We start from the raw sequence: 84,031 nt of genomic DNA on the forward strand, positions 1-84,031 counted from the left end.
CCCTGAACGGCACCTTCCGCTGCACGCGTGCCGCGCTGCGGCGGATGAAGGCCGCAGGCGACGGCGGAGTGATCGTCAACAACGCCTCCGTGATCGGCTGGCGGGCCCAGGCCGGTCAGGCCCACTACGCCGCCGCCAAGGCCGGCGTCATGGCGCTGACCCGCTGCGCGGCCGTGGAGGCGGCGGGCTACGGGGTGCGCGTCAACGCCGTGTCGCCGAGCCTGGCCATGCACCCGCACCTCGTCAAGGTCACCACCCGGGAACTGCTGGAGGAGCTCACCGCCCGGGAGGCGTTCGGCCGCTACGCCGAGCCCTGGGAGATCGCCAACGTCATCGTCTTCCTGGCCAGCGGCTACTCGTCGTACATGACGGGGGAGACGGTCTCGGTCAGCAGCCAGCATCCGTGAAGGAGCAGGCCGTCCGGCGGCCGGCATTGACGTTCGCTCCCTCGGCTCAGGTTCGGGGCACCGGGAAGAGCATGCAGCTGCTGGTGGCGTGGGCGAGCAGCCGGTCCTCGGAGTCGAGGAGTTCGGCCTGGGCGAGGGCGGTGCGCCGTCCCTGGTTGAGGACGGTGCCGACCGCGCGGATCTTGCCAGTGCCGACGGTGATCGGGCGCAGGAACTTCACGTTCAGGTCGAGCGAGGTGTAGCCCGTGCCGGCCGGGAGCACGGACTGGACCGCGCAGCCGGCGGCCGAGTCCAGCAGCGAGGCGTAGACGCCGCCGTGGACGCTGCCGATGGGGTTGTAGTGCTCCTCGCCCGGCTCCAGGACGAACACCGCGCGGCCGAACTCGACCTGGTCCAGGGTGAATCCCAGGGTCTCGGCGAGCGGAGGCGGCGGCAGCTCGCCGGCGAGGAGCCGCCGCAGGAACTCCAGCCCGCTCCCGTCCCCGACGGCCGACGCGGTGATACCGGGATCCTGCCAGCCATACGTGCGCGACCTGGTCATGTCCTGCCCCTCTTCAGCTGACTTCACTTTTCGAAGCTAGCCATCCGCGCATCTGGATGTCAACCCCGAAGTCAGCCTAGGATGGGTCCATGACGTGGCTGGAGACGAGCACCGAGAACTGCACCGTCCAGCGGGCCGTCGACCTCGTCGGCGAGCGGTGGGCCCTGCTCGTCCTGCGGGACGCGATGAACGGCGTGCGCCGCTTCGACGACTTCCGCCGGCACGTCGGGCTCTCCGAGGCCGTGCTCTCGGACCGGCTGCGCAAGCTCGTCTCCGCCGGCATCCTGACGGCCGTCCCCTATCGCGAGCCCGGCAGCCGCACCCGCCACGAGTACCGACTTACCGAGAAGGGCTGGGACCTGTGGCCGGCGATCATCGCCCTCAAGCAGTGGGGGGACCGCTGGGCCGCGGATCCGGACGGCCCGCCCCTGGAAGTCAGCCACCGTGACTGCGAGGCGCCGCTCGAAGTCGTCGTCCACTGCGCTGACGGGCACGGACCGCTCACCCCGCGCCAAGCGCGCGCGACTTTGACGGCGTCGGCCCGGCCGCTGCCGTGAACTGACATCACGTCAGATGATGCCGCGACCCGTTCATCCGGGTGGGAGCACCTGGCCGTCGGGCCGGCGGACTGGGTTGGACGCTGCGCGGCACGCTGGCAACTGTGGCGGACATGCCAGGGCGGCGACTGTCTCGGCGGCCTGGGTCATGATGCGTTCAACCAGCTCCTTGCAGGACGGAAGATCCTCGATCAGACCCGCCACCTGGCCGGCGGCCATCACCCCGAGGTCGGGACGGCCGTCCACCATGGCGGCCTTGAGCATCATCGGGGTGTTGGCGGCCAGCAGGATCTGACTCCACGTCAGATCCTTTCCGTGCTTCATCGCCAGGCCGTCGCGGACCATGGCCGACCAGCTCATGCCGGAGATCCTGCGGAACGCCGCGGCGTGCCGCACCGCGCGGAGCAGGGCGGTGGTCCGACCGGAGCGCTCCAGGCCGTCGACCAGTTCGGTGCGCAGCATCCGGTGGGGGAGGCCGTCCACCTTGGTGGTGACGGTGACGTCCTGCACGGACGCGGCGAGGTAGCGGGCCTTGACGGCGTCCGGGACGGTGGAGTCCGAGGTGAGCAGGAACCGGGTGCCCATGGCGACCCCGGCGGCGCCGTACGCCAGCGCGGCCACCAGCCCGCGTCCGTCGTGGAAGCCGCCGGCCGCGATCACCGGGATGTCCACCGCGTCGACCACCTGCGGCAGCAGCACGGTGGTGGCGACGGCGCCGGTGTGGCCGCCGCCCTCACCGCCCTGCACCACCACGGCGTCCGCGCCCCAGGCGGCGACCTTCTCGGCGTGCCGCCGGGCGCCGATGGAGGGGATGACGACGACGCCCGCGTCCTTGAGCTCCGCGATCAGCTCGCGGGAGGGGGCCAGCGCGAAGGAGGCGACCCGAACGCCCTCCTCGATGATGATCCGCACGCGGTCCCTGGCGTCGCTCGCGTCCGCGCGCAGGTTGACGCCGAATGGCGCGTCGGTGCGCTCCTTGACCTCGCGCACCGCGGTGCGGAGATGATCGGTCGTCATGGTGGCGGAGGCGAGGATGCCGAGTGCCCCGGCGTTCGCGGTGGCGGATACCAGGCGCGGCCCGGCGACCCAGCCCATGCCGGTCTGCACGAGGGGGTGGCGGACGCCGACGAGCTCGGTCAGCGCGGTCCCGAAGCTCGCGGTGCTGCGTGCGCTGTCGGTGCTCACGACCGGACCTCGCGATCGCGCAGCCGCTTCGGGTCGATCACCTCGCGGATCAGGTGCAGCTCGGCCTCGGTGGGCTCCCGGGTGGCCGGCACCTCGTCCGGCACGACCAGCGGGAAGGCGGTGGCTGCCTGAACCTGCTCGACGCTCACCCCGGGGTGCAGCGAGCGGAGGCGCATGGTGCGGTCCGGGGTCTCGAAGTCGAAGACGCCGAGGTCGCTGACGACCCGTCGGATCTCGTGGAAGCGGCTCGCGGCCGGCCCCGCGGCAGCCGCGCGGTCGTACCCGACGCCGCAGACCATGTCGACCTTGTCCACGAAGACCCGTGGGGAGTGCTTGGGCACCCAGTAACTGGTCGGGTTGTTGACGGTGTTGACCGGAGCCCCCCGCACGCCGAGCAGTTGGCGGTCGGGTCGGGCCCAGTCGCCGATGCAGGAGATGTTCTGGTTGCCGTGCCGGTCGATCTGGCTGGCGCCCATCATCACGTGCCGCCGCCCGCCCGCCACCATGGACAGGTGCAGGCGGTAGGGCAGCCAGCCCTCGACCACCTCGGCCTTGGCGCCGACCGCAGGGGTGTCGCCGATGAACATCGCCTCGCCGTCGGTGAGCAGCAGGTCGGGGGAGAAGGTCAGCCGGGCGAGCCGGGCGCCGACGGCGGGCACGGTGCCCATCGGGGTGGCCAGGATCTCGCCGTCGCCGCGCCAGGCCTCGGCGCAGGCCACCACGCAGTACTCGGCGCGAGTGGTCATCAATTCTGCTCCTCTTGACGGAAAGCACTGACGGCGGCCTGGTAGGCGTCCTCGTCCCCGGACAGGAAGCGTTCGGCGAACGCCGCCCAGGCCTGCGGGTCGGCGGCGGCTGCGGCGTAGGCGCGTTGGAAGGCCTCGTCGCGCTCGTAGTCGGGCAGGCAGGAGGTGAAGTGGGCGCCGTTCGGGGTCTCGACCACGCCGGTGACGTCGGAGCGCTTGATCAGCAGGGTCTGCGGCGCGCCCGACTTCAGCAGGTCGGCGGTGTCGACGATGCGTTCGCAGGACACGTACGCCTCGCGGGCCGCCGCGCAGAACAGGTCGTCGAAGTACGGGTCCGGGCCGAGGTACTGGCCGTTGCCTCGGGCGTCGGCGGCGTTGACGTGGACCAGCGCCGCGTCGAGTTCCAGGGCGGGGACGGCGACCAGCTCCTCGCCGTCCGCGTACGGCGAAGTCACCGTCCGCAGCTGGGGGTTGACCCGCATGACGTCGGAGCCGAGACCCGCCCTGCCGGGCATGAAGGGCAGTCGGTGGGCGGCGGCGGTCAGGCCCCACATGAACATCGACTCGTCCAGCTCGACCAGTTCGAATGCGCCGCGCTCGCGGGCCGCGCGGAAGTGCGGCTCCAGCGGGATCGAGTCCAGGGTGACGAAGGCGGCCACCAGCTCGCGGATCCGGCCCGCCGCGGCGAGCAGCCCGACGTCGGGGCCGCCGTAGGAGACGACGGTGAGGTCGGTGACCTCGGACCGGAGCAGGGCGCGGACCAGGGCCATCGGCTTGCGCCTGGACCCCCAGCCGCCGATGCCGACGGTCATCCCGCTCTCCAGGCGGGCGACCACCTGATCCGGCGTCATGATCTTGTCGCTCAACGTTCCTCCCCCTTGGCCTCGCCGGTCACGAAGGCGTCCCGGTGGCGGTCGGCCACCCCGCTCAGGTTGGCCTCGAAGGTGAACCCCTGCTCGAAGCGGTAGCTCCGGCGGACGTCCACCGGATCGATCCCGTTGATCGCCGCCTTGGCGAGGCGGATCAGGTAGCCGTCCTTGGCGGCGATCTCCCGGGCCAGCTCCAGCGCGGAGGCCGCCAGCTCGTCGCGCGGCACGACCTGCCACACCGAGCCGTGCCGGTGCAGCTCCTCGGCGCTGACGGTGCGTGAGGTGTAGTACAGGGTGCGCATCAGGTGCTGCGGGACCAGCCGGGCGAGGTGGGTGGCCGCGCCGAGCGCGCCGCGGTCCAGCTCCGGCAGGCCGAAGACGGCGTCCTCGCTGGCCACGATCGCGTCCGCGTTGCCCACCAGGCCGATGCCGCCGCCCAGGCAGAAGCCCTGGACGGCGGCGACCACCGGCACCTCGCACTCGTAGACGGCGGCGAACGCCTCGTAGCAGCCGCGGTTGGCACCGATCAGCGCGTCGTGACCGGCGGAGCGCTGCATCTCCTTGATGTCGACGCCCGCGTTGAAGCCGCGCCCGGCGGCGGCCAGGACGACGCAGCGCACCTCCTGGTCCGCGCCCGCGGCCCGCACGGCGGCGGCGAGGTCGTACCAGCCCTGCACCGGAAGGGCGTTGACGGGTGGGAAATCGACCGTGACGACGGCCACGCCCTTGTCGGGCGTCGAGGTGGAGACAGCCATGAGACGACCAGCTACCTTTCAACCAAACATTTGTTAGGTGTGAAGGTACGGGAGCGGACGGCTGCCCGCAACGGATCTGCCCGAACGAGTGATGCCCGTCATCGGCGGGGCCGGAGGAGTGGGCACGGGCATCGCCCCGGGGTCTTCGGCGGAGTGTCGCGCCTGTCGCCATTGCCTTGGCTGGAAGCCTCGGTGTGCGTCGGCGTGCATGTACCTTGACGGGTACGTACCCAAGTGGGTACGTTGGCTGCCATGGACGCTGTGCTGCACGCGCTGTCCGACGAGAGTCGGCGGACGGTACTGGAAGTGTTGCGGGATCACCCGGCCACCGTGAACGAACTGGCCTCCGTGCTGCCGATCGCCCGGCCCGGCGTCTCCCGGCACCTGCGGGTGCTGCGGGAGGCGGGCCTGGTGGAGGTGCGCCAGGAAGCGCAGTGGCGGGTCTACAGCCTGCGCCTGGAGCCGCTGGCCGAGCTCGACGAGTGGCTAGGCCGCTATCGCGCCTTGTGGGAACGGCGCATGGGTGATCTCCACACGGAAATCGCACGTGGAAAACAAGAGCGAAAGGCCAAACAATGACCAGTGCCACCGGGCGCGACCCCCGCATCATCGGCAGCCTGCGGCGTCTCGACGACGGCAGGGGCGCGGTGACGATGGAAGACTTCTACGACACCGACATCGACGACCTGTGGTCGGCGGTGACCGACCCCGACCGACTGGCACGCTGGCTCGCCGTGGTCGACGGGGAGCTGCGCCTCGGTGGTCGTATCCATGCGAAGTTCACCAGCGACAACGAGGGCCCCGGACGCATCGACGTGTGCGACGCCCCCCGGCGCCTGCGGGTTACCTTCGAACCGGGCACGCCCAACGAAACCATCGTGGAAGCGAACCTCACGTCCGTCGGCAGTCGAACCCGACTGATCATCGAGGAACGCGGCCTCCCGCTCGAATACGTCCCCGCCTACGGTGCCGGGTGGCAGACACACGCCGAAGACCTGGCCGCCTACCTGGCCGGACGCGAACGAGGCGAGTGGCTGGAGCGGGTGCTGGAACTCAAGCCCGTCTACCAGGCGATTGCCGAGGACCGGGCGTGAGTGGGTAGCGGCGGGACCGCCGGACTGACCGTCAACCAGGTGCTGGTCAGGGAGGACTGACGAGGAGTCACCGAATGGTCGGGAAGCTCTCGGCGGTCAGCAGGGCGAGGGCGGAGTCGACCAGGTCCGCCACCAGCAGGCTCTGGCTGGGGAGTTTCCTGCGCGTGGTGCCGCTCCTGCCGGCACAGGTGTCGAGGAGTCGCTCGCGCTGGGCCAGGGTGTGCAGCACGAGCCCGACGAAGAACTCCCACCGGTTGGCCCGGACCCGTGGGGAGAGCGAGAGCGCGGACATACCCTGCTCGATGCGTGCCCGGATCAGCGCAATACCGTGCGTCCACTCCTGGGCGGCCAGGTCGTACGGCGCTATCTCCTCCACGTAGAGGGCGTTGACGACGAAGCGCAGGAACCGGCTGGGCCGCTCGGGGCTGTCCAGCCGCTCGGCCATGGAGTGCACGAGCAGTTCGACCAGCGCGCGCAGGTCCTTGCCCCGCCCTTCTGCGTCGAGCTGTTCCAGCTGCCGCAGTTGCCGTTCGCTCGTCGGTGCCATGCGGTGCTGGTAGACGGCCTCGACCAGGGCCTGCTTGGTGCCGAAGTGGTAGGCCACGGCCGAGGTGTTGCGCTGGCCGGCGGCCGACGCGATCTCGCGCAGGGACACGGCATGGATGCCGCGCTCGGCGAAGAGCTGCTCGGCCACCTCGATCAGGCGCACGCGGGTGTCGGATGCGGGAGTCACACGGGCCAGTGTGGAGCATCTTGCACGATTAACGCAGTCGCGTTAGAACTGACGGTGCGTCAACGTTGCTCTCGCGACCGCGTCAGGAGCTCACGCGTGAAGAAGCCCAACATCCTCCTGGTCGTCTCCGACCAGGAGCGGCAACGCGGCTGGATCCCGCCCACGGTGCGGCTGCCCTGGCGCGAGCGACTGCTCGCCGAAGGATTGGAGTTCACCAACTACTGGACCCACTCGTCCCCGTGCTCGCCGTCGCGCGCCACCATGATGACCGGCCAGTACGTCACCCAGCACCAGGTCGCGGAGAACGTGATCCTTCCCTGGCAGCCGCAGCTGGACCCGGGCGTCCCGACCATCGGCAGCGCCCTGCGGAAAGCCGGCTACCGCACCTCCTACCTCGGCAAGTGGCACCTGTCCGCCTCGGCACACCCGAACATGGAGGCCTACGGATACGGCGACTGGGACGGCAACGACCACCACTTCATGGGCATGGCCGGCACCGGCGTGCACTTCGACCCGATCATCGCCCGCAACGCCGCGCACTGGCTGCGACAGAACGCCGACGCGCCGGACCCGTGGTTCCTCACCGTCGCGCTGGTCAACCCGCACGACGTCATGTGGTACCCGATCGACCAGCCGGAGTACCAGCGCGCGAACCCGGCGATGCTGGACTTCGTGCGCCAGTTCCTCGACGGCGGCGACTGGGGCGGGGGACAGGCCGTCCCGCCCTACGAGCAGCCCTACGAGCGGGTGTTCAGCGACCTTCCCGCCAACTTCGAGGACGACCTGCACACCAAGCCCGACACCCAGCGGCAGTGGCGGTACGACCAGCAGCACAGCCTGTGGGGCCGGATCGACCCCGCCGACAAGCGCGCCTGGCTGCGCCAACTCGACTACTACGTCCAACTGCACCGCCTCGCTGACGAGAGCCTCGGCACGGTGCTCGGCGCGCTGGAGGCCTCAGGGGGCTGGGACGACACCGTCGTCGTCTTCACCTCCGACCACGGCGACATGTGCGGCTCGCACGGGCTGCGCTCCAAGGGGCCGTTCGTCTATGACGAGATCATGCGCGTGCCCTGCTACGTGAAGATCCCCGGTGTCACCCGGGCCGGCACCGTGACGAACGCCCTGGCCTCGCACGTCGACCTGGCCACGACGATCTGCTCGCTCGCCGGCGCGCGACCGGAGGCCTCGTTCCGGGGGACCGATCTCTCCCCGCTGTTCCGCGACCCGGCCGCCTCGGTCCGCGACTACGTGCTCTTCGCCCATGACGCCGTGCACACCCGGCAGATCCAGCAGACGCGGTACGCGATCCGCGGCATGTTCGACGGGCGCTACAAGTACGCACGCTACTTCGGCGTGGGCGGAGGCATGCCCGCCGACGGTCCCCAGCAGCTCGTGCCGTCACAGATGCGCTTCGGCCCCGACGCCGACTTCGACGACAACGACCACGAACTCTACGACCTCCAGGAGGACCCCCACGAACTCGTGAACCTCGCCATGGACCGCGGGCGGCGGGCGCAGGTCCGCGAGCACTTCGCGCAGTTGAGAGCACTGGAGCGCACCGACCTCACGCCGCTGGAGTAGCGGAATCCACTCGGGTGGTGCCCGGGCCCCATGCCTCGCACCGGTGCGGTCCGGTGTGGTCCGGACTGCCCGGACCGCACCGGAGGGTTCACTACCGGGACGGGAGGTAGTAGGGGCGGTTGTGGGCCGCGACGGGCGCGGACTGGTACGTCCAGGCGCCGACCGCCGCGGCGTCCCCGAGAAGCAGCTGAAGATCGGCGCCGGCCGGGTGGTCGGGGGCGGTGACGGTCAGTCGGACGCGGTCGGCCGTGGCGGTGTCGAGCGGGTGGTAGCGGTAAGGGTGGTAGACGTTCATCGGTCCGGCGAGCAGGCGCTGTTCGGCGTCGGTGCCGTAGCCGGTGACGGGGGCGCTGTTGACGGGCTCCCCGTCGAGTCCGGCGAGGTCGGCGTCGAGAGTCAGCAGCGGAGCGCCCTCGGGGGTCTTGCAGATGATGGACCACGCGTGGTGGTCGGTCGGGCCGTTGAGGGACGGCATGACGGTCTCGAACGAGCCCGGGTGCTTGGGTTCCGCGTACAACAGGCGTCCCGCGTCGATGGCGAGCGGGTTGTCGCACAGGACGTGGAGCCGGGCGATGCCGAGCAGTTTGGTCTGGTCGATCCCGCGGGCGTAGTCCTGGTAGCCGATCGCGGCGACACGGTGTTCCTCGCCCGCGGGGTGTGCGATCAGGTTGATCTCGATCTCCTGGGTGATGCCCCCGCCGTTGGGATACTGCGCGAAGTAGAGCTGGTAGTTGACCGACACGCAGGCCCGTCCACCGAAGTCGGCCGCGGCCAGGGCCGGGTGTCGCTGGGCGAGGAGTTTGCGGGCCGGCTCGGCGTCGGTCAGGAAGTCGACACCGATGTTGTGCAGCGCGCCGTAGTGGAACGGAAGCTGGAACGGTGCGGCGACGGGCGGCAGCGGCAGCGGGCGGCGGTCGTTCACGACGCGAGGTCTCCTTCGATCGGGTGCGCGCCCGCGGTGACGACGCGGCGGCGTGAGCTCAGGTCCAGGTGGATCCGCTCGGCGCTGCGGAGCGCGAGGGCGGCCATGGTCAGGGAGGGGTTCGAGGTGGCGACGGTCGGCATGGAGCCGCAGCCGACCGCGTAGAGCCCGGGGTGGTCCCAGCACCGTTGCCACTGGTCGACCACGGACGAGGAGGGCGAGTCGCCCATGATGTGGGTGCCCGCGCCGTGGCCTGCGGCGCGGTAGCCGTAGCCGCGGCCCTCGTGTTCGAAGTAGCCGGGCCACGCGGGGCCGGGCTCGAAGCGGGTGTGGTCCTCCGCTCCCAGCAGGGTGAACAGTCGGTCGGAGACGTGCTTCGCGGCGGCGACGCCGCGCCGCACCCACCCGGAGAGATCGTAGTGAATGACCGGTCGGGGGATCCCGAGGCGGTCGCGGTGGCGGGGATCGATAGCGACGCGGTTGGCGGGGTCGGCGTCCTGCTCCATCTCGAACTGGAAGGCGAACTCGCGGCCGACCCGGTCGGCGAGCGCATCACGCAACTCCCTGCCGAGCAGGCCGCGGCGGTGCGGGCCGCCGGAGCGGAGCAGCTCGGCGACCCGGCCCTCGGGCGGGCCGAGGGCCCAGGTCCAGCCCCAGTTCCCGATCTCGACGCGGAACGGCGCCCGGTGCGCGCGAGCCCGGCCGAAGCGGAACCCCTCCAGACCGGAGGTCGATCCCGGTCCTCGGTAGGCGCCGACCTGCTGGGGCATCAATCCCCAGGTCAGCAGGACCGGGTGGTCCATCAGGTTCCGGCCGACCAGTCCGCTGCTGTCGGCGGCCCCGGACAGCAGGAGCACCTTGGCGTTCTCGATGGCGTGTGCGGCCAGGACGACGAGCTCCGCGAGGACGTGGTGCGGCCGGGCGCTCGGGGCGGCGCCTTGGGTTCCGGCGCCTTGGGTTCCGGCGCCTTCGGGTCCGGCGCCGTCATAGGTGAGGTAGTCCACGCCCCGTGCGCGCCCGTCGCTGTCCAGGCGTACCCGGGTGACGACGCTGCGGGTGCGCAGCGTGACGTTGGCCGGCCAGCGGGACTGCGTGCGCAGGGGCGTGTACTTTGCGCCGGACGGGCAGACGGGCACGCAACTGGCGTGCCCGGAGCACGGCGCGCCGTATCCGGGGTCGGGCTCGTCCGGGTGGGGCAGGCCGTTGCGGGCGTGCGGCGTGGTGGTCACGCGCAGCGCCACGGGTCGGCCGGTGCCGGGGTCGCGAACGTGGTGGCCGTCGAGGGCAGCAGCCATGACCTGGTCGAGGTGGCTGCGCGGGATCGCCCGCATCGGGTACCGGTAGCCGTCCGGGAACGGCAGCCCGACGGCGGCGCGCTGTTCGTCGGCGTCTCCGGAGATGCCCAGCTCGCGTTCGGCCGCCCGATAGTACGGTTCCAGGTCGCCGTAGCCGATCGGCCAGTTGCGGCCGTGGCCGAAGTCGCCGGAGCGGAAGTCCTCCGGGTGCATGCGCGGGGTCAGCCCGGTCCAGGCCAGCCCGGTGCCGCCGTTGGCGCGCAGGTAGCCGCTGGCGTAGGGGAGCGGGCCGCGCTGCTCGAGGTAGCCGTGTGCGCGGAACCCGCCACCGGTCAGTCCCTCCAACTCCGTCACGTCCGGTGACGGTGCGAACCGACTTGTCTCATAGGGGGAGTTGGGTGTTTTCCACAGCGCCGCCCCGAAGCGCTCGACGGCCGCCGACCGGACCTCCGCCTCCGCACCGGCCGGGCCTCCAGGACCGGCCTCCAGGACCAGCACCCGCCAGCCCTGTTCGCCGAGCCGCTTCGCCACCAGGCTTCCGGCGAAGCCCGCGCCGACGACGACCACGTCCCACCGCTGCGCATCCAGGTCGCTCACCGGGACCCCGCAGGAATGCCCCGGCCGACGGGACGCGGGGGAGACGACCAGCTCCCGTGCCCCGGTCCGGCCGTCCCGGGAGGCACCGCGCCGAAACTGCGCCAGACCAGGCCCTGCGAGTAGCCCTGCGGCGAGGCCAGGGACGGCTGGCCGAGGCCGGACGGTGGGGACCAGACACCCGTGAACCAGAGGTGCGCCACGGCGCGGGCCAGCACCGCGAGTTCCGGGTCACGCTCCGCGGCGGCCAGGAGCAGGGAGAGGTCCGGCGCGGCGGCGACGGTCTCGACCAGACCCTGTAACGGCTGGTCGCCGACGCTTCCGGCGATCAGCAGGAGATACGACCCGACCAGTCCGGTCTTCTGTAACTCCTCCTCGCGGAAGCCCGTCAGCGTCGCGGACGCTGCAAGGAACGCGTCTACGGTCGTCATTCCATCCCCCGTTGTTTTCATGCTCATGACGACTACTTTGCCAGGAGCCTTCCTCATCCGGGTCTTGTTCATGCGCATGCGCACGACGTCTCTCACGGCGGCTCCCACGACGCAGGCCGGTCGGGGAGGCGCCCCCCTCCAACTGCGGGTAGGTGTCCTGCGGCTGGACGCCGTACATCGACATCTCCTGCCGCGTCGCGCCCCGGCCCGCCCCGAGGTCGACCCGCCCTACGGACCGTCAGGGCTGCCCTGAGAAATGATCTTGCGGACCTTCGGGAAGCGGCGGCGCGCCGGTAAGGATGGGGCGCTGGTCGTACGCGGGTTCGAAGGGAACGTCATGCACGCGCGGGGAAAGCCGAACCGGTCATCGAACGAGCGGGACGCCGGTCACAGAGCGACCCGGACCGGTGCGGGTGCCGGTGCCGGCGCGCCGGCACCGGTCCAACGGATGCTGGACCTTCAGCAAGCGGCGGGGAACGACGCGGTGGCCCGCGTGGTCGAGCAGGAACGGCACCAGCACGGGCCGGGATGCGAGCACGCGGACCCAGCCGTTCAGCGTGCGGAGGCTGCAGAGCGCGGCCACGCGCACGGGGGCGCCGAGGACACCGAACCGACCAGCCGTCGCAGCCTCATCGACGCCGCGATGGCGACGCCGAGCAGCCCGCTCCCCGGACCCTTCCTCTCCAAGGCGAAGGCGTTCTACCGCAACGACGGCCTCTCCGCGGGCCGCGTGCACGACAACGCGACCGCCCAACGCGCCACCGCGGCGCTCGGCGCGCACGCCATGACGATCGGCAGCCACATCTTCCTCGGCCCGTCGGCCGCCGGGAACACCGAGATCCTGGCCCACGAGGCCAGCCACCTCGACAAGAACCTCCGGGGGATCCGCGAGACGGGCAACGACAGCGGCGCCGGTGTCACGGTGACCGACCCGGGGCAGGGCTCGGAGCGCGCGGCTGCCGCCGACGGCGCCGCGTTCGCGTCGGGAGCGGCCACCGCGCCGTCCGTCGTCGCGCAGCGCACGGCCGGCGTTCGCGCCGACGCGACCCACGGGGGTCCGGCGGTCCAGCGCACGGTCTGGGAGTTCAGTCAGGGCGCCAACTTCAGCGACCCCCGCTCGGGCCGGGAGACCCGCTGGGTCAACAGGGACGACCGGGCTGAGGTCCGCACCTCCACTCAGCTGGGCATCGACGGCCATGGCGCACCACGGCACGGGGACGTCTACGACGACGCGACCGGGCAGGTGCACAGCAGCGGGAACGCGAAGTTCGGCAAGAGCGGCGTCATTCCCGAGCGCGAGTACCCGCAGCGCGAGTCGCAGACCCGAGGGGCCCTGGTCGAGGCCAAGCAGGCCATCGCGACGGCCCTGACGCTGCTGGCGGCGGCGGGGAACGACCCGGGCGGCCAGCTGCTGACGGGGCTTCAGTCGGGCTTCCCGGTGTTCCGGTCCGCGACGCCCGAGCAGATCGCCACCTTCCTGCCGCGCATCACCGAGGTCGTACGGCGTATCCAGACCGGGCTCAACGCCCACGGGGCGGAGTTCACCCTGGTCGGCAACGGGAAGGTGCCGCGCGGAGTCGCGGGCTGGGTCGGTTCCAGCTGGCAGGACCTGTACACCCGGGCGACCAACCCGAACCAGCAGAAGAGCGAGGACCTGCCGCCCCTGGACACGGGCCGCAGCGGCCCGATCAACCTCACGGAGGAGGGCCAGGTCGCCTGGTACGTCATCCATGAGGCGACGCACCGGTTCGCGGGCACGCTGGACTACCAGTACAGCGCCCACGACTCGGAGTTGCAGGAGGAGGAGTACCTCGCCGGCCTGGCCGCCACCATGCCCGAGGCGGCGGCGGAGACCGAGCGGAACATGATCGGCAAGCGCGCCCTGCGGGACCCCTCCAAGTACAGCGGTGAGAACAAGGAGTCCGGTCGGCAGGCGAACTGGTACGCCATGGGTCAGCGGGCACTGATGAACGCCGACTCGTACGCCCAGTTCATCCTGATCGCGGCGGGGGCTCGGGCTCCTCGGTTCTGATCCGCCGGACAGGCGTACGGGAATCCCCTCCCCATGGGGCACCTCCTCCATGCCGGTGCGCCTGTCACCTGAGCGGCCCCCTCGCGCTGCCCACTGAGCGCTGTGCCCCGAGCCTGGGGAGGGACACGGCACACGGGAGGCTCGGATGGCGGCGGGGCGCACGACAGCGGGGCGCACGACAAGTGATCGCATGGACGCGCTGGTGATCTTCGGTGCGACCGGGGACCTGGCCAAGCTGGAGACCTTCCCGGCGCTGGTCGGGCTGGTGGAACGCGGTGTGCTGGACGTCCCCGTGGTCGGGGTGGCCAAGAGCGGCTGGGGGCTGGACCAGTTCCGGGACTACGCTGCGGCCTCGCTCCGGCTCAACGGCCTGGATCCCGACTCCGATGCGGCCCGCACGATGCTCGGCCTGCTGCGCTACGTGGACGGGGACCTGGGCGACGACGCGACCTACCACGCGATGTCCGAGGCCATGGGCCCGGCATCCGGAGGTGCGCTGTTCTACCTGGAGGTGCCGCCGCCGCTGTTCGCCCGGATCGCGCAGGGCATCGCCACCGCCGGGCGGGCCGAGGGTGCCCGGGTGATGGTCGAGAAGCCGTTCGGGACCGACCTGGACAGCGCCCGCGCCCTCGACACGACGCTGCACCGCTTCTTCCCCGAGGACGCGATCTACCGCGTGGACCACTGGCTGGGCCTGGACCCGGTGGAGAACATCCTCTTCGCGCGGTTCGCCAACGCGGTCTTCGAGCCGCTGCTCAACCGCACCTATGTCGAGAGCGTCCAGATCACCATGGCCGAGGCCTTCGACGTCGCCGACCGCGGCGCCTTCTACGACCGCACCGGCGCGATCCGTGACGTGGTGCAGAACCACCTGCTCCAGGTCCTCGCCACCGCGCTGGCTGACCCGCCGTCCGGCACCGGCCTGGACTCGTGGCGGGACGCGAAGGCCGCGGTCGTCAACTCGATCCGTCCGCTGACGCCCGACCATGTGGTGCGCGGTCAGTACGCCGGCTACCGGGACGTCGCCGGGGTGGCCCCGCAGTCGACGACGGAGACGTACGCCGCTGTCCGGCTGGCCGCGGAGTCGTGGCGCTGGGCGGGCGTGCCGATCGTGATCCGCGCGGGCAAGTGCCTGCCGGTGACCGCGACGGAGGTCAGCTTCGTCTTCCGGGCCGCGCCCCACGACCTCTTCGGGATCCGGCCCGGACCCGTCAGCAACCGGCTGCGGTTCCGCGTCTGGCCGGAGACGCAGGTCGGGCTGGCGTTGGCGGGCAAGCAGCCGGGCGGCGGGTGGCACGCCAAGCACGAGGAGCTGATCTTCGCCGAGCAGCCCGGCTCGGACATGCGCCCCTACGACCGGCTCATCGGCGCGGCCCTGGACGGGGACCGCTGGCTCTTCGCCCGGCAGGACACGGTCGAGTCCGCCTGGCAGATCGTCGACCCCGTCCTCGGCGACGCGGTGCCGGTCCACCCCTACGAACGTGGCAGCTGGGGCCCGAAGGAGGCCGACGCACTCCTGCCCCGCGGCGACCTCTGGCACGACCCGGTCGCCTGAGCCGCAGTTGCGAGGGTGCCGGCGGCTACGCGTAGCGTTCGAGGAGGGCTTGCAGGTACTGCTCGAGCCTGCTCGTCAGCAGGGCGGCAGTGAGGTCGTGGCGGCCGAGTGCCCGCCAGGGGACGGCGACCTTCTCGGCGTCGGGGGCGAAGGCGAGGGCGTCGAGCAGGCGCCAGTACAGGTGCGCCGCGTTGTCGTCGGTGAGCTCTCCTCCTGCGGCGAGGTACCGGTCGGCGAAGCTCATTCCCGTGGGAACGCCGTGGAGCAGGGCGAGCGCGGTCGAGCAGTGCGCGACGTCCAGGTCGGCCGGGCCCCATGAGGTCTCCACCCAGTCGACGACGCCGCTGATGCGGACGTCATCGCTGCTGCCGTCGAACAGGACGTTGCCGGGGTGGTAGTCGCGGTGCAGGAAGCAGGACCGGTGGGCGGGAGGCTCCTGCCGGATCACGTCGACGGCCTGTCGCCACAGGTCCGGACGCGTGGTCTGCTCGGGCAGCCGCACCCGCTCCGGGGAGGTCCAAGGCTGCCAGGTCCGCGGCCTCGTCCGCGAAGTGACGCCGACTCGGTGGATGCGCACCAGCTGGGCGGCCAGGAGGTCGGCGCGGTGCCGGGCGCCGTGGTCGTCCAGGCGGACGGTGCCGGGCAGCAGGGACATCAGCAGGGACGGGTGGTCGCAGGCGGTCGCTGTCGGGTCGGCGTCGACGAGGGTGGCGGCGGGGATGTCCGTGTCGGCGAGCAGGCGCAGGATCGCGGCCTCGCGGGTCAGCAGGCCGTCGGCGTGGCGGCGGTAGAAGGGTGTGACGAACGAACGCAGCACCAGCGCGCGCCCACCCCCGTCCGCTCCGACGATGTCCAGTCGTCGCATCTCGGACGTCCAGCCGCCGCGCAGGCGCGTGACGTCGGCTATCCGCTCCCCGGCGGCGAACCGCCGCTCCACCCACGCGCGGGTGGCGGCCCAGCCCTGGTCCTCACTGGTGATCACGAGGGGAGAGTATCGGGTCTACTTCGCCTCAACGGGTGCGGGGCAGGGCTGGGCGGCGCAGGGCAGGTCCTGGCTTTCTCGGCGCGCTACACCGGCAGGCTCAGTGCCTTCGACATGGCCTCCGCAAGTGCGGGATTGCGGTGGACGTCCTCGTCGCGCCGGAGCGCGTTGACGACGTTCTGGGCTGTTTCGTGCGGCTTGTCCTGGCTGAGCTTGGCCTTGGCCACCACGCGGCTCGGGGTGAGCCGGAACCCCGTGGTCCCGGGGGCGATGCGCCGTGCGTACTCCTCGACCTCGGGCAGGCGCCAGGGAGTTGGCCGCGCGGCCTCGAAGTGGTCGACCGTCCTGTCCAGCACCTCGTAGGTCTCGTCGGGGCTGAGGATTTCGGGGGTGCCGTGCAGGTGCGCGACGACGAAGTTCCAGGTGGGCACGTAGGGGCCGCTCTCGTAGAAGCTCGGCGAGATGTACCCGTTGGGGCCTTCGAAGACCAGGACCGTGCGGTGTCGGCCCAGCTCGTGCAGTTCCGCGTCTTCACGGGCGAGGTGGCCGAGCACGGTGGCGTCGTCCCGATCGGGGTCGAGGATGACGGGCACGTGCGACACCACCGGGGCGCCGTCGGGAACGGCGCTGACCAGCGTGGCCCATCCCCGGCCGGCGATGAGCGAGCGGAGCTCGTCGGGATCGGTGAGTGCGTAGAGGGGCTGTTCGAGCACTGGACGTCCTCACAGGAGAAGCAGAATTTCCCAACCGTGCTAGAACACTTCTTCAAGTGTCATGGAACACTAATCCGGGTCTGGGGATGACCGCAAGCGGTCAGGGCCGGGATCTCGGTGTCCGCTCCCGCCTATCGGTGCACGGGCGGTGTACTAGTACACTTGCGGCCGTGGATCTTGTACGTATCGAAGGCCGGACCTCACGCGAGGTGGTCGACAGCGTGGAACGCGCCGTCCGCGACGGGCAGGCGGCGCCCGGCGACGTGCTGCCCTCCGTGCGGGCGCTCGCTGCCCACCTGCAGATCAGCCCCGCCACCGTGGCCGCCGCCTATCGGGATCTGCGCATCCGCGGCGTGCTGACCAGCGAGGTCGGCCGGAACACCCGGATCAGCGCCCGACCACCGTTGATCAGCCGCGTGCCGGGAGCGGTCCCCGCCGGGGCCAGGGACCTGAGCGACGGCAATCCCGATCCCGAGCTGATGCCGTCGGTAACCCGCGCCGCCCACGTCGTGAACTTCGGCCACGACGGCTACAGCTCGCCCACGATGCTGCCCGCGCTGGCCGGGCGGGCATCCCTCCAGTTCGCCGAACTCGGCATCGGCGAGGAGCAGTTGTGCCTGGCAAGCGGGGCAATGGACGGGGTCGAGCGGGTGCTGTCCGCGTGGCTGCGCCCCGCCGACCAGGTCCTGGTCGAGGACCCCTGCTACACGGGCGTGCTGGACCTGGTGCGGGCGTGCGGCCTGACCGCGGTGCCGGTCGCGGTCGACGAGCGCGGCCTCGTGCCCGACGCCCTGAAGGCGGCCCTGACGGGGAAGACTGCGGCGCTGGTCCTCACCCCCCGGGCCCAGAACCCGACCGGAGCCGCCCTCGACGCTGTCCGCGCGGCCGAACTGTGCGCGGTGCTGGAGCGCCACCAGGAGGTCCTGGTCGTGGAGAACGACCACATGGGCCCGACGGCCGGGACTGACTTCTTCACACTCACGACCGGACGCCGACGCTGGGCGGTGATCCGCTCGGTCAGCAAGTCCCTGGGGCCGGACCTGCGTCTGGCGTACGTCGCCGGCGACCCGATGACGGTCAGTCGGGTCGAGGGCCGCCAACGGCTCGGCAGCGGCTGGGTCAGCCACATCCTGCAGCAGATCGTCCTGGAACTCTCCACCGACCCTGCCGTGCAGGACATGATCCGGCTGGCCGAGCGGACCTACCGGACGCGCCGCGAGGCGCTGCTCGGCGAGCTGGCGGCACGCGGGGTGGCCGCGTCGGGGCGCTCGGGGCTGAACGTGATGATCCCCGTGCTGGAGGAGGCGACGACGCTCCGGTCGCTGCAGGAGCGCGGCTGGCTGCTGCGTGCCGGTGAGCCGCACCGCCTCGCCAGTCCGCCGTTCGTCCGGGCCACCACGGCGACCCTCGCACCGGAGGAGGCCGCCGAACTCGCCGACGCCGTCGCGGAGTCCGTCCAGCCCCAGCGCCGCACGCGCTCGGTCTGACATGCGTGGGTGGCGGCGTCCAACTGCGGGGTTCCCCGGACAGATTCCACCTGACTTCCAAGAGGGGGACGGTATGTGACTTGATGTCGTATCTGTCGTTATTGGTGCGTCGCCCGTGCCGTGAGGTGGACCGGGCAGACACCCACCGACAGCGACAGAGAGAACGGCAACGTGACGCAGGTGAGGGAGCTCTACCTGAGTGTGGCGGACACAGCGGCGAACCTGTTGGCCGCACCGGAAGTGGCAGAGGCTTGGCTCCAGCCCTCCGCGCTGGCGAAGCTCAGCGTCCAGGGGCTGGCGGGTCACCTGGCCGGGCAGGTCTTCCTGATCCCCACCGTGCTCGCAGAGCCAGTACCTACCGAGCCCGTCATCTCGATCCACGAGTACTACGCGCGAGTCAGCTGGATCGGCTCAGACCTCGACACGCCGTTCAACCAGGCCATCCGATCCGGCGGTGAGGAAGACGCAGCCGAGGGTCCGGCCGCCCTGGCCACGCGAGTCGCCGCGTGCGTCGAGGAACTGCGCGGCAGCCTGCCCGCCAGACTGAATCGCCGGGTTCGACGCCCCACCTGGGGGCCGTGGTCGATCGGTCTCGACGACTTCATCACCAGCCGGCTCCTGGAACTCGTCGTCCACTCCGACGACCTTGCGTACAGCGTCGGGTTGCCGACGCCGGAGTTCCCGGTCCCTGCCGTCGAAACCGTCGTGGACCTGCTCACCCGGATCGCCCTGCGGCGGCACGGCGCGACCAATGTCCTGCGTGCACTGAGCCGCAGCGAACGCGCACCTGTTTCCATCTCGGCGCTCTAGCGCAAGCGCCACCCGAGCGGCGAGGGTTGGGGATGGTCGAGTGCTCGGCCGAGGTCGGGGAAAATGCCGTGCAGGTGACTTGGCGAGGTTTCAGACTGCGGGCATGAATGAAGATGCCTTCCCCTCCGGTGCTCCGAGGCCGTCCGTTCAGTCCACCGAGGAACTCGGATTTCCTCCGGATTCCCGACTGTTGATCGTCAACTGCGATGACTTCGGGATGTATCCGGCGATCAACGCCGCGGTGGTTGAGTCGATCGAGCAGGGGATCGCCAGTTCTTGCAGCGTGATGCCCTCGTGTCCGGCGGCGTCGGATGCCATGCAGCGTCTGCGCCGGCGACCGGGGATCGGGTTCGGGATCCATCTCACGCTGGTGTGCGAGATGCCTCGGCTGCGATGGGGCCCGCTCGCCGGCGAGGAGAAAGTGCCGTCACTGCTGGACGACAAGGGTCAGCTGTTCGCGCCAACATCGGCTGGACGGGCGGCTCTGCTGGGTCAGGCGCGACTCGACGAGGTCGAGCTGGAGTTCCGCGCGCAGATCGACGCCGTCGCCGATGTGGGGCTCACTCCGACCCATCTGGACTTCCACTGCCTGGCCGACGGAGGACGCGACGACATCTTCGACCTGACGTTGGCGCTGGCCGGCGAGTATGGCCTCGCGGTCCGGACCTGGCTGAAGCTGGGGCGAGACGTGGTCCGGCGACGAGGACTGGTGGCCGTCGACAACGACTTCCTGGACAGCTTCTCCCTGGACAGCGCGGGGAAAGCGGCCCAGTATGCTCGGCTGCTACGTGATCTTCCCAGTGGTCTGAACGAGTGGGCTGTCCATCCCAGCCTGGCCGATGAGGTCTCGCGGGCCGTTGACGACGGCTGGCTCGTCCGACGCACTGACTACGAGTTCCTGACATCACCTCAAGCCCGGGAAGTCCTGCGCCAGGAGGGCATCGTGGTGATCGACTACAAACTGATCCAGCGAGTCTGGACAGAGAAGTTCAGTTCGCGTTGAAGCCGGCGAAGCGCTCGGCGTTCGTTCAGTGTTCGTCGAGTACGGCGAGCGTGAGTTGACCAAGGTGTGCGGGGTCGGCGATGACGTTGTAGGCGGCGATCCGGTCACCCACGATGGTGAACCTGATGACCATGGCCAGGCGGCCGTGCGGGGCCACGACCGCGCCGACGGTGCCGTCGACCATTGCGGGGGCGGCGTGGCGGGCGCGGCGGCCGAAGGCCAGGATCCCGTCCGCGACGTCGCGGACGCCGCGGGCCTCGGTGGCCGCGCCGGGTGGGAGGGCGATCGGGTCGGTGTGACGGACCACGTCGGTGGTGAGCAGGTGCAGCAGGGCGGCGAGGTCGCCGGTGCGTGAGGCGGTGAGGAACGCCTCGACCACGCGGCGCTGCCGGGCCACCTGCGTTGGGGGCGCTGCCGGGGCCGCGTGCACGCGGCGGCGGGCGCGGCTGGCGAGCTTCTTGGTGGTAGCGGGGGAGCGGTCGACGATGGGCGCGATCTCGTCGAAGGGGACGGCGAACAGGTCGTGCAGCACGAACGCGACCCGCTCGGCCGGTGCGAGGGCGTCGAGGACGACCAGCATGGCCCGGCCGACGCTGTCGATGAGCACGGCTTCCTGCTCCGGGTCCGCTCCGTCACCGACCGCCTGAGGTTCCTCGCCGCCGAGTTGGGGCGCGCCGAGTTGATGCGCGCCTGGCTGCTCGGGGCGGGCGGCACGGGCGCGGAGCATGTCGAGGCAGACCCGGGAGGCGGCGGTGCGCAGCCAGGCGTCGAGGTTGCGGATCTCGTCGGCACCGGTGCGGTGGAGCTTGAGCCAGGTCTCCTGGACCGCGTCGTCCGCCTCGTTGACGGAGCCGAGCATGCGGAAGGCGAGTGCGCGCAGCGGCCGGCGCAGTGTCTCGAACCGCTCGGCCAGTTCGGCCGTCGCGGTCTGTGCGTCCTCACCCATGGGTCTCCGGTCTCCCCGTTCTCCGGTCACCTTTGCCGCGTGACTCGCGTCGATCGTATGAGACCCGCGAGAAACGCGGATGATCGGAAGGATCCCGGTGATGAGTACGACGACCATGACCACTGCCCTGACCCAACCGCTGTTGCGGCCGTTCGACCTGGGCGTCCTGCGCCTGCCCACCCGCGTGGTGGTGGCGCCGACAACGCGGGCACGCGCGGAGAACCCGGGGTTGGTGCCGACTGAACTGCACGTCGCCCACTACGCGCAGCGCGCGACGGCGGGCCTGGTCATCTGCGAGAGCTTGTTCGTGAGCGAGCGGGGGATCGGGCAGGTGAACGTCCCCGGGATCTACAGCCCGGAGCAGGTGGCGGGCTGGCGGCGGGTCACCGACGTCGTGCACGCGCTCGGTGGCCGAATCGTGGCCCAGCTGTGGCACGCGGGCGCGGTCTCCCACCCGGACCACCACGGCGGACGACTGCCCGCCGGCCCGTCGGCGGTGAACCCGGGTCAGACGGTGTTCACGCCGACGGGGCCCAAGCCGACCCGCACTCCGCGCGAGATGACCGTGGCCGAGATCGAACAGGCGGTGGCGGACTACGCGGCCGCGGCGGTGAACGCGCGGCGGGCCGGGTTCGACGGCGTGGAACTGCCCGCCCAGGGCGTGTATGTGATTCCTCAGTTCCTGAGTCCGAGGTTGAACCGGCGTACGGACGCCTACGGCGGGGACCGGGCGCGTCGGCGGCGCCTGCTGTTCGAGATCATCGACGCGGTGGCCGCGGCCTGGGGCGGTGAGCCGCGGGTCGGGGTGCGGTTGGGGCCGTACTGGAACACGGGCGGACAGTTCGCCTTCGACCCGGATCGGCTCACCGAGTACGACGAGTTGACGGCGGCTCTCAACGACCGTCCGGCCGTCGCCTACCTGCACCTCCTCGGTGCAGACCCGACCGGACCGGATGGCCCGGACCTCAGCCTGTTCGCCCGCTACCGTCGGCTGTTCGCCGGGCCGCTGATCGCGAACAACGGCTTCGACCGGGAGTCGGGGAACGCCGCGATCGAGGCCGGTGTCGCCGACGCGGTCTCCTTCGCCCGGCACTTCGTCGCCAACCCGGATCTCGTCACCCGCTTCGCGCTCGGCTGCAGGCTGGCTCAGGGGGATCCGAGTACCTACTACACCGGGGGAGTCCGCGGGTATCTCGACCACCCGGCCTGTGATTGCGGCGTGTGAACGGGCCCGGCGTGCGGCGCGCGCCGACAGCCCACTCCCCTCCGTCGAGAGGGCCGACGAGCGGGCCGACGGGCAGTCAGCCCGCTGCGACCCCACGGGGCATGCGCGCACGGACCGCGAAGGTCGCCAACCAGTGCGCGGTGGTGAAGTCGGTCGAAGCCAGGAACTCCTCCGCCACCACGAGATGTGCCTGAGCCGCCTCGCCGGCCCCGGCCATGAACGGTGCCAGGCCGCGCAGCGCCGCCGCCCGGGAGAAGCACAGCCCGATGAGATGGCCGATCTGCGGATCCGCCCGATCGGAGATCCGGGGCGGCGTCAGCAAGGGCCCGGCCTCCGGGAGGAAGCGCGCGAGCCACTCCGTGAACCGGTCCTGGGGGAGCACCCGCCGCATCGCCTCTGCCTCGCACAGCGTGGGTGAGAGGAAGTCCTGCCCGGACGGCTCCCAGTGCACCGGGGCGGCGCGGTCCTGCTCGAACCACCGCAGCAGCGTCGCCCGCACCGGGCGCTCCAGTTCCGGATGGCCGGCCGGGGCCGCAGCGTCCAGCACCAGCCCCAGCGCGAACGCACTGTTGCTGTGCACGCCGTGCCGCACCGGATAGGTGGCCTTCTCCAGCCAGGCCGGCAACAGCGCCGCGACCGCTTCCGCCGCGGGCGCCAGTGCCTGGGCCCAGCGGGTGTCCGCGCACTCCGCGGCGAGCGTGAGCAGCCAGGCCCAGCCGTAGGGGCGTTCGAAGCCGGGATGGTCGAGCAGGTAGCGGGCCTCCTGCCGGACGGCCGGCAGCGTCAACTGCGTGTCCAGCAGCGCCTCGACCGCCTCAGCGCCGAGCTCCGCGCCGAGCTCCGCGTCGAGCTGTGCACGGGTGGTGCGCAGCAGGTGGACCAGCAGCCAGTGCATGTGCACCGAGGAGTGCCAGTCGTAGGAGCCGAAGAAGACCGGGTGCCGCTCCCGCGGTGGGACGAGGTCCTCCGGGCCGCGCAGCAGCTGCGCGGGGGCGTACGGATAGGCGCGGGTGATGTTCTCCATCGCGAGGCGGGCGAATCCGGCGTTCGACGCGGAGGCGTCCCACGAGGAGCGGTTCGACGCGGCGGCGTCCCGCGCAAGGGCGTTCAATGCAGTGCACCTCCCACCTCGGTGATCTCCTGGCCGTTCAACGCGGTGGAGACGATCGCGCGCAGTCCCTCGGCCACCGCCGGGATCGCAAGCGAGGGGCGTTGCCCGTCCAGGACCTGTTCCGGAGCGAACGGAATGTGCACGAAGCCGCCGCGCAGCCCTGGCCGCTCGGTGGCGATCAGGTGCGCCAGCCCGTAGGCGACGTGGTTGCAGACGAAGGTGCCGGCGCTGTGCGAGACCGAAGCGGGCAGCCCGGTCCCGCGGGCCGCCGCGACGCAGGCCTTGACCGGGAGGGAGGAGAAGTACGCGGCAGGGCCGTCCGGCACGATCGGCCGGTCGATCGGCTGCTGACCGGCGTTGTCCGGGATGCGCGCGTCGTCCAGGTTGATCGCGACGCGCTCGACGGTGAGGTCCGTGCGCCCGCCGGCTTGCCCGACGCAGACCACCAGCGTCGGATCGGTGCGCTCGACCGCCGCGCGCAGCTCGTCCAGGGCGGTGCCGAAGACGCAACTGAGCCGGACGGTCGAGACGTCGGGCTCGGAGGCGAGCAGCCGGACCGCCTCCCAGGAGGGGTTGACCGATTCGCCTCCGAAGGGTTCGAAGCCGGTGAGCAGCACGCGAGGCATGGAGACCTTTCCGAACTCAGAACGCGCAGAGCGACATGATGGCGACGCAGCAGACGAAGAGGCCGCCGGCGGTGGGCAGTTGGGCCTTGATCGGGCCGTACTGGTCCTTGAGCTCCAGCAGCGCGGCCGGGACCAGGTTGAAATTGGCCGCCATAGGGGTGCACAGGGTTCCGCAGAACCCGGCGAGCATGCCGACGGCCAGTACGCAGGGCGCGTTGCCGTGCATCTGCTGGATCAGGATCGGCCAGCCCACGGCGGCTGTCATCACCGGGAAGGCGGCGAAGGCGTTGCCCATCACCGCGGTGAACAGGGCCATCCCCAGGCAGTAGACCAGCACGGCGAGGAAGGTCTGCCGGTGCGGCAGCACGTAGTTGACGATCGTGCCCACCTGGGTGCCGACGCCGGCGGCCTGGAAGATCGCGCCCAGGATGGCGAGCAACTGGGGCAGCAGCAGCGCCCAGCCCATGGACTCCAGCATGCCGCGCCCGGCGTGCAGTGGGACGGCCGGGTTGCGCTCGCGCACGATCACCATCGCCACCAGCAGCGCCACGATCGCGCCGATCCCCAGGCCCAGGACGGTCTCCGCACCGCTCTCCAGAACAGGCTTGCCGTCGATGCGCCAGGCCTTGACCAGGGTGGAGCAGATCACCGCGACCACCGGGATGACCAGGGCGGGGATGAAGATCTTGTTGCCCAGCCGGGCGGCGCGCTGCTCGCGCTCGGCGGGGGAGGTGGTGCGCGGGTTGCCGCGGCCGGTGAGGTTGAAGCCGCCCAGGCAGATCGTCACCAGCACGGCCAGGCCCAGCGGTTGGGTCGGGGCCTGGTGGTTCAGCACCCAGGTGCTGTAGATGAAGCCCGTGCCCAGCAGGCCCCAGAAGGCCGAGGTGCCGAAGCGCTTCGGGTTGCTGCGGTCGAAGAGCATCTGCCCGGCCATGGCCAGGAAGATCGCTCCGATCAGCCAGTAGAACCACTCGGACTTGATCATTCGGCTGCCTCACGGACCTTCTCGGCGGTCGGCGCCAGGGTGCTGAGACTGCGGTCCAGGCGCAGCATCCGGAAGCCGTGGATGACGAAGGCGCAGGCCGCGACCGGGATCGCCCACGCCGCGAGCTGCACCGGTTGCAGGCTGACGTGGTAGGCGGCGTTCACGGTGCTGGTGATCAGGAGGATGGAGCCGACCGCAAGGAAGCAGTCCTCGCCGAAGAACAAGCCCACGGTGTCGGCGCTGGCGGCGTAGGAGCGGACCTTCTCCCGGACCGCCTCCGGCAGGGGCCCGCCGATCCGGCGCTCGACCGCTCCCTCGGCCATCGGCGCGACCATCGGCCGTACGGTCTGCGCCGGGCCGCCGATGCTGGACAGGCCGACGGCCGCGGTGAGTTGGCGGAGGAGCAGGTACAGAACGAGGAAGCGTCCGGCGGTCAGCTTCCCGAGCCTGCCGATCAGATTGCGGGCCTGGGCCTGAAGTCCGTTGCGCTCGAGCAGGCCGATCACCGGCAGCGTGATGGCGAAGACGGTCACTGCGCGGCTGGAGGCGAAGCCCTGCCCGAAGGCGGCGAGGATGCCGGAGAGGGAGAGCTTTCCCAGCAGCCCGGTGACGATCCCCGCCACGCCGACGACCAGGAGCGGATTGCGTTTGGTCGCGAACCCGAGGACCACCACGAGCACGCCAAGCAGAACGATCATGAGGCGTCCTTCCGTGTTCCGTGCTTCTGTTGCGGAGGACGCTATGGATTGTTCAACAATCAGGCAAGGGGTGCTGCGGGAGAAATTTTCCGGGACGGACAGGGCCTAAGGCAGTCGGGAGTACGCCTCGACCAACTGGCGTCGGGAGTCCTCCAGGTAGAAGGCCAGGTCCTGGGCCGCCTGCTCCGCCTCGCCGGCCTCCAGGGTGGTCAGGAGCTGCCGGTTGCGGCCCAGATAGGGCTCGTGGAACCGGCGGGGATCCCCCATCGCGTGGAAGGCCAGCCGCAGTTCGGCCAGCACGCGGACCATCAGCCGGTCGACGTGCGGGCTCTCCGCCAGCCCGGCCAGGGCCTGGTGGAAGCGGATGTCCGCAGTGCCGCAGTCGTTCCAGCGGCCCTCCAGAGCGGCCTGCTCCCCGGCCCGCACAGCCTCCCGCACCGCGGCCAGCGGGTAGTCGCCGCCGCGCAGTTCGCGCAGCGCCCCGCACTCGATCAGCCGCCGGACCTGGTAGAGGTCGGCCAGGTCCGCGCTGGTCAGGCGGCGTACCCGGACCCCCTTGTTGGGCTCGTGGGTGAGCAGGCCCTCCTGGGTGAGCAGCCGGAACGCCTCCCGCAGGGTGTTGCGTGAGACCCCGAGCCCGGCCGCGAGCTCAGCCTCCACCAGTCGGGACCCGGGCACCAGGACACCCTCGGTGATCCGCTCCCGCAAGCTCTCCGCCGCTCGCTGCGCGGTGCCTGTTCCCATCGGTGCTCCTCCCTGCCCGCGTGCCGTGATCAGTCAATCCCAGCGGCCGGTTTTGTTCAACGTTTCTGCTGGATTGTTGAACAATATCGAGATGGTGGGCGACCCGGCGACCCGGCGACCCGGCGACCCGGCGTCGCTGGAGGCGGCGGCACGGGCCGCACCGGGTGCACTCGTGCGCTTCCGGCCGGCGCGGTGCCACTGACACGCCGCACGGCGGACGGTCGGGCGGCCTCGGCTCCGCAGCCTCGTACGCTGGTCGGCAAGGGAGGTCGTGATGGCACATCAGAACACGTCGAGTGCTGACCTGCTGGTCGAGCTGTGGCACTCCTGGGCGGAGCGCGGGGCTGCGCTGGCGCCGACCGAATGGACTCGGCCGACAAGACTGCCCGGATGGTCGGTGCGGGCGTTGTATGCCCATGTGGCGCTGGACCCGACGATGCTCGCCGGGCTGCGCGAAGCGGTGCTGGAGGAGCCGCCGAAGGTCACCAGCGGGGCCGAGATCCTCCGGATCTTCAACCGGCCCGGCGGTGTGGCGCACAGCGCGGCGGACCTGGTCGCCGCGCAGGCCCGGGAGACGGCCGACAGCATGACGCCGGAGGAACTGATCAGGCGCTTCGCGGAGTTGGGCCCCGCGGCTGTCGCGGAGCTCGCCGCCCTCCCGCCCGACACACCCGTCGCGCATCGGGCGGGCACGGTCACACTGGGGGCGCTGCGCGAGATCGCGGTGACGGAGGCGACCGTCCACCTGCTGGACCTGATCGACGCCGTCGGCGGCCCTCCACCGCCTGCCGCAGCAGTGCGGGCCACCCGGGACCTGCTGGTGGACGTGGTCGATCCGACGGTCTTCATCGAGGCGGCGGCCGGCCGGACCACGGATGCCGTGCTCCTGGTGATGAGGTAGGAACCGGACTGACCGGTCCTGTCGCCCTGTCAGAACTAGAGTGACCTCATGGAATATCGATCGCTGGGCAACAGTGGGCTCCTCGTCTCGGTGGTCGGACTGGGTTGCAACAACTTCGGCGTACGCCTCGACGCAGCGCAGACGCGCGAGGTGGTCGACGCGGCACTGGATGCCGGGGTGACCCTCTTCGACACCGCCGACATCTACGGTGGTGGAGGCGGCTCCGAGACGCTGCTCGGTCGGGCGTTGAAGGGGCGGCGTGACGAGGTCGTGCTGGCCACGAAGTTCGGCCATCGGAGCGGCGATCTTGGGTACGGGCCCGCCGCGGGGGCGAAGGGCGGCCGGGCCTACATCCGGCGCGCGGTCGAGGAGTCGCTGAGGCGCCTGCAGACGGACCACATCGACCTCTACCAACTGCACACGCCCGACCCGTCCACGCCGATCGCCGAGACGCTCGCCGCGCTCAGCGAGCTGGTACGCGAGGGCAAGGTCCGCTACATCGGGCACTCCAACTTCGCCGGTTGGCAGATCGCCGAGGCCGCGCACGTGGCTCGGGAGACCGGGGCAGTCCCGTTCGTCTCGGCCCAGAACGAGTGGTCGCTGCTCGCACGCGGCGCGGAGCGGGAGGTGGTACCGGCGGCGTTGCACTACGGCCTGGGTGTGCTGCCGTATTTCCCGCTCGCCAACGGCCTGCTGACCGGCAAGGTGCGCCGCGCGACGGGTGTGCCCGCAGGCTCACGCCTGGCGTCGCGGCCCGAGCGGGTGACCGAGGCCGGTCTCGACGCGGTCGAACGCCTCGCGGCCTGGGGCGAGGCCCACGGACGGAGCATCCTGGAGATCGGCGTGGGCGCGCTCGCCGCGCGGCCCGGCTGCGGCTCGGTCATCGCCGGGGCGACCAGCGCCGAGCAGGTGCGCGCCAATGCCGCTGCGGGGCAGTGGGCGCCGACGCCCGAGGAACTGGCGGAGATCGACGCGGCCCTCGATGCGGAGTCCGGCACTGCCTGAGAGCTCGGCGGGCGAGGGGTGGCGGCATCGTGGCCACGGCCGTTCGTCTCACCCAGCCCGCCGTGATCAGTTGAGGCAGACAAGTCCCAGCAGGCAGATGGTGGGCGGATTCGTGGAGCTGGTGGCGGGCGAGGATGCGCTGGAGCTCGGCGGCGTGGCGCCGGTCGTGGGCGCCGAGGTCGGCGTGGCCCCGGTGGTGGGAGTGGCCGCCGTTGTGGGCGCGGCGGCGGGGGTGGTGCGCGGAGCGGCGGAGTGGCCCGAGGCCTGCCGAGTGCTGGCTTGAGTGCGCGCCGGGGTGACGACCTGCGTCATCGGGGCCGCGGTGGGCTGCACCGGCACCGCTGAGTGGGTGTTCGAGACAGCCTGCGTGGAGGCAGGCGCCGACGGCTGCGGCGTCGTGGTGGCGACCGGCTGCGCCGGCGGGGTACTGGCGACCGCTGTAGGAGTGTTGACCTGAATTCCTGCCTGGGGCGCCATGGCCGCGTTCGCATCCGCTGGCTTGGCGGACGCACCGTCAGGCAGCGCCGCGAGCGACAGACCTCCACCGAAGACAGCGAAGACCGCCGCGGTGGCGGCCCTGCGCTTGTGCTTCTTCAACCGCGCCAGCTGCCGTCGCCGCGCTGCGCGCCCGCCCGCGGCCACCGCGACCAGCGCCGACTCATCGGGTATCGCGGTCGTGGGTTCGGCGTTCTCGACGGACGGGGAGTCGGTCAGAAAGTAGGTGCCGCAACCAGGACACGACAGGGCCCCGTTGACGTGCCGACGGCACGAGGCGCAGTAATCCACGAGCGGCATCCAGGGGTCTCGAACGGAATCTTGTACTGGCTCACGGTATGCGCTTCCGAAGAGGACAATGTGGGGGCCTGGTGAGGCTCTTGGAGAGATTGGTTTGCTGAGGCGACGCCATAGCGCCACGCCGGCTCGGGCAACGTGTCCTGTGAGTGCGCGCGCGGCCGGTCTTGCGGTGAGCACCGGCCCGGACCAAAGCGGTGCGGTGATCCGTGGAGTGCGCTCGAATATGAGCTGATCAGGCTCCAGCCCCTGGCGGACCGGGCAGACGAACGTGAACGAGACCTGGCCGCGGCCCGCACCAGTCTGCGACAGATGATTCGAGGCTGGGGACGGCGACACCAGGGTGAGTACACCCTGGTTGGCTGCGCGGACACCGGCGATCGTGGAGATCACGACGGGGTGCCAGAGACCCGGCCGCGACGGCAGTGAAGTCGTCTGCGCGGTCGCCGACCGGGTCCGCGCAGAATGCTTCCGCTGCATCCGGCTGGAGGAACTGCTCACCACAGGCGGCTCCCTGCAACACCCCGCACTACACCGACATTACGTCACGAGAGGAACGCACCATGCCGTTCGCCAACTTCAAGGTCCCGGAGAAGACCCTCGACGAGAAGCAGAAGGAGCAGATCGTCACCGAGACCACCGAGCTGTACGTCCGGATCTTCGGAGAGCGCGCCCGTGCCAGCACAATGGTCCTGGTCGAGGAGGTCGCCGTCGGGGGCTGGGGCATCGGCGGCGATGTCCTGACCCTGGCCAAGCTGGCCGCCGGACCGCAGACCTGACCCGCTTCGCACCCGGCACGCAGCCAGGGGACGCCATCCCCTGGCTGCACCCCTGCAACTGGAAGAGACTCGAAGACATGGATCTGTCGGAACTCGGGACCTTCCTGAAGTCGCGGCGGGACCGGATCACCCCGGCCGAGGCCGGGCTGCCGGCCGGCACCCGCCGCCGCGTACCGGGCCTGCGCCGCGACGAGGTCGCCCAACTGGCCAGCGCCTCGGTGGAGTACTACACCGAACTGGAGCAGGGGCGCGGCTCCCAACCCACCGTCCAGATGCTCACCGGCCTGGCCCGGGCGCTGCGCCTGGACACTGACGAACGCGACCACTTGTTCTTGCTGGCCGGGCGCCCGGTCACTGCTGCCGCACACGGCACTGCGGCGTACGTGCAGCCGGCGATGCTGACCCTGCTGGACCGGCTGGACACCACGCCGGCTCTCATCATTACCGACCTGCATGAGACGCTGGCCCAGAACCGACTGGCCACCGCACTGCTGGGCCCGCCGGTAACCGGTGCCGGCCCGCAGGCCAGCTTCGTCCACCGCTGGTTCACCGACCCCGGCTCGCGCGGTGTCTACCCGGTCGAGGACCACCCGCACCACTCGCGCGTCCTGGTGTCCGACCTGCGCGCCGGCGTGGCCCGCCGGGACCATGACCCCGTGACACGGCAGCTGGTCGGCCGACTGCGACGGTCGAGCGCCGAATTCGCGCAGCTCTGGGCCACCGGCGACGTCGCCGTCCGACGCGGCGAGCGCAAGCGAATCATCCACCCGACGCTCGGCGTCGTGGAGATCAACTGCCAGAACCTGTTCAGCGAGGACGGCCGGCAGCGGCTCCAGTTCTACACCGCCCCGCCCGGCGGCCCGGCGGTCGAGCAACTGCGGCTGCTCGGCGTCATAGGAACCCAAGACCTCACTGGCGGGCCGGACATCACCGTGCCGCAAGTCCGTTCAGCCGGTTAGCCCCAATCCCGCGTCACCAATCCCGACGACTTCTGGACGGAAGGCACCGTGGAGTCCGGACAGCGGGTGTTCATGCACTGGCGCGAGGAGCAACGGCTGCGGGACGCGGGCGAAGATCCGTGGTCCCAGCTCATCTGAAGAACGATGCCGACCAAGCAGCCGAGTAGCAAAGCCCGTTGCGTTAACGATCTGCGGTGCCAGGATTGGGCGTGTGGCCAGCGAAGAGGAATGGATCCAGACCCGTGCAGGGCTGCGGCTCGGGCAGCGGTTCCGGGGGCGCGTGACCGCGGTCCCGAACCCGGGTGCGACCGGAGTCTTCGTCGATATCGGTCTGCCGGTTGGCGGTTTCGTCGACGTGTTGTTGTTGCCGACCTTCGCTGAGCTCTGGCCGAGCGTGGGGACCGAGGCCGACTTCGAGGTCTGGTGGGCCGATCAGCGACACCAGGTGCGCCTCAAGCCAGTGGATCGCCGCTTCTTGCGGGACGACTTTGACGTCTGGCGGGCGAATTGGCGGCCCGGCTGGCCGGAGGACGTGCCGGTGGACCAGGCCTGGGTCGCCGCGACCGCGACCGCGAAGCGGGACACCGGCGTGGTCGAGCAGACCATGCGGGAGGCCGGATGGCACCCGGGACGGTCAGTCCCCGTCAAGGGTTGGCGCGAGACGCTGGAGAGAAGCGGCCTGGTCCGCATGCATGACGCGGCCGAACGGTTCTTGACCGAGTTCGGCGGCCTGGAGGTGCAGATCAGCGGGCCGGGCATCACCTGCGCGAAGACGCCGTTCCACTTCAAACCGGACTGCTGCATGGGCGAGGAGGACCGCTTCGCTGACTGGGGCGAAACGCTGGGCCGGGACCTCTTTCCGATCGGCGAGCTCGACGAGGGGAGGTTCTTCCTCGGCATCGACGAGACCAGCGAGGTCTACCTCATCGAGACTTGGGCCGCGACGTTCGGAACTGCCCAGGAGGCGTTGGAGAAGCTCGTCTTGGGTATCGCTCCGACCAGGGTTGCGAGCGCTGTCTGAGCAGGGTCGCAGTCTCCGTCAGCACCTTGAGTTCAGCGAGCGTGTCAGTTCCCGGTTGGCGGCGCGAGCCGCTTCAAGCTCGGAGGTGCGCGCTCACCCGCGGTCGACCGGTCGACCGGTCGGCATCGGCCGCTCCGGCCCCTCCCGGGCCAACTCCAGCTTCTCAGACAGCTCGGCGACCTCGGCTTCCAGTTCCTCCACCCGAAGCCGGACGGCTGCCTCGCGCACTTCCAAACCCAATGTAGTTCTCGGCCTCGAGTCGGCCGCTGCAGGCCAGTAGGGCGTCGGCGACCCAGGCGTCTGGCCCGTCAGCGATGCGGGAGACCGCAGAGGGTTGTCACGGGCAGCTGGGGGAGTGGCACCATGAGCTGGTGCTCACGGTGGGGATCGACTTGTCAGCGGACCGTTCCAAGACGGCGGTGGCGGTGGTGGATTGGCGCCACGGGGCAGCCTTCGTCGAAACCCCAAGGCTGCGGTGCACCGATGAGGAACTGGTCGACCTGATCGCGGACCTGAGCTCCGACGACCGAGTCGGGATCGACACGCCGTTCGGATGGCCCGCCGAGTTCGTACGCGCGGTGAGCGCGCATCTGGCAGGCAGTCAATGGCCGGGCCGTGGCCAGGACAGCGAGCGCTACCGCAAGGATCACCTGCGGTACCGGCTTACCGACCAGCTCACCTGGGAGCGGCTGCGCCCGCTGAGCCCGCCGCTGCCCGCGCCGTTCGACCGGATTGGTGCGATGGTCGCTCGCTGGGCTCACCTGGAGGACGCCCTGCGTGCGCGGGGCTGCCGGATCGACCGGGCTGGAACAGGGCGCGTCTGCGAGGTCTACCCGAAGGCCTCACGTCACCAGTGGCAGCTCTCCAAAGAACGCAGCATGGGCGATCTCGTGGCCGCGGCACCGTGGGTGCGGTGCGATTCGGCGGCACGAGCGGCCTACGACGCGAGTGAGCACGCCTTCGACGCTCTGGTGTGCGCCTTGACCGCCCGCGCCGTTGCTCTCAAGCTGACACTCGCTCCCACCGGCACACAGCTAGAGGCGGCACGGGCGGAAGGCTGGATCCACATGCCGAACCCGGGATCGTTTCCCCAACTCCCCGAATAGATGCGGCTCGCGCCCAGCAGGTCGATGAGGGCCCGAAGGGCACGCAGGCCGCGAACGTCGTCCCCGACTGACCCGAGTAACGCAGATGGCCCCGGCCACCCGTCAGGGTGCCCAGGGCCATCCGCATACTCCCGTCCCTCACCTCAGATGAAGTGCAGCTCGACCTCACGGACTGCGCAGAAGCGCAGGACGATGGCCAGTCGGCGGGCGTCCTCGACGTGCTGGTTGGCAAGCGCGTCTTGGCCCTCCTCCTGCCATTGGTCGGTGATCGCTTCGAGGCAGGGCGTCATCGCAGCGCATTGGGTGGGTGTGAGGTCTGAGCCGCCGTCATCCGGGTGATCGAGAAGCGGGGCGAGGGGGGTGGAGACGCTGGTCCAGGGCCGATCCCCGCCGTGGCCGTGCAGGTCCGAGAGAACGAAGCCCTCTGCCTGTGCCAGACGTTCCCGGAAGGCGGGATCACTGCGGGAGACGTGGTCGTGATGGTCGTCGCGGGCTTGGTCGCTCGTGAACTGCTACGAGCCATAGGGGCCCTGACCGCGGGCCTGTCCCGGTAGCGGTTGCTGCGCGCGACGACGACTGTGGTTGCTGGAGGCACGGTTCGTCAAGGGGCTCCGGGGTCAGCGGGCAAACCCGCGTTCGATACGGGCGAGGACGGCGGAGGGGCCGTCCTCTGCTGCGATTCGGTGGGCGATGTCGGCCGCACGGCGGCGGACGGGCTCGGTCCTGGCGGCTGTGATCGCGGCTGCGAGGTTCCCGGCGGTGAGATCCTGGAACGGCAGCGGCGCAGGGGCGACCGCGAGCCGGTGCAGGCGTTCCGCCCAGAACGGCTGGTCGGCCATGACGGGGACGGGCACCGTGGGGACTCCGGCCCGCAGTCCGACTCCGGTGGTTCCCGCTCCGGCGTGGTGGACAACGACCTCCGTGCGGGGGAACAGCCAGTCATGGGGCAGGTCGCCGACGGCCATGATGTCGTCTCCCGCTGCGCTCATCCCGGCCCATCCCGTCTGCACAACCGCGCGCACACCCGCGCGCCGCACCGCCGCAGCCACCAGTTCGCTGAGGCGCTGGCCCTGCCCAGGGGCCATGCTGCCGAATCCGATGAAGACCGGGGGCGGCCCGGCCTGGAGGAAGTCGACGAGTTCGGCAGGAGGCTGCCAGCCCTGCGGTCGGGCAGGCCACCAGTAGGCCGCCACGTCGACCCCGGACGGCCAGTCCTCCGGGCGCGGCACCACCAGCGGGCTGAAGCCGTGGAGGACCGGCCCGCCGTGTCCGACCGGCACCCTGCGCGTTGCGTCGGGCAGAGCGAGGCGAGCGCGCATCCGCTCTGCCGCGCCCGCGAAGACCTTGTCCGCGCGGCGGAGCACCGCTTGTCCGGCGGCGAGGTTCCCATCCGGTCCGAGGTCGTCGTGTGCCGGGGAGCCGGGCAGCGGGAAGAGCCGGGTGGCGAAGGCGGGTGCGAGGTAGGTCCCGAGGACGGGAAGGTCGAACGCTTCCCCTGCCGCTCGGCTGAGTGCCGAAGGGCCGAAGGCGGTGAGCAGCAGGTCAGCCCCGGCGGCCACGGCTTGCACCACTCCGTCAGCGAGCCCGTCCAGAAACGTCGTCATCACCGTCCGGGCTTCCTCGGGTGTGGCCGCCCGGCCCCTGGAGCGGTTGAGTTCCTGCGGGTCTCCCGGGAGCGGGCTGCACTGGAGGCCGCACGCCTCGACGAGGGGTGCGAACGGAGGATGGGCAGCGACGGTGACCTGGTGTCCGGCATCGAGCAGGTGCCGACCCAGACCCGTGAACGGCGCGACGTCGCCTCGTGATCCGGCGGTGATGATCAGAATCCGCAAACAGCGATTCTCCCCAGAAGGCGCCCCCTCCTCCGGGTCGCTCTGCTGCCGTGCGCGCGGTGCAGAACGGGACGCGCTTCGGGCGGATGTAGTAGTGGGTCGCCACCCACCAGGCGATCAGTGTCGCGTTCTGCGCCCGGGCACGCTGGACTTCGTCGGCGCTGGGAGTCCACCGCTGTCGGGAGCGAAGGGTCCGAACGTCTGTGATCCGTTTCGGGTTGAACGGGTCCCGGATGTCCCGGACGCCCGGTATCTGCCAGTCGACACCCTCCAGCACGTCCACTCGGCCGGTGTGCAGGCTCAGCGATCCCTCGTGGAAGCCCGCCGGATCCGCCATCGCCGACTCCATGAGGGACAGTTGCGCGCCTTCGGAGATGCTCAGCTCCCGAGCGGTTCCGAGGCGGATCTTGTCCTTGAGGTCACCGATCCCGACCCGGTCAATGATCGCGGGCACCAGCTCGTCGTACGGCACAGGACTCGAGAAGAAGCCTGTGACCAGGAGCCGGCACACCAGCGCCTCCTGGTGGTAGTCGGGCTGGAGGGTGAGCCGAGACGGTCGCCAGGCGGAGTCGATCTCCTGCAGTCCGAGCTGCTCCAGCGAGAACATCGAGGCCACTTCGTCCAGGCGTCCAAGGAGCCGCTGCCTGGCACGGGACCGCCGCTGCCGCACACCCGGCAAGGCCATGACCAGGCGCAGGCGCGGGTTCGACGGGATGCCCGACCACAGGGCGGCCCTCAAGGGAACGCTCGCCATGACCAGGCCGAAGCCGAGGAACCGCGCCATGTTCCTGCCAACCGACACAGGACCCCCGATCGCCATGAGCAAAGCACCGCTTGGCCGCAGCGTAACCGGTCGTGCCGTTGTGCAGGCGCGGAACAGGCCTCCCGCGGGTGACCGGATCGGGGCGGACCAAGCCCGGGCGGTACTGCTGACTGCACCCCTGTCCACTGGATGGAATTGCGCCCGCCGCGGACGGTGCGCGCGGCACCGTGGTCGGCATGAACGTGAAACCGGAGACAGACGACCTCGCCGCCTACCTCGCGGCGGACGAGGTGATCGACCATCAGCACCGGGAGCTGCGGCGGCTGGCCGCCGAGCTGGCCACCCCGGAGGCGGCGTTCCACCACGTCCGGGACCAGGTGGCGCACTCCGCTGACGCGGGCGCGTACAGCGGGGCGTTCCGCGCGTCCGAGGTGCTGGCCGCGCGCAACGCGATCTGCCACGGCAAGTCCCACCTGCTGGCCGCGCTGCTGCGGGCGCAGGGCGTGCCGACCGGGCTGTGTTACCAGCGGCTGGAGGACGGCGAGGGCGGCTTCGCGCTGCACGCTCTCAACGCCGTGTACCTGGACGGCCGCTGGTCCCGTCTGGACGCCCGGGGCAACCGGGAGGGCGTGGGCACGCAGTACGACCTGCAACGGGAGCGGCTGGCCTGGCCGGTCCGGCCGGAGCTGGGCGAGTGCGACTACCCCGTGGTCTTCGCCGCGCCGCCGGATCTGCTGGTCCGGGCGCTCGCCCAGGCGGTGCCGGGCCGATCCGGCTACGGCTACCTGCCGGGTGAGCTTCCTGATGAGGAGCTGATCATCGGATCCTAGAGCCGGTGCCCCGCACCGCGGTCGGATTCAGCCGTAGAACACGGCCGTCTGCGTCGGCCCGAGGGCGTCGGACGCCGGGGCCGGGGGCTGGTGACGGAGGTCCCGGCCGAGGTCGAAGAGGGTGACGTCGTGGTGGGTCAGGTCGTAGCCGTGCAGGTGGCGGCCGTGGATCCGGGGGTCGGTGAGCGGCAGTGTGGTGTGGGCCAGGCCGAGCGGGCGCAGGATCCGGTCGGTGATCTCCTGGCCCGCGCTGCACCTGGTGACCCCCTCGATCACGAGTTTCGCCTACTTCACCGCCTCGCCATCAAGCGGCGCGGACCTCGCCCCTGGCCTCGCGACCCGTCGGTCTCAAGCTCACGGCCACAAGGGCCAGACCAGCAGCAGGTAGCCGCCGAACAGGGCGGACATCACGGTCCCGGATGCCAGTACCGCGCCGGCAACCCTGCGACGCGCCCGCGCCAGGGCGCTCGCCGCAGGGAAGAGCAGCGGGAAAGCGGGGAGGAGGAACCGCCCCATGCACATGAAGTAGCCGTGATCGCCGAGCGCGATCGCCATCAACCCCGCGCTGTAGACGGCAAGCAGGACGTGTTGGCGTCCGCTGACGGCGACGACGAGGAGCAGGAGCGCGGCAAGGACGACGCCGGCGACCACTACCGTTTCGAGAGGCAGGGCGCGGGCCGACCCGAAAATCGTCTGGAACTCGCGGAAAGTGCCATCTCCCCCGTCCCACACTGAGCCCCAGTGTTCTTGGACGGTGAGGTAGCCCCCGGTGAGGTCGTGCACGCGGAGGCCGACCCAGGCCACGTACCCGGACCAGCCTGCGGAGGCGATTCCCGCTCCCGCCAACGGGCGCCACCAGCGCACCGTCGGCGCAGGACGCACGCAACGGCGTGCCCGGACCACACGCGCCGACTCCACGAGCGCGGCTGCTCCGAGCGCCGCCACCACGGCCACGCCGCTGGGACGGGTCAGCCCGGCAAGGCAGCCCAGCAGCCCGGCCCGAATCCAATGATCGGCAAGAGCGCAGTACAGGGCCCATGCGCACAAGGCGGTGAACTCGGACTCCGAGTAGGCCATGTTCTCCACAACAGCTATGGGCAGCATCCCCCAGAGCATCGCGGCGATCACGCCGGCCCGATGCCCGTGGCACACGAGCGCGGTGCGGTAGACGCCCCACGCCGCAGCGAACGCCGCAACGCAGCTCAGCGAGAGTCCGGCCTCGCGAAGGGAGAGCGGCGAACTCAGGTGAACAAACCTCATCATGTACGGAAAGGCGGGAAAGAACGCCAGGTCACTGTGCATGGTGTGCAACGGACTCGTGGCCAAGCCGCCCTGGTCGTAACCGCGCTCGGCGATGAAGAGGTACCAGCCGGAGTCCCAGTTGAAGAGGCGACCGGCCAGCGTAAGTCCGCGGCGGTGCGCCTCCAGCGCCAGCACGACCAGTCCCACTGTCCGCACCCCGGCGTAGCCCAGCAAGGCCTGACCGGCACCGCGCAGGACCGGCCTCTTCGGATCCCAGGACTCCGTCTCCGCTGACGTCTGTTCGTCACCATGCCCGGCACGTGGTCCCACAAGCGGTACTGCGGACACGGAGCGCATCCTCGACCTCTTCCTACGAAACCCCGCAAGGCCATGATGAGCAAGCACCGGCCGCAGACCACGACACCGAGCCGCATGAGTAGCTCGAATGAACCACGACCGCACCCTCTGAAAAGCCTCAGGGTCTTGCGGTTCGCGATATTGGTCGGTGGAGGTGTCCAGCGTGCGCGTCGGCACGGGACATGTCGGTCGACACCGCTTGGCGGCCTGGCTAGGGTCGCAGGCGTGACGATCATGTTGAACGATGCCGCCCGCAGGCTTCTTGACGATGTGAATCCCGCGGTGCTGGCCACCGTGAACCCCGACGGCAGCCCGCAGACCTCGGTGGTCTGGGTCGCCCGGGACGGCGACGAGTTGCTGCTCTCTTCGGCAGCCGGCCGCCGCAAGGTCACCAACGTGGAGCGCGACGCGCGGGTCAGCCTGACCGTTTACGACCGGGCCGACCCGCTGCGATACCTGGAGGTACGCGGTACCGCGACGGTCGCCGAGGACCTGGGCCGGAAGCTGGCCGTCGCACTGGCCGAGCAGTACGAGGGGCCCGGCGCGGGCGAGGAGTACCTGGAACTGCCGCCGGAGGTGGTGCGGGTGGTCGTCAGGATCACCCCGCAGCGGCTGGTCGGCACCTTCGCCGACTGAATGCTCGTTTCAAGGCGGGTTGAGCCCCCGATATCGCAACTCCTGCTCGTCGGGGTCGGATTCCGCTTGTCCACAGAGCCTCCTGAGGCCCCCTGCACGGGGATTGAGTACGGGGGGCGTGCCGGTCGTCCCGGTCGTGCCGGGGGAGCGATGCTCATGGTGCCGGTGTCAGCTCCGGCGTGAAGACGCGGTCGATGTGGTGACTCAGGACCCCCCAGGCGGCGTCCACGCTGCGCTGTCCGACGAGGACGCTGGTCCCGAGCCCCGCGGACATCGCGAGCAGGCCGACCACCTCGGCGCGCAGGTCGATGTCCCGTGGCGTCTGCCCGGCCTCCCGTGCGGCAGCCAGCTGCGCGAGCAGCAGGTCCTCCATGGCGTCGGGGTCGCGCAGAAGCGGCTGGGTGGCGAGAGCCGGATCGGTCAGCGCAAGGGTGGCGTACGAGGTGTAGACGAGGTGGAAGGTGCGGCTCTCGTCGTCCGTGGGCAGGGCCTCGGCCAGGATGGCTTCGATGACGGTGCGTGGGGTCGGTGACGTGCCGTCGGCCCGAACGCGCTTGCGCACCCGCTCGCCCATCCGTTGGGCGAGGTAGCCCAGCGCGAAATGGAGCAACTGCTCCTTGGTCTTGAAGTAGTACTGGATCAAGGGGACTGAGATCCCCGCCTCATCCGCGACGTCGCGCATGGCGACCGCATGCAGGCCCCTGGTGCCGGCGCGCCGCAGGAGGGCTTCGGCGATCTGGTGGCGTCGTTCCTCGTGGTCGACCCGCTTCGGCATGATTTTACTATACGCTCATATGGTGAAAGCTGGTCGGCTCATCGCTGAACCGAACCGAACCGACGAAGGGGGAGCCGGTCATGGCCAAGAACAAGGCCGTCAAAGGGGTCAAAGGGGTAGGGCGGTTCACCAGCGAGCGGGCCAGGGAAACGTTCCTGGCCGCGTACGACGACGCCATGGGGCTGTGGCCCTGCCCCAGGCAGGAACTGCGCGTCGAGACGACCCACGCGACCACCCACGTCCACCGCTGCGGCCCGGACGACGGCGAGCCGATCGTGCTGCTGCACGGTGCCGGCGGCAGTTCGACGATGTGGTTCCCCAATGTCGCCGCCCTCAGCGCGGACCACCCCGTCTATGCGATCGACACCCCCGGTGACCCGGGACGCAGCGTCCAGCGCGGTCCCATTTTCGAACCGGAAGCAAGCGCCCTGTGGCTGGACGAAGTCCTCGACGGACTCGGGCTCGCCAAGGTCCATCTGGTCGGATCCTCTTACGGCGGCTGGCTCGCGCTGAACCAGACGCTCCGTTCGCCCAGCCGGATCGCCACCTCGACGCTGCTCGACCCGGGCGGCCTGGAGAAGGTCGGTGCCCGCTTCTACACCTGGATGGTGGTCAACCTCCTGGCGGGGCTCCTCCCGCGCCGCCTGTTCCCGCACCTGTCCACCAAGCTCTCCAATCCCGTTCTCGACCACCCCGAACTGAAGCGCTCCCTCATCCTCGGCGCCCGCACCTACCGGGCGGGCCGACCTGCCCCACTTCCCTTGACCGACGACGAACTCGGTGCGATCCGCACTCCCACGCTCCTCCTGATCGGCGACCGCAGCCCGCTGATCCATGCCGTGCCGACGCGCGACCGCGTCCGACGCCTGATGCCGAACACGGAAGTCGAACTCGTCACCGACACCCGACACGGCCCGTCGATCGAACGCCCCGAGTACGTCAACGAACGCATCCTGGGTTTCCTGAGGACAGCCCAGCGGGCCTGATCGATGCGGCTGAGCTGCCTCGCTGGCTCTGACCGAACACCCGCAGTCTGCCCGCCCCGCCCCGCCGTGCGTCGCCCGGCCGTGCGTCGCCCCACCCTGCGTCGCCCCGCCCCGCCTCGCGTCGCGCGGTCCGGCTGGACGGATCGCGTGGCACGCTGGGCTCATGTGCGGTCGTTACGCGTCGTCCCGTAAGCCCGAGGACCTGGTGGAGCTGTTCCAGGTCGACCGATGGAGTCCGACCGAGGCGCTCGCACCGTCGTGGAACGTGGCTCCTACCGACGACGTCTGGGCGGTGCTGGACCGGGCCGACCGGGAGACCGGCGAGCTGGGGCGGGAGCTGCGGCCGCTGCGGTGGGGGTTGGTGCCGTCGTGGGCCAAGGATCCCTCGGTCGGTGCGAGGATGATCAACGCCCGGGTGGAGACCGTCCACGAGAAGCCCGCCTTCCGCAAGGCGTTCGCGAAGCGCCGGTGCCTGCTGCCCGCCGACGGCTTCTACGAGTGGACCGCCGTACCGGCGAGTGAGGGTCGGAAGGCGTACAAGCAGCCGTGGTTCATCGCCCCGGAGGACGGGGCGCCGATGGCGATGGCGGGCCTGTACGAGTGGTGGCGCGACAAGACCCGGGACGAGGACGACCCGCTCGCGTGGTGGGCCACCTGCACGATCATCACGACCGATGCCACCGACGCCGCCGGTCGGGTCCACCCCCGCATGCCCCTGGCCGTCGCGCCTGCCAGCTTCGAGGCCTGGCTCGACCCCGCCCACCAGGACCCCGACGAGCTCCGCGCCCTGCTGACCGAACCCGCCGCCGGACACCTCGGCGCCCGCGAGGTCTCACTGGCCGTGAACAACGTCCGCAACGACGGACCCCACCTGCTCGACCCGCCCGATCAGTCGGCGCGCGGCGAGGAGTCGACAAGTCCGTCGACTTAGAAGCGAGGCGGGTTGCGACGGTGGTGGCTCACCCGGCCGTGATCGGGCCGAGGTAGGTGCCGCCGGAGGCGTCGATGATCTGGCCGGTGACCCAGCGGCCCTGAGGACCCGCCAGGAAGCCCACCACATCTGCGATGTCCTCCGGCTCGCCGATCCGTCCCAGCGCCGTGATCGACTCAAGTCCGGCCATCGCCTCGGGGACACCGGTCCACCCGGCGGTCATGTCGGTCGACACCACCCCGGGTTCGACGGTGTTCACGGTGATCCCGCGCCCACCCAGCTCGTTGGCGAGCGACGGGCTGAGAGCAGCCAGCGCCGCTTTCGTGACGGTGTAGCCGATCTGGAGGGGATTCGCGATCCGGGTCGCCGCCGAGCCCACGTTGATGATCCGTCCGCCATCCCGCAGCGTCGGCAGCGCCCGCTGAACCACGAAGATCGGTGTGCTCAGGTTGACCGCCAGCAGCCGCTCGAACTCGATCTCCGTGAGCTGCCCGATCGTACTGACCGAGTGGATGCCCGCATTGTTGACAAGGATGTCCAGGCCGTCCGCGTCATGGTCCGCCAGCCCAGCAGCCAGCCCCTCGAACACCCGGTCCACCGCACCGCTCTCGCCGAACCGGGCCTGCACCGCGAACGCCCGCCCGCCGGCCTTGCCGATCAGCGCTACGGTCTCTGCGGCAGCCGCGTCGTTGCTGCCGTAGTGGACCGCGACCAGAGCCCCCTGGGCGGCGAGCCGCAAGGCGACCGCGCGTCCGATCCCGCGCGATCCACCCGTTACCAGTGCCGTCTTGCCGTCCAGTTCCCCCACGAGCGACTCTCCCCTCCGTGGCGCCCTGGTCGAAGCCAGGACCGATCCCGAGTGAATCCGAAGTTCCGCGCCGCCGAAGCGACGAAGGTGTTCCGGATCAGTGTGTGACGACCGATCAGAACACCCTTTTGCTGCACTGTACGTGAAGATCGAGCACCAGATCGGGCGAACGCGTCGGCTTGGTCGGCCCTCTCTGCTCAGTGACCGCGCGGCCCGTGCCGGGGCGTTGGGGATGACGGTCCGTGGCCCGCCTGCCGAACCTTCGGTGGGTCGCGTCAGCCCAGTGCGCGGTCGAGGTTGAAGGCGGCGCTGATCAGCGAGAGATGCGTGAACGCCTGGGGGAAGTTGCCGAGTTGCTCGCCGGTCGGGCCGATCTCCTCGGCGTACAGGCCGAGGTGGTTGGCGTAGGTGAGCATCTTCTCGAAGGCGAGCCGGGCCTCCTCCAGTCGGCCTGCGCGGGTCAGCGCCTCCACGTACCAGAACGAGCAGATCGAGAAGGTGCCCTCCGGGCCGTGCAGACCGTCCGGGGTGCTGGTCGGGTCGTAGCGGTAGACCAGCGAGTCGGAGACCAGGTCCGTGCTCAGGGCGTCCAGCGTGGAGAGCCACTTGGGGTCGGTGGGCGAGACGAACTTGGCCATCGGCATCATCAGCAACGAGGCGTCCAGCTCACTGCCGTCCAGCGACTGGACGAACGCCCTGCGCCCGGTCGACCAGCCGCGCTGCATGATCTGCCGGTAGATCGCGTCGCGCGACTGCCGCCAGCGGGGCAGGTCCGCCGGCAGACCGCGGCGGTTCGCCATCCGGATCGCCCGCTCCAGCGCCACCCAGCACATCAGCCGCGAGTACACGAAGTTCCTGCGGCCCGCACGGGTCTCCCAGATTCCCTCGTCGGGCTGGTCCCAGTGGTCGCAGAGCCAGTCCGCGACCGCGCCGACCTTCTCCCAGCCGTCGCTGCTGATCGGCTGCCCCCACTTGTCGTACAGGTAGATGGAGTCGATCATGGCTCCGTAGATGTCCAGCTGGAGCTGGCCGGTGGCGGCGTTTCCGACCCGGACCGGTCCGGAGCCGAGATAGCCCTCCAGGTGCGGCAGCTCGTACTCCGGCAGCTCGCTGCGTCCGTCTATCCCGTACATGATCTGCAACGGGCCGGCCGCGGAACCAACCCTCATGCGGTCGCAGAGAAATCCGATGAACGCCTCGGCCTCCGAGCTGAACCCGAGGCGCTGCAGCGCGTAGACGCAGAAGGCGGCGTCGCGGACCCACACGTACCGGTAGTCCCAGTTGCGTTCCCCGCCGAGCTGTTCGGGCAGGCTGGTGGTCGGTGCGGCGACGATTGCTCCGGTCGGCGCGTAGGTGAGGAGCTTGAGGACCAGCGCCGAGCGGTGCACCATCTCGCGCCACCGTCCCTGGTACCGCGACCGGGCCAGCCAATGGCGCCAGAACCGGACGGTCACCTCGGCCTGCTCCTGCGCCTCGGCGCGCGGACAGGACCGGGTCGGGACGTCGTCGCCGATCTGGTCGAGCGCGAACACGTGGGACTCGCCCTCGAGAAGCTTGAACCGCGACCACACGTCCACCCCGTCGCCCTCCAGGGGTGTGGTGGCGGTGAGCGCCAGCGTCAGCGACGGGGAGCGGAACACCGCGACGTGGCCGTCGAGGTGCAGGGTGTGCTTCTCGGCGCCGTAGCCGAAGCGCGGAGCGATCCGCGCCCGGAACGGAAGGGTTCCCCGGACGCAGACCACCCGCCGGATCAGGCGGTGCCGGGCCGCCTCGACCGCTCCGGCCGACTCGTCGGTCACCGGCATGAAGTCCTGGATCTCCGCCACGCCGTCGGCGGCGAAGAACCGCGTGATCAGCACGTTCGTGTCCGGGAAGTAGAACTGCCGGGTGCGCGTCGGGACGTCTGCGGCCAGCTGGAACGACCCGCCGCGCTCGGCGTCGAGGATGGAGCCGAAGACGCTGGGTGCGTCGAAGCGCGGGGAGCAGTACCAGTCGATGGTGCCGTCCGTACCCACCAGCGCGGCCGTACGGAGATCGCCGATCAGGCCGTGCTCGGCGATCGGCGTGTAGCGGCCGTCGTCCGCCTGTGCGAAACCACTCGTGTCGAACGCCATGCCGACCTCCCAGCCACGGTGGCGTGGGCCCGGAGACGAAGCCTCAGCCTTCATGGTAGGTCGCCACCCGAGGCTGTGGCCCGGCGGAGCCGTACGGACCGGACTCGGCCGGGCCACAGCCTCGTCTCCCCGGGGTCACCGGGTGAGGTGTGCGTGGTCGATGACGTCGTCGATCAGTACCACGTCGCGCCCTGCGGCGGCGAGCAGTGAGGCGCCGATGGCGGCGCGGAATCCGCTGCGGCAGTGGATCCAGTACTCCGCCTCCGGGAGGTCGGCGATCGCGTCGGGCAGCTCGGGAAGGTGCACATGGCGGGCGTCCGGGAGATGGCCCGAGTGCCACTCCCGGTCGCCGCGCACGTCCAGGACTTGGACCGGCCGGTCGGCACGCGCTGCGGCCAGCGCCGTGAAGTCGACGCGAGGGTAGAACGTCAGCCGGCGCGGGCCCGCCCAGGTGGCGGGGGAGCCGACCGCGACGGCGGCCGGGCGGTCGATCCCGATCCGTAGCAACTCCCGCCGTGCAGCGGCGAGTTGCTCCTCGTCCTCGGCCAGCAGCACCAGCGCGGTGTCGGCCGGGAGTAGCCAGCCGAGGTAGGTGGCCAGAGCGCCGCGCACGTCGAAGTTGAGCGTGCCGCGCAGATGGGTGTGGGCGAAGTCGGCGCGGGGCCGCACGTCCACCACCCACGCTCCCGACGCGATCCACTCGGCCAGCTCCGGCAGCCCGGCGCTCGGCGGCAGCGGCAGACCCGCGGTCGGCGCCGGACCGGCGGCGTTGGTCGGAGCCATGCGCGGGTAGTACGCGGGAGGGGGCTCGAGGCCGGCCAAGGCCTGGGTCACGAACTCCGGCTCCGGTTGCCGGAAGACGGCGTTGGCCGAGCGCTCCCGGCCGATGGTCGACCGGTCGACGGCGCTGGCGGGCGACGCGGCGCAGAAGCTGCCGAAGCCGTGCGTGGGCAGCACCTCGGTGTCGTCCGGGAGCATCTCGGCCAGCCGGAGCACGGACCGGTACTGGCGGTGGGCCAGCGGCTCGGCCAGCTCCGCGCCCATCAGGTCGGTGCGGCCCGTGGTCCCGTAGAGCAGCGAACCGCCCGTGCAGACCACCCGCGGCGCGCCGCCCCGAGGCGCGAAGGCGTAGGCGACATGGTGGTCGGTGTGGCCGGGTGTCGCGATCACGCGGATGTCCAGCTCGCCGAAGGCGCAGTCCTCGCCGTCGGCGACCCGGACCGCGTCGAAGCCCAGCCGTGGGCCCGCAGGCACGAGGTAGTCCGCCTCGCACTCACGGGCGAGTTCCAGGCCGCCGGTGACGTAGTCGTTGTGCAGGTGCGTCTCCAGGACCGCGCCCAGTCGCAGGCCGCGCCCGTCCAGCACGGTGGTGATGCGTTCGAGATCCCGCTCCGGGTCGACCGCCACGGCGGTGCTGCCGTCGGAGATCAGATAGCTGCGGTTGCCGAGGCTGAGCGTGGCGATCTGGACGACCTCCAACTGACCGGGCCACTGGGCGGAGAGCGGGATGTGCACCTGCTCGACCCGGCCGGGCTGCACCTCGACGGGCAGTTCCGCGCTGCCGCGCGGCGACAGCACCCGCAGCACCCACGGTCCCGGGGTGAGATGGAAGCGGAAGGCGCCGGCGGAGGAGGTGACCACCTCCCCGACGAACTCGCCGGCCGGGTCCAGCAGCCGCACCCAGGCGCCCTCCACCGGGCGGCCGTCGCTCTCCACGGTCCCGGCGATCTCGGTACCCGCGGTCGCCGCAGGCACCGCGGCTGCCTGCCGACGGCGTCCGGGGGCGACCGGCCCAGTCATCTCCAGCCCTCGTTTCCGGGCCCGTGTCCCTGGGCCCGCGCCGTTGAGCCCGCTACTTCTCGATCGGGACGCCGACCATCGAGCCCCACTCGGTCCACGAGCCGTCGTAGTTCTTGACGTCCGGGTGGTCGAGCAGTTCGTGGAAGACGAACCAGGTGTGCGCGCTGCGTTCGCCGATCCGGCAGTAGGCGATCGTCTCGCGGTCGAAGTCCACCCCGGCCTTCTGGTACAGCGCCCGCAGATCCTCGTCCGACCGGAAGGTGCCGTCGTCGTTGGCCGCCCTTGACCAAGGGACGTTGCGGGCGGTGGGGATGTGCCCGCCGCGCTGGGCCTGCTCCTGCGGCAGGTGGGCCGGGGCGAGCAGCTCGCCGGAGAACTCCTGCGGCGACCGGACGTCGATCAGGTTCTTGCGGCCGATCGCACCCTGCACCTCCTGCCGCAAGGCCCGGATGGAGCTGTCCGCCTCGCTCGCGGCGTAACCGGTCCGCGGCCGGTTCGGCACCTCGTCGCTCAGGGGGCGCGACTGGAGTTCCCAGAGCTTGCGACCGCCGTCGAGCAGGCGGACCTGCTCGTGGCCGTAGACCTTGAAGTACCAGTAGGCGTAGGCGGCGAACCAGTTGTTGTTGCCCCCGTAGAGCACCACGGTGTGCTCGGGGGTGATGCCGCGGTCCGCCAGCAGTTGCTCGAAGTGCTCGCGGTCGACGAAGTCACGTCGCACGGGATCCTGGAGGTCGCCCTTCCAGTCGAGCTTCACCGCGCCGGGGATGTGGCCTTTGTCGTACGCGGTGACGTCCTCGTCCACCTCCGCGACCACGACCTGCGGATCGTCCAGGTGTCGCAGCACCCACTCGACGTCCACCAGAGACTGCGTCCTGCTCACCGTCGGCTCCCTTCCGCCGACCGGACAGCTCCGTTGGGCCTGACCAGGCCTGCGGCGCCCGCGCTGTCCTGCGGACGGTGGCCCTTCCAGCAGACCCCCGTCAACCGCTCGCGTCAAACGCCGACATCCTGATGCTGCATCGTCAGCGGGTGAACGTTCCCAGGCCGGTGGTGTCGAGGTTCTCGACGGTGACGGAGTCGACGGCGCCGTTGGCGCCGGTGTGGAAGGTGACGCCGGACAGGCCGACGGCGTTCTCGCCGCGGGTGCGGTAGCTGAACGTGTCTCCGGTGTGGTGCGTCAGTGGGAAGGTCTCCTTGTTCGGACCGAGCACCAGGTCCAGCTGCCCGTTTCCGGCGACGGTGAAGGTGGCGGCCCCGTAGTAGTCGTTCTTGTAACTACCGGTGTAGGCGCTGCTCGCCTTGGGGGGCTGGGGGGACGCGGGTGGCTTGGCGTAGTCGGTCGGGGAGTGGCCCTCGTTGTTCAGTGCCTGGAAGAGCCCGAGGTAGAAGCTGAGCCAGTCGACGGTCTGACCGCCGTTCTGGGCGATGTCGAAGAAGGCGGCGGCGATCGCCTCGGGAACTCCGATCGGCTGTCCGTTGGTGAGCACGACGATGCCCAGTTGCTCGGTGGGCAGCAGGGTGACGGTGGTGGCCGCGCCCAGATCGAAGGCCCCGGAGTGGTTGAGCCGGAGCCGGCCGAGCTGGTCGTAGTTGACGTTCCAGCCCAGACCGTAGAAGCCGGGTTCACCGCCGGGGGCCCGCGGCTGACTGGCGATGTTGTGGGGGATCCGGGTCTGGTCCAGGGCGGCGGGGTCGACGATCTGCTTGCCGTTGTAGGAGCCGTTGTCCAGCTGCAGGCGCATCCATGTGTCCAGGTCGTCGACGGTCGAGCTGGCCCCGCCGGCCGGGGCCTGGGAGTCGGCGTTCTCGGTGGTGGACGGCTGCCAGTGCCCGTCGACCTGGACATGGGCGGCCGCCTTGTCGGCGGCCTGGTCGTAGTCCGAGCGCCGGTAGCTGGTGTGGTTCATGCCGAGGGGCTGGAACAGGTTGGTGGCGGCCAGGTCGGGCCAGGTGGTCTTCGCCGCGTCCGCGACGGCATTGCCCGCCTCGGTCAGGCCGTAGTTGGTGTAGGCGTAACTGGCGCGGAACGGGGACAGCGGCTCCATGCGCAGGTGCGAGATGATGTAGTCCCCGTTGTACCCCAGGTCCTCGAGGAGATCGCCCGGGTGGTCGGGCAGTCCGCTGCGGTGCGAGAACAGATCGGCGATCGTCACATGGGCGGTCACATAGGGATCCTTGAGCACGAAGCCGGGATCGTGGGCCACTACGGGGTCGTCCCAGCCGACGACCTTCCGCCCGACCGCCTGCGCCACCACGGTGGACGCCAGTGGTTTGGACATCGAGGCCAGTTGGAACACCGTGCCCGGATCGACCCGGTCAGTCTTGCCCACCTCGCGGACGCCGAAGCCCTTCGCGTACACGGTCTTGTCCTGGTAGACGACTCCGACGGCGACACCCGGCACTCCGGTGTGCTGCATCGCGTCCTGGACCACACCGTCCAGTTGCCCCAGCGCACCGGAGACCTGAGCCTGCGACAGCTGCGGCGGCTGTTGGGAGGGCGGCGCGGGGGCGGGGGAGGTCGTGCCCTGCTGAGGTGCCGCGACGTCGCGCGATCCGTAGAGAACGCCGGGGACGGCCAGTGCCGTGACGGCGCCGGCGGAGACAAGAAGTCGTGAGAGTCGCATCCCCGAGCTCCGGATCAGGGGCGCGTACCGTCGGCCCGCATGGATCGACGGTGCATTCCCTCGTCGTCCGCCGCCACCGCAGCCGAGCAGGCCATCACGCCATGTGATCGATGGGCGACGGGCGATGGCGCGCGCCGGGCCGTCGACCCGGTGGTGTTGCGGGCGGCGGGCGCATGCCCCCATATGGGTGGTGGGCTCGGGGCGGCGTCAGGGGCCGCCGTCAGCGTGTCCGCCGACCAGGACCACGGGAGGTGCGGATGTCCCGGCGCGTGCCGCAGCAGCAGCCGGGGTCGCGGCTGACGGGATGGTTGCGCGCGCACGACCCTGGGCTCGTGGCGACCCGGCGGGCCGGGCGGACCGCGGTCGTGATGCCGGGGCTGTTCGCGCTCTGTACCCAGGTGCTGCACTCGCCGACGATGGCGAGCTTCGCCGCCTTCGGGTCCTTCTCGATGCTGCTGCTGGTCGACTTCTCCGGCCCGATGGTGGAGCGGCTGCGCGCGCAGGCGGGACTGGCCGTGGCCTGGGTGGTCCTCATCTGCCTCGGCACGCTGGTCGCGCACCGGATCTGGCTCGCCGTCCTCACCACCGTCGTGGTCGCCTTCGCGGTGCTCTTCTCCGGTGTGGTCAGCTCGGTGCTGGCCGGGAGCGCGACGGCCCTGCTGCTGGGGTTCGTGCTGCCGGTGGCGACACCCGTACCGCTGTCCCAACTGCCGGACCGGCTCGCGGGCGCGGGGCTGGCGGCAGCGGCGGCGCTGCCGGCGGTCGCCCTGCTGTGGCCGCGTCCCGTGGTCGATCCGCTCAGCGGGCCCGCCGCCCGCGTCTGCCGGGCCGCTGCCGAACGGCTGCGCACCGACGCCGCCCGCCTGGGCACGCCCGCGTCCCGGCCGGGCGCCGACCGGTGCCACGCCGTGGCCGACCGCGCCGCCCGGGCCAGCGCCGACCTGCGCAGGGCCTTCGACGCGACCCCCTACCGACCCACCGGACTGTCCACCAGCTCGCGCACACTGGTCCGCCTGGTCGACGAGCTCACCTGGCTCAGCACGGTCCTCGCGGACCGCCCCGCCTACACCGACGAGTCCCCGGCCTGTGATCCGGCCGCGCTGAGCGTGCGCCTGGCCGCCGCCGAGGTCCTCGACAGTGCCGCCGACCTGCTCACCGACCCACGTGGCGACGTCGGCCGGCTCCGCGACGGGATGAAGGAGCTGCGGGTCGTCATGGGTGCGATGGAGGACAGCTCCACGGTCCGGCTGCCCGTCGAGCGCCCGGTCGGCGAGGGCGCCGCGGAGGTCTACCGATTCATCGCCACGCTCGACTTCTCCTTCCGCGCCCACGAGCTCGGTTATGCCGTGCTGCAGATCGCGGGCAACGTCGACCTGGCCGCCACCGCCTGGCAGCGCGGCTGGCCCGACCGGCTGCTGGGCCGCGAGCCGCACGCGCTGACCGCTCCGCTGGCCGCGGCCCGCGAGCGGGCGTCCGCACATCTCGGGTGGGGCTCGGTCTGGCTGCACAACAGCATGCGCGGCGCGGCGGGGCTCGGCATCGCGGTCCTGCTGGCCGACCTGACCAGCGTTCAGCACTCGTTCTGGGTGCTGCTCGGCACCCTGTCCGTGCTGCGCTCCAACGCTCTGAACACCGGCCAGAACGCGATGCGCGCGGTACTCGGCACGGTGATCGGCTCGATCGTCGGCGCGGGGCTGCTGCAGCTGATCGGGCATCACGGCACGGTGCTGTGGTTCCTGTTGCCGGTGGCCATCCTGGTCGCGGGCATCGCGCCCGCCGCGATCTCGTTCGTCGCCGGGCAGGCGGCGTTCACCGTCACCCTGGTGATCCTGTTCAACATCGGCCAGAACCCCGACTGGCACATCGTCCTGCTCCGCGTCCAGGACATCGCCCTGGGCTGCGCGGTCAGCATCGTCGTCGCCCTGTTCTTCTGGCCGCGCGGCGCCGCGGCCGCCGTGGACCGGGCGCTCGCGCAGGCCTACCGCGACAGCGCCCGCTACCTCTCCGGAGCCGTCGCCTACGCGCTGGGCCACTACGAGACCTCACCCGCCACGCCCGCACCCGGAGAGCCGACGCAGCAGAGCCGTGACGCGGCGGCCTCCGCGCGACGTCTGGACGACGCCTTCCGCAGCTACCTGGCCGAGCGAGGAGCCAAGCCGCTGTCGCTGGCCGACATGACCACCCTCGTCACCGGCGTCGTCGGGCTACGGCTGGCCGCGGACGCGGTCGTCTCGCTCTGGCGGGACTGCCGTCGGGTCCGCACCAAGGCCCATCAGACCGGGGCCGACCAGACCGAGGCCCACCGGGCGATCCTCGGCACGGCCACCCGCGTCACCGGCTGGTACGACGGTCTCGCGGCCAGCCTGGACGGGTTCACACCGGTGCCTGCTGCGGTCCCGCTGGGTCCCGAGTCCGCCGCCCGGCTCGTCGAGTCCGTCCGCACCGACCTGGTCGACCGTGAGGGCCAGGCCACCGCGACCGCCGTCCGGGTCATCTGGACCGGCGACCACGTCGACGTCGCCCGCCGCCTCCAGCCCGGCCTCGCCGCCGCGGCGCAGCAGAGACCGCCCGCGTGACCCGGACCGGTCCGGTCCGTGGCCGGTGCGCCGTGTGCTATCCGTCGAGGTGGTCCCGTACCACCCGCTCGGCAGCCTCGTCCTCCGCCGCCACCGGGGACACCTCGTCGAGCGTGTCCAGATCGGTGTCCTCGACCAGTTCCCGTTCCCAGGCCTCGGCCAGTTCACGCTGTCGCGCGCTGGGCTGCGTACGGACCTTCGCGCGGCTGGCCGGGCTGAGAGCGGCGAGGAAGCGGGTGAGTTCGTCGTCGGGCATCGGGATCCTTCCGGGAGCGTGGCAGGGGTCCACCGACAGGTGTTCCAGGCCGAGGGACGCGGCATCCCGGATGGCGCGGGGGTCACCCGAACAGCTCTCGGCAGGCCCCGCTCCGGGGGGACCGGGCCGCGGAGCCGATCGGACCGGTCGGCTCCGCCACAGGGCGCAGGAACATGGCGTGCCACCGCGGGAGGCTGGAGGCTCCCGCGGTGGCACCCGTCCTACTGGCCTCTCTCGTTGTCCTCAGGTCAGTTGTTGAAGATCTGGAACTCGGAGAGCTGACCGGCGGACCAGCCGGTGTTGGCGGTGATGTCGACCCGCCAGTACCGCTCGGTGGTCGCCGGGAAGGTGATGGTCACCGTGTTGCTGTTGACGTTCGGGTCGAAGGTGTAGGTGGCCGAGGCGACGACGGTGGTGAAGTTGGTGCCGTCGCTGCTGCCCAGCAGCGACAGCGTCTGGTTGCGCGCGGCCCACGCCGTGCTGTTCGGCAGCTCCAGGACGACGCGGCTGACGCTCTGCGCCGAGCCGAGGTCGGCCTGTACCCACTGCGGGAAGCTGCCGTTGGCGCTTTCCCAGTAGGTGGCCTGGTTGCCGTCGGTGACGTTGGACGAGACGTAGTTCTGCGTGTTGCTCGACTCGCTCGTCGCCGTGTTGAGCGCGAGGTTGGTCGGGGCGGTGCTGGTGCCCGTCCCGGTCAGGGCGATCGTCAGCGGGCTGTCGGACGCGTTGCCGGTAACGCCGACGCTGCCGGTACGGGTGCCCGCCGCGGTCGGGGTGAAGGTGACGCTGACGGTGCAGGAGGCGTTCGCGGCGAGGGAACTGCCGCAGGTGTTCTTCTGCGCGAAGTCCCCGCTGGTGGTGACCGAGGAGATCGACGCGGCGGCCGAACCGGTGTTGGTGACGGTGACCGACTGCGCCGCGCTGGTCGAGTTGACGGCCTGTCCGGCGAAGCTCAGCGAGGTCGGGGCCGCCGAGAGCGTTGCGGTCGAGGAGCCGCCGCCCGCGCTCGGGTAGACCGCGAAGTCGGAGAGCTGTCCCGCCGCCCAGCCGGTGTTCGCGGTGATGTCGACCCGCACGTACCGGGCGGTGGTCGCCGAGAACGGGATGGTGACGGTGTTGTTGTCGGCGTTCGGGTCGAAGTTGTAGCCCGCCGAGCCGACGATGGTGGAGAAGTTGGTGCCGTCGGTCGAGCCGAGCACGGAAAGCGTCTCGGTGCGCGCGCCCCAGGCCGTGGAGGGCGGCAGCCGCAGCACGATCTTGCCGACGCTCCAGTTCTGGCCGAGGTCGACCTGCGCCCACTGCGGGAAGGAGCCGTTGGCGCTCTCCCAGTAGGTGTTCGGGTCGGCGTCGGTCAGGTTGGCCGGGACGTAGGAGCCGTTGCTGGAGCTGGCCGACGCCGGCTGCCCGGCGGCGATGTCGGTGGTGCTGTCGGCGGCCGTCCCACTGAGGGCCACGGTCGTGGGGGAGTTGTTGGCGTTGCTCGTCACGGTCAAGGTGCCGGTGCGGGTGCCCGCCGCGGTCGGCGCGAAGCCGACGTTCACCGTGCAGGAGGCGCCGACGGCGATGGTGCCGCAGTTGTTTGTCTGCGTGAAGTCACCGCTGACCGACACCCCGGACACCGAGGCCGAGGTCGTCCCGGAGTTGGTGATCGTCACCGCCTTCGCCGAGGCGGTGGCGCCGACGGCGGTATCGCCGAAGGTCAGTCCGGCCGGGCTCGCCCCGAGCACCGGCCCGGGGGCGGTTCCGGTACCGGACAGCGCGACCGTGTTGGTGACCCCTCCCGCGTCGACGGTGAGACTGCCGGTGCGGCTTCCGGTCGCCGTCGGCGAGAAGGTGACGCTGACGGTGCAGGAGCCGTCCGCCGCGATGGAGCCGCCGCAGGTGTTGGTCTGGGCGAAGTCGCCCGTGGCCGCGATCGACGACACCGACGCGGCGCCGGAGGTCGGGTTGGTCACCGTCACCGTCTGCGCGGTGCTGGTGCTCCCGGTCGCCTGGGAGCCGAAGCCGAGCGCGCTTGGGGAGGCGGTGACGCCGGTCGGGGGATAGGGCGGGTAGACCGGGGTCGGCCAGCCGTTGCACTGGGTCGGGCTGATCCCGGAGCTGCCGCCGTTGTCGGTGATCGCGAAGGCCGTGCCCTCGCAGTTGTAGCTCGGCGCGTTGCCCGCGTTGGTCTGCGCGACCCCGGTGGCGGTGACGTTCTGGAAGGTGGCCGCGCCGCCGGTCTGCTCCTGCAGCGCGAAGGTGCCGGTCCCGTTGATGGTCACGGTGTTGAGGTTGACGCCGCTGATCGTGCCCTCGACCCACTGCACGGCCTCGAACGGGCTCTGCTCGATCAGGTCGTTGGTCACGTTGACCGGGCCGGTGATAGCGCCCTGGCTGCCGTCGAACCAGAGCGCGCCGACGCCGAACTGCCAGTTCGGGTCGAGGTCGCCGTCACGGATCAGCGTGTTGTTCGAAATGGTCGTGGTGCCGACCGGGGTGGAGGTGAACCGCTGGCCGACCTGGATGCCGCCGCCCTGGGTGACCCCGGTGTCCTCGACCAGGTTGCCGGTGACGGTGTTGTCGTGGCCGCCGTAGATGGCGATGCCGTTGGCCAGCATCTGCAGCTGGACCGTGTTGTTCGAGATGGTGTCGTTGGCGTCCGCGCCGATGCCGGAGTCGGCCCAGGTGGCGATGCCGTCGTCACCGGTGTTGCGGATGTCGCTGTTGGTCACCTTGGAGTTGGTGACCCCGCCGTGGAAGTTGATGCCGTCGGCGGTGGTGTCGCGAATCCGCATGCCACTGAAGGTCAGCGAGTCCATCGGGCCGTCCATCCAGGCGCCGACCTTCATGTGCTCGATCCACAGGTTTGACACCGTCGAGTTCGACATCGCGCCGCCGATGCCGTTGACCTGGCAACTGTCGCAGCGTTCCTGGACGTTGCCGAGGATGGCGAAGTTCTGCAGGTGCACGCCGGTGCTCGGGTTCGGCGCCGAGTTGCCGTAGAAGCCGGGCGCCGTGCCGGTGACCGTCGAGTACCACATGCCGGCGCCCGCGACGGTGACGTTGTTGACGCTGATGTGGCCCGGGATGTCGTAGGTCCCCGGCGGGATCCACACCGCGCCGCCGGCTCCGGCCGCGGTGATGGCGGCGTTGAAGGCGCTTGTGGAGTCGGTCGCGCCGGTCGGGTCAGCGCCCTCGCTGGTGACCGAGACCGAGCCCGCGGGCTGGGTCAGGGCCGGGCCGACGTTCTCGAAGTCGGCGAAGTCGAGGCTGTAGGAGGAGGCCGTGTCCTCGGAGTCCACCTGGAGCGTGAAGGTGGTGCCCTGCGGATAGGTGGTGTTGAAGAGCCGGTGCACCTCGTCGAAGAAGTGGTGCGGGTTCCCGCTGCTCGGCGTGTTGGTGAACGGGTAGCTGCCGTAGTACCAGCTGTAGGCGTTCGTGAGCGTGAAGTCGCTCTGCTTGACGCCGTTGACGTAGAGCGAGAGCGGCGCGGTGTAGACCGAGCCGTCCGAGCTGTCCGGGATCGAGTAGCGGAAGTCGATCGAGTTGGTGGCCACCGGCGTGGTGAAACTGACGTACTGTCCGCTGCCGTTGCCGGCCAGCGTCACCGCCTTGCGGCCCGAGGCCTCGTCGGCGAGCTGCCCCTGGGTGTAGCTGGGGCCGATGACCGTGCCGTTGGTGGGCGAGCTCTCCGCCTGCACCTCCGCGTAGGGCAGACTCGCGCCGCTCCCGCCGGTCGCGACCGGCGTGGCGGCGAACGCGTGCGGCGTTGTCATCGGCGCAAGAGCGAAGGCGCCCGTCAGGAGCGCCGTACTGGCGACCCCTGCCGCAGCGCGTCTCAGCGTGCGTATCAGCTTGGACAAAAGGTGCTCCTTGGAACCGGAAGGGGTGGTCGTCCGGCACGTCCTGGGTGGGAACGTGCCAGGCGCGGAGCGGCCGGAGCGATGCCGTGCAACGGACACCAGGCAGTACGGGCATGACGCAGAAACGGGCATGACGCCGTACGGGGTGATGCGGAAACGGGCATGACAAGGTCCGGCAGGGGGAGCAGGTGGGACGGTTGCGCGGCTGGAACCGTAATCCCCACGACACCTCTGCGCAATATCTCTCGCTGTAATTGCCAGTTTTTTGCGGCGATATGAAAAGCCATGAGGTAGGCGGTGGGGCCGGAACCACTGCGGCGCTCGCGACGTGTTCCCTGGTCGAGCCCTGTGGCTGGGGTCCCGTGCGCCACGCTTGAGCCGGTGTCGGGCATGAATTGACGGCCGCATCGTTTGCTGCAAGCAGTGCCGGAATCTTGCTCTATCCGCGCAAGCCGTTTACGTGGGCACGTGAGTGGCATCCGGGCCCGGTCGAGTGCAAGGGCCGCCCGCCCGGGAGGCTCGGACCGCGCGCGGACTGTGCGCGGACTGTGTGGGTATGCCTGGGCCGAGAGAAGTGAGGTGGCCGCGTGGTCGGGTGGATTGTGCTGGGGCTGGTGCTGGCGCCGGTTGTGCTGTTCTTCGCGCTGATGATCGCCCTGGCGCTCCGCCGCCCGGAACCGCGCCCGGCGCCCCCGCCGACGTACCGTCCGACCGCATCGGCCGCTCCGCCGGCACCGGCACCTACGCCCACGGGCACGGGCACGCCGGATTCGTCCCCCGAGTTCACCGCCTGGCTCGCGGCGTACCGACGCGCGCACCCCAACTCCACCCATGCGATGGAGATTGCCGCCGTGCGCGAGTGGCGCGAGGACAGGACGACGTACCGCGGCATGTCGCCGGGAATGGCGGCCGCGCGCAAGGCGGCGAAGGAGCAGCGCCGCGGGACCGGCTGGGACGGCGACTGGGCCCGGTGAGGGTGCCCGGCCCGTGCGGTCGGAGCCGTCACTTACGCGTGCGGTGTGAGCTCGGACATCTGGAACCTCCACTGGTTGGGTCTCACACCGTTCCTCTTCAGTGTGCAGGAGTGGGTCTTGGACCCATTGCTGTTCACTGCGCGCGTCCCGAACGGTTTTGGGTGCGCTGGTCGCCCGCGCTCGCAACCCCCGGGGCTGGCGCAGGTGTGGCGGCTACAACGGGGTGGAGGCCAGGATGTCGATGCGGTCGATGTGCGGCGGGGTGGCGAGCAGGGAGGGCGCGGCGTCGCCCAAGGCTGCGGCGATGGGGCCGCTCAGGTGGTCGTCGCGGCCCTGCTCGTCGGCGAAGGTGTCGAAGATGCCGAAGGCCGCGGGTCCGAGTCTGAAGGCGAACCAGGTCACGGTGCCGCTCTCCTGGCGTGCCAGGTCCACGGCGTCGGTGAGCAACTGCTCGACTTTGTCGGCGTGTTCGGGGCGTGCGTCGATGCGGGCCAGCAGGCCCAGCCGTGAGGTCATACATGCGCTCCATCGGCGTCGGCAGCTGCCCGGCGGTATCGGGCCCGGGCTGCTTGCCGACGGTACGCCGCGCGGCAGGCTTGGACGGTGCGCCGCGCTCTGCGGCGGGGCTGGTCCGCCGGATCGGACCAACAGCGGCCCGCCAACGAGGTCGGAACGGCACCGGTGGGACTCCGGTCCCTGCCCGCGGTACCCGTTCGGGTGACTTCCGGGCCGCTCGATCCGCGCCGGATCGAGCTGGACATACGCTGGCGCGACCGGCCTGGGGGTGTGCTCAGCGAATACCGCAAGGCCGCCTGAACTGCACGGTCGGCCTGCGGACGCCCACGAGACGCGCAAGGGCACCGCTTCGTGACAGGAGCTTCAACTAGCTTGCGGCACAGTCCAGTTTGGCATCCTATTGGAAGTGACGCCGCGTCACACCCCGTATGGCCCAAGCATATGGATCTGGCACTTGCCTCCCGATTCGCCACTATGCTGCTGGGCGGCCCGAGATGGTGTCAGCGCTCTCGGTGGCCCACTGGGACGTACGCCCAGTGCGTACGGGGGATCCGCTGACTCATGCCCCGATGCCTGTGTGCCGTCTGCGGATCGCAGTGACGGGTGCATGACCATGCCGTTCCTCGATTCCCAAGGACCCCCATGGTTCGTGCTGGTTCCTCGCCCGGCGATGGACACTCCCTGACCGCCCCCTCCCCAAACCCCTGGTTCCTGTCCGCCGTTGCGGTCGCACTCGCTTCGTTGGGCTCGTCGGCCTTCGTGCCGGGAGACGGGAGGTGGGTGGTCCTCGGCTGCGGGCTCTTCTCGACCCTGGTGGTCGCGGCCCTGTCGGCCGAGGTCGCCCGGCGTCGGCGGGACCTGGCCGAACTCGGCAGAAGGCAGCTGGCGGGGGAGGAACTGTCACGCCGCCGACTGGAAGCGCAGGAGGCTCAACTCCTCTATCTGGCGGAAGGACTGCTCCCCAGGGCCGTCGAACGCATCCAGCGTGGCGACTTCATCGACGACATCCTGAAGGACTCCGCCGCTCCCGAAGGTACGGTCACCCCGGAGTTCCAGGCTGCCGCGCAGGTCGCGCTGCGGACGGTGCTGGAGGCCGTCGACGCCGAGGAGGCGCTGCGCGAGTCCGCGCAGCGAGCCTTCGTCAACATCGCCCGGCGCGTCCAGGCCGTCGTGCACAGGCAGGCCCAGGACCTGCGGGCCATGGAGGACCGGCACGGCGAGGACCCCGCCGTCTTCGACGACCTGCTGCGGCTCGACCACGGCAACGCGCTGGTCGGGCGGCTCGCCGACTCCATCGCCGTCCTTGGCGGCGCGCGGCCGGGACGGCAGTGGGGCAGGGCGGTGCCGCTCTACAGCGTTCTGCGTGGCGCGATGTCGCGGATCCTGGACTACCAACGGGTCGAGTTGCACCCCGTCTCCGAGGTGGCCGTCATCGGCCCCGCCGTCGAGCCGCTGATCCACGCGCTGGCGGAGCTGCTCGACAATGCGACCCGGTACTCGCCGCCCCACACCCGCGTCCATCTGACGGCGGCGGAGGTGCAGAGCGGCATCGCCGTGGAGATCGAGGACGGGGGGCTCAGCCTCAGCGAGGAAGGGCGCGCCCGGGCCGAGCGGATGCTGCGGGAGGCGCAGGCCGGCATCGACCTCAACGACCTCGGAGAGACGCCGCGGCTGGGGCTGGCCGTGGTCGGCCGGCTCGCGCAGGCCAACGGGTTCCAGGTGTCACTGCGCCCCTCCGCCTACGGCGGCGTGCGGGCGGTGCTGATCGTTCCCGAGGGTCAGATCACCAGCGCGCCGGGCACCGGCGTGGCGCACGGCATCGGTGCGGCCTCCGGCTCGCGCCCCGGCTGGGACGGGCCGTCGCTGCCTGAGCGCGAACGTTCTGTCGCGCCGTCACTCCGGTCCGCCGGGGCTCCGCGGCCCGAACCCGCGCCACTCGGCTCGGTGCGTACCGACGGTGTGCCCGCCCAGGCGCGGATCGCCGGTGCGGAGGCCCTCGGCCTCGGAGCCCCCGCTCCCGACTCCCTGTCGGCCCAGGCGCTACCCGCCGGGGAGTCTTCGCCGGTGCCTGCGACCGGCCTGCCACAGCGGCGGCGCCGCGCGCTCCGTGCCGACCTGACCGGCAGCCCCGCCCCGGTGACCGGTGCGGCGGGCCGAGCCCGACACGCGGCTGCGCCGGAGCAGTCGGAACAGCGGGAACAGCCGGAACAGCGGGAACAGCCGGAACAGCGGGAAGGCGTCCAGCCGGGACTGTGGCTGTCCGCCTTCCAAGGCGGCGTCAGCGATCAACCGGGGCACAGCCCGGGCGCCGGAGCCGGGCCGCGACCCGGCGCCAGCGGAGGTGACAGCGAGGACAACACAGGTGCGCGCGAACGGGGTGACCTCGGATGATTTCTCAGCGATCGAACATGGACTGGTTGCTCCGCGACCTCGCTGAGAGCGTCCCGCAGACCCGGCACGTGGTGGTGCTCTCCGCCGACGGACTGCGGATGGCCCAGTACGGCACCGACGACGACACCGCCGACCGCCTCGCGGCCGCGTGCGCCGGACTGCAGAGCCTCGCCCGGGCCGTCGCTGACGAACTCCCGCAGGGCGACGGCAGGATGCGCATGGTGGTCATCGAGATGACCGGCGGCTTCTTCTACCTGATGGCGGCCGGAGAACGGGCCTACCTCGCGGTGCTCGCGGAGGAGGGCGTCGACGCCGGCCTGATGGGTCAGCGGATGCGCGACCTGGTCGCCCGCATCGGCGAGCACCTCACGACACCGCCGCGCGTCGACGGGTCGGCTGGATGACCGACCAGCACCACGGCGGGCCGCCCGGCCCCGACCTGTGGGACGAGGAGACCCCGGAGCGGCTCTACGTGATCACCGGGGGCCGGTCGGCGTCGACGGGCCACAGGTCGATCGAACTGGTCTCACTCGTCGTCACCCAGGCCGGGCCGGACCCGATGACCCCGCCGGAGCAGGCGGCGATTCTGCGCCTGTGCACCACCCCCCTGTCCGTCGCGGAGATCTCCGCCTACCTGCACCTTCCGGTGAGCGTCATCACTGTGCTGCTGGCGGAGCTGCAGGGCCGCGGCGGCGTCCAGGTGCGTGGGCCGGTTCCGATTGCCGTCCTACCCGACCGCGAATTGCTCGAGGCAGTGATCAATGGACTACAGAGGCTCTGAGCCCGAGGGCTTCGGGCACGAGAGTGCTCAGGAAACCGGTGGGCCCCGCCGTGAGGACCTGCTGCCGCACACGGCCGCCGCCGCCGTGAAGGTCGTCGTCGTCGGCGGCTTCGGCGTCGGCAAGACCACGTTCGTCGGAGCGGTCAGCGAGATCCGGCCGTTGACCACCGAGGAGACGATGACCCAGGCCGGTGCCGGGGTCGACGACCCCAGCGGGGTGCGCACCAAGACCCGGACCACCGTGGCCATGGACTTCGGCCGCATCAGCATCGACGAACGGCTGGTGCTCTACCTGTTCGGCACGCCCGGCCAGGAGCGGTTCTGGTTCCTGTGGGGCGGCCTGTTCGAGGGGGCGTTGGGCGCGGTGGTCCTGGTCGACACCCGGCGGCTCGAAGTCAGCTTCGACGTGCTGGGGCGCCTGGAGGAACGCGGCGTGCCGTTCGTCGTCGCCGTCAACGCCTTCCCGGAGTCCCCCCGCTACGACGTCGAGGACCTGCGCGCCGCACTGGACCTGCCTCCGGCCGTCCCGATCGTCACCTGCGACGCGCGCGCCCAGGACTCCGGGCGCGACGTACTGCTCGCACTCATGCACTACCTCCACTCGCTCACGACCGCTCTGGAGCTCACGTGACTCTCTCCGCTGCCGACGGGGCCGTCCCCGACGCCCACCCGAGCGGCCCGGCGCCGACCGCGCCGCCCTCCGGGGCAGCATCCGGTGGCTGCCCGGTCGCCGGGCTGACGCCGGACGCGCTGCGCCTACTGTTCGGGCCCGAGGCCGAGACCGACCCGATGGGTCTGTACGAGAAGCTGCGCGCCGAGCACGGCCCGGTCGCGCCCGTCCTGGTCGCGGACGGGCTGCCTGCCTGGCTCGTGCTGGGGCACCGGGAGAACCTGGACGTGGCCCGTACTCCGTCCCGCTTCTCCCGCGACTCCCGTCGCTGGCACGCCTTCCAGGAGGGGCTGTTGGGCCCCGAGCACCCGCTCACCCCGATCGCGGCCTGGCAGCCCCTGTGCAACTTCGCCGACGGCGCCGAGCACAAGCGGCTGCGGTCCGCGGTCACCGACAGCCTGGCCCGGTTCGACCGGCGCGGTGTCCGGCGGCACGTCACCCGGTTCGCCGACCAGCTCATCGACGCCTTCGGCGACGGCGGCACGGCGGAGCTGGTGGGCCAGTTCGCCGAGCCGCTGCCGATGCTGGTGCTGACCCAGTTGCTGGGGATGCCCGACGAGTTCGGCCCGCGCATCGTCACCGCCGCCCGGGACATGATCCAGGGCACCGAGACGGCCGTGGCCAGCTACCAGTACGTCGCAGCCGCGCTGGAGCAGCTCGTGGACCGGAAGCGGCAGACCCCGGGCCCCGACTTCGCCTCCTGGCTGATCGCTCACCCCGCCGGGCTCGACACCGACGAACTCGTGCAGCACCTGCGGCTGGTTCTGATCGCGGCGTTCGAGACCACCGCCAACCTCATTACCAACACCCTGCGGCTGACCCTGACCGACCAGCGTTTCCGTGCCAGCCTGACCGGCGGCCAGATGACCCTGCCGGACGCGTTGGAGCAGGTGCTGTGGGACGAGCCGCCGTTCACCACCATCCTGGGCCGGTGGGCGACAGGCCCGACGGAGCTGGGCGGCCAGCAGATCGCCCAGGGCGACATGCTGCTGCTCGGCCTGGCCGCCGGGAACATGGATCCGGCGGTGCGACCCGACCCCACCACACCGGTCCACGGCAACCGCTCCCACCTGGCGTTCGGTGGCGGCCCGCACGAGTGTCCAGGTCAGGACATGGCGCGAGCCATCGCGGACACCGGCATCGACACGCTGATGTCCAGGCTGCCCGACCTTCAGCTCGCGGTCCCGGAGGCGGAGCTGCGCTGGCGTTCGTCCCTGATGTCACGTCATCTCACGGCGCTTCCGGTGGAGTTCTCCCTCCCGTCGATGGTGCGCTCGACTCGGACTCCCGAACCCGCGCCGGCCTGGGGGGTCGGCCAGGGAGACGCCGCGCCCACGGTCACGCCCGACCTGGGCGGCGGCGCCGGGCAGGTGCATCAGGCATCCGCACCGAGGCCGGGCGTGGACGCCGCGCCGACCGGGGAGAATCCGGCACGCCGGCCGGGACGGCTCCGCGCGCTGTTGATCCGGCTGCTCAGTCGATGATCACCCATGCGATCACGCATGTGATCACGCATCCGATCACGCAGCGCTGACCCAGGTCACCTGAGGTCTGCCGCCGACATCCCGTCCCCGTTCGAACCCCCGGTCCGTCGCTCAGCTCGCGCCGTCGCCCACCACCAGGCCATCGCGCGCAGCGGCGGCGGCTCGGGGGAGGGGTCGCTGGGCCCGCTGCTCCAGCGGATGCCCCAGGTCACCCCCGCGACGGGGACAGGGTTGCGGTTGCGCGGACTGGCGTACCTCGGGGCCTCGTTCATCCAGCCGATGCTGCCGACGACGTAGTGGCCGAGTGCGTCGAGATACCGCCCGAGTGCCGGGCTCGCGTCCGCGGCCACGTGCGCGCGCAGCCGCAGGAACAGGCCCATCACCCGGTCCCGGAGCGCCCGGGCGTCGGCCACCGCGAGCCGCGGGGGACACCCGCGTGCGTGCGCCAGGACGTTCACCAGGTTCTGCTCGGGCCGGTCCTGGCCGTCGTCCTTGGCGTAGGAGAACATGTCGTTGTCGCAGCTGACCACGAATCCCGCGACGTCCGTCAGCGTCTGCACCCGGTCGTCGTACAGCTCGAGCGGCCCCACGGGAATCCGCTGGGCCAGGACGCTCCACGCCAGCGAGAACCGCGTCCCGTTGACCGACGGACGCATCGCGACGTAGTCCTCCAGATCCGGCATGACGGCCCGCTCGGTGTTGCCGGCCTGCCAGGCCGCGCCGAAGAGCCAGTCCCGCAGCCCCTCGCGCACCAGCTGGAACTCCCAGGGGTCGAGGGCCGCGCGGGTGCGCCGCACCAGGTCCTCGAACGCCTCGGACAGCGGCCCCGGGGAGACCCCACCCGCGCCGGGCGTCTCCAGCCCGCGCGCGACACGGGAGTTGAACGCTGTGACGGCGGCTGCCCGGGTGGTGGCCTCCCCGGTGTCGTGCACGAGGTCGTCCAGGGCGAACGCCCAGTGGTTCCAGAGGATGAACAGCAGCAGCCGCTCCTCGTCCGCGTAGGGGATGATCCGGCAGCTGAAGTCGGTGCTGTGGGTGGCCTGTCCCCAAGCCCGCTCGACCTGGTCCGGGTACAGGCCGTGCGCGTCCGCCCAGGCCATCGCCCGCGCTTCGAGACCGGTCGTGTCGCGGAACCTGGCAGGCGTGAGGGGACACCAGAACGGCGGCAGCTCCCACCCGATCGCAGGGACCCGGCCGCCGCGTCCCGGACGCTCCACGGCGGGCCGCGCCTCCTGCCTCGCTTCCTGCCCCAGGAGTCGACGCCACGCCACGTCAGGCCGCCCGGAGGCGGAACTGAAGAATGCGGGTCTCGATGCCCCGGTCCCGCCACAGCCGGTAGAACGTGCCGTGGGTGAGCGCGGACTCGGTCAGTCGCTCCTCGGCCACGGGGCCGCCCGAGCTCCCGCGCACACGATCCAGCTCGAGCGTCGACCAGGCCATGCTCTGCAGCCAGAACTCCGCGACCCGATCCGTGACTTCCTCGTCCTGCTCGAGTTCGAAGCCCGCCTCGCGGGCGGCGGTGATGTACTCGGTGAGCGTGCCGAGCCGGGTGTGGTAGTAGCCGTCGATGAAGCCGGTCCACTCCGGTCGCCGGACGAAGTGCTCCTGCACGCCGAACCAGCCGCCGGGGCGCAGGGCCTGTGCCATCACCCGGAACAGGCGTGCGCGGTCCATGTAGCCGGAGCTCTCGAAGGCGACGGCGGCGTCGTAGCACCGCACGTCGCGCAGTTCGTGAACGTCCGCGAGCCGGGGCTGCACCAGGTGGCCCACTTGTGCGGCGTCAGCGAACCGGTGGATGAGAGGTACGTGCTCACCGGCCACCGTCAGCGCGGTCACGGTGGCCCCGTAGCGCTGCGCCCACAGGATCGCCCCGCCGCCAAGTCCGCAGCCGACGTCCAGGATCGTCTCGGGGGTTCGGTCCGCCACGTCCCACAGCCAGGCCGCCCGCTCGACCATGGCCTCCTGTGATCGCACCAGGCGTCTTCGGATCACATCCTGCGCCACGGAGGTGTTCGGTGTCTCGCCTCTCTCGAAGAGGCCCACGTGGAAGTGGATCCGTGGACCCGGACCGTACTTGTGGATGATGGCCTGCGTCTTGGACGCGTAGTAGAGGGGCACCTGCGCGGCGTCGAACTCGAGGGTCGCACCGCCGAAGTCCTCCAGAGTCTCCAAGGCACCAGAACCACGAGTGAACCCGTTGTCCACGAAAACCACCCCTGAACTGAGCCATGCGGAACGAGTTGTTGCACAAACCTGCACCAGGGCTGTGCTGCCCCGGTCATATTCGGACAGCACTTGGCCGTTAACCGACCGGATTTGGCGCAAAGGCCCCCGCGCGAAACCGGGAGTCGCGCCTTCACCCCCTCCGGTGGGAGCCGCCACCCAGATGCTGAGCTGCCGCGACTGCGGGCGAGTGCTGAGAAAGCTGGGACTCTCATGCGCGCGTCACGATTTGGCCGATTTGGCGATCGTCGGACGGACCGCAGTGCGGGCCAGCTAGCGTGCGAAGCGTGAAGACCTACCGCCCCTTGGCCGCCTGCCTGTTGCTCGCCGCGCTGAGCGGTTGCTCGCTGCTCTCGTCGACGTCCACGTCCACGCCGGCCGACGACCCGCACACCGTGGCGGTCTTCGCGCCACAGGAGCCGCTGAGCCCCACGCAGGAGCAGCAGTTGGCGCAGATGCTGCAGAAGCGGGCGGTCGCGCTCGGCATGGCCGAGGTGCACGCGCAGGTGGTGGCGGACGGCGTGTCCGTAACGATGCGCGGCGACCAGCGCGGGCGCCTCGCTGCGCTGGGGCGGAGCGGGACGCTCTACCTGAGGCCGGTCCTGGCAGTCCGCACGGTCGGGGCCGGCCAGGCGGCGCAGCAGGGCGCGGCGCCCGCCGACATCGCGTCCGCCTACGCCGCACTGTCCTGCCCGGCGGCTTCGCCCACCTCCGCGAGCCACATGGAGGCCGGCCCGGCGGCCGACGCCGCCGTCTGCGGCACCGGGGGTTCTGGCGGTACTGCCGGCACCGGCGGCACCGGCGGCACCGGCGGTACCCTCGCGTCCTCGGCCTTCGCGCTGGGCCCGGCGGCAGTGACCGGGGCCTTGATCAGCCGAGCGAGCGCCGCCTCCTCGCCCCAGACGGGCGGCTGGATGGTGAACCTCAGCATGGACAGCCAGGGCGCCACGGCCTTCACCCAGGTGACCAGTGAGTTGGCCACCAAGACCACCCCACAGAACGAGCTCGCCGTCGAACTGGACGGCGCCGTCGTCTCGGCGCCGTCCATCTCCGTGGCGATCACCGGCGGCCAGGCGCAGATCTCCGGCTCGTTCACCCGGCAGGACGCCCAGGATCTCGCGGCGGCGCTGAACTCCGGCAGCATCCCGGCCGTCACGCTGAAGCAGAGCAGCTACACGCCTTGACTTCCAGCTCCCTGCCCTAACGGGGCGGGGATTCCTGCCACGGTCGTCCGACGGACTCAGCGGCTTCCCGCTTCACGTCGCTGCGCCGGTACAGGTACGGGTACCGGCTGTCTGTAACGACCGCCGGCGGCCCCACGCGGCTCTGGTACAGCGGCCTGGGCCTGTTCGCGTGGGAATGCGCCCCTCCGCCGACGGCTTGGACTGGACCACCACCGCTGTCCCGACTCGTCGCGGAGATCGCTCAACTCTGCGAGGCCCGGCCGCAACAGTGGGACTGCCGGCGGCAGACCCGGTCGGCCGTCAGGACTCGTATCCCTCCACCTCGGCGGCCGGGCGAACCCGTGCGTCGCCCGGGTCCTCGCCGAACTCCACCCGGGCCCGGCGCTGGCGCAGCAGGTCCCAGCACTGGTCCAGCTGCACCTCCAGCGCAGCCAACTCCTTTCGGGCGGCGTCGCTGTCCGCGCTGCCGTCGGCAATCCGGGCGCGGAGCTGCTTCTCGGTGTCGATCAGTCGGTCGATCGAGCCGAGGATGTCAGTGTTCTGCTCGCCAGCCATCGGGCCTCCCTGGTGCGCTGCGGTGGACACCACTCATCCTCGGCCCGCACCGGTCCCGGCGCATGCCGGAAACACCCGGTGGGCCGAGCAGCTGCGCGACCGTTCTGGACCCCCGGGTTTGTGCCGAGTCCCGGCCGCCGACGCCAACGACCCGGCCGAGTAGGCGATTCCGCTCGTTGATGGCCGCGCTACCGGCCGTCCGGACGACAGCCCAGTCCTCCCGAAGCTGCCCGTGTCCGCCATGGCCGGGCGCTCGTTGACCCGGCGGAGCCCACCCTCCCCTGGGCGACTCCCCGGGGCGGCGCACCGAAGGTGTCGCGCGCCGCCCCGGCCCCTTGGTAGCGCTGGTCACGAGCGGCAGCGACCATTGATCCCGGGAGACGGCGGGGCCGTGTCGGGTCTGCCGTGACCCGGTGCTGTCAGATGGTTCCGCGGAGCTTGGCCAGTGCCTCGTTGAGGAGGATCTCGCCTTCCTCCTGGCTACGGCGCTGGCGGACGTAGCCCATGTGCGTCATGTACGGGGCGTTGCTCTCCGCGGTGGGGGTGTTGTCGGGGTCCTGGCCGGCGGGCAGACCGCACTTGGGGCAGTCCCAGACATCCGGGACCACTGCCTCGATCGCGAAGCTGGGCCTGCTGTGGTGGCCGTTGCTGCACCAGAACGACGCCGTCGTGCGGGGGGCGAGGTCTCCGCGCTCCGGCTCCCCGAGCGGCCCCGACCCGATGCGCGCGCCCCTGATGCCTGTCCGTCCCTGTGCCACGCTCTACTCTCCTCGGCCTCGATGTCCACGCCACGGATGAGCATGGAAAGGGTCAGCGTACGGCCATCCGCCGTCGACCTGGTCCACGGGCCCCGGACCGAACAGTGAACCGGGCCCCCGCCGGATACGCGGCGAGGGCGGGACCGACGCCCGAGGACGCCCGCGTGACGCTGCTGCCCCCGGACGCCCGAACTCCGCGGATGCCCGGCCCCGGCCGCGAGCGTAAGCCCTTCCGGCTGACGTCGGGGCCGGTCCGAAATCTCTTGGACGGCGCGGGGGCCGGCTTGCTGAAATGGGAGACGGCCGCTGTCGGAGTCGAAGGGATGCGGCGATGACCGAGATCAGGCTGCACCTGTCGGTGCGCGGCCTCGCCGACGCGGACCTGCCGTCCTGCGGCTGGGCCGGTTCCTCCAAGCACGTGCGCGAGCTCGTCCACCAGATCCGCCGCGCCGAGGCGGGCGAGATCGACTACCTGGCGGTGTGCACGCCGGTCGGGCTCCCTGTGGCGGTCGGCGGCATCGACTACACGGTCAAGCCCGGCGCCGGCACGCTCTGGCAACTCGGCGTCCACCCGGCCCTCCAGTCCTGCGGGATCGGCACGCTGCTGATCCGTTCCGCCGAGCAGCGGATCGGCGCCCGGGGCCTGACCCGCGCCGAACTCGGAGTCGAGGAGAGCAACCCGCGCGCCCGCGCCCTCTACGAACGCCTGGGCTACCGGGCCTTCGGTCGCGAGCTCGATTCCTGGGACGTGGAGGCCGAGGACGGCTCACTCCAGCGGTACGAGACGATGTGCACGCTGATGCGCAAGAACCTGGCGTGACGCTGGATTTCGCGGCGTTCGCCGCCGAGGCGACGGCCGACCCGGCCGCCGTCGGGCTCGTCCTCCAGGGCTCCACGGGCCGGGCCCACGAGGGCATGGCCACCCGTCACTCCGACCACGACGTCTACGTCATCCTCGAGGACGTGCTCCTCGGCAAGGTACTCGTCCACGGCGCTCCTCAGGTTCGGCCGACGGCGAGAACGGTCCGCTGTCCGCCGTCGGCCGGCGGAGGGAGGACCTCGACGTGGACGTTGTGGAGACCGTGGCTGCGAAGCGTGAACTCCCAGGTCGCTCGGGTGAAGTCGAACCGCGTGACCGCCGCCTTGGGCCCGAGCGGAGGCACGTCCTCGGCTGCGGTGTTCGAGAACGCGTACACACCACCTGCGCTGAGGCGCTTTCGGACGAGCGGGAGGAGCATGTCGGGGTTGGTGAACCAGTGCGCGCCGAACACCGAGTACACGACGTCGAAGGTCTCGTCGGTGGCGGTGAGGAACTCCAGGGCCTCGCCGGTGATGAACGCGAGGCCGGGCATGTGGCCCCAGCGTTCGCGGGCCTTGGCGTTCTGGGTGGGGGAGACGTCCATGCCGGTGCAGTGGGCGCCTCGGGTCGTGAGGTGGGCGAGGTTGCAGCCGGTCCCAGAGCCGAGCTCAAGCACGCTGCGATCCGTGAGCGGGCCGAGGATCGTCTCGTCGGGGCCGTAGTCCTGGTGGGAGGTCCAGTTGAACCAGGTGGCCTGTCCGGCGGCGTTCACGTCGCGGCGTGGGGTGCGCCCGCTGGTGGCGTAGCGCTCCCAGGCTTGCTCGATCGTGGCCGACTCCATCGTGGCTCCTTCCCGACGGGCTGCGCCCGATCCCTTCAACGGTAGGGACCGGGCGCAGGTTGCGGGGCGGTGTTGGTCAGTGGGAGGGGCTGTCGGAGCACCCGGCGTGGCACTGATGGCAGCGGGAGTCACAGTCGGCGTTCATGGTCAGGTCGTCACCGAGCGGGCCCCAGAGCTCGCTGTCGATGGTGAAGCCGTTGGCGCGCAGGGCGTTGATCGCGGCTGAGAGCGGGACGCCGGGGCCGTCACCAGTGTCGGGCTCGTGGTGGATGAACCGGCCCGCGACGCGGTCGCAGAACGCGGTGTAGTCGCGGGTGTGGAGCAGGAACGTGTGCCAGCCAATGTCGACCAGGGCGCTGGGGCCGATCGGCTGGGTGGCGACCGCAGCGGTCGCGAGGAACGCGATCGCCTGATCGAGGATCCGCTCGGCCGTCGCCTGGTCGAGCTCGGGTGGTCCTTGGTGATGCGCTGGGTGAGCTTGTCGAAGAGGGGCGCGTCGATCAGGGCGCGGCCGGTGAGCGGTGCCAGGGCGGTCGTCACTGGTTGCCTCCAAGAGGTTTCCGGGTGCACCTGATAGTGCATATTCCCTGCTCGCCCGCACTGGCCCAGCGGCTCCGTCCGGGGCCTGCGCGCGCGAGGGGGCGTCACCGTCGACCTCCACTGGGAGCGCGGCGCCCTGACCGAAGCCAGGATCACGACATCCCAGCCCGACACCGTGGTCGCAGTCGTGTGCCCGAGCACGGCAGGGCCCCTGTGGTTCGACCGTGAAGACGGATCGGCGATCACGCCGGATACGGGCTGCGCCGTGGAGAGCGGCGGTGAGCCCATCCGGGTCTGCATGCCCACACCGGGGAACTACCGCCTTGGCCCAGGGTCTGACGCACAGTCAGGTGCCACGACCACAGCGTTCGACGTCGCCGTGCACACCCATTGACGGCGTGCAGACAGTGCCCTTATGTTCAGAACTGATTGATTCTGCGTAGTTGAGCCGTGGAGTCGATCAATTCTCAACAGGGCTGGCGAGGGTTGTCCGACGCGCCGGACCCTGTTCCTCATCTCTCACCGTCCCCTGGGAGTCCTTGTGAGCGTCTTGAGATCACCGCGTCGACGATCAGGTCGGCGCGCATCCTTACTGGGCCTGCTCGTTCTGCTCCTCGCGATGACGCCCGCGTCCGCTGTGTCCGCTGTGTCCGCGGCGACCGCCGGGTCCGCGGCGTCCGCCGTATCTGCGGCGACCAACCTGTCCGCGGCGACCGCCGCGATTGCGACCAGCATCACGATCAACGGCGCCGACAGCGGCCGTAGCTTCGACGGCGTCGGCGCGATCAGCGGCGGCGGAGGCAACTCCCGGCTGCTGATCGACTATCCCGAACCCCAGCGCAGCCAACTGCTCGACTACCTGTTCAAGCCCGGCTACGGTGCCTCCCTGCAGATCCTCAAGACGGAGATCGGAGGGGACACCAACTCCACCGACGGAGCCGAACCCAGCATCGAGCACACCAAGGGCACGGTCGACTGCAACCAGGGCTACGAGTGGTGGCTCATGGAGCAGGCCAAGCAGCGCAACCCCGCCATCAAGCTCTACGGACTCGCCTGGGGTGCACCGGGCTGGATCGACGGCGGCTCGGGCAACTTCTGGTCCAGCGACACCATCAACTACCTGCTGTCATGGCTCGGTTGCGCCAAATCCCACGGACTGACCATGGACTACCTGGGCGGCTGGAACGAGCGTGGCTACAACGCCACCTGGTACGAGAACCTCAAGACCGCCCTGGTCACTGCCGGTTACGGGTCCGTCAAGGTCGTGGCCGCCGACTCGGACTGGTCCGTGGCCGACAGCATGACCACCGACTCCGCCTTCAGGAGCGCCGTGGACATCGTCGGCGTCCACTACCCCTGCGGCTACTTGGGCAGCTACACCTCCTGCCCGAGCACCGCCAACGCCCAGGCACTCGGCCAGCCGCTGTGGGCGAGCGAGAACGGCTCCGAGGACGCCGACTCCGGAGCAGGGGCCGTGGCCCGCGCCATCAACCGCGACTACATCGACGGGAAGATGACCGCCTACATCAACTGGCCGGTCATCGCCGCGCTCTATCCCAACCTGTACTTCTCCACCGACGGCATGGACATCGCGAACCAGCCCTGGAGCGGCAACTACACGATCGGCGAGACCACCTGGGTGACCGCGCACACCACGCAGTTCGCCCGGCCCGGCTGGCAGTACCTCGACTCCGCCAGCGGCTACCTCGGCGGCAACCGCAACAACGGCAGCTACGTCACGCTCAAGTCGCCGAACAACTCCGACTACAGCACCGTCGTGGAAACCATGGACGCCACCTCCGCCCAGACCGCGGACTTCACCGTGAGCGGATCCTTGTCCACCGGCCAGGTCCACGTCTGGGCGACCGACGTCAACTCCACCGACCCGTCCACCTGGTTCGTCCACCAGCAGGACATCACCCCGGTCTCAGGCAAGTACTCGCTCACGCTGCAGCCCGGCTACGTCTACACCGTGACCACGACCACCGGCCAGGGCAAGGGCGCCGCCACCCCGCCGGCCGCGGCCCCGCTGGCACTTCCCTACGCGGACGACTTCGAGACTCCCGCAGCCAGCACCTCCCCGAAGTACTTCACCGACATGAACGGCGCGTTCGCGACCGTGCCCTGCGGCGGCGGCCGCAGCGGTACCTGCCTGCGCCAGATGGCAGCGACTACCCCGATCCGGTGGACCAACGAACCCTACGACGCTCCCTACACGTTCATGGGGGACGGAAGCTGGAGCAACTACACCGTCACCAGCGACGTGATGTTCGAACAGTCCAGCAGCATCGAACTGCTCGGCCGCATCAACCAGCAGGGCCGCAACAACAACGGCCTGAACGCCTACCACCTGCGCGTCAGTGACACCGGCGCCTGGTCCATCGACAAGAGCGACACCAGCTGGAACTTCACCACCCTCGCCGCCGGCACCACCACCGCGCTGGGCACGGACCGATGGCACACCGTCGCCCTGACCCTGCAGGGTTCGACTCTCACCGCCAGCGTCGACGGCACGACCCTGGGCAGCGCCACCGACAGCAGCTACGCCTACGGCCGGGCCGGTCTCGGCGTCACCGGCTACCAGACCGACCAGTTCGACAACTTCCGGCTGAGCCCGGGCACGCCCACCACCCACACCGGACCGGTCACCTCGGGCATCACCGGCAAGTGCCTCGACGACAACCAGGCCTCCACGGCCGACGGCACCCAGGTGGTGCTCTGGGATTGCAACGGCACCGCGGCACAGCAGTGGACCTGGACCGGCAACACCCTCACCTTCGGCGGCAAATGCCTTGACGCAACCGGGCAGGGAACTGCCAACGGAACCCTCGTCGAACTGTGGACCTGCAACGGCGGCTCCAACCAGCAATGGACGTCACAGGGCAACGGCAGCCTGATCGGCACCCAGTCCGGCCGCTGCCTGGACGACCCCGGCTTCACCACCACCAACGGCACCCAACTGGATATCTGGGACTGCAACGGCGGCACCAACCAGAACTGGACCCTGCCCTGACGATCACACCCCGGGCCCGGCGACACTTCGCCGCCGGGCCCGGCCACCCACTCCTTCGGCCCTCATGACCCTGGGGCCCCACCGGACTTGATCCACGATCGTCCGTAGGGCGGATTCGGGGAGGTGCGCCGAGGCTTCTGGCAGGCCCCGCCAGGGTCCGGCAGGTCGGAGTGGGCCTCTGAGGCCGCTCTTGGCGGCCACTCCTGCAACGCTTTGTGGCAAGCACTCCGGCGTGTGTCACGAGGCGCCGCTATCGTTCGGCGGTGACAGGTTCCGTGGAACGCCCGCTGCTCTTCCTTGACGTTGATGGACCGCTCATCCCGTTTGGGGCAGTCGGACATCCGACTTACCCAACCAACAATGAGCCTTCGGGCAGCGCCTCGAACCCGCTTCTGGCAAGGATCAACCCCGGGCTCGGTCCCAGGTTGTCGGCGCTTCCGTGCGAGCTGGTCTGGGCAACGACCTGGATGTCCGATGTGAACGAGTGCATCGCGCCGCGCCTCGGGCTGCCGGAACTGCCCGTGGTGATCTGGCCGGAGCCGTCCGAGAACGATCAACGAGATGAGCGGGCCGGACTGCACTGGAAGACCCGCGCACTCGTCGATTGGGCCGCCGGGAGGGCATTCGCCTGGGCCGACGATGAGATCACCGCGAGGGATCGGGCCTGGGTGTCCGCCCACCACGGTGAACGAGCGCTGCTCCACCGCGTCGACCCCCGCCGCGGCCTGGCCGACACGGACTTCGTTCTCCTCAGCGACTGGTTTGACCGGCTGTGAGTCGTTCCTGACCGCAGGTTCGTGGTGGCGTGGATGATGACGCAGTGACGGACATCAGCGCGGACCGTGTGAAGGTCCACTTCCGGATGGACGTGGACGAGGACGGCTGCCCGCCGGTGAGCGTCGAGAGCCTGTGGGCGGTTGACCTCGGCGACGGGACGATGCGGCTCGACAACACCCCGCTCGGTCCGAACGCGGCCCTTTGGTTTGTCTGCGGCTGCGCCCTGCTCTCTGCGGCGACGCTGCGCCTGGGGCTCGGCAACCGTCCGCCCCGGCAGGCCGACGGCACCTCGGCCGGCGCCCCGCTGGGAGGCGCCTGGTGGGGCTCACGGCGCAGGCACTGCAGCCGTCAGCGGCGATAGCCCTCGCGGCCGCGGCCTCGCTGAGCCGCGACCACTGCCCCTGCCTGGCCTCCACCGCCCTGCTCGACACCCGGCTGCTGGCCAAGCCGTGCACCCGGAGCTGCCGTTCAGGACTGCCTGTGGGCGGCCTGCTCCGCCCCGGCCCGGAACGCGGACGAACGCCTGCGGGCCTGGGCCGCACCTCTGAACACTTCCCCAAGGCCCGGCAGTCCAGGGAAGCAGGATGCTCGTCCGGTCCGGCGCACACGGCAATTGGTCTGTACCAGTCTGTGCGAATGGTCTTGACCAATAAGTTCCCCGCACGTAGAAAGTGGTCACCTTGCCGGTCCACCGGCTGAGCGAGGTGCGCAATCGCCACAGCGTCTCTCCCCTTTGGAGGGTTCATGCGGGTCGGAAGACGGATTCTTCGCACAGCACTCACAGTCGGCTCGGCGTTCGGGCTGGCAGTCGGCGGGTCGGTCCTCGCGGTGGCCTCGGCGCCCGCCGCACAGGCGGCCACCACGTGCGCCACGGCGTGGAGTTCGGCCACCGTCTACACCGCCGGACAGCAGGCCAGCGAGAACGGGATCAACTACACCGCCAACTACTGGACCCAGGGCAACGACCCGGCGACCAGCAACGGCGGAAGCGGATCCGGACAACCGTGGACGTCCAACGGTGCGTGTACCGGCGGATCGTCAGGGGGAGGGGGAGGCGGAGGAGGGACCGGATCCGGAACGGGTTCGGTGAACGGCCTGCTCTTCAGCCCGTACAAAGACGTCACCATCAACATGAACTGGAACACCTACCAGATGCAGTCGGCCGTGACCGGGTCCGCCCTGCCGGTGGTGGGTTCCGGGAGCCTGGTGTCGCAGTACATCCCGAAGCTGCCCGCGCTCACGCTCGCGTTCGCCACCGGCTCCTGCGGCAGCGAGACCTGGGGAGGTGTCTCCGGTGCCAACTGGGCAGCCGAGAACGTGCCCCAACTCCAGGCCGCCAACCTGAATTACGTCGTGTCGACCGGCGGTGCGGCTGGAACCTTCACCTGCGACTCGACGGCCGGCATGGAGTCCTTCATCGCCCGCTACGCCAGCCCGAATCTGGTCGGCATCGACTTCGACATCGAAGGCGGCCAGAGCCAGTCGGACATTCAGAACCTGGTCGCCGCAGCGGCGGGAGCACAGGCGCAGTACCCGAACCTGCAGTTCTCGTTCACGCTCGCCACGCTGGGCGCGTCCGACGGCAGCTACGGCGGAGTGAACTCCCTCGGCAACGAGGTCGTCCAGGCGGTGCTCGGCTCCAGCCTGAACAAGTACGTCATCAACCTGATGACCATGGACTACGGCAACGCGTCCAGCAGCGTGTGCGTCGTTTCCTCCGGCAGTTGCGAGATGGCGCAGTCGGCGATCCAGGCGGTGCAGAACCTCGAGCACACCTATGGAATCCCGGCGAGCAAGATCGCCGTCACGCCGATGATCGGCATGAACGACGCCACCAGTGAGAACTTCACCACCGCGGACGTGGGCACGCTGACGTCGTACGCGGTCAGCAACGGCCTGGCCGGGCTGCACTACTGGTCGCTGGACCGGGACACGCCCTGCTCCGACACGTACGCGTCTCCCACCTGCAACTCTGTATCCAGCACGACACCGCTGGAATACACCGACCAGTTCTTGAGCGACCTCGGGGACTGACGAAGAACCCAGAGCGGGCCGCGCACCGAACTACCGGGCGCGGCCCGCCTGTTCAACGGGGGACGTGCTCGGCCCCAGCCGGTAAAGGTCTCTTCGCCGAGCGGGTGGCGAATGCCGGCAGTGTGGCCGGCGCCGCCGGCGGTACGGAGCGGGGGGCCGACGCACGACCCGTTCGGTGACGGCGAGTTTCTCCAGCTCGTCGCGCACCTGTTCAAGCTGCTGGCCCAACTCAGCGCCGTGGGCGCGCGCTGGACTGCCCGATCTCTGACGCTCAGACATCGCCGTCCCCGCACAGGCGGGGCGGCGACCGCCGGAATGACCTTGAAGCCGCCTTCCAGAGGCCTCATCTCCCGAATCGATGACCAGATCGAGCGCAGCCTGCCGTGGACGACGTTCTCGGCGTGCGGGCCCTGTGGGGCCGCGGAACGGCCGGGCCGTCCGGGTGGTGTGCGGGACGCGGACGCACGCCTCGGGTACGTGTGCGAGCGGCACCCCGCGTCGACGGGGGCAAGAGACCGGCAAGAGACCCATCGCACCCTGGAGAGCCTGTGCCCACTGCCCGTACCAGCATCGGCGCCACCGCCCTGACGCTCACCCTCGCCTGCGGCACCCTTGCCGTGCCGGCCACAGCCGCCACCCCCACCGCCCAGACCACGGCGACTTGCCCCATTGGGGCGAACGACATCTACGGCGCCCTGCTCGCCCAGGCCAGAGCCCGCGCCCACAGCGCCGCCGCACGCGCGGCGGCCGTCCCAAGAAGCCGCACCACGCACAGGGTCAACGCCTACGTCAAAGACGCAGCATTCCAGGCCGCACGCGCCGATGGGACCATCAGTGTGCAGGTTGCTGACGACGCGGCTTTCCTTGCCGCCCACGCCGCTTTCATGGCGGTGCTCTTCGGATTTGACAGCATTTTCGCCAACCCCGTGTACCCCACAGCGTTCAAAGCCGAGCTTTCGGCCCGACGGGCCAACGAAAAGCCTGACGACGTGGTGTTGGCCAACGCGGCTGCAAGCGCCGAGAACGAGGCGGTCGTGGTCAGCAACAGAGCCCTCGGCGCCCCGCCCGTCACCGTCATCCCTCCGGTCGTGCCGTAGCGGCCGGGCACGGGTCAGCAAGATCCGACGCGGGTTCCCTTGGGCTCCGGGCAGGAGGCGCGCTTCCTGGAACGCCGACACCAGCGGCGTCTACATCCACTACTCCGACCCCGACGCGTGGCGCGGTCGGGCTGGCGGTCACCCGCCATCGTGAGGGTCGGAGAGGTGCAGCGACTCGGGGAAGGAGTGCTCGACCAGGCGTTGCAGCAGCGTGTGCACGGTGACCTGTTCCTCGGCCGAGAGGACCGCGAACATCTCCCGCTGGACGTCGTCGACCACCTGCTGGGCGCGGGCGGCGAGCGTGCGGCCGGTGTCGGTGATCCGGAGTTCGAGGACGCGGCGGTTGGTCGGATGCGGGCCGCGTTCGATCAGTCCACGGGAGATGAGGGCGTTCACCGCCGCGCCCATGGACTGGGCGGTGAGCCCGGACCGGCGGGCGATCTCGGCGCTGGAGATGCCAGGGGTCAGGGCCACCTGTACCAGGGACCGCAGCTGGGCCAGATTGAGGTCGAGCGGTCGCAGCGCGCGTTCCAGCCGCTGGGCAGTGGCCTGACCGAACTGCCAGGCCAGGTACCCGGTGCGGGTGGACGGGTCGTAGATCACCGGCGAGACTCCACTCTCGGGAATGTAAGGCACCTGATAATATGTTTGCTACATTATCAGGAACCTTACATTATCTGGAGAGGGCTGCCTGCCGTGTCCCCTGTCTCGCCCGCCGAGTCGGCCCTGCGTTCCGAGCACGCGCAGTACCCCGCGTACGCCGAGTACCCCGAGTACGCCGGGCAACCGGAGCACGCCGAGGGCGCACCGCGCCGGCACCGCGCCCACGCCATCGATGCCGCCCCGCGGGAACCCCGCGCCACCGGCGCGAAAGGGGTCCTGCTTCCGGCGCTGATCGTGCTGGTCATCGGCTCGATCTTCGTCGGCGTCTACCTCGCCGCCTTCCACGCACCCCAGCCGCACCGCTTGCCGGTGGCCGTCGTCGGCTCCTCCCAGACTCAAGGCCAAGTCGAGTCCGCACTGGACGCGGCGCAACCCGGTGGCTTCGACGTCCAGGGCTATCCGGACCCGGCGGACGCCCGCGCCGCGCTCGCCCACCGCGCCGTGTACGCCGCCTACATAACCACCGGCGCCACCCCGGAGCTGCTGTACGCGGGCGCCAACGGCACGGGCGTGACCGCCACAGTGACCGGCGCCTTCGGGGCGGTGGCCAAGGCGGGCGGGCAGCAGCTGACCGCCCGGGACGTCCTGTCCTCCTCCTCCGGCGACACCCGCGGCCTGTCCGTGTTCTACGCGGCCTTCGGCGTGATCCTGGCCGGCTTCATGTTCGGCACGACGACGTATCAGCTGGCGCCGCGCCTGGAGTACCGCTGGCGGATGCTCAGTCTGCTGATCTTCGGGGCTCTCGGCGGAGTGATGGTCGCCCTGGTCGCGGGGCGTGCCTTCCACGCGCTGCCCGGTCCGTTCGCCGGTATCGCCGGCGTGGTCGCGCTGATGGCGATTGCCGCAGGCGGCGCCACCATGGCGCTGATCCGCCTGCTCGGCCCGGCCGGAGTGAGTCTGAGCTCCGTCGTGCTGCTGATCCTCGGCAACGCCAGCAGCGGCGGCATCCTGCCGGCCGACTACCTGCCGGGCTGGCTGTACCCGTTGCACGCGATCCTGCCGGTCGGTGTCGGAGTCCGGACCATCCAGGGGCTCGCGTACTTCGGTCACGACGGGCTCGCACTCGGCATCACCGTCCTGAGCGTCTGGATCGTCGTCTGCGCGGTGGTGCTCTACCTGCGCGACGTGTGGTCGGTACAGGCCCGCAGGTCCTGAGCTCCTTTTGACGACGCCTCATGCCGAGAACGACGGATGAGGCGCGGGGGGCCGGACCGCAGCCGACCTCCGCTTCCGCGCGATCCCGTCCCCTCGCACCCGGGGCGGCATTCCGGGGAGATGATGCAACGTCAAGTCCTTTCCGGATGCGCTACAGAGGCCGCGTTGCACCTCTCACCTGGGCGAAACCTGCTCTGTTCAGGGGCATCAGGGGCGCGCGGCAGGTTCCACCGGTCAATGGATCTGGCGCGCTTCATCGCACTGCGTCCGTCTGGTGGCCGGCCGGGGGCTCGAACGGGTGGTGATGTGGGGGGCGGGCGGCGGGTGTCCCCTTTCATCCGCTACGGATTCCTACGCTGCTCTCTGGGCCGGTTTGGTGCTGTCGGGTTTCGCCGGGCTGGGCCGGCGCCGGGCCGGGGCGCGGCGCGACCTCGTGGTTCGTTTTTCATCCGCTTTTGGAGGTTGTGGTGCTCAGACATCGCCGGCGGGCAGGGGCGCCGACTCTGAAGGAGCTTGTTCCGGTGCGGGGGCAGGGTGGGTCGGTGGCGCGGGCCGTCCAGTGCGTGGTCCTGGCAGCGGCGGGGACGCTCGGCCTTTCGTCGACCGGTCAGGCGGCCGCTGCGGGTCATTCCCGCGCGGCCCAGGACAGCGCAGCCGCGATGGTCTGGAACCAGGGTGTGCACGCGCGGGCGACGAATCCCTCTGGCCAGTTCGCCTACGTCACCAACAGTGACTCGAACTCGGTGTCGGTGATCGATACCCGCACGAACACGGTCACCGCCACCATCGGCGTCGGCCGCACCCCGGTGGGGGTGGCGGTGGCGCCTGACGGTGCCCACGCCTACGTCGTCGACCAGGGCTCGCGCGAGGTGTCGGTGATCGACACCCGCACGAACTCGGTCACCGCCGCCATCGGCGTCCGCAGCGCCCCGGGCTGGGTGGCCTTTGCTCCGGACGGTGCCCACGCCTACGTCACCAATCAGCTCTCGACCTCGGTGTCGGTGATCGATACCCGCACCAACACGGTCACCGCCAACATCGACGTCCCCGACGGGCCCTCGGCCGGGGTGGCCGTGGCGCCGGACGGCGCCCACGTGTACGTCACCAATTTCACGGGCCGGCAGGGCTCGGTGTCGGTGATCGACACCCGTACCAACACGGTCACCGCCACCATCGGCGTCGGAGACCGCCCGATCGCGGTGGCCGTGGCGCCGGACGATGCCCACCTCTACGTCACCAACGAGTTCTCGAACTCGGTTTCGGTGATCGACACCCGCACGAACACGGTCACCGCCACCGTCGGCGTCGGCCTCAGCCCCGTCGGGGTGGCGGTGGCGCCGGACGGCCTGCATGCCTACGTCACCAGTCCCGCGCGTGCAGGCTTGGTGTACGTGATCGACACCCGTACCAACACGGTCACCGCCACCATTGACGTGGGCTACCGGCCGTACGGAATCGCGGTAGCGCCGGACGGCACCCACGCCTACGTCACCAGCCGCAGCATGGACTCGGTGTCCGTGATCGACACCCGCACCAACACGGTCACCGCCACCACCAGCGTCGGCCGCAGCCCGTACGGGGTGGCCGTAACACCGAACCCACCCTCAACAACCTGCCCACCGGCCTGACCGACAACGACAACCCCGTCCCCGCACAGATCATCACCCTCACCGACGGGGCCAGGCCCCCTGGCCCCGTGCACTTCCCCCACGTTGCAGCACCCGCAGACCCGGGCTCACGGGGTGCGCAGTGGGGCCGTGAGCACTCATCTGCGGACTGGCGCTCCAGGCAACGCTGGAGCTGACCCGCCGCGTTCGTGATCCGCTCGTGTTCGGCGATGAACTCCTTGGTGAGCGGGAGTTCGCGGCACCCGCAGTAGTGACACACCTGTCGTCTCCGGCTTCTCGGCGCCTTTCAGCGGGTCTCTGCGGTGGCGGGTGGTGGGGTGTCTGCCGCGGCGGGGGTCGGGGTGTCGGCGGGGCGGATGTTCCGCATCCGGCCGATGGCGTAGACGGCTCCGGCCAGGGCCAGGTCGGACAGGAGCATGAAGCCGATCGAGTAGGAGCCCTTGGCGCTGTAGATGGACCCCATGACCAGCGGCGGGACGAAGCCGCCGAGACCTCCGACGGCGCCGACGATGCCGGTGACGCTGCCTCCTGGTCGCCTTGGGCACCTGGCGGATCGGAACCCGTGACCACTGACCCCGCCACCGCCCGGCCACCCGCAACACACCCCGGAACGGGACGCAGAGCACGGGCACGGGCCCCGCAGCAGCGGGAAGCGGTCTGTTACCGGCGGCCCGCCAGGTAGTCCTTGGCCGCCTGCGGGGCCTTGGCCCACGAACCGGAGTCGAAGGGCGGCTGCGGGTCGTACTCGATGGCCAGTTGGAAGGCCTCGGCGGCGATGCGTCCGGCGATCAGCTCGGTCAGCGTGAGTGCCATGTCGATGCCGGAGGAGACTCCGGCTGCGGTGACCGTCGTGCCCTGCACCACGACGCGCTCGGGGGTGTAGGAGGCGCCGTAGGACTCCAGTAGTTCGACGGCACTCCAGTGGGTGGTGGCCGCCAGACCCTTGAGCAGGCCGGCAGCGCCGAGCAGCAGCGAGCCGGTGCACACCGAGGTAGTCCAGCCGGTGGTCGCGTCGATGCGGCGGATCCAGGCGAGCAGGGCTTCGTCGGTGACGCTGCGTCGCGCCCCGGGGCCGCCTGGCGCGAGCAGGATGTCGGCGGAGTCGACATCGTCGAAGGAGGCGCCCGCAGTGAGAGTGAGCAGCCCGGCACCGTCCACGACCGGTCCGGCCGCGGATGCCGCGAACACCACCTCGGCCTGCGGCAGCATGCGCAGGACTTCATAGGGACCGATGGCGTCCAGGGCAGTGAAGCCGTCGAACAGCGGGATGACGATGCGCACGATGTGTCCTTCTGGTCAGTTGGTGCCGGTGGAGTGGGAGGATGAGAATCGCTGCCGGTATTCGGCCGGGGTGGACCGGATGGCTCGTTTGAAGCTGCGGTGCAGGGTCTCGACGGTGCCGAAGCCGCAGGTGCGGGCGATGGCCTCGACGGTGGCGCCGGTGGTCTCCAGGAGCCGGCGGGACGCTTCGATGCGCGCGCTCTCCACGTAGGCGGCCGGGGTCCTGCCGGTCTGGGCCTGGAAGAGCCGAGCGAAGTTGCGCTCGCTCATCGCGGCACGCGCGGCCAGGGCCGACACGGTCAGGTCGGCGTCCAGGTGATCCCCGATCCAGTCCTGGAGGTCGCGCAGCGTTGCCCGGGAGGGACGCTGCGCGGCGAGCTGCGTACTGAACTGGCGCTGTCCACCGGGGCGTTGGACGTACATGACGAGTCGGCGGGCGATGCTGCGGGAGAGCTCCGACCCGTGGTCGGCCTCGGCCATGGCGAGGGCCAGGTCCAGGCCGGCGGTGACGCCGGCCGAGGTCCAGACGTCGCCGTCGCGGATGAAGATCGGATCCGGGTCGACCGTGACCTGCGGGTACCGCTGCGCGAGACTCTCGCAGCGGCCCCAGTGGGTGACCGCACGGCGACCGTCCAGCAGGCCGGCCTCGGCGAGCAGGAACGCTCCGCTGCAGACCGACGCCGTACGCCGGGCCCGTTGGGCGGCCTGCCCGAACCAGGCGACCAGGCGGGCGTCCTCGCAGGCCCGGAGGACCCCCGGACCGCCCACGGCGACGAGGGTGTCGATCGGCCCGGTGGCCTGCTCGATCGTCGTCGTCGGGGTGACCGTGATCCCGCCGCTGGAGGCGACGGGCCCGGGGTCGGCGGCGACGATCTCCAGTGCCATGCCCTCGATGTGCCGCCCGACCTGGGTGAACACCTCGTGCGGGCCGGTGAGGTCGAGGATCTGGAAGTCCGGGAAGACAGCGAAGACGATGCGCCGACTGGTCATGACTCCATCGTCGTCGCCCGGATTGATGGCGGCAATGACACGGGTATGACGATTTCTGCCAGTCCGGCGGTAACTCAGCAACGACTTCGCTGCCGACGCAGTCCTCGTCTCCAAGCACCCTGACGGTCAGCAGGCCATCGATCCGCAGGAGGCCACGTCCGCTGCCTAACGCCTGTTCAACTCGGCCACCCGGGCAGCGAGCGAGGCGTGCTCCTGCTCGGCTTCCCGACGCAGGCCCGGGAGCTTGTCACGCTCGGCGATGAAGGCCGCGATCGCCTGCTGTGCCCTCTCGTGGTTGGCCGACTTGCGCCCGTCGGCTGCCTCCACCGCCTCGGCGGCAAGCTTGCGGGCGGTGAGCCAGTTGCCCTGCTCGGGCTGGTGGCGCTGGTCCACCAGGGCGTCCAGCTGGGAGAGTTGGGGGGCGAGCGGCTGATCGACGAGCAGGGTGAGCGGCTGTCCGTCGATCTTCGCCTCGACCCGGTCCGGGGGCGCGGGGCGGGCCTCGGCGAGCAGCCGGTCGGCGAGTGGGCCGACGCCGCCGGACAGCGCGTGCTGGGCGATGGTACGCAGCGGCGAGCTGCCCCGGAGGTCCGCCAGCAGCAGGGTCAGCACGTCGTCGGCCGGGTCGTCCCAGTGCGGTTCCGGCTCGGTCTGCTCGCCGGAGCGCAAGCGGCGCACCTCGGCGGTAAGTTGCCTGGCGCGCAGCAGCAAGGCCTCCTCCTCGGGGGCGCCTTCGCCGATCAGGGAGTCCAGCAGGGCTGCCGAGGGCACGGGGCGGGACTGGTCGGTGGGTGCGGCGGCTTGGAAGAGTCGGCCGAGCTCAGCGAGCTCCCGCACGGCTGCCTTGGCCTGGAAGGTGCGCGCCGGGTCGTACTCGGCCTCCGAGCCGCGCGGACGTGGGCGCAGCGTGGTGTGCAGTCGCTCCACGGCCTCCGCGTCCTGCGTAGGGGCGAGCCAACGCACCACGACATCCCAGCCCGTGTCTCCGTACACGCCGGCCCCGGCCAGCATCCACACCTCCCGTACCGCGACAGTCAGTTGGCCGCCGTCCTGGCCCGCCGGGCCGAGCGCCCGCGCCAACCACGGCACCGCGAGCCCGGGCACCCCGGCGAGCGGCAGGGCCAGCGCCAGGAACAGTCCGGTGCGCTGGGGGTCCGCCCCGGCTGCCTCCTCCAGCGCGGGTCGGGCCGCCTCTCCCTCGCCACGCACCAGAGCGGCGAGCCCGTTCACCGCCTGGGGCAGCCAGTACCCCTGGACCGTCTCGGCCCGCGCCGCGGCGCGCTGCCCCTGCACAAGAGCGCCCAGCAGCGCCCGCGCCCGCTCGCGCGCGGCCGCCGCGGGCGCGTACCCGGCGAGCGCACCCCGCACCTCGGTCAGCTCGACAAAGGTATCGAAGGCCGCGCCCAGCCTGGCCACCTGCCGCTCCAGCGCCTCCTTCTGCGCGGTGACCCGGTGCAACTGGTCCTGCACCCGCGCATCAGCGTCGGCGGCCCGCCCCTCCGCGACCCGCCGCTGCCGGCGGACGTACATGTCCTCGTCCTCGTACCACTTGCGCCTGTTGACCCACCCGTCGGTGTACCAGTCCACGGTCGCCCCGCCCCGCCGCTCGATGTTCGAATCAGGAGCCCGACGCTACCGAACTTGATTGTGCGACGGCGGTGCCGTTGGCGAGTCAGCTGGATCCTTCGACCGTATGAGGCCAGCTCGATCGACTCGGTGTTGATCTGCGGCAGTTGCGGGGTCGGGACGGCGTCTCTCTCCTGTAAGGCGGTGGCCAGAGACGGGGGAGTCCCATCTCCGGCCACCGTTCGCGTCTGCGGTTGCGAACGCAGCGGAGCGGAACCTCTCAAGAGGCTGCTACAGATAGGCCTGGGCCGGCTCCTTCTCAGCAGCGGCTGCGCCGTCGGTGGGAGCGCTGTTCGAGGCGGCCAGGTAGAACACGCTGTTTCCCTGGCGCTGCCTCTCCGCGGTTCCGCGCTGCACCAGTGCTTCGGCTGCGGCCCGTACCTGGTTCATGTGGGACGGTGTGGCTTCCGTCCCGAACAGGGCGTGCGCGATCTCGTTGGTCTTCTGCGGGGCGGTGTTCGCCGTCAGGAACCCGATGACGCG

Annotated in this window: 80 protein-coding genes and 2 pseudogenes (1 of these 82 only partly in view); 38 read left to right on the forward strand and 44 right to left on the reverse strand. The window is 70.7% G+C overall.

Going from position 1 to position 84,031, the window contains the following annotated elements:
* A protein-coding gene (locus ABH928_RS06040; protein WP_370062796.1) for an SDR family oxidoreductase crosses the window boundary here: on the forward strand, positions 1-407 show its 3' portion. It extends 382 nt beyond the left edge of the window; the window shows 407 of its 789 coding nt (coding positions 383-789); its start codon lies off the left edge, out of view; its stop codon occupies positions 405-407.
* Between the two features lie 46 nt (positions 408-453).
* Here the strand turns inward: ABH928_RS06040 and ABH928_RS06045 are convergent, their stop codons facing one another.
* On the reverse strand, positions 454-948 hold the full coding sequence (locus ABH928_RS06045) for a PaaI family thioesterase (protein ID WP_370062798.1): 495 nt from the start codon (positions 946-948) through the stop codon (positions 454-456).
* An 89-nt stretch (positions 949-1,037) separates the two neighbouring features.
* Here ABH928_RS06045 and ABH928_RS06050 point away from each other — a divergent pair, with 89 nt between their 5' ends.
* A complete protein-coding gene (locus ABH928_RS06050) occupies positions 1,038-1,505 on the forward strand; it encodes a winged helix-turn-helix transcriptional regulator (protein WP_370062800.1) in 468 nt (155 codons plus the stop codon).
* A 33-nt stretch (positions 1,506-1,538) separates the two neighbouring features.
* Here the strand turns inward: ABH928_RS06050 and ABH928_RS06055 are convergent, their stop codons facing one another.
* Genes ABH928_RS06055 through ABH928_RS06070 form a run of 4 tightly spaced genes read right to left on the reverse strand, consistent with a single transcriptional unit; the run spans position 1,539 to position 5,060 of the window.
* Positions 1,539-2,690, reverse strand: coding sequence for an NAD(P)H-dependent flavin oxidoreductase (locus ABH928_RS06055; RefSeq protein WP_370062802.1), 1,152 nt, complete (start codon positions 2,688-2,690; stop codon positions 1,539-1,541).
* Positions 2,687-3,436, reverse strand: coding sequence for a CoA-transferase subunit beta (locus ABH928_RS06060; RefSeq protein WP_370062804.1), 750 nt, complete (start codon positions 3,434-3,436; stop codon positions 2,687-2,689). The genes ABH928_RS06055 and ABH928_RS06060 overlap by 4 nt, the downstream gene beginning before the upstream one ends.
* Positions 3,436-4,302, reverse strand: a complete 867-nt coding sequence (locus ABH928_RS06065) for a CoA transferase subunit A (protein ID WP_370062806.1) — start codon at positions 4,300-4,302, stop codon at positions 3,436-3,438. The genes ABH928_RS06060 and ABH928_RS06065 overlap by 1 nt, the downstream gene beginning before the upstream one ends.
* The gene (locus ABH928_RS06070) at positions 4,299-5,060 is read right to left on the reverse strand and encodes an enoyl-CoA hydratase family protein (protein WP_370062808.1); all 762 of its coding nucleotides are present in this window, start codon (positions 5,058-5,060) and stop codon (positions 4,299-4,301) included. The genes ABH928_RS06065 and ABH928_RS06070 overlap by 4 nt, the downstream gene beginning before the upstream one ends.
* Before the next feature lie 252 nt (positions 5,061-5,312).
* On the opposite strand from ABH928_RS06070, the gene ABH928_RS06075 reads away from it, so the two are divergent.
* Together ABH928_RS06075 and ABH928_RS06080 are read left to right on the forward strand one after the other, a co-directional pair.
* A complete protein-coding gene (locus ABH928_RS06075) occupies positions 5,313-5,639 on the forward strand; it encodes an ArsR/SmtB family transcription factor (protein WP_370062810.1) in 327 nt (108 codons plus the stop codon).
* Complete coding sequence (locus ABH928_RS06080; RefSeq protein ID WP_370062812.1) at positions 5,636-6,154, forward strand: SRPBCC family protein; 519 nt, start codon at positions 5,636-5,638, stop codon at positions 6,152-6,154. Before ABH928_RS06075 ends, ABH928_RS06080 begins: the two co-directional genes overlap by 4 nt.
* A 67-nt stretch (positions 6,155-6,221) precedes the next feature.
* Here the strand turns inward: ABH928_RS06080 and ABH928_RS06085 are convergent, their stop codons facing one another.
* Positions 6,222-6,887 carry a TetR/AcrR family transcriptional regulator gene (locus ABH928_RS06085; protein WP_370062814.1) on the reverse strand — a complete coding sequence of 222 codons (666 nt, stop codon included), beginning with the start codon at positions 6,885-6,887 and terminating at the stop codon, positions 6,222-6,224.
* A gap of 96 nt (positions 6,888-6,983) precedes the next feature.
* Between ABH928_RS06085 and ABH928_RS06090 the strand changes: the two genes are divergently transcribed.
* Positions 6,984-8,471, forward strand: coding sequence for a sulfatase-like hydrolase/transferase (locus tag ABH928_RS06090; protein ID WP_370062816.1), 1,488 nt, complete (start codon positions 6,984-6,986; stop codon positions 8,469-8,471).
* Positions 8,472-8,562: 91 nt separating this feature from the next.
* Here ABH928_RS06090 and ABH928_RS06095 read toward each other — a convergent pair whose 3' ends face one another.
* The 3 genes from ABH928_RS06095 to ABH928_RS06105 are packed head-to-tail and all read right to left on the reverse strand — an operon-like array spanning position 8,563 to position 11,713.
* Entirely contained in the window at positions 8,563-9,393 is an 831-nt protein-coding gene (locus ABH928_RS06095) for a hypothetical protein (protein ID WP_370062818.1), read from the reverse strand.
* Positions 9,390-11,285, reverse strand: a complete 1,896-nt coding sequence (locus ABH928_RS06100; protein ID WP_370062820.1) for a GMC family oxidoreductase — start codon at positions 11,283-11,285, stop codon at positions 9,390-9,392. Before ABH928_RS06100 ends, ABH928_RS06095 begins: the two co-directional genes overlap by 4 nt.
* Complete coding sequence (locus tag ABH928_RS06105) at positions 11,282-11,713, reverse strand: hypothetical protein (RefSeq protein WP_370062822.1); 432 nt, start codon at positions 11,711-11,713, stop codon at positions 11,282-11,284. The genes ABH928_RS06100 and ABH928_RS06105 overlap by 4 nt, the downstream gene beginning before the upstream one ends.
* A gap of 448 nt (positions 11,714-12,161) precedes the next feature.
* Between ABH928_RS06105 and ABH928_RS06110 the strand changes: the two genes are divergently transcribed.
* Together ABH928_RS06110 and zwf are read left to right on the forward strand one after the other, a co-directional pair.
* Positions 12,162-13,745, forward strand: a complete 1,584-nt coding sequence (locus ABH928_RS06110) for a DUF4157 domain-containing protein (RefSeq protein ID WP_370062824.1) — start codon at positions 12,162-12,164, stop codon at positions 13,743-13,745.
* Positions 13,746-13,935: 190 nt separating this feature from the next.
* Positions 13,936-15,300, forward strand: a complete 1,365-nt coding sequence (gene zwf / locus ABH928_RS06115) for a glucose-6-phosphate dehydrogenase (RefSeq protein WP_370062826.1) — start codon at positions 13,936-13,938, stop codon at positions 15,298-15,300.
* 25 nt (positions 15,301-15,325) lie between these two features.
* On the opposite strand, the gene ABH928_RS06120 is transcribed toward zwf, so the two are convergent.
* Positions 15,326-16,282 carry a phosphotransferase family protein gene (locus ABH928_RS06120; RefSeq protein WP_370062828.1) on the reverse strand — a complete coding sequence of 319 codons (957 nt, stop codon included), beginning with the start codon at positions 16,280-16,282 and terminating at the stop codon, positions 15,326-15,328.
* Positions 16,283-16,368: 86 nt separating this feature from the next.
* Positions 16,369-16,995, reverse strand: a complete 627-nt coding sequence (locus tag ABH928_RS06125) for an FMN-binding negative transcriptional regulator (RefSeq protein ID WP_370062830.1) — start codon at positions 16,993-16,995, stop codon at positions 16,369-16,371.
* 170 nt (positions 16,996-17,165) lie between these two features.
* Here ABH928_RS06125 and ABH928_RS06130 point away from each other — a divergent pair, with 170 nt between their 5' ends.
* The 3 genes from ABH928_RS06130 to ABH928_RS06140 all read left to right on the forward strand — a co-directional run bounded on the left by ABH928_RS06130 (position 17,166) and on the right by ABH928_RS06140 (position 20,295).
* Positions 17,166-18,482 (forward strand): aminotransferase class I/II-fold pyridoxal phosphate-dependent enzyme, encoded by a 1,317-nt coding sequence (locus ABH928_RS06130; RefSeq protein ID WP_370062832.1) that lies wholly within the window; start codon positions 17,166-17,168, stop codon positions 18,480-18,482.
* Between the two features lie 171 nt (positions 18,483-18,653).
* Positions 18,654-19,292 (forward strand): maleylpyruvate isomerase N-terminal domain-containing protein, encoded by a 639-nt coding sequence (locus ABH928_RS06135; protein WP_370062834.1) that lies wholly within the window; start codon positions 18,654-18,656, stop codon positions 19,290-19,292.
* A gap of 103 nt (positions 19,293-19,395) precedes the next feature.
* Positions 19,396-20,295 carry a polysaccharide deacetylase family protein gene (locus ABH928_RS06140; RefSeq protein ID WP_370062836.1) on the forward strand — a complete coding sequence of 300 codons (900 nt, stop codon included), beginning with the start codon at positions 19,396-19,398 and terminating at the stop codon, positions 20,293-20,295.
* Between the two features lie 25 nt (positions 20,296-20,320).
* On the opposite strand, the gene ABH928_RS06145 is transcribed toward ABH928_RS06140, so the two are convergent.
* Positions 20,321-21,241: a sigma-70 family RNA polymerase sigma factor gene (locus ABH928_RS06145; RefSeq protein ID WP_370062838.1), complete on the reverse strand. Its 921-nt coding sequence runs from the start codon at positions 21,239-21,241 to the stop codon at positions 20,321-20,323.
* 100 nt (positions 21,242-21,341) lie between these two features.
* Between ABH928_RS06145 and ABH928_RS06150 the strand changes: the two genes are divergently transcribed.
* On the forward strand, positions 21,342-22,466 hold the full coding sequence (locus ABH928_RS06150; RefSeq protein ID WP_370062840.1) for an alkene reductase: 1,125 nt from the start codon (positions 21,342-21,344) through the stop codon (positions 22,464-22,466).
* A 76-nt stretch (positions 22,467-22,542) separates the two neighbouring features.
* On the opposite strand, the gene ABH928_RS06155 is transcribed toward ABH928_RS06150, so the two are convergent.
* From ABH928_RS06155 to ABH928_RS06175, 5 genes are all read right to left on the reverse strand, one after another.
* A complete protein-coding gene (locus tag ABH928_RS06155) occupies positions 22,543-23,577 on the reverse strand; it encodes a DUF2891 domain-containing protein (protein WP_370062842.1) in 1,035 nt (344 codons plus the stop codon).
* The gene (gene pcp / locus ABH928_RS06160; RefSeq protein ID WP_370062844.1) at positions 23,574-24,203 is read right to left on the reverse strand and encodes a pyroglutamyl-peptidase I; all 630 of its coding nucleotides are present in this window, start codon (positions 24,201-24,203) and stop codon (positions 23,574-23,576) included. The genes ABH928_RS06155 and pcp overlap by 4 nt, the downstream gene beginning before the upstream one ends.
* A 16-nt stretch (positions 24,204-24,219) precedes the next feature.
* Positions 24,220-25,188, reverse strand: a complete 969-nt coding sequence (locus ABH928_RS06165) for a DUF979 domain-containing protein (RefSeq protein ID WP_370062846.1) — start codon at positions 25,186-25,188, stop codon at positions 24,220-24,222.
* The gene (locus ABH928_RS06170) at positions 25,185-25,886 is read right to left on the reverse strand and encodes a DUF969 domain-containing protein (RefSeq protein ID WP_370062848.1); all 702 of its coding nucleotides are present in this window, start codon (positions 25,884-25,886) and stop codon (positions 25,185-25,187) included. Before ABH928_RS06170 ends, ABH928_RS06165 begins: the two co-directional genes overlap by 4 nt.
* Positions 25,887-25,991: 105 nt before the next feature.
* Entirely contained in the window at positions 25,992-26,630 is a 639-nt protein-coding gene (locus ABH928_RS06175; protein ID WP_370062850.1) for a GntR family transcriptional regulator, read from the reverse strand.
* A gap of 274 nt (positions 26,631-26,904) precedes the next feature.
* Between ABH928_RS06175 and ABH928_RS06180 the strand changes: the two genes are divergently transcribed.
* Together ABH928_RS06180 and ABH928_RS06185 are read left to right on the forward strand one after the other, a co-directional pair.
* Positions 26,905-27,531, forward strand: a complete 627-nt coding sequence (locus ABH928_RS06180; protein WP_370062852.1) for a maleylpyruvate isomerase N-terminal domain-containing protein — start codon at positions 26,905-26,907, stop codon at positions 27,529-27,531.
* A 48-nt stretch (positions 27,532-27,579) separates the two neighbouring features.
* Complete coding sequence (locus ABH928_RS06185) at positions 27,580-28,536, forward strand: aldo/keto reductase (protein ID WP_370062854.1); 957 nt, start codon at positions 27,580-27,582, stop codon at positions 28,534-28,536.
* A 66-nt stretch (positions 28,537-28,602) separates the two neighbouring features.
* Here ABH928_RS06185 and ABH928_RS06190 read toward each other — a convergent pair whose 3' ends face one another.
* Positions 28,603-29,331 (reverse strand): hypothetical protein, encoded by a 729-nt coding sequence (locus tag ABH928_RS06190; protein WP_370062856.1) that lies wholly within the window; start codon positions 29,329-29,331, stop codon positions 28,603-28,605.
* A gap of 560 nt (positions 29,332-29,891) precedes the next feature.
* Between ABH928_RS06190 and ABH928_RS06195 the strand changes: the two genes are divergently transcribed.
* From ABH928_RS06195 to ABH928_RS06205, 3 genes are all read left to right on the forward strand, one after another.
* Complete coding sequence (locus tag ABH928_RS06195; protein WP_370062858.1) at positions 29,892-30,107, forward strand: tautomerase family protein; 216 nt, start codon at positions 29,892-29,894, stop codon at positions 30,105-30,107.
* A gap of 77 nt (positions 30,108-30,184) precedes the next feature.
* On the forward strand, positions 30,185-31,066 hold the full coding sequence (locus tag ABH928_RS06200; protein ID WP_370062860.1) for a helix-turn-helix transcriptional regulator: 882 nt from the start codon (positions 30,185-30,187) through the stop codon (positions 31,064-31,066).
* A 211-nt stretch (positions 31,067-31,277) separates the two neighbouring features.
* The gene (locus ABH928_RS06205) at positions 31,278-32,087 is read left to right on the forward strand and encodes an SUKH-3 domain-containing protein (RefSeq protein WP_370062862.1); all 810 of its coding nucleotides are present in this window, start codon (positions 31,278-31,280) and stop codon (positions 32,085-32,087) included.
* Between the two features lie 93 nt (positions 32,088-32,180).
* Here the strand turns inward: ABH928_RS06205 and ABH928_RS06210 are convergent, their stop codons facing one another.
* Positions 32,181-32,315, reverse strand: a complete 135-nt coding sequence (locus ABH928_RS06210) for a hypothetical protein (RefSeq protein ID WP_370062864.1) — start codon at positions 32,313-32,315, stop codon at positions 32,181-32,183.
* A 143-nt stretch (positions 32,316-32,458) separates the two neighbouring features.
* On the opposite strand from ABH928_RS06210, the gene ABH928_RS06215 reads away from it, so the two are divergent.
* Positions 32,459-33,193: a DUF429 domain-containing protein gene (locus ABH928_RS06215; protein WP_370062866.1), complete on the forward strand. Its 735-nt coding sequence runs from the start codon at positions 32,459-32,461 to the stop codon at positions 33,191-33,193.
* A 143-nt stretch (positions 33,194-33,336) separates the two neighbouring features.
* Here the strand turns inward: ABH928_RS06215 and ABH928_RS06220 are convergent, their stop codons facing one another.
* Positions 33,337-33,483 carry a hypothetical protein gene (locus ABH928_RS06220; protein ID WP_370062868.1) on the reverse strand — a complete coding sequence of 49 codons (147 nt, stop codon included), beginning with the start codon at positions 33,481-33,483 and terminating at the stop codon, positions 33,337-33,339.
* Positions 33,484-33,810: 327 nt separating this feature from the next.
* Positions 33,811-35,025 carry a glycosyltransferase gene (locus tag ABH928_RS06225; protein ID WP_370062870.1) on the reverse strand — a complete coding sequence of 405 codons (1,215 nt, stop codon included), beginning with the start codon at positions 35,023-35,025 and terminating at the stop codon, positions 33,811-33,813.
* 999 nt (positions 35,026-36,024) lie between these two features.
* On the opposite strand from ABH928_RS06225, the gene ABH928_RS06230 reads away from it, so the two are divergent.
* Positions 36,025-36,618 (forward strand): transglutaminase family protein, encoded by a 594-nt coding sequence (locus tag ABH928_RS06230; protein ID WP_370062872.1) that lies wholly within the window; start codon positions 36,025-36,027, stop codon positions 36,616-36,618.
* A gap of 27 nt (positions 36,619-36,645) precedes the next feature.
* On the opposite strand, the gene ABH928_RS06235 is transcribed toward ABH928_RS06230, so the two are convergent.
* Entirely contained in the window at positions 36,646-36,894 is a 249-nt protein-coding gene (locus ABH928_RS06235) for a hypothetical protein (protein WP_370062874.1), read from the reverse strand.
* 78 nt (positions 36,895-36,972) lie between these two features.
* A complete protein-coding gene (locus ABH928_RS06240; protein WP_370062876.1) occupies positions 36,973-38,208 on the reverse strand; it encodes a mannosyltransferase family protein in 1,236 nt (411 codons plus the stop codon).
* 243 nt (positions 38,209-38,451) lie between these two features.
* On the opposite strand from ABH928_RS06240, the gene ABH928_RS06245 reads away from it, so the two are divergent.
* Positions 38,452-38,853, forward strand: coding sequence for a PPOX class F420-dependent oxidoreductase (locus ABH928_RS06245; RefSeq protein ID WP_370062997.1), 402 nt, complete (start codon positions 38,452-38,454; stop codon positions 38,851-38,853).
* 154 nt (positions 38,854-39,007) lie between these two features.
* On the opposite strand, the gene ABH928_RS06250 is transcribed toward ABH928_RS06245, so the two are convergent.
* Positions 39,008-39,628, reverse strand: coding sequence for a TetR/AcrR family transcriptional regulator (locus tag ABH928_RS06250; RefSeq protein ID WP_370062878.1), 621 nt, complete (start codon positions 39,626-39,628; stop codon positions 39,008-39,010).
* 80 nt (positions 39,629-39,708) lie between these two features.
* Between ABH928_RS06250 and ABH928_RS06255 the strand changes: the two genes are divergently transcribed.
* Both ABH928_RS06255 and ABH928_RS06260 read left to right on the forward strand, forming a co-directional pair.
* A complete protein-coding gene (locus ABH928_RS06255; protein WP_370062880.1) occupies positions 39,709-40,614 on the forward strand; it encodes an alpha/beta fold hydrolase in 906 nt (301 codons plus the stop codon).
* Positions 40,615-40,777: 163 nt separating this feature from the next.
* Entirely contained in the window at positions 40,778-41,545 is a 768-nt protein-coding gene (locus ABH928_RS06260) for an SOS response-associated peptidase (protein WP_370062882.1), read from the forward strand.
* Between the two features lie 28 nt (positions 41,546-41,573).
* On the opposite strand, the gene ABH928_RS06265 is transcribed toward ABH928_RS06260, so the two are convergent.
* The 5 genes from ABH928_RS06265 to ABH928_RS06285 all read right to left on the reverse strand — a co-directional run bounded on the left by ABH928_RS06265 (position 41,574) and on the right by ABH928_RS06285 (position 48,891).
* On the reverse strand, positions 41,574-42,353 hold the full coding sequence (locus tag ABH928_RS06265; RefSeq protein ID WP_370062884.1) for an SDR family oxidoreductase: 780 nt from the start codon (positions 42,351-42,353) through the stop codon (positions 41,574-41,576).
* Between the two features lie 275 nt (positions 42,354-42,628).
* Positions 42,629-44,467 (reverse strand): glycoside hydrolase family 15 protein, encoded by a 1,839-nt coding sequence (locus ABH928_RS06270; protein ID WP_370062886.1) that lies wholly within the window; start codon positions 44,465-44,467, stop codon positions 42,629-42,631.
* A 135-nt stretch (positions 44,468-44,602) separates the two neighbouring features.
* On the reverse strand, positions 44,603-46,267 hold the full coding sequence (locus ABH928_RS06275; protein WP_370062888.1) for a DUF1416 domain-containing protein: 1,665 nt from the start codon (positions 46,265-46,267) through the stop codon (positions 44,603-44,605).
* A gap of 52 nt (positions 46,268-46,319) precedes the next feature.
* Positions 46,320-47,147 carry a sulfurtransferase gene (locus ABH928_RS06280; protein ID WP_370062890.1) on the reverse strand — a complete coding sequence of 276 codons (828 nt, stop codon included), beginning with the start codon at positions 47,145-47,147 and terminating at the stop codon, positions 46,320-46,322.
* A 142-nt stretch (positions 47,148-47,289) separates the two neighbouring features.
* A complete protein-coding gene (locus ABH928_RS06285) occupies positions 47,290-48,891 on the reverse strand; it encodes a serine hydrolase (protein WP_370062892.1) in 1,602 nt (533 codons plus the stop codon).
* Between the two features lie 332 nt (positions 48,892-49,223).
* Between ABH928_RS06285 and ABH928_RS06290 the strand changes: the two genes are divergently transcribed.
* A complete protein-coding gene (locus tag ABH928_RS06290; RefSeq protein ID WP_370062894.1) occupies positions 49,224-51,467 on the forward strand; it encodes an FUSC family protein in 2,244 nt (747 codons plus the stop codon).
* A gap of 37 nt (positions 51,468-51,504) precedes the next feature.
* Here the strand turns inward: ABH928_RS06290 and ABH928_RS06295 are convergent, their stop codons facing one another.
* Together ABH928_RS06295 and ABH928_RS06300 are read right to left on the reverse strand one after the other, a co-directional pair.
* A complete protein-coding gene (locus tag ABH928_RS06295) occupies positions 51,505-51,723 on the reverse strand; it encodes a hypothetical protein (protein ID WP_370062896.1) in 219 nt (72 codons plus the stop codon).
* Positions 51,724-51,971: 248 nt separating this feature from the next.
* A complete protein-coding gene (locus ABH928_RS06300) occupies positions 51,972-55,481 on the reverse strand; it encodes a choice-of-anchor D domain-containing protein (protein ID WP_370062898.1) in 3,510 nt (1,169 codons plus the stop codon).
* Between the two features lie 674 nt (positions 55,482-56,155).
* Between ABH928_RS06300 and ABH928_RS06305 the strand changes: the two genes are divergently transcribed.
* Positions 56,156-56,542, forward strand: coding sequence for a hypothetical protein (locus ABH928_RS06305; RefSeq protein WP_370062900.1), 387 nt, complete (start codon positions 56,156-56,158; stop codon positions 56,540-56,542).
* A gap of 213 nt (positions 56,543-56,755) precedes the next feature.
* Here ABH928_RS06305 and ABH928_RS06310 read toward each other — a convergent pair whose 3' ends face one another.
* The gene (locus ABH928_RS06310; RefSeq protein ID WP_370062902.1) at positions 56,756-57,058 is read right to left on the reverse strand and encodes a putative quinol monooxygenase; all 303 of its coding nucleotides are present in this window, start codon (positions 57,056-57,058) and stop codon (positions 56,756-56,758) included.
* Positions 57,059-57,700: 642 nt separating this feature from the next.
* Here ABH928_RS06310 and ABH928_RS06315 point away from each other — a divergent pair.
* The 5 genes from ABH928_RS06315 to ABH928_RS06335 are packed head-to-tail and all read left to right on the forward strand — an operon-like array spanning position 57,701 to position 62,384.
* The gene (locus ABH928_RS06315) at positions 57,701-59,449 is read left to right on the forward strand and encodes an ATP-binding protein (RefSeq protein WP_370062904.1); all 1,749 of its coding nucleotides are present in this window, start codon (positions 57,701-57,703) and stop codon (positions 59,447-59,449) included.
* Entirely contained in the window at positions 59,446-59,853 is a 408-nt protein-coding gene (locus ABH928_RS06320; RefSeq protein ID WP_370062906.1) for a roadblock/LC7 domain-containing protein, read from the forward strand. The genes ABH928_RS06315 and ABH928_RS06320 overlap by 4 nt, the downstream gene beginning before the upstream one ends.
* The gene (locus tag ABH928_RS06325; protein ID WP_370062908.1) at positions 59,850-60,230 is read left to right on the forward strand and encodes a DUF742 domain-containing protein; all 381 of its coding nucleotides are present in this window, start codon (positions 59,850-59,852) and stop codon (positions 60,228-60,230) included. The genes ABH928_RS06320 and ABH928_RS06325 overlap by 4 nt, the downstream gene beginning before the upstream one ends.
* The gene (locus tag ABH928_RS06330; RefSeq protein WP_370062910.1) at positions 60,211-60,861 is read left to right on the forward strand and encodes an ATP/GTP-binding protein; all 651 of its coding nucleotides are present in this window, start codon (positions 60,211-60,213) and stop codon (positions 60,859-60,861) included. Before ABH928_RS06325 ends, ABH928_RS06330 begins: the two co-directional genes overlap by 20 nt.
* Positions 60,858-62,384, forward strand: coding sequence for a cytochrome P450 (locus ABH928_RS06335; protein ID WP_370062912.1), 1,527 nt, complete (start codon positions 60,858-60,860; stop codon positions 62,382-62,384). The genes ABH928_RS06330 and ABH928_RS06335 overlap by 4 nt, the downstream gene beginning before the upstream one ends.
* 56 nt (positions 62,385-62,440) lie before the next feature.
* Here the strand turns inward: ABH928_RS06335 and ABH928_RS06340 are convergent, their stop codons facing one another.
* Together ABH928_RS06340 and ABH928_RS06345 are read right to left on the reverse strand one after the other, a co-directional pair.
* Complete coding sequence (locus ABH928_RS06340) at positions 62,441-63,601, reverse strand: hypothetical protein (protein WP_370062914.1); 1,161 nt, start codon at positions 63,599-63,601, stop codon at positions 62,441-62,443.
* A gap of 55 nt (positions 63,602-63,656) precedes the next feature.
* Positions 63,657-64,556, reverse strand: a complete 900-nt coding sequence (locus ABH928_RS06345; RefSeq protein ID WP_370062916.1) for a cyclopropane-fatty-acyl-phospholipid synthase family protein — start codon at positions 64,554-64,556, stop codon at positions 63,657-63,659.
* 338 nt (positions 64,557-64,894) lie between these two features.
* On the opposite strand from ABH928_RS06345, the gene ABH928_RS06350 reads away from it, so the two are divergent.
* A complete protein-coding gene (locus tag ABH928_RS06350) occupies positions 64,895-65,791 on the forward strand; it encodes a hypothetical protein (RefSeq protein ID WP_370062918.1) in 897 nt (298 codons plus the stop codon).
* Between the two features lie 300 nt (positions 65,792-66,091).
* On the opposite strand, the gene ABH928_RS06355 is transcribed toward ABH928_RS06350, so the two are convergent.
* Together ABH928_RS06355 and ABH928_RS06360 are read right to left on the reverse strand one after the other, a co-directional pair.
* A complete protein-coding gene (locus tag ABH928_RS06355) occupies positions 66,092-66,346 on the reverse strand; it encodes a DUF2630 family protein (protein ID WP_370062920.1) in 255 nt (84 codons plus the stop codon).
* A 419-nt stretch (positions 66,347-66,765) separates the two neighbouring features.
* Complete coding sequence (locus tag ABH928_RS06360; RefSeq protein ID WP_370062922.1) at positions 66,766-67,104, reverse strand: RNA polymerase-binding protein RbpA; 339 nt, start codon at positions 67,102-67,104, stop codon at positions 66,766-66,768.
* 331 nt (positions 67,105-67,435) lie between these two features.
* Here ABH928_RS06360 and ABH928_RS06365 point away from each other — a divergent pair, with 331 nt between their 5' ends.
* Positions 67,436-67,924, forward strand: a complete 489-nt coding sequence (locus ABH928_RS06365) for a GNAT family N-acetyltransferase (RefSeq protein ID WP_370062924.1) — start codon at positions 67,436-67,438, stop codon at positions 67,922-67,924.
* Positions 67,925-68,102: 178 nt separating this feature from the next.
* Here ABH928_RS06365 and ABH928_RS06370 read toward each other — a convergent pair whose 3' ends face one another.
* Together ABH928_RS06370 and ABH928_RS06375 are read right to left on the reverse strand one after the other, a co-directional pair.
* Complete coding sequence (locus ABH928_RS06370; protein ID WP_370062926.1) at positions 68,103-68,744, reverse strand: class I SAM-dependent methyltransferase; 642 nt, start codon at positions 68,742-68,744, stop codon at positions 68,103-68,105.
* Between the two features lie 76 nt (positions 68,745-68,820).
* Positions 68,821-69,297: a hypothetical protein gene (locus ABH928_RS06375; RefSeq protein ID WP_370062928.1), complete on the reverse strand. Its 477-nt coding sequence runs from the start codon at positions 69,295-69,297 to the stop codon at positions 68,821-68,823.
* 27 nt (positions 69,298-69,324) lie between these two features.
* Between ABH928_RS06375 and ABH928_RS06380 the strand changes: the two genes are divergently transcribed.
* The 6 genes from ABH928_RS06380 (at position 69,325) to ABH928_RS06405 (ending at position 76,205) form a co-directional block, all read left to right on the forward strand.
* Entirely contained in the window at positions 69,325-69,678 is a 354-nt protein-coding gene (locus ABH928_RS06380) for a glycoside hydrolase family 95-like protein (RefSeq protein ID WP_370063000.1), read from the forward strand.
* Between the two features lie 225 nt (positions 69,679-69,903).
* Positions 69,904-72,297, forward strand: a complete 2,394-nt coding sequence (locus tag ABH928_RS06385) for a ricin-type beta-trefoil lectin domain protein (RefSeq protein ID WP_370062930.1) — start codon at positions 69,904-69,906, stop codon at positions 72,295-72,297.
* A 263-nt stretch (positions 72,298-72,560) separates the two neighbouring features.
* On the forward strand, positions 72,561-73,073 hold the full coding sequence (locus tag ABH928_RS06390; protein WP_370062933.1) for an HAD domain-containing protein: 513 nt from the start codon (positions 72,561-72,563) through the stop codon (positions 73,071-73,073).
* 44 nt (positions 73,074-73,117) lie between these two features.
* A complete protein-coding gene (locus ABH928_RS06395; RefSeq protein WP_370062935.1) occupies positions 73,118-73,435 on the forward strand; it encodes a hypothetical protein in 318 nt (105 codons plus the stop codon).
* A gap of 383 nt (positions 73,436-73,818) precedes the next feature.
* Positions 73,819-75,108: a carbohydrate-binding protein gene (locus tag ABH928_RS06400; protein WP_370062937.1), complete on the forward strand. Its 1,290-nt coding sequence runs from the start codon at positions 73,819-73,821 to the stop codon at positions 75,106-75,108.
* A gap of 548 nt (positions 75,109-75,656) precedes the next feature.
* A complete protein-coding gene (locus ABH928_RS06405) occupies positions 75,657-76,205 on the forward strand; it encodes a hypothetical protein (protein WP_370062940.1) in 549 nt (182 codons plus the stop codon).
* Positions 76,206-76,343: 138 nt separating this feature from the next.
* On the opposite strand, the gene ABH928_RS06410 is transcribed toward ABH928_RS06405, so the two are convergent.
* On the reverse strand, positions 76,344-76,841 hold the full coding sequence (locus tag ABH928_RS06410) for a MarR family winged helix-turn-helix transcriptional regulator (protein WP_370062942.1): 498 nt from the start codon (positions 76,839-76,841) through the stop codon (positions 76,344-76,346).
* Between the two features lie 60 nt (positions 76,842-76,901).
* Here ABH928_RS06410 and ABH928_RS06415 point away from each other — a divergent pair, with 60 nt between their 5' ends.
* Positions 76,902-78,023 (forward strand): ABC transporter permease, encoded by a 1,122-nt coding sequence (locus tag ABH928_RS06415; protein ID WP_370062944.1) that lies wholly within the window; start codon positions 76,902-76,904, stop codon positions 78,021-78,023.
* A gap of 521 nt (positions 78,024-78,544) precedes the next feature.
* A complete protein-coding gene (locus tag ABH928_RS06420) occupies positions 78,545-79,651 on the forward strand; it encodes a beta-propeller fold lactonase family protein (RefSeq protein WP_370062946.1) in 1,107 nt (368 codons plus the stop codon).
* Positions 79,652-79,937: 286 nt separating this feature from the next.
* Here the strand turns inward: ABH928_RS06420 and ABH928_RS06425 are convergent.
* From ABH928_RS06425 to ABH928_RS06445, 5 genes and pseudogenes are all read right to left on the reverse strand, one after another.
* A pseudogene (locus ABH928_RS06425) lies at positions 79,938-80,237 on the reverse strand (MFS transporter); the annotation flags it as partial.
* Between the two features lie 74 nt (positions 80,238-80,311).
* Positions 80,312-80,932, reverse strand: a complete 621-nt coding sequence (locus ABH928_RS06430) for a DJ-1/PfpI family protein (protein WP_370062948.1) — start codon at positions 80,930-80,932, stop codon at positions 80,312-80,314.
* A gap of 15 nt (positions 80,933-80,947) precedes the next feature.
* Complete coding sequence (locus ABH928_RS06435) at positions 80,948-81,922, reverse strand: GlxA family transcriptional regulator (protein WP_370062950.1); 975 nt, start codon at positions 81,920-81,922, stop codon at positions 80,948-80,950.
* Between the two features lie 165 nt (positions 81,923-82,087).
* On the reverse strand, positions 82,088-83,509 hold the full coding sequence (locus tag ABH928_RS06440) for a hypothetical protein (protein ID WP_370062952.1): 1,422 nt from the start codon (positions 83,507-83,509) through the stop codon (positions 82,088-82,090).
* A 270-nt stretch (positions 83,510-83,779) separates the two neighbouring features.
* Positions 83,780-84,031 (reverse strand): annotated as a pseudogene (locus ABH928_RS06445) (hypothetical protein); the annotation flags it as partial.

Origin of the sequence: Streptacidiphilus sp. MAP5-3, from assembly GCF_041262505.1 — a bacterium.
Classification (GTDB): Bacteria; Actinomycetota; Actinomycetes; order Streptomycetales; family Streptomycetaceae; genus Streptacidiphilus.

What these genes read in the sequence shown, in the direction of transcription:
- ABH928_RS06045 (WP_370062798.1), bottom strand. Translation starts at nt 948, where the DNA reads ATGACCAGGTCGCGCACGTATGGCTGGCAGGATCCCGGTATCACCGCG.
- ABH928_RS06050 (WP_370062800.1), top strand. Translation starts at nt 1,038, where the DNA reads ATGACGTGGCTGGAGACGAGCACCGAGAACTGCACCGTCCAGCGGGCC.
- ABH928_RS06060 (WP_370062804.1), bottom strand. Translation starts at nt 3,436, where the DNA reads ATGACCACTCGCGCCGAGTACTGCGTGGTGGCCTGCGCCGAGGCCTGG.
- ABH928_RS06070 (WP_370062808.1), bottom strand. Translation starts at nt 5,060, where the DNA reads ATGGCTGTCTCCACCTCGACGCCCGACAAGGGCGTGGCCGTCGTCACG.
- ABH928_RS06075 (WP_370062810.1), top strand. Translation starts at nt 5,313, where the DNA reads ATGGACGCTGTGCTGCACGCGCTGTCCGACGAGAGTCGGCGGACGGTA.
- ABH928_RS06080 (WP_370062812.1), top strand. Translation starts at nt 5,636, where the DNA reads ATGACCAGTGCCACCGGGCGCGACCCCCGCATCATCGGCAGCCTGCGG.
- ABH928_RS06105 (WP_370062822.1), bottom strand. Translation starts at nt 11,713, where the DNA reads ATGACGACCGTAGACGCGTTCCTTGCAGCGTCCGCGACGCTGACGGGC.
- ABH928_RS06110 (WP_370062824.1), top strand. Translation starts at nt 12,162, where the DNA reads ATGCTGGACCTTCAGCAAGCGGCGGGGAACGACGCGGTGGCCCGCGTG.
- zwf (WP_370062826.1), top strand. Translation starts at nt 13,936, where the DNA reads ATGGACGCGCTGGTGATCTTCGGTGCGACCGGGGACCTGGCCAAGCTG.
- ABH928_RS06140 (WP_370062836.1), top strand. Translation starts at nt 19,396, where the DNA reads ATGAATGAAGATGCCTTCCCCTCCGGTGCTCCGAGGCCGTCCGTTCAG.
- ABH928_RS06145 (WP_370062838.1), bottom strand. Translation starts at nt 21,241, where the DNA reads ATGGGTGAGGACGCACAGACCGCGACGGCCGAACTGGCCGAGCGGTTC.
- ABH928_RS06150 (WP_370062840.1), top strand. Translation starts at nt 21,342, where the DNA reads ATGAGTACGACGACCATGACCACTGCCCTGACCCAACCGCTGTTGCGG.
- pcp (WP_370062844.1), bottom strand. Translation starts at nt 24,203, where the DNA reads ATGCCTCGCGTGCTGCTCACCGGCTTCGAACCCTTCGGAGGCGAATCG.
- ABH928_RS06165 (WP_370062846.1), bottom strand. Translation starts at nt 25,188, where the DNA reads ATGATCAAGTCCGAGTGGTTCTACTGGCTGATCGGAGCGATCTTCCTG.
- ABH928_RS06170 (WP_370062848.1), bottom strand. Translation starts at nt 25,886, where the DNA reads ATGATCGTTCTGCTTGGCGTGCTCGTGGTGGTCCTCGGGTTCGCGACC.
- ABH928_RS06175 (WP_370062850.1), bottom strand. Translation starts at nt 26,630, where the DNA reads ATGGGAACAGGCACCGCGCAGCGAGCGGCGGAGAGCTTGCGGGAGCGG.
- ABH928_RS06180 (WP_370062852.1), top strand. Translation starts at nt 26,905, where the DNA reads ATGGCACATCAGAACACGTCGAGTGCTGACCTGCTGGTCGAGCTGTGG.
- ABH928_RS06185 (WP_370062854.1), top strand. Translation starts at nt 27,580, where the DNA reads ATGGAATATCGATCGCTGGGCAACAGTGGGCTCCTCGTCTCGGTGGTC.
- ABH928_RS06190 (WP_370062856.1), bottom strand. Translation starts at nt 29,331, where the DNA reads ATGCCGCTCGTGGATTACTGCGCCTCGTGCCGTCGGCACGTCAACGGG.
- ABH928_RS06195 (WP_370062858.1), top strand. Translation starts at nt 29,892, where the DNA reads ATGCCGTTCGCCAACTTCAAGGTCCCGGAGAAGACCCTCGACGAGAAG.
- ABH928_RS06200 (WP_370062860.1), top strand. Translation starts at nt 30,185, where the DNA reads ATGGATCTGTCGGAACTCGGGACCTTCCTGAAGTCGCGGCGGGACCGG.
- ABH928_RS06220 (WP_370062868.1), bottom strand. Translation starts at nt 33,483, where the DNA reads ATGACGCCCTGCCTCGAAGCGATCACCGACCAATGGCAGGAGGAGGGC.
- ABH928_RS06230 (WP_370062872.1), top strand. Translation starts at nt 36,025, where the DNA reads ATGAACGTGAAACCGGAGACAGACGACCTCGCCGCCTACCTCGCGGCG.
- ABH928_RS06245 (WP_370062997.1), top strand. Translation starts at nt 38,452, where the DNA reads ATGTTGAACGATGCCGCCCGCAGGCTTCTTGACGATGTGAATCCCGCG.
- ABH928_RS06250 (WP_370062878.1), bottom strand. Translation starts at nt 39,628, where the DNA reads ATGCCGAAGCGGGTCGACCACGAGGAACGACGCCACCAGATCGCCGAA.
- ABH928_RS06255 (WP_370062880.1), top strand. Translation starts at nt 39,709, where the DNA reads ATGGCCAAGAACAAGGCCGTCAAAGGGGTCAAAGGGGTAGGGCGGTTC.
- ABH928_RS06260 (WP_370062882.1), top strand. Translation starts at nt 40,778, where the DNA reads ATGTGCGGTCGTTACGCGTCGTCCCGTAAGCCCGAGGACCTGGTGGAG.
- ABH928_RS06270 (WP_370062886.1), bottom strand. Translation starts at nt 44,467, where the DNA reads ATGGCGTTCGACACGAGTGGTTTCGCACAGGCGGACGACGGCCGCTAC.
- ABH928_RS06275 (WP_370062888.1), bottom strand. Translation starts at nt 46,267, where the DNA reads ATGACTGGGCCGGTCGCCCCCGGACGCCGTCGGCAGGCAGCCGCGGTG.
- ABH928_RS06285 (WP_370062892.1), bottom strand. Translation starts at nt 48,891, where the DNA reads ATGCGACTCTCACGACTTCTTGTCTCCGCCGGCGCCGTCACGGCACTG.
- ABH928_RS06295 (WP_370062896.1), bottom strand. Translation starts at nt 51,723, where the DNA reads ATGCCCGACGACGAACTCACCCGCTTCCTCGCCGCTCTCAGCCCGGCC.
- ABH928_RS06300 (WP_370062898.1), bottom strand. Translation starts at nt 55,481, where the DNA reads ATGACAACGCCGCACGCGTTCGCCGCCACGCCGGTCGCGACCGGCGGG.
- ABH928_RS06310 (WP_370062902.1), bottom strand. Translation starts at nt 57,058, where the DNA reads ATGACCTCACGGCTGGGCCTGCTGGCCCGCATCGACGCACGCCCCGAA.
- ABH928_RS06315 (WP_370062904.1), top strand. Translation starts at nt 57,701, where the DNA reads ATGGTTCGTGCTGGTTCCTCGCCCGGCGATGGACACTCCCTGACCGCC.
- ABH928_RS06320 (WP_370062906.1), top strand. Translation starts at nt 59,446, where the DNA reads ATGATTTCTCAGCGATCGAACATGGACTGGTTGCTCCGCGACCTCGCT.
- ABH928_RS06325 (WP_370062908.1), top strand. Translation starts at nt 59,850, where the DNA reads ATGACCGACCAGCACCACGGCGGGCCGCCCGGCCCCGACCTGTGGGAC.
- ABH928_RS06330 (WP_370062910.1), top strand. Translation starts at nt 60,211, where the DNA reads ATGGACTACAGAGGCTCTGAGCCCGAGGGCTTCGGGCACGAGAGTGCT.
- ABH928_RS06355 (WP_370062920.1), bottom strand. Translation starts at nt 66,346, where the DNA reads ATGGCTGGCGAGCAGAACACTGACATCCTCGGCTCGATCGACCGACTG.
- ABH928_RS06365 (WP_370062924.1), top strand. Translation starts at nt 67,436, where the DNA reads ATGACCGAGATCAGGCTGCACCTGTCGGTGCGCGGCCTCGCCGACGCG.
- ABH928_RS06370 (WP_370062926.1), bottom strand. Translation starts at nt 68,744, where the DNA reads ATGGAGTCGGCCACGATCGAGCAAGCCTGGGAGCGCTACGCCACCAGC.
- ABH928_RS06385 (WP_370062930.1), top strand. Translation starts at nt 69,904, where the DNA reads ATGACGCCCGCGTCCGCTGTGTCCGCTGTGTCCGCGGCGACCGCCGGG.
- ABH928_RS06400 (WP_370062937.1), top strand. Translation starts at nt 73,819, where the DNA reads ATGCGGGTCGGAAGACGGATTCTTCGCACAGCACTCACAGTCGGCTCG.
- ABH928_RS06435 (WP_370062950.1), bottom strand. Translation starts at nt 81,922, where the DNA reads ATGACCAGTCGGCGCATCGTCTTCGCTGTCTTCCCGGACTTCCAGATC.